The 114,828-nt window shown below is 61.9% G+C and carries 103 protein-coding genes (2 of these 103 cut by a window edge); 54 read left to right on the forward strand and 49 right to left on the reverse strand.

What is annotated here, in order from left to right; all coding sequences use genetic code 11:
* The 12 genes from iolE to AAIS01_RS04305 form a co-directional block, all read left to right on the forward strand.
* Positions 1-347 carry the final stretch of a myo-inosose-2 dehydratase gene (gene iolE / locus AAIS01_RS04250; RefSeq protein ID WP_343467935.1) on the forward strand. Its footprint begins 547 nt before the window's first position, so the window shows 347 of its 894 coding nt (coding positions 548-894); its start codon lies beyond the left edge, outside the window; the stop codon is at positions 345-347.
* Positions 344-1,153, forward strand: a complete 810-nt coding sequence (gene iolB, locus AAIS01_RS04255; RefSeq protein ID WP_343467936.1) for a 5-deoxy-glucuronate isomerase — start codon at positions 344-346, stop codon at positions 1,151-1,153. The genes iolE and iolB overlap by 4 nt, the downstream gene beginning before the upstream one ends.
* 30 nt (positions 1,154-1,183) lie before the next feature.
* Positions 1,184-2,686, forward strand: coding sequence for a CoA-acylating methylmalonate-semialdehyde dehydrogenase (locus AAIS01_RS04260; RefSeq protein ID WP_343467937.1), 1,503 nt, complete (start codon positions 1,184-1,186; stop codon positions 2,684-2,686).
* Between the two features lie 30 nt (positions 2,687-2,716).
* Entirely contained in the window at positions 2,717-3,538 is an 822-nt protein-coding gene (locus AAIS01_RS04265; protein WP_343467938.1) for a TIM barrel protein, read from the forward strand.
* 151 nt (positions 3,539-3,689) lie between these two features.
* Positions 3,690-5,621: a 3D-(3,5/4)-trihydroxycyclohexane-1,2-dione acylhydrolase (decyclizing) gene (gene iolD, locus AAIS01_RS04270; protein WP_343467939.1), complete on the forward strand. Its 1,932-nt coding sequence runs from the start codon at positions 3,690-3,692 to the stop codon at positions 5,619-5,621.
* Positions 5,622-5,650: 29 nt separating this feature from the next.
* Positions 5,651-6,661, forward strand: coding sequence for a bifunctional inositol 2-dehydrogenase/D-chiro-inositol 1-dehydrogenase (gene iolG, locus AAIS01_RS04275; RefSeq protein WP_343467940.1), 1,011 nt, complete (start codon positions 5,651-5,653; stop codon positions 6,659-6,661).
* A gap of 575 nt (positions 6,662-7,236) precedes the next feature.
* Positions 7,237-8,289: a Gfo/Idh/MocA family protein gene (locus AAIS01_RS04280; RefSeq protein ID WP_343467941.1), complete on the forward strand. Its 1,053-nt coding sequence runs from the start codon at positions 7,237-7,239 to the stop codon at positions 8,287-8,289.
* 346 nt (positions 8,290-8,635) lie between these two features.
* Positions 8,636-9,562: a sugar ABC transporter substrate-binding protein gene (locus AAIS01_RS04285; protein WP_343467942.1), complete on the forward strand. Its 927-nt coding sequence runs from the start codon at positions 8,636-8,638 to the stop codon at positions 9,560-9,562.
* Positions 9,563-9,635: 73 nt separating this feature from the next.
* Positions 9,636-11,189 carry a sugar ABC transporter ATP-binding protein gene (locus AAIS01_RS04290; RefSeq protein WP_343467943.1) on the forward strand — a complete coding sequence of 518 codons (1,554 nt, stop codon included), beginning with the start codon at positions 9,636-9,638 and terminating at the stop codon, positions 11,187-11,189.
* Positions 11,190-11,376: 187 nt separating this feature from the next.
* Positions 11,377-12,399 carry an ABC transporter permease gene (locus tag AAIS01_RS04295; RefSeq protein WP_214918517.1) on the forward strand — a complete coding sequence of 341 codons (1,023 nt, stop codon included), beginning with the start codon at positions 11,377-11,379 and terminating at the stop codon, positions 12,397-12,399.
* Positions 12,400-12,725: 326 nt separating this feature from the next.
* Positions 12,726-13,130 (forward strand): TraR/DksA family transcriptional regulator, encoded by a 405-nt coding sequence (locus AAIS01_RS04300; RefSeq protein ID WP_003202859.1) that lies wholly within the window; start codon positions 12,726-12,728, stop codon positions 13,128-13,130.
* A 178-nt stretch (positions 13,131-13,308) separates the two neighbouring features.
* The gene (locus AAIS01_RS04305) at positions 13,309-14,922 is read left to right on the forward strand and encodes a methyl-accepting chemotaxis protein (protein ID WP_343467944.1); all 1,614 of its coding nucleotides are present in this window, start codon (positions 13,309-13,311) and stop codon (positions 14,920-14,922) included.
* 203 nt (positions 14,923-15,125) lie between these two features.
* On the opposite strand, the gene AAIS01_RS04310 is transcribed toward AAIS01_RS04305, so the two are convergent.
* The 3 genes from AAIS01_RS04310 to AAIS01_RS04320 form a co-directional block, all read right to left on the reverse strand.
* On the reverse strand, positions 15,126-15,362 hold the full coding sequence (locus tag AAIS01_RS04310) for a DUF2789 family protein (RefSeq protein WP_092398847.1): 237 nt from the start codon (positions 15,360-15,362) through the stop codon (positions 15,126-15,128).
* An 87-nt stretch (positions 15,363-15,449) separates the two neighbouring features.
* Positions 15,450-15,680: a hypothetical protein gene (locus AAIS01_RS04315; RefSeq protein WP_343467945.1), complete on the reverse strand. Its 231-nt coding sequence runs from the start codon at positions 15,678-15,680 to the stop codon at positions 15,450-15,452.
* Between the two features lie 134 nt (positions 15,681-15,814).
* Entirely contained in the window at positions 15,815-16,051 is a 237-nt protein-coding gene (locus AAIS01_RS04320; RefSeq protein ID WP_343467946.1) for a hypothetical protein, read from the reverse strand.
* Positions 16,052-16,478: 427 nt separating this feature from the next.
* Between AAIS01_RS04320 and AAIS01_RS04325 the strand changes: the two genes are divergently transcribed.
* From AAIS01_RS04325 to AAIS01_RS04335, 3 genes are all read left to right on the forward strand, one after another.
* The gene (locus tag AAIS01_RS04325) at positions 16,479-16,928 is read left to right on the forward strand and encodes a hypothetical protein (protein ID WP_343468027.1); all 450 of its coding nucleotides are present in this window, start codon (positions 16,479-16,481) and stop codon (positions 16,926-16,928) included.
* A 191-nt stretch (positions 16,929-17,119) separates the two neighbouring features.
* Positions 17,120-18,130, forward strand: a complete 1,011-nt coding sequence (locus AAIS01_RS04330) for an ABC transporter substrate-binding protein (protein WP_343467947.1) — start codon at positions 17,120-17,122, stop codon at positions 18,128-18,130.
* Between the two features lie 126 nt (positions 18,131-18,256).
* A complete protein-coding gene (locus AAIS01_RS04335; RefSeq protein ID WP_343467948.1) occupies positions 18,257-18,694 on the forward strand; it encodes a DUF3995 domain-containing protein in 438 nt (145 codons plus the stop codon).
* Positions 18,695-18,717: 23 nt separating this feature from the next.
* On the opposite strand, the gene AAIS01_RS04340 is transcribed toward AAIS01_RS04335, so the two are convergent.
* The 6 genes from AAIS01_RS04340 to xylA all read right to left on the reverse strand — a co-directional run bounded on the left by AAIS01_RS04340 (position 18,718) and on the right by xylA (position 25,312).
* Positions 18,718-19,038: an isochorismate lyase gene (locus AAIS01_RS04340; RefSeq protein ID WP_343467949.1), complete on the reverse strand. Its 321-nt coding sequence runs from the start codon at positions 19,036-19,038 to the stop codon at positions 18,718-18,720.
* Positions 19,039-19,096: 58 nt separating this feature from the next.
* Positions 19,097-19,378: a fructose-bisphosphate aldolase gene (locus tag AAIS01_RS04345; protein ID WP_343467950.1), complete on the reverse strand. Its 282-nt coding sequence runs from the start codon at positions 19,376-19,378 to the stop codon at positions 19,097-19,099.
* A gap of 601 nt (positions 19,379-19,979) precedes the next feature.
* Complete coding sequence (locus AAIS01_RS04350) at positions 19,980-21,116, reverse strand: sugar ABC transporter permease (protein ID WP_343467951.1); 1,137 nt, start codon at positions 21,114-21,116, stop codon at positions 19,980-19,982.
* Positions 21,117-22,673, reverse strand: coding sequence for a D-xylose ABC transporter ATP-binding protein (xylG, locus tag AAIS01_RS04355; RefSeq protein ID WP_343467952.1), 1,557 nt, complete (start codon positions 22,671-22,673; stop codon positions 21,117-21,119).
* A 174-nt stretch (positions 22,674-22,847) separates the two neighbouring features.
* Entirely contained in the window at positions 22,848-23,849 is a 1,002-nt protein-coding gene (gene xylF / locus AAIS01_RS04360; protein ID WP_092455393.1) for a D-xylose ABC transporter substrate-binding protein, read from the reverse strand.
* A gap of 146 nt (positions 23,850-23,995) precedes the next feature.
* Positions 23,996-25,312, reverse strand: coding sequence for a xylose isomerase (xylA, locus tag AAIS01_RS04365; RefSeq protein ID WP_092455395.1), 1,317 nt, complete (start codon positions 25,310-25,312; stop codon positions 23,996-23,998).
* Positions 25,313-25,469: 157 nt separating this feature from the next.
* On the opposite strand from xylA, the gene AAIS01_RS04370 reads away from it, so the two are divergent.
* From AAIS01_RS04370 to AAIS01_RS04405, 8 genes are all read left to right on the forward strand, one after another.
* Positions 25,470-26,654, forward strand: a complete 1,185-nt coding sequence (locus tag AAIS01_RS04370) for a XylR family transcriptional regulator (RefSeq protein WP_343467953.1) — start codon at positions 25,470-25,472, stop codon at positions 26,652-26,654.
* 163 nt (positions 26,655-26,817) lie between these two features.
* Positions 26,818-27,159 carry a hypothetical protein gene (locus AAIS01_RS04375; protein WP_343467954.1) on the forward strand — a complete coding sequence of 114 codons (342 nt, stop codon included), beginning with the start codon at positions 26,818-26,820 and terminating at the stop codon, positions 27,157-27,159.
* Positions 27,160-27,402: 243 nt separating this feature from the next.
* Positions 27,403-28,197 carry a DeoR/GlpR family DNA-binding transcription regulator gene (locus AAIS01_RS04380; RefSeq protein ID WP_092398815.1) on the forward strand — a complete coding sequence of 265 codons (795 nt, stop codon included), beginning with the start codon at positions 27,403-27,405 and terminating at the stop codon, positions 28,195-28,197.
* A gap of 117 nt (positions 28,198-28,314) precedes the next feature.
* Complete coding sequence (locus AAIS01_RS04385) at positions 28,315-29,241, forward strand: Gfo/Idh/MocA family protein (protein ID WP_343467955.1); 927 nt, start codon at positions 28,315-28,317, stop codon at positions 29,239-29,241.
* 15 nt (positions 29,242-29,256) lie between these two features.
* Positions 29,257-29,952 carry a tRNA (adenine(22)-N(1))-methyltransferase gene (locus AAIS01_RS04390; protein ID WP_343467956.1) on the forward strand — a complete coding sequence of 232 codons (696 nt, stop codon included), beginning with the start codon at positions 29,257-29,259 and terminating at the stop codon, positions 29,950-29,952.
* A 348-nt stretch (positions 29,953-30,300) separates the two neighbouring features.
* The gene (locus AAIS01_RS04395; protein ID WP_343467957.1) at positions 30,301-31,563 is read left to right on the forward strand and encodes a serine hydrolase domain-containing protein; all 1,263 of its coding nucleotides are present in this window, start codon (positions 30,301-30,303) and stop codon (positions 31,561-31,563) included.
* 115 nt (positions 31,564-31,678) lie between these two features.
* Complete coding sequence (locus AAIS01_RS04400) at positions 31,679-33,016, forward strand: alginate export family protein (protein ID WP_343467958.1); 1,338 nt, start codon at positions 31,679-31,681, stop codon at positions 33,014-33,016.
* A gap of 39 nt (positions 33,017-33,055) precedes the next feature.
* Positions 33,056-34,159, forward strand: a complete 1,104-nt coding sequence (locus AAIS01_RS04405) for a polyamine ABC transporter substrate-binding protein (RefSeq protein WP_343467959.1) — start codon at positions 33,056-33,058, stop codon at positions 34,157-34,159.
* A gap of 51 nt (positions 34,160-34,210) precedes the next feature.
* Here AAIS01_RS04405 and AAIS01_RS04410 read toward each other — a convergent pair whose 3' ends face one another.
* A complete protein-coding gene (locus tag AAIS01_RS04410; RefSeq protein ID WP_343467960.1) occupies positions 34,211-34,822 on the reverse strand; it encodes a TetR/AcrR family transcriptional regulator in 612 nt (203 codons plus the stop codon).
* Positions 34,823-35,347: 525 nt separating this feature from the next.
* Here AAIS01_RS04410 and AAIS01_RS04415 point away from each other — a divergent pair.
* From AAIS01_RS04415 to AAIS01_RS04425, 3 genes are read left to right on the forward strand one after another with little or no spacing between them, the layout of a single operon-like run.
* Positions 35,348-37,069 (forward strand): type I secretion system permease/ATPase, encoded by a 1,722-nt coding sequence (locus tag AAIS01_RS04415; protein WP_343467961.1) that lies wholly within the window; start codon positions 35,348-35,350, stop codon positions 37,067-37,069.
* Complete coding sequence (locus AAIS01_RS04420) at positions 37,062-38,432, forward strand: HlyD family type I secretion periplasmic adaptor subunit (protein ID WP_343467962.1); 1,371 nt, start codon at positions 37,062-37,064, stop codon at positions 38,430-38,432. Before AAIS01_RS04415 ends, AAIS01_RS04420 begins: the two co-directional genes overlap by 8 nt.
* A 2-nt stretch (positions 38,433-38,434) precedes the next feature.
* Positions 38,435-39,784 carry a TolC family outer membrane protein gene (locus tag AAIS01_RS04425; protein ID WP_343467963.1) on the forward strand — a complete coding sequence of 450 codons (1,350 nt, stop codon included), beginning with the start codon at positions 38,435-38,437 and terminating at the stop codon, positions 39,782-39,784.
* A gap of 29 nt (positions 39,785-39,813) precedes the next feature.
* On the opposite strand, the gene AAIS01_RS04430 is transcribed toward AAIS01_RS04425, so the two are convergent.
* Entirely contained in the window at positions 39,814-42,387 is a 2,574-nt protein-coding gene (locus AAIS01_RS04430; protein WP_343467964.1) for a bifunctional diguanylate cyclase/phosphodiesterase, read from the reverse strand.
* 333 nt (positions 42,388-42,720) lie between these two features.
* Here AAIS01_RS04430 and AAIS01_RS04435 point away from each other — a divergent pair, with 333 nt between their 5' ends.
* From AAIS01_RS04435 to AAIS01_RS04445, 3 genes are all read left to right on the forward strand, one after another.
* Positions 42,721-43,107 carry an HvfA family oxazolone/thioamide-modified RiPP metallophore gene (locus tag AAIS01_RS04435; protein WP_343467965.1) on the forward strand — a complete coding sequence of 129 codons (387 nt, stop codon included), beginning with the start codon at positions 42,721-42,723 and terminating at the stop codon, positions 43,105-43,107.
* Positions 43,108-43,192: 85 nt separating this feature from the next.
* Positions 43,193-44,080, forward strand: a complete 888-nt coding sequence (locus tag AAIS01_RS04440) for an HvfB family MNIO-type RiPP peptide maturase (protein WP_343467966.1) — start codon at positions 43,193-43,195, stop codon at positions 44,078-44,080.
* Positions 44,073-44,834 carry an HvfC family RiPP maturation protein gene (locus AAIS01_RS04445; RefSeq protein ID WP_343467967.1) on the forward strand — a complete coding sequence of 254 codons (762 nt, stop codon included), beginning with the start codon at positions 44,073-44,075 and terminating at the stop codon, positions 44,832-44,834. The genes AAIS01_RS04440 and AAIS01_RS04445 overlap by 8 nt, the downstream gene beginning before the upstream one ends.
* Positions 44,835-44,947: 113 nt before the next feature.
* Here AAIS01_RS04445 and AAIS01_RS04450 read toward each other — a convergent pair whose 3' ends face one another.
* The 4 genes from AAIS01_RS04450 to AAIS01_RS04465 all read right to left on the reverse strand — a co-directional run bounded on the left by AAIS01_RS04450 (position 44,948) and on the right by AAIS01_RS04465 (position 48,414).
* Positions 44,948-45,454, reverse strand: a complete 507-nt coding sequence (locus AAIS01_RS04450) for an HvfX family Cu-binding RiPP maturation protein (protein WP_343467968.1) — start codon at positions 45,452-45,454, stop codon at positions 44,948-44,950.
* A 16-nt stretch (positions 45,455-45,470) separates the two neighbouring features.
* A complete protein-coding gene (locus tag AAIS01_RS04455; RefSeq protein ID WP_343467969.1) occupies positions 45,471-46,097 on the reverse strand; it encodes a ferric reductase-like transmembrane domain-containing protein in 627 nt (208 codons plus the stop codon).
* A 269-nt stretch (positions 46,098-46,366) separates the two neighbouring features.
* The gene (locus AAIS01_RS04460) at positions 46,367-47,677 is read right to left on the reverse strand and encodes an ATP-binding protein (protein WP_343467970.1); all 1,311 of its coding nucleotides are present in this window, start codon (positions 47,675-47,677) and stop codon (positions 46,367-46,369) included.
* On the reverse strand, positions 47,674-48,414 hold the full coding sequence (locus AAIS01_RS04465; protein WP_003202589.1) for a response regulator: 741 nt from the start codon (positions 48,412-48,414) through the stop codon (positions 47,674-47,676). The genes AAIS01_RS04460 and AAIS01_RS04465 overlap by 4 nt, the downstream gene beginning before the upstream one ends.
* A gap of 232 nt (positions 48,415-48,646) precedes the next feature.
* Here AAIS01_RS04465 and AAIS01_RS04470 point away from each other — a divergent pair, with 232 nt between their 5' ends.
* The 3 genes from AAIS01_RS04470 to AAIS01_RS04480 all read left to right on the forward strand — a co-directional run bounded on the left by AAIS01_RS04470 (position 48,647) and on the right by AAIS01_RS04480 (position 50,858).
* Complete coding sequence (locus AAIS01_RS04470; RefSeq protein WP_214915032.1) at positions 48,647-48,910, forward strand: DUF2790 domain-containing protein; 264 nt, start codon at positions 48,647-48,649, stop codon at positions 48,908-48,910.
* Between the two features lie 179 nt (positions 48,911-49,089).
* Entirely contained in the window at positions 49,090-50,301 is a 1,212-nt protein-coding gene (locus tag AAIS01_RS04475; protein WP_343467971.1) for a cytochrome c biogenesis protein DipZ, read from the forward strand.
* Positions 50,302-50,528: 227 nt separating this feature from the next.
* Positions 50,529-50,858 (forward strand): hypothetical protein, encoded by a 330-nt coding sequence (locus AAIS01_RS04480; protein ID WP_343467973.1) that lies wholly within the window; start codon positions 50,529-50,531, stop codon positions 50,856-50,858.
* Positions 50,859-50,876: 18 nt separating this feature from the next.
* Here the strand turns inward: AAIS01_RS04480 and AAIS01_RS04485 are convergent, their stop codons facing one another.
* From AAIS01_RS04485 to AAIS01_RS04560, 16 genes are all read right to left on the reverse strand, one after another.
* On the reverse strand, positions 50,877-51,383 hold the full coding sequence (locus AAIS01_RS04485; protein WP_343467974.1) for a DUF6644 family protein: 507 nt from the start codon (positions 51,381-51,383) through the stop codon (positions 50,877-50,879).
* A complete protein-coding gene (locus tag AAIS01_RS04490; protein WP_343467975.1) occupies positions 51,383-51,733 on the reverse strand; it encodes a DUF6152 family protein in 351 nt (116 codons plus the stop codon). Before AAIS01_RS04490 ends, AAIS01_RS04485 begins: the two co-directional genes overlap by 1 nt.
* 26 nt (positions 51,734-51,759) lie before the next feature.
* The gene (locus tag AAIS01_RS04495; RefSeq protein ID WP_343467976.1) at positions 51,760-52,314 is read right to left on the reverse strand and encodes a DinB family protein; all 555 of its coding nucleotides are present in this window, start codon (positions 52,312-52,314) and stop codon (positions 51,760-51,762) included.
* Positions 52,315-52,473: 159 nt separating this feature from the next.
* The gene (locus tag AAIS01_RS04500) at positions 52,474-53,391 is read right to left on the reverse strand and encodes a dihydrodipicolinate synthase family protein (protein WP_135845314.1); all 918 of its coding nucleotides are present in this window, start codon (positions 53,389-53,391) and stop codon (positions 52,474-52,476) included.
* Positions 53,392-53,604: 213 nt separating this feature from the next.
* On the reverse strand, positions 53,605-54,633 hold the full coding sequence (locus AAIS01_RS04505; RefSeq protein WP_343467977.1) for a trans-3-hydroxy-L-proline dehydratase: 1,029 nt from the start codon (positions 54,631-54,633) through the stop codon (positions 53,605-53,607).
* Positions 54,634-54,952: 319 nt separating this feature from the next.
* Positions 54,953-55,675, reverse strand: a complete 723-nt coding sequence (locus AAIS01_RS04510; protein ID WP_343467978.1) for an amino acid ABC transporter ATP-binding protein — start codon at positions 55,673-55,675, stop codon at positions 54,953-54,955.
* Entirely contained in the window at positions 55,668-56,318 is a 651-nt protein-coding gene (locus AAIS01_RS04515; RefSeq protein ID WP_343467979.1) for an amino acid ABC transporter permease, read from the reverse strand. Before AAIS01_RS04515 ends, AAIS01_RS04510 begins: the two co-directional genes overlap by 8 nt.
* A 9-nt stretch (positions 56,319-56,327) precedes the next feature.
* A complete protein-coding gene (locus tag AAIS01_RS04520; RefSeq protein ID WP_343467980.1) occupies positions 56,328-56,993 on the reverse strand; it encodes an amino acid ABC transporter permease in 666 nt (221 codons plus the stop codon).
* The gene (gene lhpI, locus AAIS01_RS04525; protein WP_343467981.1) at positions 56,986-58,764 is read right to left on the reverse strand and encodes a cis-3-hydroxy-L-proline dehydratase; all 1,779 of its coding nucleotides are present in this window, start codon (positions 58,762-58,764) and stop codon (positions 56,986-56,988) included. Before lhpI ends, AAIS01_RS04520 begins: the two co-directional genes overlap by 8 nt.
* Before the next feature lie 10 nt (positions 58,765-58,774).
* Entirely contained in the window at positions 58,775-59,593 is an 819-nt protein-coding gene (locus tag AAIS01_RS04530; RefSeq protein ID WP_092455506.1) for an ABC transporter substrate-binding protein, read from the reverse strand.
* Positions 59,594-59,826: 233 nt separating this feature from the next.
* A complete protein-coding gene (locus AAIS01_RS04535) occupies positions 59,827-60,576 on the reverse strand; it encodes an AraC family transcriptional regulator (RefSeq protein ID WP_343467982.1) in 750 nt (249 codons plus the stop codon).
* 236 nt (positions 60,577-60,812) lie between these two features.
* Positions 60,813-62,069, reverse strand: a complete 1,257-nt coding sequence (locus tag AAIS01_RS04540; protein WP_343467983.1) for an FAD-dependent oxidoreductase — start codon at positions 62,067-62,069, stop codon at positions 60,813-60,815.
* Entirely contained in the window at positions 62,066-62,302 is a 237-nt protein-coding gene (locus AAIS01_RS04545; RefSeq protein ID WP_343467984.1) for a 2Fe-2S iron-sulfur cluster-binding protein, read from the reverse strand. Before AAIS01_RS04545 ends, AAIS01_RS04540 begins: the two co-directional genes overlap by 4 nt.
* Positions 62,295-63,410: an NAD(P)/FAD-dependent oxidoreductase gene (locus AAIS01_RS04550; RefSeq protein ID WP_343467985.1), complete on the reverse strand. Its 1,116-nt coding sequence runs from the start codon at positions 63,408-63,410 to the stop codon at positions 62,295-62,297. Before AAIS01_RS04550 ends, AAIS01_RS04545 begins: the two co-directional genes overlap by 8 nt.
* A complete protein-coding gene (locus AAIS01_RS04555; protein WP_343467986.1) occupies positions 63,407-64,339 on the reverse strand; it encodes a 4-hydroxyproline epimerase in 933 nt (310 codons plus the stop codon). The genes AAIS01_RS04550 and AAIS01_RS04555 overlap by 4 nt, the downstream gene beginning before the upstream one ends.
* A gap of 111 nt (positions 64,340-64,450) precedes the next feature.
* A complete protein-coding gene (locus AAIS01_RS04560) occupies positions 64,451-65,122 on the reverse strand; it encodes a GntR family transcriptional regulator (RefSeq protein ID WP_092398701.1) in 672 nt (223 codons plus the stop codon).
* Between the two features lie 230 nt (positions 65,123-65,352).
* Here AAIS01_RS04560 and AAIS01_RS04565 point away from each other — a divergent pair, with 230 nt between their 5' ends.
* Positions 65,353-67,503, forward strand: a complete 2,151-nt coding sequence (locus AAIS01_RS04565) for a TonB-dependent siderophore receptor (RefSeq protein WP_214914964.1) — start codon at positions 65,353-65,355, stop codon at positions 67,501-67,503.
* Between the two features lie 112 nt (positions 67,504-67,615).
* Here AAIS01_RS04565 and AAIS01_RS04570 read toward each other — a convergent pair whose 3' ends face one another.
* Positions 67,616-68,350, reverse strand: a complete 735-nt coding sequence (locus AAIS01_RS04570) for an SDR family NAD(P)-dependent oxidoreductase (protein ID WP_343467987.1) — start codon at positions 68,348-68,350, stop codon at positions 67,616-67,618.
* A gap of 303 nt (positions 68,351-68,653) precedes the next feature.
* Positions 68,654-68,860, reverse strand: coding sequence for a tautomerase family protein (locus AAIS01_RS04575; protein ID WP_003202537.1), 207 nt, complete (start codon positions 68,858-68,860; stop codon positions 68,654-68,656).
* A 127-nt stretch (positions 68,861-68,987) separates the two neighbouring features.
* On the opposite strand from AAIS01_RS04575, the gene AAIS01_RS04580 reads away from it, so the two are divergent.
* Positions 68,988-69,911, forward strand: coding sequence for a LysR family transcriptional regulator (locus AAIS01_RS04580; RefSeq protein ID WP_343467988.1), 924 nt, complete (start codon positions 68,988-68,990; stop codon positions 69,909-69,911).
* 182 nt (positions 69,912-70,093) lie between these two features.
* Here the strand turns inward: AAIS01_RS04580 and AAIS01_RS04585 are convergent, their stop codons facing one another.
* Together AAIS01_RS04585 and AAIS01_RS04590 are read right to left on the reverse strand one after the other, a co-directional pair.
* Entirely contained in the window at positions 70,094-70,528 is a 435-nt protein-coding gene (locus AAIS01_RS04585) for a nuclear transport factor 2 family protein (RefSeq protein WP_343467989.1), read from the reverse strand.
* A 146-nt stretch (positions 70,529-70,674) separates the two neighbouring features.
* The gene (locus AAIS01_RS04590; protein ID WP_343467990.1) at positions 70,675-71,571 is read right to left on the reverse strand and encodes a LysR family transcriptional regulator; all 897 of its coding nucleotides are present in this window, start codon (positions 71,569-71,571) and stop codon (positions 70,675-70,677) included.
* Between the two features lie 107 nt (positions 71,572-71,678).
* On the opposite strand from AAIS01_RS04590, the gene AAIS01_RS04595 reads away from it, so the two are divergent.
* The 4 genes from AAIS01_RS04595 (at position 71,679) to nahK (ending at position 78,609) form a co-directional block, all read left to right on the forward strand.
* Entirely contained in the window at positions 71,679-72,953 is a 1,275-nt protein-coding gene (locus AAIS01_RS04595; RefSeq protein WP_092398687.1) for a glucarate dehydratase family protein, read from the forward strand.
* 395 nt (positions 72,954-73,348) lie between these two features.
* The gene (locus AAIS01_RS04600) at positions 73,349-74,533 is read left to right on the forward strand and encodes a porin (RefSeq protein WP_343467991.1); all 1,185 of its coding nucleotides are present in this window, start codon (positions 73,349-73,351) and stop codon (positions 74,531-74,533) included.
* A gap of 340 nt (positions 74,534-74,873) precedes the next feature.
* Positions 74,874-76,037, forward strand: coding sequence for a nitric oxide-sensing protein NosP (gene nosP / locus AAIS01_RS04605; protein ID WP_092398683.1), 1,164 nt, complete (start codon positions 74,874-74,876; stop codon positions 76,035-76,037).
* The gene (gene nahK / locus AAIS01_RS04610; protein WP_343467992.1) at positions 75,967-78,609 is read left to right on the forward strand and encodes a hybrid sensor histidine kinase/response regulator NahK/ErcS'; all 2,643 of its coding nucleotides are present in this window, start codon (positions 75,967-75,969) and stop codon (positions 78,607-78,609) included. Before nosP ends, nahK begins: the two co-directional genes overlap by 71 nt.
* Positions 78,610-78,791: 182 nt before the next feature.
* Here nahK and AAIS01_RS04615 read toward each other — a convergent pair whose 3' ends face one another.
* From AAIS01_RS04615 to AAIS01_RS04640, 6 genes are all read right to left on the reverse strand, one after another.
* Complete coding sequence (locus AAIS01_RS04615; protein WP_092399330.1) at positions 78,792-79,457, reverse strand: response regulator transcription factor; 666 nt, start codon at positions 79,455-79,457, stop codon at positions 78,792-78,794.
* A 56-nt stretch (positions 79,458-79,513) separates the two neighbouring features.
* Positions 79,514-80,047 (reverse strand): PQQ-dependent catabolism-associated CXXCW motif protein, encoded by a 534-nt coding sequence (locus tag AAIS01_RS04620; protein WP_092455533.1) that lies wholly within the window; start codon positions 80,045-80,047, stop codon positions 79,514-79,516.
* 251 nt (positions 80,048-80,298) lie between these two features.
* Positions 80,299-81,090, reverse strand: a complete 792-nt coding sequence (locus AAIS01_RS04625) for an ABC transporter permease (RefSeq protein ID WP_343467993.1) — start codon at positions 81,088-81,090, stop codon at positions 80,299-80,301.
* Positions 81,087-81,815: an ABC transporter ATP-binding protein gene (locus tag AAIS01_RS04630; RefSeq protein WP_092398675.1), complete on the reverse strand. Its 729-nt coding sequence runs from the start codon at positions 81,813-81,815 to the stop codon at positions 81,087-81,089. Before AAIS01_RS04630 ends, AAIS01_RS04625 begins: the two co-directional genes overlap by 4 nt.
* The gene (locus AAIS01_RS04635) at positions 81,812-82,801 is read right to left on the reverse strand and encodes a YVTN family beta-propeller repeat protein (protein ID WP_343467994.1); all 990 of its coding nucleotides are present in this window, start codon (positions 82,799-82,801) and stop codon (positions 81,812-81,814) included. The genes AAIS01_RS04630 and AAIS01_RS04635 overlap by 4 nt, the downstream gene beginning before the upstream one ends.
* 31 nt (positions 82,802-82,832) lie before the next feature.
* On the reverse strand, positions 82,833-84,017 hold the full coding sequence (locus AAIS01_RS04640) for an ABC transporter substrate-binding protein (protein ID WP_343467995.1): 1,185 nt from the start codon (positions 84,015-84,017) through the stop codon (positions 82,833-82,835).
* A gap of 407 nt (positions 84,018-84,424) precedes the next feature.
* Between AAIS01_RS04640 and AAIS01_RS04645 the strand changes: the two genes are divergently transcribed.
* Together AAIS01_RS04645 and AAIS01_RS04650 are read left to right on the forward strand one after the other, a co-directional pair.
* Entirely contained in the window at positions 84,425-85,681 is a 1,257-nt protein-coding gene (locus AAIS01_RS04645) for a HAMP domain-containing sensor histidine kinase (RefSeq protein ID WP_343467996.1), read from the forward strand.
* Positions 85,681-86,319 (forward strand): response regulator, encoded by a 639-nt coding sequence (locus AAIS01_RS04650; RefSeq protein WP_343467997.1) that lies wholly within the window; start codon positions 85,681-85,683, stop codon positions 86,317-86,319. Before AAIS01_RS04645 ends, AAIS01_RS04650 begins: the two co-directional genes overlap by 1 nt.
* 185 nt (positions 86,320-86,504) lie before the next feature.
* On the opposite strand, the gene AAIS01_RS04655 is transcribed toward AAIS01_RS04650, so the two are convergent.
* Positions 86,505-87,149: a pentapeptide repeat-containing protein gene (locus AAIS01_RS04655; protein ID WP_343467998.1), complete on the reverse strand. Its 645-nt coding sequence runs from the start codon at positions 87,147-87,149 to the stop codon at positions 86,505-86,507.
* Positions 87,150-87,532: 383 nt separating this feature from the next.
* Positions 87,533-89,389 (reverse strand): quinoprotein ethanol dehydrogenase, encoded by a 1,857-nt coding sequence (gene exaA / locus AAIS01_RS04660; RefSeq protein ID WP_343467999.1) that lies wholly within the window; start codon positions 89,387-89,389, stop codon positions 87,533-87,535.
* A 252-nt stretch (positions 89,390-89,641) separates the two neighbouring features.
* Here exaA and pedF point away from each other — a divergent pair, with 252 nt between their 5' ends.
* From pedF to yghX, 11 genes are all read left to right on the forward strand, one after another.
* Positions 89,642-90,103 (forward strand): cytochrome c-550 PedF, encoded by a 462-nt coding sequence (gene pedF / locus AAIS01_RS04665; RefSeq protein ID WP_092398659.1) that lies wholly within the window; start codon positions 89,642-89,644, stop codon positions 90,101-90,103.
* A gap of 5 nt (positions 90,104-90,108) precedes the next feature.
* Positions 90,109-90,984, forward strand: coding sequence for a substrate-binding periplasmic protein (locus AAIS01_RS04670; RefSeq protein ID WP_343468000.1), 876 nt, complete (start codon positions 90,109-90,111; stop codon positions 90,982-90,984).
* Positions 90,985-90,994: 10 nt separating this feature from the next.
* Positions 90,995-91,750, forward strand: coding sequence for a quinoprotein dehydrogenase-associated SoxYZ-like carrier (locus AAIS01_RS04675; RefSeq protein WP_343468001.1), 756 nt, complete (start codon positions 90,995-90,997; stop codon positions 91,748-91,750).
* Positions 91,751-91,766: 16 nt separating this feature from the next.
* Entirely contained in the window at positions 91,767-92,705 is a 939-nt protein-coding gene (locus AAIS01_RS04680) for a quinoprotein relay system zinc metallohydrolase 1 (RefSeq protein ID WP_343468002.1), read from the forward strand.
* 310 nt (positions 92,706-93,015) lie between these two features.
* Positions 93,016-94,791, forward strand: a complete 1,776-nt coding sequence (locus AAIS01_RS04685) for a PQQ-dependent methanol/ethanol family dehydrogenase (protein WP_343468003.1) — start codon at positions 93,016-93,018, stop codon at positions 94,789-94,791.
* Between the two features lie 296 nt (positions 94,792-95,087).
* Entirely contained in the window at positions 95,088-96,608 is a 1,521-nt protein-coding gene (gene exaC, locus AAIS01_RS04690) for an acetaldehyde dehydrogenase ExaC (RefSeq protein ID WP_343468004.1), read from the forward strand.
* Positions 96,609-96,846: 238 nt separating this feature from the next.
* Positions 96,847-96,918, forward strand: coding sequence for a pyrroloquinoline quinone precursor peptide PqqA (pqqA, locus tag AAIS01_RS04695; RefSeq protein ID WP_003243383.1), 72 nt, complete (start codon positions 96,847-96,849; stop codon positions 96,916-96,918).
* A 113-nt stretch (positions 96,919-97,031) separates the two neighbouring features.
* Positions 97,032-98,195 carry an alcohol dehydrogenase-like regulatory protein ErcA gene (gene ercA, locus AAIS01_RS04700; RefSeq protein WP_343468005.1) on the forward strand — a complete coding sequence of 388 codons (1,164 nt, stop codon included), beginning with the start codon at positions 97,032-97,034 and terminating at the stop codon, positions 98,193-98,195.
* Entirely contained in the window at positions 98,179-99,549 is a 1,371-nt protein-coding gene (locus AAIS01_RS04705; protein ID WP_343468006.1) for an ATP-binding response regulator, read from the forward strand. The genes ercA and AAIS01_RS04705 overlap by 17 nt, the downstream gene beginning before the upstream one ends.
* Before the next feature lie 486 nt (positions 99,550-100,035).
* On the forward strand, positions 100,036-101,679 hold the full coding sequence (gene mqo, locus AAIS01_RS04710) for a malate dehydrogenase (quinone) (protein WP_343468007.1): 1,644 nt from the start codon (positions 100,036-100,038) through the stop codon (positions 101,677-101,679).
* Positions 101,680-101,770: 91 nt separating this feature from the next.
* Positions 101,771-102,661, forward strand: coding sequence for a YghX family hydrolase (gene yghX, locus AAIS01_RS04715; RefSeq protein WP_343468008.1), 891 nt, complete (start codon positions 101,771-101,773; stop codon positions 102,659-102,661).
* A 33-nt stretch (positions 102,662-102,694) separates the two neighbouring features.
* On the opposite strand, the gene AAIS01_RS04720 is transcribed toward yghX, so the two are convergent.
* The 6 genes from AAIS01_RS04720 to wecB all read right to left on the reverse strand — a co-directional run bounded on the left by AAIS01_RS04720 (position 102,695) and on the right by wecB (position 111,531).
* Positions 102,695-103,030 carry a hypothetical protein gene (locus tag AAIS01_RS04720; protein WP_343468009.1) on the reverse strand — a complete coding sequence of 112 codons (336 nt, stop codon included), beginning with the start codon at positions 103,028-103,030 and terminating at the stop codon, positions 102,695-102,697.
* Between the two features lie 201 nt (positions 103,031-103,231).
* The gene (locus AAIS01_RS04725) at positions 103,232-104,107 is read right to left on the reverse strand and encodes an alpha-amylase family protein (RefSeq protein WP_431191901.1); all 876 of its coding nucleotides are present in this window, start codon (positions 104,105-104,107) and stop codon (positions 103,232-103,234) included.
* 39 nt (positions 104,108-104,146) lie between these two features.
* A complete protein-coding gene (locus AAIS01_RS04730; RefSeq protein ID WP_343468011.1) occupies positions 104,147-105,955 on the reverse strand; it encodes an NfrA family protein in 1,809 nt (602 codons plus the stop codon).
* A complete protein-coding gene (locus tag AAIS01_RS04735; RefSeq protein WP_343468012.1) occupies positions 105,952-108,066 on the reverse strand; it encodes a glycosyl transferase family protein in 2,115 nt (704 codons plus the stop codon). Before AAIS01_RS04735 ends, AAIS01_RS04730 begins: the two co-directional genes overlap by 4 nt.
* Before the next feature lie 12 nt (positions 108,067-108,078).
* A complete protein-coding gene (locus AAIS01_RS04740) occupies positions 108,079-110,292 on the reverse strand; it encodes a hypothetical protein (RefSeq protein ID WP_343468013.1) in 2,214 nt (737 codons plus the stop codon).
* A 36-nt stretch (positions 110,293-110,328) separates the two neighbouring features.
* Entirely contained in the window at positions 110,329-111,531 is a 1,203-nt protein-coding gene (wecB, locus tag AAIS01_RS04745) for a non-hydrolyzing UDP-N-acetylglucosamine 2-epimerase (RefSeq protein ID WP_431191902.1), read from the reverse strand.
* A gap of 965 nt (positions 111,532-112,496) precedes the next feature.
* On the opposite strand from wecB, the gene AAIS01_RS04750 reads away from it, so the two are divergent.
* The 3 genes in view from AAIS01_RS04750 to AAIS01_RS04760 are tightly spaced (at most 56 nt apart) and all read left to right on the forward strand, a layout consistent with a single transcriptional unit that may run on beyond the window.
* Positions 112,497-113,045: a TRAP transporter small permease gene (locus AAIS01_RS04750; RefSeq protein WP_092455575.1), complete on the forward strand. Its 549-nt coding sequence runs from the start codon at positions 112,497-112,499 to the stop codon at positions 113,043-113,045.
* Entirely contained in the window at positions 113,042-114,322 is a 1,281-nt protein-coding gene (locus AAIS01_RS04755) for a TRAP transporter large permease subunit (RefSeq protein ID WP_343468014.1), read from the forward strand. Before AAIS01_RS04750 ends, AAIS01_RS04755 begins: the two co-directional genes overlap by 4 nt.
* 56 nt (positions 114,323-114,378) lie before the next feature.
* A protein-coding gene (locus tag AAIS01_RS04760) for a TRAP transporter substrate-binding protein (RefSeq protein WP_092398627.1) crosses the window boundary here: on the forward strand, positions 114,379-114,828 show its 5' portion. It continues 570 nt past the right edge of the window; the window shows 450 of its 1,020 coding nt (coding positions 1-450); its start codon is at positions 114,379-114,381; its stop codon lies beyond the right edge, outside the window.

Below are 114,828 nucleotides of genomic sequence, written 5' to 3' on the forward strand. Positions count from 1 at the left end.
ATTCTGGCCACTGCTACATGGGCGGCGGCGAACCGTTGCAGGTGTTGCGCAAGCACATCGAGCGCATTTGCCATGTGCATTTCAAGGACGTGCGCAAGCCCGTGGTGCAACTGGCGCGTAACAACCTCTGGAGTTTCCCCGACTGCATCATCAATGGCACCTTCACCGTACCGGGAGATGGCGACATTGACTTCGCCGCGTTGCTGGACGTGCTGCTGGCTGCCGACTATCACGGCTGGCTGGTGGTGGAAGCCGAGCAGGATCCCGCCGTGGCCCCGAGTTTTGCCTACGCCAAGAAAGGCTACGACACCCTGCGCGCCTTGCTGCAAGAGAGGATTGCGTCATGAGCCTGTTGATCAAAAGCCAACCCAACGGCCAGACCATGGTCCAGCTACCCGCCGGCGAACTGGAGTATGTCGGGTTTGCCGCCTACCGTTTGAGCCTTGGTGAAAAGCTGCCGGTGGCTGCCGCCGACAAGGAACTGTGCCTGGTCTTGCTCAGCGGGCGCATCAGTCTCAAGGGTGAAGCACCGGGGCAGGGTGCCTTCGATTGGGACAACCTGGGTGATCGTCAGTCGGTGTTCGAGGACAAATCGCCCTATGCTGCGTACCTGCCGCCGGGCAGCCAGGCCCAGGTGACCGCCCTCAGCGATGTGCAGATTGCCGTGTGTGCCGCGCCGGGTTCGGCCCAAAACCAATACGGCCCACGATTGATCCGCCCCGACAGCATGAAGCGCAGCGTGCGCGGCAAGGGCGCCAACACCCGCTATGTCTGCGACATCCTGCCCGACAGTGAGCCGGCCCACTCGCTGCTGGTGGTGGAAGTGCGCACGCCGTCGGGGCATTCATCGAGCTACCCGCCCCACAAGCACGACACCGATGACCTGCCGCACCAAAGCTTTCTGGAAGAAACCTATTACCACCAGGTCAACCCGTCCCAAGGCTTCGTGTTCCAGCGGGTCTACACCGACGACCGCAGCATCGACCAGGCCATGGCCGTGGAGAACAGCGACCTGGTGGTGGTGCCCAAGGGTTACCACCCGGTCAGCGTGCCCTACGGGTACGAGTCGTATTACCTGAACGTCATGGCCGGCCCGAAGCGGGTCTGGCAGTTCCATAACGATCCGCAGCACAGTTGGCTGCTTGATCTCTGATTTCCACCCTTTGCCCGGAGAACAAGAACAATGAGCGATGCCCCGGTAGTAGGCCATTACATCAATGGTCGAGTGCAGGACCGCGACACGCTGCGGTTCAGCAACGTCTTCAACCCGGCCACCGGCGCGGTGCAGGCTCGGGTGGCGCTGGCCGAGCCGGACACCGTCGAGGCCGCGGTGGTCTCGGCGCTGGCGGCATTCCCGGGCTGGTCCGAGCAATCGTCGTTGCGCCGTTCGCGGGTGATGTTCAAGTTCAAGGAACTGTTGGATCGGCATCATGACGAACTGGCGCAGATCATCAGCCGCGAGCACGGCAAGGTATTGTCGGATGCCCATGGCGAAGTCACCCGTGGCATCGAGATCGTCGAGTACGCCTGCGGCGCGCCGAACCTGCTCAAGACCGATTTCAGCGACAACATCGGCGGCGGCATCGACAACTGGAACCTGCGCCAGCCCTTGGGCGTGTGTGCCGGAGTCACGCCGTTCAATTTTCCGGTGATGGTGCCGCTGTGGATGATCCCCTTGGCGCTGGTGGCCGGTAACTGTTTCATCCTCAAGCCGTCGGAGCGTGACCCGTCCGCCAGTTTGCTGATGGCCCGGCTGCTGACGGAGGCCGGGTTGCCGGACGGTGTGTTCAACGTGGTGCAGGGCGACAAAGTGGCGGTGGATGCCCTGTTGCAGCACCCGCACATCGAGGCGATTTCTTTCGTCGGCTCCACGCCGATTGCCGAGTACATCCACCAGCAGGGCACGGCGAACGGCAAGCGCGTCCAGGCCCTGGGCGGGGCGAAAAACCACATGATCGTCATGCCCGACGCCGACCTCGACCAGGCGGCGGATGCGCTGATCGGCGCGGCCTACGGCTCGGCCGGCGAGCGCTGCATGGCGATTTCCATCGCCGTGGCGGTGGGGGATGTGGGCGATGAACTGATCGCCAAACTGTTGCCTCGCATTGACCAGTTGAAGATCGGCAACGGTCAGCAACCCGGCACCGACATGGGGCCGCTGGTGACCGCCGAGCATAAGGCCAAGGTGGAAGGCTTCATCGACGCCGGCGTGGCCGAGGGCGCTCGCCTGATCGTCGATGGCCGTGGTTTCAAGGTGCCGGGGGCCGAGCAGGGGTTCTTTGTCGGGGCGACGCTGTTCGACCGGGTCACCGCCGAGATGAGCATCTACCAGCAAGAGATTTTCGGCCCGGTCCTGGGCATCGTTCGCGTGGCGGATTTCGCCAGCGCCGTGGCCCTGATCAATGCCCACGAGTTCGGCAACGGCGTGTCCTGCTTCACCCGTGATGGCGGCATTGCCCGCTCGTTTGCCCGCAGCATCAAGGTCGGCATGGTGGGCATCAACGTGCCGATTCCGGTGCCCATGGCCTGGCATTCCTTTGGCGGCTGGAAGCGCTCGCTGTTTGGCGATCACCATGCCTACGGTGAAGAAGGTTTGCGCTTCTACAGCCGCTACAAAAGCGTGATGCAGCGCTGGCCCGACAGCATCGCCAAGGGCCCTGAGTTCAGCATGCCAACTGCTCAATAACCGTTTATGAATGCCGGAGGGATAACAACAATGAACAAGCCCCTGCGTTTTGCCTTGAACCGAATGGTTGCTCCGCACCTGTCTCTGCCCGAATTCATCGACTTGGCCCTGGCGCTGAAAACCGATGCCATCGAGATTCGCAACGACCTGCACGGGGTCGAGATCGAAAACGGCATGCCGCCCGCACAGGTGCGTGAGTTATGTGAGGCGCGGGGCATCAAGGTGTTGTCGATCAACGCGCTGTATCCCTTCGACGTATGGAACGAGGAGCGCCGTGCCCAAGCCGTGCGGCTGGCCGACTATGCTCGCGAATGCGGCGCCGAGGGGCTGGTGATGTGCCCGCTCAACGAGCGCGCCGACCCGCGCGGCGAGGCCGAACGCGCGGCGGGGCTGCGTACGGCCCTCAGTGAGCTGGCGCCGATTCTGCGGGCTTTCGGCATCTACGGTTTCATCGAACCGTTGGGGTTTGAAGAGTGTTCGCTGCGGCGCAAGCGCACGGCAGTGGAAGCGATCAAGGCCATTGGCGGGCTGGATGTGTTCCGTCTGGTGCATGACACCTTTCATCATCACCTGGCCGGTGAGCAGGCATTTTTCCCCGAGCTGACTGGGCTGGTGCACATCTCCGGTGTCGAGAATGCCCAGGCCCCCCTGACGACCCTCCGCGACGGCCACCGCGTGCTGGTGGGCGAGGCGGATATCCTCGGCAATGCCGCGCAGATCGAGGCGTTGCGGGCCGGTGGTTACGAGGGCTACCTGTCCTTCGAACCGTTTGCCCAGAGCGTCCATGAGCTGGCCGACATCCGTCAGGCGTTGGGGGTGAGCATGAATCATCTGCGCAATCCCCAGGCCTGACACGATAGTGGGGCTGATGAAGATCCCAATGTGGGAGCGGGCTTGCTCGCGAAAGCGGCCGTACATTCAACATTGATGTCGTCTGACACACCGCTTTCGCGAGCAAGCCCGCTCCCACACTCGACCGAGTTGCGTTTGAAAAGGTGCAAGCATGACCACAACACGACTGACCATGGCCCAGGCCCTGGTGAAATTCCTCGATAACCAGTACGTCGAGGTCGATGGCGTCCAGAGCAAATTCGTCGCCGGGGTCTTTACCATTTTCGGCCACGGCAATGTGCTGGGCCTGGGCCAGGCGCTGGAGCAGGACAGCGGCGACCTGGTGGTCCATCAGGGGCGCAACGAGCAGGGCATGGCCCACGCGGCCATCGGTTTCGCCAAGCAGCATCTGCGCCGCAAAATCTACGCCTGTACGTCTTCGGTCGGCCCTGGCGCGGCGAACATGTTGACCGCCGCCGCGACTGCAACGGCCAATCGCATCCCGTTGCTGTTGTTGCCTGGCGATGTCTACGCCAGTCGCCAGCCGGACCCGGTGCTGCAGCAGATCGAGCAGTTCCATGACCTGAGCATCAGCACCAACGATGCGTTCAAGGCCGTGAGTAAATACTGGGATCGCATCAATCGGCCCGAACAACTGATGAGCGCCGCGATCCAGGCCATGCGCGTGCTTACCGACCCGGCCGAAACCGGCGCGGTGACCCTGGCGCTGCCCCAGGACGTACAGGCCGAGGCCTACGATTACCCGAATTACTTTCTGCAAAAACGCGTGCATCGCATCGACCGGCGCCCGGCCACCGAAGCGATGCTCGACGATGCCCTGGTGCTGCTCAAAGGCAAGCGCCAGCCGCTGATCATCTGCGGCGGCGGGGTCAAATACGCCGGGGCCAACGCAGCGCTACAAGCGTTTGCCGAGCGCTTCGACATCCCCTTTGCCGAGACCCAGGCCGGCAAGAGCGCGGTAGTGTCCAGTCACCCACTGAACGTCGGGGGCGTTGGCGAAACCGGTTGCCTGGCGGCAAACCTGCTGGCCAAGAAAGCCGACCTGATCATTGGTATCGGCACCCGCTACAGCGATTTCACCACCTCGTCCAAATGGCTGTTCCAGCATCCGGATGTGCAGTTCCTCAACCTCAATATCAGCCCGTGCGATGCCTTGAAGCTCGATGGCGTGCAACTGCTGGCCGACGCTCGCTCGGGCCTGGAGGCCCTGTCCGCGGCGATGGGCAAGTATCGCGCTGAATGGGGCGGGCAGATTGTCGACGCCAAGGTCCAGCTGGACGCCGAGGTCGACCGGATCTACCAGGCCGATTATCAAGCCGAGGACTTCATCCCGGAAATCAACGACCGCATGGACCCGGCGGTGTTTCGCGAATTCATCGAACTCACCGGTTCCTGCCTGACCCAGAGCCGCGTGCTGGGCACCCTCAACCAAACCCTGGCCGACGAGGCGATCATCGTTGCCGCCGCTGGCAGCCTGCCAGGGGATTTGCAGCGCAGTTGGCGCAGCAAGGGGGTGAACACCTATCACGTCGAATACGGCTATTCGTGCATGGGCTATGAGGTAAACGCGGCGCTGGGGGTGAAGCTGGCCGAGCCCGACAAAGAGGTCTACGCGCTGGTGGGCGACGGCTCCTACATGATGCTGCATTCGGAGCTGGCGACCTCGATCCAGGAGCGCCGCAAGATCAACGTGATTTTGCTCGACAACATGACGTTCGGTTGCATCAACAATTTGCAGATGGGCAACGGCATGGACAGTTTCGGCACCGAGTTCCGCTTCCGCAACCCGGACACCGGCAAGCTCGATGGCGGCTTCGTGCCGGTGGACTTCGCCATGAGCGCGGCGGCCTACGGCTGCAAGACCTACAAGGTCAAAACCCTCGATGAACTCCACGCGGCCCTGGCCGATGCGCGGCTGCAAACGGTCTCGACCCTCATCGACATCAAGGTCTTGCCCAAGACCATGATCCACAGCTACCTGTCGTGGTGGCGGGTCGGCGTGGCGCAAGTCTCCACCAGCGCGCGCACCGATGCGGTGGCCAAAACCCTCAATGAACGACTGGCCGAGGCTCGCCAGTATTAACCGCCCCAACCCTACGAAAGGAGTTATTCATGTCTTTGAAGCTGGGCGTCATCGGCACCGGGGCCATCGGCCAGGACCATATCCGGCGTTGCAGCCAGACCTTGCTCAACAGCCAGGTGGTGGCGGTGACCGACATCAACCTCGCTCAGGCGGCGAAAGTGCTGGCCGACCTGCACCTGACCGCCGAGGTGTATCCCGACGGGCATGCCTTGATCAGTGCGCCGGACGTTGAGGCCATCCTGGTCACCTCCTGGGGGCCGAGCCACGAAGAGTTCGTGCTGGCGGCGATCGCGGCCGGCAAACCGGTGTTCTGTGAAAAGCCGCTGGCGGTCACGGCCCACGGCTGTCGCAAGATCGTCGAAGCCGAAGTCGCCCATGGCAAGCGCCTGGTTCAGGTCGGTTTCATGCGCCCGTACGATGAAGGCTATCGGGCGCTCAAGGCGGTGATCGACAGCGGCCAGATCGGCGAACCGCTGATGCTGCACTGCGCGCATCGCAATCCGCGCGTGGGGGAGAACTACAAGACCGACATGGCGATCACCGACACACTGATTCATGAGCTGGATGTGCTGCGCTGGCTGCTGGCCGATGACTACGTTTCGGTGCAGGTGGTTTTCCCGCGCAAGACCAGCAAAGCGCTGGCGCACCTGCGCGATCCGCAGATCGTTCTGTTGGAAACCGCGAAGGGCACGCGCATCGATGTGGAGGTGTTCGTCAACTGCCAGTACGGCTACGACATCCAGTGTGAAGTAGTGGGGGAAACCGGCATCGCCAAACTCCCGGAACCGTCCCAGGTGCAATTGCGCAGTGGCGCCAAGTTGTCCAATGCGATCCTGATGGACTGGAAGGATCGTTTCATCGCCGCCTATGACGTCGAATTGCAGGCTTTCATCGACGGTGTACGCGCCGGGCAGGTGGGCGGGCCGTCGGCCTGGGACGGCTTTGCCGCGGCAGTGGCGGCGGATGCTTGTGTTGAAGCGCAGCAGAGTGGGCAGATCGTCAAGGTCGAACTGCCCGAACGCCCACGTTTCTATGGCTAACCACAATCTCCCTGTGGGAGCGGGCTTGCTCGCGAAAGCGTAGTGTCAGTCAACATCAAGGTTGAAGCTACCGCCGTCTTCGCGAGCAAGCCCGCTCCCATGTCAGTCAACATCAAGGTTGAAGCTACCGCCGTCTTCGCGAGCAAGCCCGCTCCCACAGTCGACTGCGTTCCTTCAGAGGCACTCGGTCAAGTTGTGGGCGCTGAGCTTGCTCGCGATGGCGGTGGATCAGCTTGCATTGATGCTGAATGTGCTGCCGTCATCGCGAGCAAGCCCGCTCCCACAGTCGACTGCGTTCCTTCAGAGGCACTCGGTCAAGTTGTGGGCGCTGAGCTTGCTCGCGAAAGCGTAGTGTCAGTCAACATCAAGGTTGAAGCTACCGCCGTCTTCGCGAGCAAGCCCGCTCCCACAGTCGACTGCGTTCCTTCAGGGGCACTCGGTCAAGTTGTGGGCGCTGAGCTTGCTCGCGATGGCGGTGGATCAGCTTGCATGGATGCTGAATGTGCTGCCGTCTTCGCGAGCAAGCTCAGCTCCCACAGGGATTGCATTCATTCAGTGATTAACAAGGAGCTTTCATGCGAATCGGACTAGTCGGCTACGGCAAGGGTGGGCGGTTTTTCCATGCGCCGCTGATCAGCAGTCTGCCCGGGGCTACGTTCGTCGGCGTGGTGACGCGGTCTGCTGAGCGGCGCCAGCAACTGGCGAACGAGCACCCGCATGCGCAGGCCTTCGACACCCTCGAACAATTGGTGGCCGCAGGCGTCGATGCGGTGGTGGTGTCCACACCGCTGGACGGTCGTCCGGCCGTGGTCATGCAGGCCATTGAACTGGGTGTTGCAGTGGTCAGCGACAAACCTTTTGCCCTTGATGCCGCCCAGGCCGAGGCGATGGTGCTGGCGGCCGAGCAGCGCAACGTGCCGCTGACGGTGTATCAGAACCGCCGCTGGGATTCGGACTACCTGACCTTGCGAAAACTGCTGGAGTCCGGTGCGCTGGGGCAGGTCGTTCGGTTTGAGTCCAGCGTCGAGCGTTGGTCGTCAACCTCGGTCGGCAAGGGCAGTGGTGGCGGGTTTCTGCGGGACCTGGGCAGCCATCTGGTGGACCAGGCGCTGCAATTGTTCGGGCCAGTGACCAAGGTTTACGCCGAGCTGGATTACCGGCAACCCGGCCAAGCGTTCGACAACGGTTTTTTTATCTCCCTGAGCCATGCCAACGGCGTGCTTTCCCACCTGAGCGGCAGTTGCCTGCAAAACGCACCGCGCCCGCGCTTTCGGGTCAGCGGCACCGAGGGCTGCTATACCGTCGAGGGCCTGGACGGGCAGGAAGCCCAGGCGCTGGCCGGGTTGAGCCCGGCGACCGAGGGTGAGCGCTGGGGGAGCGAAGAGCATCGGCGCTGGGGTTGGTTCGAGCAAGGCACCGAGCGCGAGCGAGTGGCGTCGGAGCGCGGCTGCTGGATGGCGTTCTACCAGAGTCTGCAAACCGCCTTGCAGAACGCCGGCCCGCTGCCGGTGCAAGCCCGTGATGCACTGGCGACCACGCGCATTCTGGACGCGGCCAGGCAGAGCGCCAAACAGGGTGAAGTGGTGAGGTTATCCACGCCTGTCGGCCATGGAATAAAAAACGAATAAAATTCTAAAATGAGTTGATATGGAAAATATTTTCCAATAAAGTCGATTCCAGGTTACCGACAATCCTGTTCGTCTTTTGCCAAGCCTGCCTTGAGCCAATCACGGACAAAACAACAACAAGAAACACAGCCAGGTACCGTCGATGAAAACCTTCAGCCGTTCTGCGTTTCACTTGTCTCACCTGCCACGTCTGTCCGCAGTCCTTCCCCTGTTCCAATCCCTGTGCATCCAGCGCAAGGGCGCCCTGGTGTGTTGCATACCTGGCGCGCCCATCGTGCGTTTGCCGCGCTCCTGATCCGCTACGCCTTATCCATAAAACCAACAACAAAGTGGAGAAAGACCGTTCATGAAGACCAAGACCCGTATCGCCTCGCTGGCCCTGTCGTTGATGCTCACCAGCGGCGCCGCCCTGGCGGACCTGAAGATCGGCGTCAGCATGTCCCAGTTCGATGACACCTGGCTGACGTACCTGCGTGAGTCGATGGACAGCAAAGCCAAGTCCCTGCCGGATGGCGTCACCTTGCAGTTCGAAGATGCACGCAGTGATGTGGTCAAGCAACTGAGCCAGGTGGAAAATTTTATCAGCCAGAAGGTCGACGCAATTATCGTCAACCCGGTGGACACTGCCGCCACCCAACGCATCACCAAGGCCGCCGTCGCCGCCGGTATTCCGTTGGTGTACGTCAATCGGCGTCCCGACGAGCTGAAACTGCCGGCAGGTGTGGTCACCGTTGCCTCCGACGACCTGGAAGCTGGCCACATGCAGATGCAGTACCTGGCCGAAAAGATGGGCGGCAAGGGGGACATCGTGATTCTGTTGGGTGACCTTGCCAACAACTCCACCGCCAACCGTACCAAGGGCGTCAAGGACGTGCTTGCCAAGTACCCCAACATCAAGATCGAACAGGAACAGACCGGCACCTGGTTGCGCGACAAGGGCATGACCCTGGTCAATGACTGGTTGACCCAGGGACGCGAGTTCCAAGCGGTGGTGGCCAACAACGACGAGATGGCCATTGGCGCCGCGATGGCACTCAAGCAAGCGGGCACTAAGCCGGGCACGGTATTGATCGCCGGGGTTGACGGCACGCCGGACGGTTTGAATGCCATCAAGAAAGGCGAAATGGCGGTCTCGGTGTTCCAGGACGCCAAGGGCCAGGCCGATGGCTCGATCGACACAGCGGTGAAAATGGTCAAGAAACAGCCGGTCGAGCAGGCTGTATGGGTGCCGTATCGCCTGATCACGCCGGAAAACGTCGATCAGTTCAAGTGACGTTTAACGTACTGCTACCACAACAATAAACAGGCGAAGTCGCCCACTGACCTCGCCAAGGGAGTACCTGACCATGTTCGCTTCAGCGACTGCTTCGAGCGCCCCGGCGGCTACTGTCCGGCCGGACGTAATACCTGAAGAACCGTACTTGCTGGAAGTCGCCAATGTCAGCAAGGGGTTTCCCGGTGTGGTGGCCCTGTCGGATGTGCAATTGCGGGTGCGCCCCGGTTCCGTGCTGGCTTTGATGGGCGAGAACGGTGCGGGCAAATCGACTTTGATGAAGATCATCGCCGGCATCTACCAGCCCGACGCCGGTGAACTGCGCCTGCGTGGCAAACCGGTGACGTTCGACACGCCGCTCGGGGCGTTGCAGGCCGGCATCGCGATGATCCATCAGGAACTGAACCTGATGCCCCACATGAGCATCGCTGAAAACATCTGGATCGGCCGCGAGCAGCTCAACGGCCTGCACATGGTCGACCATGGCGAGATGCACCGTTGCACCGCCAGGTTGCTGGAGCGCTTGCGCATCAACCTTGATCCTGAAGAGCTGGTGGGCAACCTGAGCATCGCCGAGCGGCAGATGGTCGAGATCGCCAAGGCGGTGTCCTACGACTCGGACATTCTGATCATGGACGAGCCGACCTCGGCCATCACCGAGACGGAGGTCGCGCATCTGTTCTCGATCATTGCCGACCTCAAGTCTCAAGGTAAGGGCATCATCTACATCACCCATAAAATGAACGAAGTGTTCGCCATCGCCGATGAAGTGGCGGTGTTTCGCGACGGCGCCTACATCGGCCTGCAACGGGCCGACAGCATGGACGGCGACAGCCTGATATCAATGATGGTCGGGCGCGAATTGAGCCAGTTGTTCCCGGTTCGGGAGCAACCCATCGGCGATCTGGTGCTGTCGGTGCGCGACCTGAGCCTGGACGGCATTTTCAAAGGCGTGTCCTTCGACCTGCATGCCGGGGAAATTCTCGGCATTGCCGGGTTGATGGGCTCGGGCCGGACCAACGTGGCCGAGGCGATTTTCGGCGTGACCCCGAGCACCGGCGGCGAAATCCGGCTGGACGGCCAACCCGTGCGCATCAGCGACCCGCACATGGCCATCGAGAAGGGTTTCGCGCTGTTGACCGAGGATCGCAAGCTCAGTGGCCTGTTCCCGTGCCTGTCGGTGCTGGAGAACATGGAGATGGCCGTGTTGCCCCAATACGCCGGCAACGGTTTCATCCAGCAGAAAGCCCTGCGCGCCTTGTGCGAAGACATGTGCAAGAAGCTGCGGGTCAAGACGCCGTCGCTGGAACAGTGCATCGACACCTTGTCCGGCGGCAACCAACAGAAGGCTCTGCTGGCCCGATGGCTGATGACCAACCCACGCATCCTGATCCTCGATGAGCCGACTCGCGGTATCGACGTTGGCGCCAAGGCCGAGATCTACCGGCTCATTTCATACCTCGCCAGCGAAGGCATGGCGGTGATCATGATTTCTTCGGAACTGCCGGAAGTGCTGGGCATGAGCGACCGGGTGATGGTGATGCATGAAGGGGACCTGATGGGCACGCTGGACCGTAGCGAGGCGACCCAGGAACGGGTCATGCAACTGGCCTCGGGTCTGTCCTGATAACAGAAGGCCTCAAGCTCGCGCAGGGCTCTGTAGGAGCTGTCGAGTGCAACGAGGCTGCGATCTTTCACCCAGCACCTGAGTTTCAAGCGAAAGATCAAAAGATCGCAGCCTCGCTCCGCGAGTCAGCTCCCACAGAACCCAGCGCGAGCGGTGCCCTCGCCACAGATAAAAAAGGTGAATGGTTATGAACGCGATACTGGAAAACAAACCCGCGGCCGCCCCGGCCAGGACACGGCGGCGGCTACCGACGGAACTGAGTATCTTCCTGGTGCTGATCGGCATCGGCCTGGTGTTCGAAGTGTTCGGCTGGATCATGCGCGACCAGAGTTTCCTGATGAACTCCCAGCGCCTGGTGCTGATGATCCTGCAAGTGTCGATCATCGGGCTGCTGGCCATCGGTGTGACCCAGGTGATCATCACCACCGGTATCGACCTGTCCTCCGGCTCGGTGCTGGCGTTGTCGGCGATGATCGCCGCCAGCCTGGCCCAAACGTCGGATTTCACCCGGGCGGTGTTTCCCTCCCTGACTGATTTGCCCGTATGGATACCGGTGGTGGCGGGGTTGGGCGTAGGGCTGTTGGCCGGAGCGATCAACGGCAGCATCATCGCCATCACGGGTATCCCACCCTTTATTGCCACCCTCGGCATGATGGTCTCGGCCCGTGGTCTGGCGCGTTACTACACCGAAGGCCAACCGGTGAGCATGTTGTCCGATTCCTATACCGCCATCGGCCAGGGTGCCATGCCGGTGATCATTTTCCTGGTGGTGGCGGTGATCTTCCACATCGCCCTGCGCTACACCAAGTACGGCAAGTACACCTACGCCATCGGCGGCAACATGCAGGCGGCACGCACCTCGGGCATCAATGTCAAACGGCACCTGGTGATCGTCTATAGCATCGCCGGGCTGCTGGCGGGGCTGGCCGGGGTGGTGGCTTCGGCGCGGGCCGCCACGGGGCAGGCCGGCATGGGCATGTCCTATGAGCTGGACGCGATTGCGGCGGCCGTGATCGGCGGCACCAGCCTGGCCGGTGGGGTGGGGCGCATCACCGGAACGGTGATCGGCGCGCTGATCCTCGGGGTCATGGCCAGTGGTTTCACCTTCGTCGGCGTGGATGCCTACATCCAGGACATCATCAAAGGCTTGATCATCGTGGTGGCGGTGGTCATCGACCAGTACCGCAATAAGCGCAAACTCAAACGCTGAAGGGCCTTTCGCTGCGACAAAGCGCCACGCCTGACCCGCGTGGCGTTGCCATTTGTCTTCTTGATACAGCTATTGAATCGAATTTCTTGTTATAAACGCACTCCGATGACTGCCAAAAGCTTGTCAGAGAACATTTAGAAGGGTTGTCGGACATTTTCCCTATGTTTTCAGTTGCTGAGGCTTCGACTCGGCCTTAGACTGCCGCCCCTCGTAAATTGAGTGCCGGGTGGCGCTTGGAATAGACGGCGCCTTCCCGATGAGCGTGGCAGCGCGCTGCGGGACGCTTCATAATTCGCCTTAATGCACGTTTTTTTATAGAGAAATCAATGACAAAGGAAAAGTTGCTGGCCATGCCGGCGGATGACTACATGAATGCCGAGCAGCTGGCTTTCTTCACCAAGCTGTTGCAGAACATGAAAGTGGAAACCCACGAGCGCATCGAACAGAACCGAATCGCCATTGAGAGCCTGGATACCCCGGCTGACCCGGCGGACGCTGCTTCCGTGGAAGAAGAGCGGACCTGGCTGGTCAACGCCATCGATCGCGACCAGCGCATGCTGCCTCAGCTGGAGCAGGCCCTGGACCGTATCAACGACGACAGCTTCGGCTGGTGTGATGACAGCGGCGAGCCGATCGGCCTCAAGCGCCTGCTGATCAGCCCGACCACCAAGTACTGCATCGAAGCTCAGGAACGTCACGAACAGATCGACAAGCACCAGCGTCAGGCCTGATTCGCGTTTCAGAAAAGATCGCAGCTTCCTTCCGGACGCTGCGATCTTTTTGCTTTCGGCTGCGCCTGTTCGCCTACTTGCGTTGACCCTCGACAAAAACACGACTAATGGACCATGGATAATGGCTCCGTAGTGGCGTTTAATGCGGGTATAACAACGAGAAATGTGGGTGATTGATATGGCGACAGACGGTTCCCTGGCGAGGGCGGTGCCAGCTTCGGTGCCTGTGACCGGCCACACGGCGCGTTGGCTGACGCCGACTTTGCAGAGTCTTGCGCTGACTTTGCTGCTGGGCGGCATGACCCTGGGTGGTTTGTCGTTGTATCTGGGCCTGCCCCTGGCGATGCTCATCGTCTGGCTGCCGCGCCTGCGCTCGCGTCTGGCCGCCGAGCCTGAACCCGCCGCTGCGGACACGTTGGCCGAGTTGACCCGTGATCTGTCTTACACCACCAGCCATAACGCGTTGTCAGCGGCCGGCGTCGCCTATTCGGTCAAGCAACTGGCTGGCAAGGTTCAGTCGCAGCTCGATGCGGCGGCGCAAATCGTCGGCAATGCCGAATCGATGATCGCCACCGAGCAGGCCACCTCGCAACTCAGCCAGCAGGCCCTGAGCGCCGCCAGTGAGGCCCATCGCAGTAGCGTTGCCGGGCGCAGCGAACTGGTGGAGTCCATCAGCCGGATGCACCAGCTCAGCCAGCGCGCGAACGACAGCCGCGAGTTGATCGAGGCGCTGAGTGTGCGCAGCGATGAAATCCAGCGGGTCAGCCTGGTGATTCAGTCGATCGCCAGCCAGACCAACCTCTTGGCGCTCAACGCGGCCATCGAAGCGGCACGGGCCGGCGAGCATGGTCGTGGCTTCGCGGTGGTGGCGGACGAGGTCCGTGGGCTGGCCGGGCGTACGGCCGCGGCAACCGGCGAGGTCGGGGTGATGGTTGCGGACATCCAGCAGCGCACCGCCCAAGTGGTGGAGCAGATCCGCCAACTGGCCAGCGACCTGGACAGTGGCGTGCAGCAAGTCGAGCACACCGGTCAGCACCTGGAAAACATAGCCCGGCTGGCGGCCGGCGTCGAAACCCAGGTCAGCGCCATCGCCCAAGGCACCGACACCAACCGCGAACAACTCGACAGCCTGTTTCACGCCATCGAACAGATGCGCAGCGACCTGTCCATCAGCGATCAGCAGACCCAGCGCCTGGCTCAAGCGGCTGTGCAAATGGAAGGCCAGGCCGAAACCATCAGCGAGCGCCTGGCCGAGGTCGGCCTGGACGATTATCACCAACGGGTCTACGACCTGGCGCGCGAAGGGGCGAGCCAGATCGCGGCCCAGTTCGAGGCAGACATCGACCAGGGCCGTGTCAGCCTGGAGGACCTGTTCGACCGCAGCTACCAGCCGATCCCCAATACCCAGCCCGCCAAGTTTCAGACCCGTTTCGACCGCTACACCGATCAGGTCCTGCCGGCCATCCAGGAACCTTTGCTTTCCCGGCACGAAGGCCTGGTATTCGCCATTGCCTGTACCCAGGAAGGTTATGTACCGACCCACAACAAGGTCTTCAGCCAACCCCTGACCGGCGATCCGCAAGTGGACACGGTGAACAATCGCACTAAACGCAAATTCTCCGATCGCACAGGGATTCGGTGTGGTAGCCACCAGCAGCCCGTGCTGTTGCAGACCTACACGCGCGATACGGGTGAGCTGATGCATGACCTTTCAGTGCCGATCATGCTCAAGGGGCGTCATTGGGGTGGCCTGCGGCTAGGCTACAAACCCGAGAAGCCGCGCCAGGCCTGATGAGGTAAAAAAACGGTGGCGGTGGCGCTTGATCACGCTGTAGGAGCTGTCGAGCGAAGCGAGGCTGCGATCTTTTGATCTTTTGATCTTTTGATCTTTCACTTGAAACTCAATTGAGCTCGGAAAGATCGCAGCCTCGCTTCGCTCGTCAGCTCCTACGGGAACGAGCGGTAGCAAGCTCCCTCGCCACGGGGTTTGACGGGTTATTTGCCGTCGTGCAAACGGACATTCAACTGATCCACCAGCACCGCTTCCTCGCCGTCGGCGAGCAGCCATTCACGGAGCAGGTCTTTCTGTTGCTCCGACCAGAAGTCGGCCTCCACCAGTTTGATCTCCGGGTCCAGCGGATGGGCCATGATGAAGTCATCGATGGCTTTGCCATCCGATGGCAGGCCTAGTTGATCGAACAGGGTTCTGAGCTCGTGCGAGGGCTGTTCCATGGGGTTCTCCTTTGGGCGGGCGCCGTCATGGCGCCTCGGTTGCTTCCCTTTATCTGAGGCAAACGCCGCTCAGGAGTTCGATCGGCTTCAGGCTTTCAACGCGCCTTCATCCACCGCCAGTTTCAGGGCTTTTGCCGCTGCCCGCGCGGCTTCGGCGGCGAGCTCGGAGGTTTTGAACCAGCGATCCTTTTCCACCTGATGACACGTGATGGTGGTCAAGGGGGGCTTGGCGCGCATCACGATGACAGCCTGGAATTCGCCTTCGACCTCTCTGGCCTCGCCCCGGATGAAATACTCGCCAATATCAAATTCCGTCACGTCGCGCCTTTCCTTCACAAGTCATTAGTATGAGTGCGCGATCGTCAATGGGGGGACGGTCTTCGCTGGGCAGGCAGTATGGCAGCAGTTGCCTGTCGCGGCTGAGTTAAGTGATGGGCGTGTCGTATCTCAGGTCAAACGCTACGTTCCAGACGCCTGGCCAGGTAACAGGCCTCGTTATGATCAGTACGGAAACCTCTTACACGGCCAGTCGAGGTTTCTTCAATATGGAAAAAGCACTTGCCGGCCAGAACCACCCGATAACGCGGTTGAAACAAAGAACCCGGCAGGTAATGGACTTCGTCAAACCCGTCAGGCTTGTCAGCGATGCAAGGGGTGAGGGGTTGGGTCAGGCTCGTGAAAGTGGCCATGTGAATTCCTTTTCTATGGTTTACCGACGAATTGCCGAGTGTTTTGAGTAGTCTCCACGCCTGCGGCTGCTCTAGAATCGGCAGCACCGTGTGGGGGCTGTGCCTATCTAAAGCAATTTTTTTTGGCCTCGATGTCAGAAAAATGCTTTTCTAAGTGAGAAATTTCCCTAAAGTTAGTAGTCCCACCTTTTCCGATGCTCAGAGTGGCGTTTTCCTTCAGCCTCTGACGACCCCGCGGGAAAGACGGCGAGAGTGACAATCCTTTAGTCTTCTCTCGCCCTGGGGCAGGGCACGCCGTTCACTTCGAATTTTCAGTTACAGGTCCACTGCGACACACAGTCGGCACGGGTTCTCGTGGTCCGTCCTTTTCAGAGGGCGGGCCGTTTACAAAGATGGGGATGTTTCCTTGGCAGTAAGTAATCTCGACATGCATGCGTTATTCGTACTTGGTGATCTGCGGGCAAAACTGGTCAAGCAGTTCCAGTCGCGCTTCGTCTACATCACCGAGCAAACCGCCGAAGGTATTTATGTTGCCGAAATCGACACCGAATCGGCCCTGGTGGTCGATGACAAGCCCAGGCTTGAGCTCAAAGTCGGTGATCATTTTCGTGCAGCGGTATTGCCCAGCCGTGAAGGTGGCAAGTTTGAAATCAGGTTTCGCGAAATCAAACTGACGGTCTATGGCCTTGGCGATTACGCGTTCGTCACCACCCCCGGTGGCCACGCGATCCTGTTCAAGGAAGGGCACAGCGTGCTGACGGTTTTCGCCGCCAACGAGCAGTTGCACGAGGGCCTGACCAAGACCCTAAAGGCCGTGACCGCCAAAGCCGCCAAGTGGCGCAAAGGTGAACTCGTCACCTTCAAGGCCAGCGAGTGAGGTGTACCTCGTCAGCTCGAGGCAGGTGAGAAGCGGGTTGCTCCAGCGTTCGGGTTTTGCGCCCTGCTAACAGTTTTCACCAGGTCTGCGTGGAACCTCGGCTACAGTCAGTTGACTGAATTAATCAGAGGCTTGCGTCCGGTTACGCAGGACCGTTGAGCTATGGCTGTGTCTGGTACGAGGTGCAACGCATGAAACGAGTTCGACAGTGGCTGGCTGCCTGGGCCGCCTGTGCGGTGTTGGTTTCGCCTCTCCCGGCATCGGCCGCGCAGGCGCCGATCCATTTTGCCGACCTGAATTGGGAAAGCGGCAGTCTGATCACCGATATCCTGCGTGTGATCGTCGAAAAGGGCTATGGGCTGCAGACTGACACCTTGCCGGGCACCACCATTACCCTGGAAACGGCGCTGGCCAATAACGACATCCAGGTGATCGGGGAAGAGTGGGCCGGTCGCAGCCCGGTATGGGTCAAGGCCGAGGCTGAAGGCAAGGTGGTCGCCTTGGGCGATACGGTCAAGGGCGCGACCGAAGGCTGGTGGGTCCCGGAATATGTGATCAAGGGCGACCCGGCCAAGGGCATCAAACCCCTGGCCCCGGATTTGCGCAGCGTCGAAGACCTGGCGCGCTACAAGCATGTCTTCAAAGACCCGGAAAGCCCCAGCAAGGGCCGTTTCCTCAACAGCCCCATCGGCTGGACCTCCGAAGTGGTCAACAAGCAGAAGCTCAAGGCCTATGGTCTGTCCGACAGCTATGTGAATTTCCGCAGTGGTTCGGGCGCGGCGCTGGATGCGGAAATCAGCTCGTCGATCCGCCGGGGCAAGCCGATCCTGTTTTATTACTGGTCGCCGACGCCGCTGCTGGGACGTTTCAAGCTGGTGCAGTTGCAAGAACCCCCGTTCGATGCCGAGGCCTGGAAAACCCTGACCGATGCCGACAACCCCAACCCCAAGCCAACCCGCTCCCTGGCCTCGAAGCTGTCGATTGGCGTCTCCGTGCCGTTTCAAAAGCAACACCCGGACATTGCCGAGTTCTTCAGTAAAGTCGATTTGCCCATCGAGCCGTTGAACAAGGCCCTGGCCGACATGAGCGAAAAGCACACGCCGCCGCGCGAAGCCGCCGAGGCGTTCCTCAAGGCCCATCCCCAGGTCTGGCAGGCTTGGGTGCCCAAGGAGGTCGCCGACAAAGTCGCTGCGGGTCTGTAGCGTGCCCGATTGAACTCTTGATCTTGAGCAATGCGTCAATCGCCGAAAACCGGCAGTCTGCGCCCGTGCGGCGAAATGCCGAATTCGAGCTAGGATGATTGTTCAACCTTTCAAGGAGGCTGGCGAATGACGCTTTTAGTGGCTCGGTCGCTGGTCGCGATATTTGCGACCATCAGCTTGATTCATTTGTATTGGGCCCTGGGCGGGCGATGGGCGGCCCTGGCGGTCGTGCCTCAGGTTCCGGCGAGGCAAGGAGAGTCGCTGCGCCCGGCGTTCAACCCATCGGGTTGGCTGACACTGCTGGTGGCCCTCGCGCTGCTGCTGATTGCGGCTCTGGTGTGCCTGCGGGTCGGCTTGCTGGCACCGCCCATCACCCATCGGGCCTTGCAATGGCTGATCAGCGCGATCGCCTTGCTGATGTTCGCCCGTGCCATTGGCGAATCGAACCTGGTGGGTTTCTTCAAGGAGGTCAAAGGCTCGACGTTCGCCAAGCTCGACACATGGGTTTATTCACCGTTATGTGTCGTGCTTGGGGCCGGTCTGTTGACGGTGGCCTGGGCCTGAACGCAATACGCTTGTCGTGGCGATCAGGTCCCGGATTGCTGAGCCGTCCAGTGTTTCATTTCTTCGGCGATAAAGTGACTCACCAAGTCGCTGTACATTTTCTCGATCGCATCCGGGCTAAGGCCTTCAGCCTCGGCCCACTGGCGCCGGGTCGCCAGCATCGCCTTGAAACGCTCCGGAGCACGCACCGACGTGGCCGAGGTCTTGAATTTCGACGCCGCCAGCACGTATTGAAAACGCCTGCCCAACAGCTGGATAACGGTCTGGTCGAGGGCGTCGATTTCGCGGCGGATGTCTTCCATATTCGCGCAATCGCAGGGTTGTAGCGGGTTGTGCACTTCCATGCAGTTACTCCTTGTTGAGACAGGATTGGCCCAAGCCGGGCCGATTATCGATGTGTGTTCAGCCTTCGAGCCCGTGCTGTTCGATCACGCCGAACACATCCGCCACGTCCTGCACCAGAATCCGGGCGACGTTGGTGAGGGTGTTGATATCACTCGTCGCAGAATCGCGCAGGCTGGAGCAGGCCACCAGCGTCAGGTAGTCGAGCGTGGCGTGCAGGCGTTCGCTGGCGCAGGCGTGGAGTTCGGGCAATGGCGCGTGGGTGTCGATCAGCAGCACGGGGTGGGTGGTGGCGGTTTGGGTTAATGGGGTGAAACGGTCGGATGCTTGATGTGTGGTCATAAGGTCATTCCGTTAAGAAAAAAAGAATTGCCACCTTCTTGCTGCGAAACAAATGGGTGGCAGCTACGCGCGGGTTCGCAGACCGAGGAATGACCCAACCCGGCAGACCCGAAGGTCTCCCGCGCGCAACCGCCATAAAATGAAAGCCGGCAATTTTGCCTGAGTTTTCATTCGACGGTGCAAGTCATTCATATTCTGTAGGGCTGCGAAACCCAGCCACTGACCAACGCCAGCGGCGAGCCCAACTATAGAAGTCGATCCCGGCACCCACAACCGACCTGTAGGACGCTCACGGCCCCTGTGGCGAGGGGATTTATCCCCGCTCCGCTGCGCAGCAGTCGCAAAACCGCTGCCTGCGGTGTACCTGGCGAAACGAGGTGTTTGGTTTGGGGCCGCTTCGCAGCCCAGCGGGGATAAATCCCCTCACCACAGGGGTAAATTCCTACGAGATTTTAGGACCGACTCTGGCCGCTACCACTTGGAGTTCGCAGGTCCGGTGGGAGCAAAGCTTGCTCGCGAGGCAGAGCTCCCGGCTCGCAGGGAAACCGCGTTATCTCATCGCGGGCAAGCCTTGCTCCCACCGTGGATGAGTTCCTGACCACTAGCGCCGCCCCGTGCGCGTACTCACATCCACCCACACCGCCAGCACCAGAATGCTGCCCTTGACGATCATCTGCCAATAACTGTCGACGTCGAGCATGGACATGCCGTTGTCCAGGCTGGTGATCACCAGCGCGCCGAGGAGGGCGCCGTAGACGGTGCCGGAGCCGCCGCGCATGGAGGTGCCGCCGATGAAGCAGGCGGCGATGGCGTCAAGTTCTCCCATGCTGCCGGCCGAGGGTGAACCTGCGGCCAGGCGCGCGGTGTTGACCACGCCGGCGAGGGCGCACATCACGCCCATGATGCCGAAGATCCACAGTTTCACCGCCTGTACGTTGATCCCGGACAGGCGCGTGGCTTCCATGTTGCTGCCCACCGAGTAGACCCGCCGGCCGAACACGGTCTGGCTGGTGACGTAGCTGAACACACCGAGCAGAATCAGCAGAAGCAACACCGGCACCGGGATGCCGTCGTAGCTGTTGAGGGTATAGACGAACCCCGCCAGTACCGCGCCGATCAGCACCACGCGCAATACATCACGCACCAGAGAGTGGGCCGCCAAGCCATGCAGGGCGCGATTGCGCCGCTGTTTCCAGGTCAGGAACAGGGTCAAGGCAAACAGCAGTACGCCCAGGCCCGTGCCGACGGCGTGCGGCAGATAACCCTGGCCGATGTAGACCAGCTCCGGTGACACCGGGGCGATGGTGGTGCCGTCGGTAATCCCCAGCAGAATGCCGCGAAAGGCGAGCATGCCGCCCAGGCCGACAATGAATGACGGGATGCGCAGATAAGCCGTCATGTAGCCGTTGCCCAGACCGATCATCAAACCACACAAGGCCACCAGGCTCAGGTTCGCCAGCAGCGGGATGTGATAGATCACGTCGAGAATCGCCGCCAGGCCTCCGAGCAATCCAAGCAGTGAACCCACCGACAGATCGATCTCGCCGCTGATGATCACCAGCACCATGCCGCAGGCCAGGATCCCGGTGATGGACATCTGCCGCAGCAGGTTGGAGAGGTTGCGCGGAGTCAGGAACCCGCCCTCGGTCTGCCAACTGAAAAACAGCCAGATCACCGCCACGGCGATCACCAGCGCGAGCATTTTGTAGCGGCTGAAGAGTTGCTTGACCTGATTCATCTACGCAGACTTCCGATCATTATTGTTATGGTCTTCGGGGTGGCTGAGGGCGGCGGCGAGCACCTGTTCCTGGGTGAGTTCGTGGTTGATGAAATCGCCGCGCAATTGGCCTTCGCCGATCACCAGCACGCGGTCGGACACCCCCAGCACTTCGGCCAGCTCCGAGGACACCATGATGATCGACACGCCTTCGGCGGCCAGCGCGCCCATCAGCTTATAGATCTCGTACTTGGCGCCGACGTCCACGCCACGGGTCGGCTCATCGAGAATCAGCACGCGCGGTTGGGTCAGCAACATCTTGGCCAAGACGGCTTTTTGCTGGTTGCCGCCGGAAAGGCTGGTGATCGGCAGGAACGGGCTCGCGGTCTTGAGGTGCATGCGCGAGATTTCCCGGTCGATGCTGCCCAGCTCGGCTTCGGCGTCGATGCGGGTCATCTTCGAGTAGTTGTCCAGCACTGCCAGGGTGATGTTCTGGCCCACCCCCAGGTCGGGAATGATGCCTTGGCGCTTGCGGTCTTCAGGCACCATGCACAGGCCAGCGCGGATTGACTTGAGGGGCGTGCGCGTGTCGATCGGTTGGCCGTTGAGCCAGACCTCACCTTCATGGCGGCCGGGGTAGGCACCGAACAGCGCCGACACCAGTTCCGTGCGACCGGCGCCGACCAGCCCGGCGATGCCGAGGATTTCCCCGCGCTTGAGGACGAACGAAATGTCGTCGACCCGTTTACGTTTTGGGTTGTCGACGTCGTAACAGGTGATGTGGCGTGCCTCGAAAATCACCTCGCCGATGTCATGGGGTTCGGTGGGGTAGAGGTTGCTCATTTCTCGTCCGACCATCTGGGTGATGATCTTCGGGATGTCCATGTCGGTCATGGCGGTGGTGGCGATGTGTTTGCCGTCGCGGATCACCGAAATGGTGTCGCACACGGCGGCCACTTCATCGAGTTTGTGCGAGATGTAGACGCAGGCGACGCCCTTGGCCTTGAGGTCGCGGATGATGTCCAGCAGCACCTCGATTTCCGAACGGGTCAGGGCCGAGGAGGGTTCATCGAGGATCAACAGGCGCGCCTGTTTGTTCAGCGCCTTGGCGATCTCCACCAGTTGCTGGTAACCCCCGCCGTAGTGTGAAACCGGCAGCGAGACGTTCATGTCCGGCACTTTGAGTTCACGCATCAGGGCCTCGGCACGGTGGATCATTGCCGGGTAGTTCATGCGTCCGCCGGGCAGCGTCAACTCGTGGCCCATGAAGATGTTTTCCGCCACCGACAGGTCGGGGACCAGGGTCAATTCCTGATGAATGATGACGATCCCGGCGGCTTCGGTTTCGCTGATGGACTGCGCCTTGAGCGGCTGGCCGTCCCAGACAATTTCACCGTCCCAGGTGCCGTACGGGTAGACCGCCGACAGGACTTTCATCAGCGTGGATTTACCGGCGCCGTTCTCACCGCACAGGCCGACGCATTCACCCGGCCGGACCTTGATGTCGATGCCATTGAGGGCTTTGACACCGCCAAAGGTTTTGACGATGCCGTTCATTTGCAGCAGGTAGTCGGACATGGCGAGGGCTCATATAAAAAAGGCTCACACACAAACAGTGGGGCAGGCAGTCAAGGAACTGTGGGAGCGAGCCTGCTCGCGATAGCGGTGGTTCAGCTTGCATCTATAGTGGATGTGCTTGCGCCATCGCGAGCAGGCTCGCTCCCACAGGGGGCTTGATTGACTGGTATTAGGTCACTGCCCGGCGATCTGCGCCTTGGTGTAGAACCCGTCCTTCTCCAGCAGGTCGATGTTGTCCTTGGTCAACGGGGTCGGGGTGAGCAGGATGGTGTCGACTTTCTTGCTGCCATTGTCGTATTGCGAGGTGTAGGTGGGTTTCTCGTTGCGCGCCAGTTGCACCGAGAGCTTGGCCGCTTCGGTGGCGATCAATTTCAGTGGCTTGTAGACGGTCATGGTCTGGGTGCCATCGATCACCCGCTTGACCGCCGCCAGGTCCGCGTCCTGCCCCGAGATCGGCACCTTGCCGGCCATTTTCTGCGCGGCCAGGGCCTGGATGGCGCCGCCTGCGGTGGCGTCGTTGGAGGCGACGATGCCATCGATTTTGTTGTCGTTGCGGGTCAGGGCGTTCTCAACGATGCTCAAGGCTTCGGTGGGGTTCCATTCCTTGACCCACTGTTGCCCGACAATCTTGATATCGCCCTTGTCGATGGCCGGTTGCAGCACTTTCATCTGGCCTTCGCGCAGGACCTTGGCGTTGTTGTCCGTGGGCGCGCCGCCGAGCAAAAAGTAGTTGCCCTTGGGCGCCGCTTTCAACACGCCGCTGGCCTGCATCTCGCCGACTTTTTCGTTATCGAAGGAAATGTAGGCGTCGATGTCGGCATTGAGGATCAGTCGGTCATAGGACACCACCTTGATCCCGGCCTTCTTGGCTTCGGCGACGGCGTTGGTCAGCACCGTGGCGTTGAACGGCACGATGACGATCACATCGACGCCACGGGAGATGAGGTTTTCGATCTGGGAAATCTGTTTCTGCTCGTTGGCATCGGCCGACTGGACGAAGACTTTGGCGTCCATTTTTTCCGCCGCCGCGACGAAATAGTCACGGTCCCGCGACCAGCGTTCCAGGCGCAGATCATCGATGGAGAAACCGATTTTCGGGTGGGTAGCGTCGGCCATGACCGGAAGCGAGAGCAGGGCCAAGGCGCCGGCGAGCAGCGTGAGTTTCAGTTTTTTCATGGTGGTGCGTCCTTTTATTGTTGTTCGAAAGACACTGCCTGACGATGAACGTGGTGCGGGTAGAACTGTAGAGACTCCCGCAGTGCTGCGAGCAGAGATTTGTCGTGAGAATGTAACAACCTCTGCGCAGCGAACGGGGCCTGGTGTCAGGGGTAGATGAACCGGTTGACCACGTTTTCGAGCATCTCTTGCCGACCACTCACAGCCTGCGGATTGAGCTCGTTGTCGAAGGCGTGTTCGGCCAGTGAAGCAAGGCTGAATTCTCCCGCCAACACTGCCTGACCGAACGGCTGCTGCCAGCCGGCATAGCGTTGATCCTTGAACTGTTGGAGTTGATCGTTCTGCACCATGGCCGCCGCGCGCTCCAGGGCCAGGGCGAGGACGTCCATGGCCGCGACGTGGCCGTGGAACAGGTCGATCTCGTCCAGGCTCTGACGACGGACCTTGGAGTCGAAGTTGAAGCCGCCATGGGTGAAGCCACCGGCCTTGAGGATTTCATAGGTGGCCAGGGTCATCTCTTCGACGCTGTTGGGAAACTGGTCGGTGTCCCAACCGTTCTGCGGATCGCCACGGTTGGCGTCGATGCTGCCGAAGATCCCCAGGGAGACGGCGGTGGCGATCTCATGATGGAAACTGTGCCCGGCCAGGGTCGCGTGGTTGGCCTCGATGTTGACCTTGATCTCCTTCTCCAGGCCGAACTGCTGCAGGAAGCCGAACACCGTGGCGCTGTCGTAATCGTATTGGTGCTTGGTCGGTTCCTGCGGCTTGGGTTCGATCAGCAGATCGCCCTTGAAACCGATCTTGTGCTTGTGCTCGACCACCATGGCCATGAAGCGGCCCAGTTGTTCGCGCTCGCGTTTGAGATCGGTATTGAGCAGGGTCTCGTAACCTTCACGACCGCCCCACAACACGTAGTTGGCCCCCTTGAGACGCTGAGTGGCGTTCATCGCGCTGAACACTTGGGCGGCGGCGCAGGCGAACACTTGCGGGTCGGGGTTGCTGGCCGCGCCTGCGGCAAAGCGCCGGTTGCTGAAGCAGTTGGCAGTGCCCCACAGGAGCTTGATCCCGGTTTGTTCCTGGTGACGCTCCAAGTGGTCGATCATCTGCGCGAAGTGGTTGCGGTACTCCCTCAGCGACTGGCCTTCCGGGGCGACATCGGTGTCGTGAAAGCAGTAGTAGTCGATGCCCAGTTTGGAGAAGAATTCGAAGGCCGCTTCGGCCTTGCCGATGGCCAGTTCCATCGGGTCGCCGGCGTGCTGCCAGGGGCGTTGAAAGGTGCCGGCGCCGAACACATCGGATCCCGGCCAGACAAAGGTATGCCAGTAGCACACAGCCATACGCAGGTGCTCACGCATGGGTTTGCCGAGCACGAGCTTGTCGGCGTCGTAATGGCGGAAGGCAAGAGGCGAGTCGCTGGCGGGGCCTTCATAGCGAACCTTGTCGATGGCGGGGAAGTACGACATGGGCGTTTTCCTTATTGTTCTTGGCGGTGTGTCCCGATACTAACGCCGGCGTCATGACCGCTGATTATGAAAATCACCAAGGCGCAGTGCGATTTTGCGTATTGAGATCCGGCGTTGGCGGGCCTAGTCTGTGTCGGTCGGCTCAGGATCAAAAACAATGAAAACCGTCCCGCCCGTTCACCGCATCGCGTTGTTGTTTAACGGCAGCAAGATCTACGACCGCGGCATCATCAGCGGCATCGGCAATTACCTGAGCAGCACCCGGGCGTCCTGGGACCTGTTTCTGGAAGAGGATTTTCTCTGTCGATTGAAAGGCATCGAACGCTGGCAGGGCGACGGGATCATTGCCGACTTCGATGACCCGCTGATCGGCGAGGCGCTGACCGGGATCGGTTTGCCGGTGGTGGCGGTGGGCGGCTCTTACCAGGATGAGCGCGCTTATCCGAAGGGCATTCCCTATGTCGCCACCGACAATGATGCATTGATGAAGTTGGCGTATGAGCACCTGATCGAGGCGGGGTTGACGCGCTTTGCCTGCTTCAGCCTGCCGCAAGCACAAGCCAATCGCTGGGCCCAGGAACGGGAAAACGCCTTTCGCCGGTTGCTGCTGCGCGATGGTCTGCACGCCGAGGTCTATCGCGGCATGGGCACCAGCGCGCCGCTCTGGGACAGCGCCGTCGAACAGCAGATCGCCTGGCTGCAAAGCCTGCCCAAACCCATCGGCATCATCGCCGTCAGTGATGCCCGCGCCCGGCAACTGCTGCAGGCCTGCCTGACCGCCGGAATCGCCGTGCCGGAGCAGGTAGCACTGATCGGCATCGACAACGATCCCCTGACCCGCACCCTGACGCGGGTGCCGCTGAGTTCGGTGATCCAGGGCACCGAAACCATGGGCCGAACCGCCGCGCGCTTGCTCCATCAGATGCTGCACGGCATGCCGTCCACCGGCACACAGGTGCTGATTCCACCGGATGCAATCAACGTCCAGGCCTCGAGTCTGCATCAGCCGTTGGGCAATCCCTACGTCATGCAAGCGCTGCTGTTCATCCGCCAATATGCCTGCCAGGGCATCAAGACCGCGCAGGTGGCGGCCTATGTGGGCGTGTCGCGTTCCTCCCTGGAGGCGCACTTTCGCAAGGCGCGCGGCTGCAGCGTGCACGACGAAATCCTGCGCTTCAAACTGGCGGCGGCCGCCCAGGGCTTGGAAAACACCGACTCGGCGATTGCCGACATCGCCCAGAACTGCGGCTTCAAATCGGCGCAGTACCTGCACACGGTGTTTCGTCGAGAGTTTGGCTGTACGCCCCGCGAATACCAGCAGGGGCGCGGCACAGGCCGCTGATCCGGCCATCGCCGCGCCCAACTATTGCTGGAAGCAATAGTGACCATTACCAAACATAAGTTCTGTTTTGTCGGCAATGCCTGGAAAATCCTCCCATCGAACAGGCGGCCCACGCAGATCCGTTGCCTGATGAAGCGAACCTTTTATTTTCAGGTCCAGACCGATGCGCCTTTTATTTGCGTCTTTCATGGCGTTTGCCTCGTTGTTGCTCGCCGGCTGTGCCAGCGCGCCGAATGACCCGACCCTGACTTTGCAGACCAGCAAGACGCCGGCCCAGTACGCCGACTGTGTCGTGCCGAAATTGCAGGACCACGCGATGAGCCCGACCGTCTCCCAGACCCAGCGCAGCTACCGGATCGTGGTGCCGAGCAAAGTGTCGGCGGACAACGTGCTGGAAGCCTACAAGGCCGGGAGCGGCGGCAAGGTATTCATCTACGAGCGGCATCTATTGGCTTCCAGCTTCCTGCCTTCGAGTTTCGAGCGCGCCGCACAGGACTGCATCTGAGGTCGGCCCGTACAGGTTTTTCACCGTGCTCCTTTGGTTGGCCGCAACCAACCATTTTTTTACCCCGCACCGCATTCGGTAGCGGGGTTTTTTTTGCCTGTGGGGAAGAGGGGGTCAGATTCACTGGAGTCCGCTGCCACAAAGCGATGGCTGGCCCGGCGTTGTCGTTTGACGAGGGGCCCTGCAATCGGCATATTTGCTCGTTGATGATAATTAGTGCTCGTTTATGAAGGTTGTAAGCCCATGACTTCCACCCACGAAGTGTTTCCTGATGAACGCCAGCAACTGATCCGCGAGCGTCTGGCCCTGTATGGGCGGGTCATTGCGACTGATCTGGCCAGCGAGTTCAAGGTCTCCGAACACTCGATACGGCGCGATCTCGGCGTATTGGCAGCGGCGGGGTTATGCAAGCGCGTCTATGGCGGCGCCATCCTGGTGCCCGCCGATGAAGGGCCGATAGCCGTTCGAGTACGGCAAAACGTCGAGCGCAAGGACAGTCTCGGTCTGGCGGCGGCCTCGTTGCTGAGGGCGGGACAGCACGTGCTCATCGATGCCGGCTCGACCAACCTGGCGATTGCCAGCGCCATCGATCCGGGCCTTAAGTTGACGCTGACCACCAATTCGCCGTTGATCGCCGTGCAACTGATGAAGCTGCCTTGCGCCGAGGTGATTCTGTTGGGCGGGCGCCTGAATACGGTGTCGGGCGGGGTGATCGGGCTGACGGCTGTGCAGCAACTGCGCCAGTTCAACTTTGACCTGTGTTTTCTCGGCGCTTGCGCCATCGACCCGGATAATGGGGTCACGGCGTTCGGCCTCGATGATGCCGAGTTCAAACGCGCGGCTGTCGCGGCGAGCGGTCAGGTGGTGGTGGCGGTGACCAATGAAAAACTCTCCAGCATTGCTCACTATCAGGTGGCGTCGTGTGAAGAGGTGGCAGCCCTGGTGGTGGAGCACGACGCGCCGGGCGAACGCCTGGAGCCGTTCTTCGGCAGGATTGCCACCGTCATGACCGCGTCCTGCGAACCGCAGCAGGCGTGAAGTGTTGCTGTAGCGCTCACGACATTCAAGCGCATGTGCGGCGAGCCATTGTCCCCCGCACGATTTACCGCTAGTTTGCTGGCCCATCAAAAGTACAAAAATAATCAGGAGTCATCGATGCAACCGATTCGTCTCGGTCTGGTGGGCTACGGCAAGATTGCCCAGGATCAACACGTTCCCGCTATCCTCGCCAACCCGGCGTTCCAACTGGTCTCTGTCGCCACCCAAGGGCAGCCCTGCGCCGGGGTGGAGAACTTCCGCTCCCTGGGCGAGTTGCTTGAAAACGGCCCGCAGGTCGATGCGATTGCCTTTTGCACTCCGCCGCAAGGTCGATTCGCATTGGTGCAACAGGCGCTGGCCGCAGGCAAACATGTCCTGGTAGAAAAGCCGCCATGTGCCACGCTCGGTGAAGCCATGGCCTTGGTGGATCAGGTCCGCGAACAAGGCGTAAGCGGCCTGTTCGCCTGGCATTCGCGTTACGCGCCGGGCATCGAGGCGGCCCGTGACTGGCTCGCCAGCCGCACCCTGCAAAGCGTCAAGATCGACTGGAAGGAAGACGTGCGCAAGTGGCACCCCGGCCAGGCCTGGATCTGGCAACCTGGAGGCCTGGGCGTCTTCGATCCCGGCATCAACGCGTTTTCAATCGTGACCCATCTGCTGACGCTGCCGCTGTTCGTTGAGTCCGCAGAACTGCGTGTGCCGAGTAACTGCCAATCGCCAATCGCCGCCAGCCTCAAGATGTCCGATGCGCAACACCTTGATGTGCGCGCGGAGTTCGATTTCGACCACGGTCATGACGAACTCTGGAGCATCGAGATTCGCTGCGCCGAAGGCCTCCTGCGCCTGGACAACGGTGGGGCGGTGCTGAGTATCGATGGCGTGCGCCAGACCGTTTCCCCGGAGGGTGAATACGCAGTGGTGTACCGGCATTTCCAGCGACTGATTGATGGCAAAGCCAGCGACCTGGACCTGCAGCCGTTGCGCTTGGTCGCGGACAGCTTCTTTGTCGGCAGTCGGACGGCGGTCGAGCCGTTCTACGATTAACCCAGGGAACTGCAGTTGAACGAACAGACATTGTCCATGCGCCTGGAGCGCGTGGCGGCGCATATGCCGGCGGGTGCGCACCTGGCCGATATCGGCTCGGATCACGCTTACCTGCCGGTGGCCTTGTTGCGCCGTGGCGTCATTGCGACGGCGGTGGCCGGCGAGGTGGCGTTGACGCCGTTGCGCGCCGCCGAACGCACCGTGGGCGAGAATGGCCTGGAACAGCGGATCAGCGTGCGCCTGGCCAATGGCCTGGCGGCAATCGAGCCGGAAGACAGGATCACGGCGATCAGCCTCTGCGGCATGGGCGGCGAGACGATCCGCGACATCCTGGACAGGGGCAAAGCACGGCTGAGCGGGCACGAGCGGCTGATTCTGCAACCCAACGGCGGCGAACAACCGCTGCGCCAATGGCTGATGGAAAACGACTACCGCATCCTTTGCGAGGAAGTGTTGCGGGAAAACCGCTTCTACTACGAGATCATCGTCGCCGAGCGCGCCGGGCCAGTGACGTACACCGCCGAGGAGCTGTACTTCGGCCCGCTGCAGATGCAAGCACGAACCCCGACCTTCCTGGCCAAATGGCAACGCCTGCTGCGCCAGAAACAAAAGACCCTCACCAGCTTCGCCAAGGCACGGCAGGCTGTGCCGGAAGAGAAGCGGCAAGACATTGCCCGGCAGGTCCGGTGGATCAGCGCGCTGTTGGCTTGAGTTGCATCAAGGTTGGATGGGCCGACGTCATCGCGAGCAAGCTCGCTCCCACAAAAGGGAATTGCGCAACGCCCCGTGGGAGCGAGCTTGCTCGCGATGAAGTCAGTCAGTTCAACTTCCATGTAGCTGAACCACCGCTATCGCAAGCACATTCGATATCGTTATCAACGGTGGCGCATGCAACGACCTAGTTGGCGGTGTGCTCGGCCTGCTCCCACGGGCATGGCGGTCACGGAGTCAAAGCCGACAATCAATGTCGGTAAAAAGTTTTATTGACTAAAAAATTACATCGGGTAATTATTCTCCTGCATCTGCTTTAACGCAGAGTCATTTCGCAGGGGCAACCCAATGAATCAGAACACCGTGCCTTCACTGGCCAGTCTTTACGTCGAGACTCACGAATCGCCCTCTGACGCACGCCTGGCGCCTTCGCTCATGCAAGGCTTTCCCGCCGAACCTCTCCATCGCGTCACCTGGCACAACTGGATGAGCCCGCCGTATAACCAATGGGGCTTCCGCAACCTGGCGCGCTTACGTCCTTCCATCGATGTGCGGGCCGGCACCGGGCCGGTCAGCGCGTTCAAGCAGGCGTTCCAGCCGCTGGATGAGTTGCACTTCGACAGCGAGTGTGGCTTGAGCATCAGCGTGATCGACCACCTGATCGCCAGCCAGACCGATGCGTTTCTGGTCCTTAAGGGCGACACCGTACTGTTCGAGCGCTACTTCAATGGCCAGTGTCCCCAGGACCGGCACATCATGTTTTCGGTGACCAAGTCGCTGATCGGTGCCCTGGGCGAGCAACTGGTTTGCGAAGGCCTGTTGGACCCGACGCTGACGGCCGCCCATTACGTACCGGAACTGACGGGCAGCGCGTTCGGCGATGCGACCGTGCGTCAGCTGTTCGACATGGCCGTGGCCGTCGATTACAGCGAGGTCTATGAGGACCCGGATTCCGAGAGTTCCCAATACGGCTACGCCTGCGGTTTCCAGCCGGCGCCGGCGCAGTACACGACGTTCGAATCCCTGTACCAGTACTTGCCGTCATTGAGAAAGCGCGGCAATCACGGCGGTTTTTTCCATTACGTGACGGCCACCACCGAGGCGCTGGCCTGGGTCATGGAGCGGGCGTCTGGCAAGGCCTGTCATCAGTTGCTGCAAGAGGTCTGGAGCCAGTTGGGCTGTGAACGTGACGGCTACTTCCTGGCGGACCCCTGGGGCCGCAGCGTGGCCGGTGCCGGGTTCAGCGCGACCTTGCGTGACATGGCGCGCTTCGGCCGCCTGCTGGCCAACGATGGCCGCCAAGAGGGGCGACAACTGCTCTCGGCCGAGGCGCTCGCCGGTATCGCCGCTGGAGCCGACCCCGCGATCTATGCCGCTTGCGCCGACTTCTCGAGCTGGACCCCTGGCGCGTCCTACCGCAGCCAGTGGTATGTCTTCAACGACCACAGCCAGGCGCTCATGGCCGGTGGCATCCATGGCCAATACCTGTTCATCGACAAACCGTCCGGCGTGGTGATCGTCAAGCAGTCGTCCCTGGGCGAAGCCGTCAGCCTCTTCGACGGCGACAGCGTGCGCATGCTGCGTGCCATCGCGGCGCAACTGACGCCCTGACTTCATCCGATAAACACAAGAGTTTCGTTCCGCTCACCCGGCCTAGCCAGGTGTTGGCGCGGGTTTGCGCCGCCATTCACTGCCCTGTAACAACAATAATCAACAGGAGCTCCATATGGTTTCCATGATGCGTTTGTCCCGAACGTTTCTCGTGCTCGGGTTTCCCTTGACCGCCCAGGTTGCCTGGGCGGGCTACACCTTCGAGGAGGGCAACCTCAAGGGCGAGGTCAACTTAACGGCCGGTGGCGCGGTCCTGTCCACCCGCAACGTCAACTTTGGCGGCGGCGTGGTGGACATGCGCAGCGGCAAGAATGGCGGCACGAAAATCGACTGGCAGGAGTTCTACGTCAAGCCGGGCGTCAAGTTGGAGTATGCCGTGCAGCCGGATTTCAGCCTGCTGGCGGGCGGCTCCCTGGTGGGGGCGACCACCGTCGGTGATGGTGATGCGGGTGGCTTCACCCGCAGTTCCGACGGCAAGGTGTCGACCGAAGAGTTATATGGCGGTTTCCGGGCCGGGGAGTGGACGGTCACGGGCGGTCGCCAGAATTACATGATCGGCAACGGTTTCATCGTGATGGATGGCAACCTCGACCAGTTGAACGACGGCGCCTATTGGCTCGCCCCACGCACCGCCTTCAAGGATTCGGCGGTGGTCGCCTGGGATCATGGCGCATTGAAAGTCCAGGGCTTCAGTCTGGGGACCGACAGCGACCTGGGGGACTTTCGCATGAGCGGCGTGAACCTGGACTATAACCTGGACGACCAGGTGACGCTGGGCGCCACCGCGTTGAAGGTCAAGGCCATGGGGCCCAAGGGCAGTACCTTGCCGCGTCGCCGCGATGGCATGCTGGTGTACAACGTCAGGGCCTTGAACGCCAAGGTCCCGGGTATCCCGGACCTGACCCTCAATGCTGAATATGCCCTGGAGCGGGGCAGCGGCGAAGGCGTGGACTACGACGCCAAGGCCTGGTACGGCCAGGCGGATTACACCTTCAGTACGCTGCCGTTGACCCCGGTGATCGGCTACCGCTACGCGAGTTTTTCCGGCGATGACAACCTCACGGACAACCGACAGGAAGCCTGGGATCCGTTGAGCAAGGGTTTTGTCGACTGGAGCACCTGGCTGATCGGCGATGTCGTCGGCAACTACCTGATGTTCAACAGCAACGAAAACGTCCAGCAGTTCTCTCTCAAGACCCACCTCAACGAAACCCTCACCCTCGGTGCGATCCACTACCAGTTCTGGCTCGACGAAAAAAACTACATGGGCACCGCCGTCAGCGACCGGCGTTTTGCCGACGAGAGTGTTGTCTTCCTAGATTGGGCGCCGTCGAAGTCATTGTCCACCTCGCTGTCGTATAACTGGGTCAAGCCCATGGCGGCGGCCAAACAGGTCTTCGGCGACGACCGGAAATTCAGCGCGCTGGAACTCTACTTCACCTACCGCTATTAAGTGCCGCGAGCCTTCGCGGCCGCGCTGGAGTGTTTGATCATGAACATGCTTTTGCGCAACACCTTGCTGGGCGCTGTCGTTTCGATGCTGGTCAGTGGCGCGAGCCTGGCCGAAGACCGGACGGTGCGGATCTACAACTGGATCGAGTACCTGCCGCCTGAAATCCTTAAGAGTTTCGAGGAGGAAACCGGCATCCGTCCCATCTACGACGTCTTTGACAGTGTCGAGACATTGGAGTCCAAGCTCCTGACCGGCAACTCCGGGTATGACGTGGTCTACCCGAGCAGCTCCAACGTCAGTCACCTGATTGCCGCCGGTGCCGTCCAGCCCCTGGACCGCAGCCAGTTGCCGAACTGGCAGCATCTGGACCCTGAGTTCATGAAGACGCTGGAGGCGGTGGGCGATCCGGGTAACCGCTATGCAGCACCGTACCTGTGGGGCACGACCCTGATCGGCTACAACGTCGACATGGTGCGGCAAGTGCTGGGTGCCGATGTGCAAATGGATACCTGGGACATTCTTTTCAAGGAAGAGAACATGGCCAAGCTCGCCAGTTGTGGCGTCGGTCTGCTGGACGCCGCCAACGAGATCGTGCCCATTGCCTTGCACTACGAAGGGTTGGACCCCAACAGCCAGAAACGTGAGGACTACGCAAAGGCGCAGGCGGCCATGCTCAAGGTTCGGCCTTACATCACCTACTTCAATTCGTCGCGCTATGGCATGGACCTGGCCAACGGTGAGATCTGCGTAGGGGTGGGTTGGTCCGGTGGGGTGGCCCTGGCCAAGCGACTGGCCGAAGACGCAGGGAAGGGGGTCAAGGTGGAATTGGCGTTGCCCAAGGAAGGTGCACCCATGTGGTCGGACGTCATGATGGTCCCCACCAACGCCCCTCATGCCAAGGAGGCCTATGCGTTTATCAACTACATCTTGCGTCCTGATGTCATCGCGCGGATCAGCAACAAGATCGGTTACCCCAACCCGAACAAGGAAGCCACGGTGTTGGTCAATGCCGAAATTCGCAACAACCCCGCCATGTATGTGCCGGACGAGGCGCGCAAGACCTTGTTCGCCTTGGAGCCGGTGCCGGCCGCCGTGGAGCGGATCCGCACTCGCACCTGGACCGGCATCAAGACCCATCGCTGATCAGCGTGACCCGGCGTTGCGGCGCCGGGTTCGTATCGGTGGGTGACTCCCTCAGGCGCGCATGCCCAGGAAGAGCAACTCGGTGATCCGCCGGACCTGGGTGGAATGTGCTTCGATATCCGGTTGTTCCTGGTTCACCAGCCTGAACAGCTGTAAGTGCGAATAGTCGTTCAACAGGAACGCGGCGAGGTCGACGTCCAGGTCGGCGCGTAGTTTGCCGGCCTGTTGCAATTCCCTGATCAGCCCACTGATTTCGGCCCTGAGCGCATCGTTCATGGCGCGATACCCCTCGGGCAGCCCGTTATCGCCACCAAACAGGATCAACGGCAGCAACTCGCGCCATAGGCTCGGGTGCATGACCTCCAGTGCGTAACCGGTCAACAGTCGCTCCAGATAACACAGCGCTTGGACCGGGTCCTCTATTTCAGGCATCTGGCTGCGGGTGTCCGTGAGCGCGCGCTGGTCGGCGTCGTGCAGGATTTCCAGGATGATCTCCTGCTTGTTGCCGAAGTACTTGAACACCGTGGGAGCCGATACGCCGGCCTGGCTGGCGATCTGTTCGATGGTGGTGTTCTGGAAACCCTGGCGCTCGAACAGTTCGACCGCCGCCTTGCTGATGGCTTGCCGGCGTTCGGCTTTTTGACGTTCACGCAGTCCGCTCACGGGAGGGTCCTTGTCGAAAAGAAGAGGTTAAAGGCCTTGGCGCACCAATCCTGTGGGAGCGGTTAGCAACAGGCCGGGCATAGGCATGCAAAATACTTAACCCAGTAAAGTTGTTAAAGGGTTTATTTCGTTGCCGCCCTCAGCGATGTGGCTGAAACAGGGCTGCAACCTCGTCACGTCACCCTGCTGTCCATTGCCGAAATCAAACGTACGCCCCCGACAGGGTCCTGTCGGGGGCGTATTGGCTCCCATAAACCGAAATGTTCCATTCCCCGTGCCTGTTCAGGATTGAACCACTTCAGTTTTGACGTGGGGTATTTCCGTCGGTCACCCACCTCAAAGCCCAGCCCGTCGAACCGGCACTAACTGCTGGATGCGTTGTCAGTAGTTGGCGTCCGTAGCGCCGACGATCGGCTCAGATAGCTGCACGTCAGCAACATGACGCACTTTTTTTTGACGCCTTAGGGCAAATAACTCGCGATGGATTGCGCCGGGACCGACTATTCTTTTGCGGGTTGATTCTCTATGCGCTTTCTACTCGATCCGCGTCATGACATTGATGCTGCCTTATTAAGTTATCGCCGGGTGTTCTGGTCGCTGGCACTGTTCAGTGGCGTGATCAATCTGTTGGTGCTGGTGCCATCGCTGTACATGATGCAGGTGTACGATCGGGTCCTGACCAGCCGCAACGAAACCACCTTGTTCATGCTGACCCTGATCGCTCTGGGCCTGTTTATGTTCAGTGCCCTGATCGAGTGGGTTCGCGGCGAGGTGATGATTCGCATGAGTGCGGGGCTGGACGACGCCCTGGGCGAGCGTATTTTCGACGCCGCCTTCGCCCGCAGCCTGCGCGAGCACAACGCCAACCCGGCCCAGGTGCTCACTGACTTGGCGACGTTGCGCCAGTTGATCACCGGCCAGGGCCTGATTGCGTTGCTCGACGCGCCGTGGTTGCCGATCTTCCTGCTGGTGGCGTTTATCTTTCACCCTTGGTTCGGGGTGCTGACTGTGGTGCTCGCCCTGGTGCTGATCGGCCTGGCGCTGTGGGGTGAGCTGGCGACTCGCGCTCGGCTGGGTGAAGCCAATCGCCTGGGGGTGCAGTCGTCTGTCTATGTCAACAGCACGCTGCACAATGCCGAGGTCATTCAGGCGCTGGGCATGCTCGGCCCGTTGCGCCAGCGCTGGAGCCTGCTGCAACAACGCATCATCGCCGCCCAGGCTCATGCCAGTGACCGTGGCGCCCGTATCACCTCTGCAACCCGCTTCGTGCGCATATCGGGACAGTCGCTGGCCCTGGGCCTGGGCGCGCTGCTGGTGCTCGAAGGGCAGATGTCGGCAGGCATGATGATTGCCATGTCGCTGTTGCTGGGCCGTGCCCTGGCACCGGTGGAAATTGCCATCGGCTCCTGGAAACAGTTCAACGCCGGGCGCCAGAGTTACCAGCGTCTGAGCCAGTTGCTCACCCAACACCCCCGCGAGCGTCTGCGCATGCCCTTGCCGCCGCCCACCGGCGCGGTGCGCCTGGAGCAACTGTATGTCGGCCCGCCCGGTGCCTCGCAACCGATTGTGCGCGGGATCCACTTCACTCTGGCCAAGGGCGAAGTGCTTGCCGTGGTCGGCCCCAGCGCCAGTGGCAAGTCGACGCTGGCCAGGGCGCTGGTCGGGGTGTGGCCGGCCATGGCCGGCTCGGTACGGCTGGATGACGCCGAGATCAGCCAGTGGTCCCATGACGCCCTGGGTCCGTACCTGGGTTACTTGCCCCAGGACATCGAGCTGTTCGATGGCAGCGTGGCCGACAACATCGCCCGCTTCGGCGAGCAGGATGCCGACAAAATCATTGCCGCCGCGCGTCACGCCGGTATTCACGAGATGATCCTCAGGTTTCCCAAAGGCTATGACACGCCACTGGGCCCCGGCGGGCTGGGGTTGTCTGGCGGGCAGAAGCAACGCCTGGGCCTGGCCCGCGCACTGTACGGGCGCCCGTCGCTGATCGTGCTCGACGAGCCCAACTCCAATCTTGACGAAGCGGGTGAGCTGGCGCTGGTACACGCGATCAATGCGCTCAAGGCCGCCGGCAGTACCGTGGTGCTGATCACCCATCGACCCAATGTGCTGGCGGTGGTGGACCATATCCTGGTTCTCAAGGACGGCGCCCAACAAGCTTTCGGCCCACGGGACCGGGTGCTCAAGGCATTGATGCCGGGGCCCAGGCCCGCTGCGGTGAGGGAGGCTGGCGAAGATGCGTGATCTGACCCCGGCTGCATCGGCGCACAGCGAGCAGCAGATGAGTGTGCTCGACGCCAATACCCTGCCCAGCGCCAGTACCGATGCCAGCGGTGCTGCGCGTTATGGGGTGGGCTTCCTGGTCCTGACGCTGGGCGGCTTTTTACTCTGGGCCTTCCTGGCGCCCCTCGACCAGGGTGTCGTGGGCAGTGGCACCGTGGTGGTGGCGGGCGAGCGCAAGGCAGTGCAGTCGTTGGTCGGCGGGGTAGTGGACCAACTGCTGGTCAGCGACGGTGATCGAGTCAGCCAGGGGCAGTTGCTGGTGCAGCTCAATACCGTGCAAGCGCAGTCGCAACTGGACGTGACCCTGGGCAAGTTGCTCAACGACCGCAGCATCGAAGCGCGGTTGATTGCCGAGCGCCTGGGCAGCGCCGAGATCCAATGGCCGGCTGAACTGCTGGAGCGCGCCGAGGAGCCGCGGGTCAAGGCCGCCATGGCCTTGCAAAACCAGTTGTTTCTGACCCGCCGCGCGGAGCTGGGCAGCCGTTTGCAGATCATCGAACACGAGGTCGCGGCGTTGCAGCAGCAATTGCAGGGTTATGAAGGCGTCAAGCGTAACTACGACGCGCAGATGCGCTTTCAGCAACAGGAACTCGAAGGCCTGCGCGAGCTGGCCCGTGAAGGTTATGTTCCGCGCAACAAACTCTTCGAGGCCGAGCGCAACGCCGCCCAACTGGCCGGCCAGATTGCCTCCGGCGTGGGAGATGTCGGGCGGACCCGCCAGGCCATTAACGAAAGCAAGCTCAAGGCGTTGCAGGTGCAACAGGAATTTCGTCGCGATGCTGAAACCCAGCTCAGCGAGGTCTCCGCCGAGGCGGCCGGTTATGCCGATCAGATTCGCGCCCTGCAGTTTGAAGTCGACAACGGTGCTATCCGTGCGCCAGTGGCCGGGCAGGTCATGGACGTGAGCATTCACACCGTCGGCGGCGTGGCCCAGGCCGGGCAAACCCTGATGCAGGTGGTACCGCTGGATGCGCCCATGGCGATTACCGCGCGTTTCGAGCCGTTGATGGCCAACAAGTTGCGCCCGGGGTTGCCGGTGCATGTGCATTTCACCGCGCTGCAACGGGTGGATACGCCGACGGTCACCGGCACCGTGAGTACGGTCTCGGCCGACCAGTTGATCGATGAGCAGACGCACTTGCCGTACTTCTCCGCCAAGGTCGAGATTCCCGCCGACACGGTCGCCTCGTTGCAGGCCGCCGGGCTGTTAGTGCGACCGGGCATGCTGGCCGATGTCACGGTGGTCACGGGGGAGCGCACCTTTATGAACTACCTGATGAAACCTTTGCGCGAACGCTTGCTGGCAGCCTTCAAAGAGGAATAAGCATGACCGACCGTTGCCGTTACAGTGCTCGCGTGCTGCTGAGCCTGTGTTCCAGTTGGGCGGTGATCAATTTCGCCTGGGCCGCCGACGGTGGCCTGAGCCTGACCGCGGCGTACGACGCCTCCCGCCTCAACGACCCGACCTTGCAGTCAGCCACCCATGCTTATGATGCTTCTCGCCAGGAAGAAGCGATTGGCCGTGGCGGTCTCTATCCACAAGTGTCGCTGACGTCGCGTTACGGTCGCGGCGGACGGACCGATGGCGGGGACGACAGCGGCTACGTCAACAGCAACGATTACCAGGCCAACAACGTCACCCTGGCGGCGCAGCAAGCGCTCTACGACAAGGCACGGTGGGCGGCGTACCAGGAGGGCAAGGCGCGAGGACAACTGGGCAGCCAGCTGTTCGACGTTGCCAGCCAGACGCTGTTCGACCGGGTTGCCAAGGGCTACTTCGACGTCGCGCGGGCGGAAAACGAGATCAAGTTGATCGTCCAGCAGAAAGCTGCCATCAGCGGCTTGGTCACCCAAAGCAAAAAGCTCTTCGAGGGTGGCCAGGGGGCGATCACTGATATTGACGAGGCCCAGGCGCGGCTTGACCTGGTCGAGGCCCAGGAGGCCGAAGCCCAGGCTCGTCGCGTGGCGGCACTGCGGGCGTTGTCCGGTCGCGCCAATGTGCCCATCGATGACATTTGGCCGATGCGCGAGGAGCTTGCCGCCGGCAGCCCGATCCCACCCGAGCAGGACCTGCCGTACTGGACGGCGATTGCCCGTGAGGCCAGCCCCGAGCTGGCGGCCCGGCTGGCGGCGGTGAAAGTGGCCGAGGCCCAGGCCGACAGCCAGCGCGCCGGGCATTACCCGACCTTGGCACTGACCACTCAGTTGACCCGCCGGGAAACCCGCCAGTATCAGGAACTCGACCCGCGCCAGGACACCTATTACGTGGGGGTGCAACTGGATATCCCGTTGTATCGCGGCGGAGCGGTGCGCGCATCGGTGGCCAAGGCCCAGGCGCAACTGGCCGGTGCACAGTCGGACTACGACGTGCAGCGTCAGCAGTTGGCCGAGACGATCGAAACCGATTACCTGGGCGTGGTGGCCGGCTTCGCCAAAAGCAAGGCGATGCAACGCGCGGTGGCGTCCAATCAACGGGCACTGGCCTCGACGGAAAAAGGCTTCCAGGGCGGTGTGCGCTCCACGGTGGACATCCTGGATGCGCAGCAACGGTTATTCCAGGCCCGTCGGGACCTGCTCAACACCAAGCTGGACATGCTGCAAAGTTATGTGAGCCTGCACACCCACACCGGCCAGATGAACCGGGCCGTTCTGGAGCAGGTGCAAAGCCTGTTTTAACGCGTGCATGACATGCACTGGCGGGATTTTTAGAGCCACCGCGGGGTGGTAAAGAACGAGGCCATTTCCGAGCGGGCCAGGGCCGAGCCGAAGTAGGGGCCTTGTACGTGGTCGCAGGCCACGCTGCGCAATTGGCTGAATTGCCGGGCGTTTTCGATGCCTTCGGCGGTGACCATGAGCCCTACGCTGCGGCTGAGGCGGATCATCGCCAGGACGCCTTCACGGTCATGCTCCAGGCCCAGCTGCGACAGGATGTTGCGATCGAAGCGAATGCCATCGAACGGCTGGTTCAGTACCTCGCGAAGGGAGGCAATGCTGGTGCCGAACTTGTCGATATTGATGCGCACGCCCAGGTCCTTGAGCGCATGAAGGGTGCTGGCGACCGCTTTGTGGTCGATCAAAAGCACCCCTTCGGCCACTTCCAGGGTCAGGCGCTGGGGGGCCAGGCCGCTCGTTTCGAGGGCCGTTCGCACTTGATTGAGTAAGAAGCTGCTGCTGAACCATTTGGGCGAAACCGCCACGGAAACGCTGACAGCGGTCGGCCAGCTCACCGCTTCTTCACAAACGTTGATCAACATCCAGGTCCCCAGTTCTTCCAGTTGACCAGACGCTTCGGCGATCGGGATGAAGTCCGCGCCACCCAGTTCACCTTTCTCGGGATGGTGCCAGAACGTCTGGGCCTCGAAGCCGTGCAGTTGTTCGGCGCACACATCGAAGCGAGGCAAGTAGCGCAGTTCCAGTTGTTCGCCTTGCATGGCGTCGCGCAGTTGCTGCTCATAGCGCCGACGGTCGCGGGCCAGGTTGCCCATGGCTTCCTCATACACCCGCCAGGTGTTGCGCCCCGCTGCCTTGGCCGCATACAACGCGATGTCCGCGTGGCGCAACAATTCGGTGGCGCGCTCGTCACCGGGTTGCGACCAGGCCACGCCGATGCTCACGCCCAGGTACAAGGTATTGCCGTCCAGGTGCATGGGGCGCTGCATGCAATCGATCAGGCGCTCACAGAGTTGTTCAAGGTCTTGGGGACTGCCGGGATCGGGCATGACGATGACAAACTCATCACCCCCCAGACGGGCCACCAGATCGGAGCTGCGCACGTTCTGCTGAAGGATATGGGCCACTTCCCGCAGCACTTTGTCGCCTACGGCATGCCCCAGAGAATCGTTGACCGGCTTGAAGCGGTCCATGTCCAGGTTGAGCAGCGCCAGCGGTGCCCCATCGACCGGGTCCAGGTGTTCGCTGAGGCAGTCGAACAACCGGTTTCGATTGGCCAGCCCGGTCAGCGGGTCGTGCAGCGAGAGGTGCTTGATCTGGGCCAGTGCCCGCAGTTCCTCGGTGATGTCAGTGGCGGTGCCCCGAAAGCCCAAGGTGCCGGCTTCGATGGCTCGGACCGAAAGTTTACAAGTGCGGATACGCTGATTGCGGGCGGTGTACTCACATAACAACGGGGCCGACGAGTCGCTGTTGGCTCCGCCGAGCAGCCATTGGGCAATCGAAATCGAGCCGCCGTGGGGATGGAGCAGCCTGTGCAGGGGCTTGCCCAGCCATTGTGCGGGGTTGAAGCCGGTCACTTGTTCAAAACGTTCCGACAGGTAGGTCAGTGTCCCGGTTGAATCCACTTCCCATAGCCAGTCGGAGGACACTTCGGCAATGTCCCGAAAGCGTTCTTCGCTACGTTCCAGTGCCTTGCGGTGGGCCAACAGGCTGGCGTACTGACGTTCCTGGGCGCGAAGCATGATCAGGGCATGGCGCAACACTGCCAGCGCGAGGATGGCCAACACCAGCAGCGCCAGGACCAGCAAGGGCAGCATTGCCTTGCGCAGGTCGTTGCCCGGGGTCTCCGGACGCCACGCCAGAGCCTCTTGGGTCTGGCCGTCAAGGGATAGCCGGGCTGTGCCGATCTGCTCTGGCGCCTGGGTGATGTGGGCATCCGGCAGGGCAAAGTCCCGCGCCAGGTTTTGCAAGGCGGCAGCATCAAGGACTTTCACGAACAGCAGCAAACTGGGTGGGCCTGGGATTTCGGGCACACTGTCGTCGGTGCCGACGGTGATGGCCGAGGCGGCGACAAACGCGGGCGCGCCGTCGTGATGCAGTCGCTCGACGATGACTTCATCGCGGTTCGACGGGGCGCTGGCTTTCTTCGCCAGCGCTTGCAGGTCACCGGTCAGCCACGTGCCGGCGTCGACCTCACTCATATTGCCGTTGATGACCGAATACACGGTTTTGCCTGTCGGGGACATGACAAACACCGCCTGGTAGCCGTAGAGCCCGAAAACGCTGCTGCCGACGTTCTCCTGGTCATAGGCCCAGTCCTTATCCATTTCGACATGTAAATGCCGGTAGGCGTCGCTCCACTTGGAATAGTCACTCAGGTCCCGTCCGATACCGGTGCGGATACCGTCGATGGCGCGCTGGGCAAAAAACAGGCTCTGTTCACGGGCGCGCTCATCCTGGGCCCTGGTAACGTTGAGCAGCACTGCGATCGCCAGTGCAGACATAACAAACAGCAGAAACATGATGGTCGGGAAGGTGCGACGGGTGAAGCTTTGGCTGGGCAGGCCTGGGGGTGAAACGGTGGAGTCGTTGCCAGCATCTTCAGTCATAAACAAGCCATCAGCTAAACGCGAAATATCCCGCACGTCTCTGTATCGGCGCTCGGCTCACTTAACTTAACCGTTCCGACAGCTGGCACGGCGCAAAGGCGCCTGGTTATTGGCCTTGCAGCGAAACGAGCGTCGCAGAGACCCGCCTCGTGCCTTGTCCTGGCGGTGGGCTTGTATCGAAGTGTGTAGCAGGACAGCCTGGATACATGTGCTTGTTTACGCCTCGGCTTGCGACACAGTCCGGATACACATCGACGGTTAACTACGCCTGCCAGCCGACACCGATCCCCGGTGCTGGTGACTGGCGTATTTGATCTTTCGAGGAACACCCCCATGCTCAACTTCTCCAGCAGCTCGTCGCTTGCACTGGGTCTGGCCCTGGTCGGCGGCCTTGGCCTTTCCACTGCAGCCTCGGCCCTGACCATGAACGACCTGGCCCAGGGCTATACCCTGGCGGCGGCCGATACCGTGAAAAAAACCGCTGAGGGCAAGTGCGGCGAAGATAAATTCGCCAAGACCGACACCAACCACGACGGCAAGGTTTCACGCGACGAGTTCATCGCGGCGGCGCCAGAGCGCGCGGCTGAGTACGACAAGATCGATGCCAACCATGACGGCGGCATCTCGTTGCCCGAGGCCGAGAAGTACCTGGCGGGCCAGGCGAAGAGCGCCGAAGGCAAATGCGGCGAGGGCAAGTGCGGGGCGGCTATCGAGTCCTGATGCTTACGGGTGGGGAGCCGGGTAGCGATGTGATCGGGTACGGCTCCGCCAAGGCTCCCCATCTCTTATTCCAAGGAGATGTGCCATGCCTCACCACTCTGGCCGCAAAGGGCCCGCCATCCAGGCCCTAGCCTCGCCCGCCAAACCCTCAGTAGGCCTGGGCCTGCGCCGCGCGCTGCTCGATGAACTGCGCGCGGCGCCCGCCGGGGATTTCGACTTTCTCGAAGTGGCCCCGGAAAACTGGATCAATATAGGCGGCGCCCATGGCGCCGCTTTGCATGGGTTGGCCGAACGTTATCCATTGTCGTGCCATGGCCTGTCGTTGTCCCTGGGCGGGCCGGCGCCGCTGGACCTGGCGTTTCTGAGGCAGGTGCGCGATTTTCTGGATCGCTTCAACGTGCCGATGTACAGCGAACACCTGAGTTACTGCGGCGATGACGGGCATTTGTATGACTTGCTGCCGTTACCCTTTACCGAGGAAGCGGTGCATCACGTCGCGGCACGGATCCGGCAGGCCCAGGACGTATTGGGGCGGCGCCTGGCCGTGGAGAACGTCTCCTATTACGCCGCACCGCCACAAGACATGACGGAGCTGGAATTCACCCGCGCGGTCTTGCACGAAGCCGATTGCGACCTGTTGCTGGACGTCAACAACGTCTACGTCAACTCGGCCAATCACGGCTTCGATCCCCAGGCATTCCTGGCCGGCCTTGAACCTGGGCGGGTGGTGGGCATGCACGTGGCCGGGCATTACGATGAGTCCGACACCTTGAAAATCGACAGCCATGGCGCGCCGGTCAAACCGCTGGTCTGGGCGTTGCTGGCCCAGGCCTACGCGCGTTTCGGTGTCCAGCCGACCTTGCTCGAACGAGACTTCAATTTCCCGCCTTACCCCGAGCTGGTCGCCGAACTGCAGATCATCCGCCACATGCAGCATCAGGCCGAGCCAGGGCAGGTGGTGGCCCATGGCTGAAATCGTGCCGACACTGCATCAACAGCAACAGGCGTTGACCCGCTACCTGCGCGATCCTGATCACTGCCCGGTTCCGCCGGGCATGGACGCGGCTCGGGCGCAGGTGTATCGCGACCTGATTTTCGAGAACATGCGTGGGTTGCTCAGCGGTACATTCCCGGTGTTGGTGAGTGTGCTGGGGCAGGAAGCGTGGCGGGCCTGCGTACGGCGTTTCTTGCGTGAGCATCGTTGCGTCAGCCCCCGGTTCGCAGACATTGCCGCAGAGTTCGTGGGGTATCTCGCGGCTCGGCAGGCGCCTGACGAACCGGCGTTCATGGCCGAGCTGGCTCACTACGAGTGGGTTGAAATGGCGCTGCTGCAAGCGCAAGCCGAATCGCTGCCGGCCAGTGACGAGGCAGCCTTGCTTGATCAACCTTTGCGTGTCTCTCCGTTGGCCTGGCCGCTGGCGTACCTCTGGCCGGTCCATCGCCTGGCGCCGGGCTACCAACCCTCGACACCACCGCCGCAACCGACGCTGCTGCTGGTGCGGCGAACGCCAGGGTTTGCGGTGCGCTTTTCCGAGCTCAGTCCGTTGGCCTGGCGGCTGTTGCAGCGTATTGAGCAGGTTCCTGGGTTGGCTGGGCGCGACCAGGCGTTGGCGCTGGCCCGGGAGGCGGGGGTGGATTCAAACGAATTCATGGACAGCGCGGTGATGTTGTTGCGCCAGATGCACAGGGAAGGGGTGGTCGGGGTGCAAGCGCAATCCGGTGGTTAAACGCAGAGCTTCCCTGTGGGAGCGGGCTTGCTCGCGAAGGCGGTATATCAGTCAAGACTAAGTTGACTGACACAGCGCCTTCGCGAGCAAGCCCGCTCCCACAGGGGGTTGTGTCAGGACCTGCCAGGGCGGTGTAACCCGGTCTTGAGCAGCGCATCCACACTCAACTTCCCGGCCCCCTGCAACACCAGCGGCAACAACGCCACCAGATAGATCAACGGCAGTTTGAAGTTGCCGTGGCCTTTGTTGGTGATGGCGTACCCCTGGGCCAGTTCACTCAAGGTTGACCAATCCGCCGGCCAGTGCACGGCGGCGGTGGCGACGACGGTGACAACCATCAACACCAGGGCCGAGAAACGGGTGCCCAAGCCGATGAGCAGGGCGACGGCGCAGAGCAGTTCGGCCCACATCGACAGTTCCCAGTTCCAACTGGCCGGAAAGTGGTTGAAGGGAAAGGGGAACGCGGCCTGGATGTCGGCAAACCAGTTTTCGCCTTGCCATTTCTCCTGGCCGGACTCGAAAAACTCCCAGGCCAGGAACAGGCGCAGGCCCAATGGCGCAAGCCATGCTGCGGCGCGATCCAGACTTATGCGCAGTCCTTTCAAAGCTTTTGAGTACATGATCGGCCTCCCGCAACTAGGCAGTATGCTGCAGTGGCTGACGTCGTTTGTTGACCTGGGCGAGCTTGCCCACCAGCCGGATGGCGATGGCGGCGCAGGTCAGGCCGAAGGGCAGCACGTACCAGGCACTCATGGGAATGCGCTTGAAGTTGGAGTAGGCAAAGATCGCCACCAGCACCCACATGCCGCTGACGTGCAGGCGTTTCCAGGCTTTGGCGCCAATCAGGCGCGTGGTGCTTTTGAAGGAGGTCAGGGCCAGCAGCAGGATGAACACGTAGCCGACGGAGCCGGGGATATTGCCAACGGTGGTGCGACCCGGCCAGAACTCAGGGTTGAGCTGGCCGTAGCTGTAGATCAGCACGGCGTGCACCAGATGGGAAAACGCGAAAGCCAAGCCGATGAAGCGTCGCTCGCGGACCAGTGACCGGCTCAGGGGGGACGGCACCAGCACGGCGAACGCCGAGGCGGTGAAGGCCAGCAGAAACAGGGCGAAGGATGAGCGGGCGGTGGCGCGGATCGCGCTGCGCACACCCTCGGTCAGGTCCGGGCTGAGCGCGAGGGTCAGCGCGGTCATCAACAGCACCAGGGCGGCGAGCAGGCTGAACAGTGACCAGCCCTGGAAACGAAACGTGGAAACAGGCATGAGAAGGCTCCTAGGGTGTGGGGCCCGGTCGCGGACAGCGACCGGGAACACGAGGGAGTTTTTCAAACGGCTGTAAGTGGGGTGTGTCCGCAATGCGGCCGTTTGCAAGCCTGTGTACCGCTGCCTATGGCAGACACATTGGCATACAAAGTGTGGCGCTTAACCCTGTGGGAGCGGGCTTGCTCGCGATAGCGGATGGTCAGGTGACCTCATTGTTGAATGTGCCGACGCCTTCGCGAGCAAGCCCGCTCCCACAGTTTGGCTCCACGTTAACTGTCGACCCTCAGCCGCAACTCGGCACACAACCCGCCGCCGTCACGATTGCTCAAGGTCAGCGAGCCGCCCATGGCGATTGCCAGTTGTTGGGCGATGGCCAGCCCTAGCCCAGTACCACCGGTTTCCCGGTTGCGCGAGCTTTCCACCCGGTAGAACGGTTTGAGCACCTCGGCCAGTTCCAGCTCATTGATGCCGGGGCCACGGTCCAGCACTTGAATCGCCAGCTGTCCGGTGTCTGTGAGCTGCACCTGAATCTGCGCCGCGCCGCCGAATTTCAAGGCATTGTCCACCAGATTCACCAGCACCCGGCGCAGGGCATGGGGCCGGGTGTCGAGGACCGCAGCTGTTTTCCCTGATAGCTGCACGTCCTGGCCGATGTCCTGGTAGTCGAACGCCAGGCTGTCGAGAAACGCATCCAGGTTGATGCGACAACTGGCTTCGGTGGCGCCATGGATGCTGCGGGCATAGGCCACGCCTTCGCGCACCAGATGCTCCATTTCACTCAGATCACTCCACAGCTTGTCCTTTTCGATGCCGTCGTCCATGAATTCGGCGCGCAGCTTCATCCGCGTGATGGGGGTCTGCAAGTCATGGGAAATCGCCGCCAGCAGTTGCATGCGTTCCTTGAGGTAGACGGCGATACGGTCCTGCATGGCATTGAACGCCTTGGCGGCATGGACCACTTCGGTCGGGCCTTTTTCGTCCAGGCGCACGCTGTGGGCATTCGGGTCCAGGGTTTCCACCGCCTGGGCGAGCCGGGTCAAAGGGCCGACGGCGATGCGCACGGCCAGCCAGGTGCAGCCGATCAACAGCGCCAGTTGCCCCAACAACACCACCGGGAGCCAGGGGGAGAGGGGCATCATCGCCGGACGCACGTCGATGGTCAGCGGGCTGCCGTCGGTCAGGCGCAGGTGCGCCTGGTAGTGCTGCCGCGGTCCGGGAATGTTGGTGAACGTCAGGGCATAGGCCTGGCCGAGCGCCTCCTGGATCGAACTCACCGACACTGGGGCGTTGTCGGGAAGCATTCGCTGGCCTGGCTGACCTTCATCGAGCAGGTAGCCATAGTTGCGTCGGGCGAGTTTCGGCAGCCAGGCCTGACGTTCGGCAGCGGGCAGGCGGTCGAGAATGGCGACCGAGGTCGAAACGTCGGTTTCCAGGTTGCCAAGCATGGTGGTCTTGGCACTCTGGTAGCGTTCGTAGTACTGGGCGCCGAACGACAGGCCCTGGGCCAGGATCAGCCCGATCAGGAAGATCAGCGACAGGCGCGAGGCGAGGGTGCGCGGCCAGCGTAGCGGCAGGGTCATACCGACGCCTCAAGGATCTCCACCGGCAACGAGAACACATAACCTTCGCTGCGCACGGTCTTGATGTAGGCCGGCTCCCGGGCATCATCCAGCAGCCGTTGACGCAGACGGCTGACCAGCAGATCGATGGAGCGATCGAACAGATCGGCGTCCCGCCCCTGGGTCAGGTTCAGCAACTGATCGCGATTGAGCACCCGCTGCGGGTGGTCGAGGAAGACCCGCAACAGGCGATATTCGGCGCCGCTCAGGGCGACCATGGTGCCATCGGTGTCCAGCAGGTGCCGGGCGGTCGTGTCCAGGCGCCAGCGGCCGAATGCCAGCAGGCGACCGCTTTCGGTGACCACCAGGTTGGGCGGCAACATGCGGGTACGCCGTAGCACAGCGTTGATCCGCGCCAGCAACTCCCGGGCGGCGAAGGGTTTGACCAGGTAATCGTCGGCGCCCATTTCCAGGCCGATGATGCGGTCGGTTTCATCGTTGCGGGCGGTCAGCATCAGCACCGGCGTGGCTTTGTGCTTGCCGGCGCGCAGTTCCCGGCACAGCACCAGACCGTCATCACCGGGCATCATGATGTCCAGCACGATCAGGTCCACCGGGGTGGTCTCCAGAAAGGCACGCATCTGCCGGCCATCGGCAACCACGGTGGTACGCAGGCCGTTCTTTTTCAGGTAGTTGCCTACCAGTTCTCTGATTTCGCGATCGTCATCCACGATCAACACATGATCGACGTGATCCATGGTGTTCTGCCCCTTGGCGTTTCGTTGTGATCAGTCTACAGGCGCCGGCCAGCCCGGCTCGCGACGGTTTGTATTGCAGTGTATCTGGCGCGCGGCGGATACACAGGGATTCAAAAAGCCGCGTTCGCCGATACAGACGCGATACCTCAAGGGCATTCAATGGCATCCATCGAGGCGACAGAACAGGCGCCGACCGAAAAACATACCCATTGACTGCATCGAGGATACCGCCATGAACACCAAAGCCGTCTACGCCACCTGCCTCTTCGCCGCGCTGAACATCTGCACGTTGTCGGCCCGGGCCGAGAGTCACGTCCAGGCCCAGACCTACGCCTACGGCACTCACTTGGATATCCAGAAGGTTCTGTCCTTCAGCGAAGACCCGAACCCGGCCTGCGGCGTGGTGAATGCCCGCATGACCTACCTGGACTCGGCGGGCCACAAGCAGGCGCTGGACTATCGCAAGCTGGCTGACAACTGCAGCAACCAGAACTGATTCGCCGTGAAAGCCAACCTGTGACAGTAAATCTGTGGGAGCAAAGCTTGCTCGCGATAAACGATGACGCGGTTATTGCCAGGAATCGAGGCGCCCGCATCGCGAGCAAGCTTTGCTCCCACAGAGGCGCCGCCTGATTGGGTGTGTTCAGTCTATCTACCTACCGTTGAGGTGTTGCCATGCTTTTGATCGCTTTTCTGGGCGGGATCCTGACGATCCTCAGTCCCTGCATTCTTCCGGTGGTGCCGTTTCTGTTTGCCCGGGCCAATCGCTCGCGGGGCTCGGTACTGCTGACGCTGGCCGGCATGGTGCTGACGTTTGCCCTGGTTTCGAGCCTGGCGGTGGTCAGCAGCGAGTGGGTGGTGCGAGCCAGCAGCGTTGGTAGGCAAGTCGCGCTGTGGGTGATGGTGCTGTTCGCCTTGTCGCTGATGTTCAGCCGCGTCGGTATATGGTTGGCGCGACCGCTGGTGAGCCTGGGCAACCGTATCGATGCCGGCGCCGGACGGATGGCCGGGCCTGTGGCTTCGGTGCTGATCGGGGTCGCCACCGGGCTGCTCTGGGCGCCCTGTGCCGGGCCGATACTCGGGGTGATTCTGACCGGGGCCATGTTGCAAGGCGCGAGCGCTGAAACCAGTCTGCTATTGCTCGCTTACGGGCTGGGCAGTGCCTTGTCGCTGGGCGTGCTGATCCTGGCCGGGCGCAGATTGGCCGACCGCCTCAAGCTGTCATTGCCGATCACCACCTGGCTGCGCCGAGGCACCGGTGTGGTGGTATTGCTGGCGGCCGTGGCGATTGGCACGGGTGCCGATGACCGCCTGTTGGCCAGTACCTCCTCCCAAGGGGCGGCGACCCTGGAGCAGGGGATATTGAAGAGTGTGCCCAAAGCCATCGATTACCTGGTTGAAAAGACGAGCGCGGGCCCCCTGGAATCGCTTCAGCCTCAGGGCGAAATGCCGTCTCTGGAGGGTGCGGTGCAGTGGCTGAACTCGCCCCCCTTGAGCAGCGAGTCGCTGCGGGGCAAGGTGGTGCTGGTGGATTTCTGGACCTATGACTGCATCAACTGCCAACACACGCTGCCCTATGTGAACGAATGGGCGCGCAAGTATGCGAAGGATGGGCTGGTGGTGATCGGCGTGCACACCCCTGAGTACGGCTACGAGAAAATCATCGACAACGTGCGCAAGCAGGTGCGCAAACTGGGGATCGACTACCCGGTGGCCATCGATAACCAATATGCAATCTGGCGCGCTTTCAACAACCAGTATTGGCCGGCCCACTACTTTGTCGACGCCAAGGGACAGGTGCGCTACAGCCACTTTGGCGAAGGGCGGTATGCCGAGCAGGAGGGGGTGATCAAGCAGTTGTTGGAGGAGGCCAAGGCAAGTCAGTAACCCGTGGCGAGGGCGCTTGCTTGTGGCAAGGGGATCTGTGGGAGCAAGGCTTGCCCGCGATGAACGATAACGCGGTTCAGTTGTTCGACCGCGGTGTGTCTATCGCGGGCAAGCCTTGCTCCCACAGATGAATTCCTTCCTACTAGGAATTGCGTAGCCGTGCTGGCCCCTTGCTCTTTATAAGGTTGTCAAACTTCTTTTATTTCAGAAAGTTGGGCGACAAACCTATGCGGATTTCTATGTGGGTCGTGGTGACGTTTCTTTTGGTCGCCGTTTCGTTTGAGGCTCAGGCAAAGGCGCTGACGAAAAACCAGCAGTCGGTATGCCGCTGGGGTTCGGACATTGCCGCCGGCGCCCAGGCGTCGAAGCTTTCCGGGATCACCCTGTATGGCGCGCGCAAAAGGTTGCAGGTGCGCAAGTTTCCCCGGCCATGGATGCGCATGACCGCCCTGGGCATCACCGAGCAGACCTATAACAGCGCTTCACGGCTCAAGCCCGCGGCCATCAAGCAGACCTACTACGAACAGTGCGTGCGGCATGCGCTGGCGCGAAGATGAAACAACGGGGAGCCGCCTTCAGGTATAGGCCAGCAAGCGCCCACACAACACCACCGTGAACCATATCGCCACAGACAGCACCGCCTGCGCTTTTGCCAGCCCGGGTGCCGCGCTGGCGGTGTTCCAGTGGCTGACTGTGCGATAAATGCCGAGGTGAAACACCAGGGCGTTGAGGCCCGCTGCGGCAATCAGGCACAGCTTGAGGATAAACACGCTGTTGCCGGCGAAGTCATGAGGATGGGCGCTGAACATCAGCAAACCGGCAGGCACGATCAACAGCAGGGCCGCAAGGGCCCAGGGCAGTAGATGGCGGGCCAACGCCGTCACGGCAATGCCCTTGGATACCCCCAGCACCCGCAAATCGAACATCACCACCGCGCCCACCAGCAGCGAAAACCCAATGATGTGTACCACCTCTACCGACGGGTAGAGCCACAGTTCGCCGCGCATGGCCTGCGCCAGGGCTGAACCCTCCAGTTGGTCCAGCCAGCCTTGCGGGTCGTTGCCTGCTGCGATGGCCTGCATCAGCGCAACTCGACGGTCTTGTTGTCGACGGTGATGCGTTCTGCGCGCAACTCATCGGGTTTGTTGCGGTTGGGATAGCCGGCCACACCCACCTGGTTGCCAGGCTTGAGCATGTCCTTGCTCAGGCCCCGGTTCTCCATGCGTGATGGCGGGGCGAGGACCACGGTCCAGGTTTTGTCCGCCGTTTTCAGGCGCACGAAGCCATGGGGGTGCGAATAGCCGGACTCCTCTATCGTTCCGTTGAGTTGCAGGGGGGTGTCAGTGTTGTACTCGCTCCAGCCGTGATGGGCCAGGACGGTCGTGGCCACAAGCATCAACGAGAAGCCGATGCAACCGAGTATGTGTTTCATGGCAGCTCTCCTGTTGGATCATCGGTTCAGCCCGGCCGGTAGTTGCGCCAGACGCGGTCTTCGCCGAGCTGCAGTGATTGCTCCTCTGCTGCGCGAAACCTGCGGTCGCAGTCGAGGAAGAATTCGTCGAGTTGCGGCGGTTTGACGTGGGTGGCACTGAGCATGGTGTGGACCTGTCCGCGATGATGGATCTGATGCTCGAACAGGTGCAACAGCAGCCGGTCGATTCGTTCGCGCACCACACCGTCGACACGCACCAGGTCGACGAAGCGGGCGAGGTCGTTTTCCCGCAGGGCTTCGCAAAATGCCACCAGCCGCTGGTCGGTTTGAGTTTGATTGTGCCTTAGTGCGGCAAAGGCCAGCGTCTGGGAGAAGTCCTTTATCTGGCCGTCACGGTCGCCTTCCAGAGCAGTGAGGTAATAGCGGTCCACCTCCAGGATGTGGCAAAGCGTGGCCTGGATGGACGGGAAGAACCCCGTGCGCGGCGCCTCGTATTCGGCCTCGCTCAGCTGCGCGCAGGCGCCGAGCAGCCTGTGGTTGGCCCATTGGTTGTTCAGGGCCTGGACCAGGAAATAGTTCATGGGAAGCCTCCCTGTCATGGCCGCCACAAATCCTGTGGGAGCGGGCTTGCTCGCGAAGACGGCGACACATGCAGCATAGTCCTATCAGACAGACCGCTTTCGCGAGCAAGCCCGCTCCCACATGGATTTCTTTATCTACCTGGAGTGCCGGGTCGGTTCTTAAAGCCCCACATCCGGCAACACCGGCCGATTGGCCAGGGCCTTGGCCATGATTTGCTCGACATACACGCGATCCTCCTCCGGCAGCGCCAGGCGCGGTGGGCGGGTGAGGGCGCTGCCACGACCGGCGATGGCTTCGCACAGTTTGATGCACTGCACCAGGTCGGCGCGGGCGTCCAGGTGCAGGATCGGCATCAGCCATTCGTAGATCGGCATTGCTTCGGCAAAACGTCCGGCGCGGGCCAGGCGGAAAATGGTTTCGCCTTCCTGGGGAAACACGTTGGACATGCCCGAGACCCAACCTTCGGCACCCACCGCCAGGCTTTCCAGCACCACGTCGTCCAGGCCTGCAAACAACACAAAGCGGTCGCCGACCTCATTGCGCACGTCGATGAAACGCCGGGTGTCGCCGGACGAATCCTTGAAACACACCACGTTGTCGCAATCGGCCAGGGAAATCAGGATGTCCGGGGTCACGTCATTCTTGTAGATCGGCGGGTTGTTGTAGACCATCAACGGCACGTCGGCATGCCGGGCCACGTAGCGGAAATGCTCGGCGGTCTCGAACGGCTTGGAGCCATAGACCAGCGCCGGCATCAGCATCACCCCGTCGACACCGACTTTGCGCACGGCGTTGGCGACCTTGGCCGCCTGCACGCTGGTGAACTCGGCCACGCCGCAGATCACCGGCACCCGACCCCGGGAAGCGTCCACCGCCACTTCGGTCACGGCGATTTTTTCCTCGGCGCTCAGGGAGGTGTTTTCCCCCACCGAACCGCAGACCACCAGGCCTGACACGCCGTCGCGAATGACGTTGGAAATCACTTGATGGGTTTTTTCCAGGTTGATGGAAAAGTCATCGTTGAACTGCGTGGTGACGGCGGGGAATACGCCGCTCCAGTTGATGCGTTTGCTCATGGTTGTCTCCGGTGGTTAAGGGTATTTCTCATATACGTAGGTAAAGTTGAGTCGAATACAGAGCTTTTGTGGCGAGGGAGCTTGCTCCCGCTGGGCTGCGAAGCGGCCCCAATAACTACCTGGCAACTCGGGGTGTCAGGCAAATCCAGAGGGCCGCTTCGCGACCCAGCGGGAGCAAGCTCCCTCGCCACAGGGATGTGCAAAGTTCGAAAGTCATGCGCCAGGCCAGGTGTCTGAAAGCCGATACCCTTGCGGCCACGGGTCCTCTGGATCCAGCAACAGTTGATGCGTGCCGGTGATCCACGCGCGCCCGGCGATACACGGATAAATCGCCGGGCGCCCGGCCACTTCGGTCAGTGAATCGATACGGCAGTGGAATTCGGAACCGATGATCGAGCGGCCGATGAAGCGCTCCCCCACTTGCATCAACCCCTTGGCATGCAACACCGCCATGCGCGCCGAGCAACCGGTGCCGGTGGGGGAGCGATCGATCTTGCCGGGCTGGATCACCACGGCGTTGGCACCGCTGGCGATGCCGTTCTCCAGGGCGATGGGCGCGGCGATCTGGCAAAACGAGATATGCGACCAGTCAGGGTTCAACGGATGGACAAAACCCAGTTGTTCGTTGGCGGCCCGGGTGATTTTCAGCCCCACGGCCACCAGCTCGGCCGCTTCATCGGGGCGGATGGCAAAACCCAGGCGCTGGGCGTCGACGATGACGAAACTGTCGCCGCCGTAGGCGGTGTCCACCTGCAGCGACCCCAGTCCCTCGACTTCGATCCAGGCATCGAGGCGGTCGGCGAAGGAGGGCACGTTCCTGATCTCCACCCGCTGGACTTTGCCGTCACGACAGTCGGCCACCGCTTCGATCAGCCCGCCGGGAGCTTCGAGGACCAAGCGCGTCTGGGGTTCGGTCATGGGCAGGATGCCGCTGTCCAGCAATACGGTGGCGACGCACAACGAGTTGGAACCGGACATCGGTGGTGTGTCGGCCGGTTCCATGATGATCCAGGCCATCTGCGCTCGTGGGTCTTTGGCGGGCACCAGCAGGTTGACGTGACGGAACACGCCACCACGGGGTTCGTTAAGCACGAAGTTACGCAGGGTCTGGTCCTGGGCGATCCAGCGTGACTGTTCCCATACGGTGGCGCCAGGCGGTGGTGCGACGCCGCCGACGATCACATCGCCGACTTCGCCTTCGGCATGGCAGCTGACGACATGGATGATTTTCGATGAGCGCATGAGTCAAATCCTCGTGTTGTCCTGTAGGGCCCCATCGCGGGCAAGCCTTGCTCCCACAGCGTTCTGTGGCGTCCACAAATCAATGTGGGGGAGAGCCTTGCTCCCACAGCGTTCTGTGGCGTCCACAAATCAATGTGGGGGAGAGCCTTGCTTCCACAGCGTTCTGTAGCGTCCACAAATCAATGTGGGGGAGAGCCTTGCTCCCACAGCGTTCTGTGGCGTTCACAAATCAATGTGGGGGAAAGCCTTGCTTCCACAGAGGTCTGTGGTGTTCACAAAACAATGTGGGAGCAAGGCTTGCCCGCGATGGGGTCATTGGCTATTTCACCGACTTGAGAAACGCCGCCGTCTCCGGCTGCACAGGGTTGCCAATCACCTGATCCGGCGGCCCGATCTCATGGACCCGCCCGTCGCAGAAAAACGCCACGCGGTCGGACACGTCCCGGGCGAAGCGGATCTCGTGGGTCACCAGCACCATGGTCATGCCGTCTTCGGCGAGCATGCGCATGGTGTCCAGCACTTCGCCCACCAATTGCGGGTCCAGGGCCGAGGTGGCTTCGTCGAAGAGCATGTAGTCCGGCGACATCGCCAGGGCCCGGGCGATCGCCATGCGCTGTTGTTGACCACCGGAAAGCTTGCCGGGGAAGGCCTTGAGCTTGTCTCCCAGGCCCACATGCTCCAGCTGTTGCAGCGCCAGCGCTTCGGCCTCCTGCTTGCTTTTGCCCAGCACTTTGCGAGGCGCCAGCATCACGTTTTCCAGCACCGTCAGATGGGGGAAAGCGTTCCATTGCTGGAACACGATGCCGATCTTTTGCCGCAAGCGGTTCAGGTCGGTGGCGCGGTCGTGGACCTGGATGCCGTCCACGCGGATGCTGCCTTTGTGGATCGGCTCCAGGCCGTTGATGCACATCAGCAGGGTCGATTTGCCGGAGCCAGAGCCGCCGATGATCGACACCACTTCCCCTTTGTCCACCGTCAGGCTCACGCCCTTGACCACTTCCAGGTCGCCGAAGGATTTGTGTACGTTCTCGATCTCAATCATTTTCCTGCCACCTTCTTTCCAGACGTGCGCCAAGGCGGGCGACCACCAGGCTCATGACGTAGTAAATGAGGCCCGCAATGCACAGCACCAGCAACGGTTCCTGGATGCGGGTGACGATGGTTTGCGAGGCGCGCAGCAGTTCGACAATGCCGATCCACATCACCAGCGCGGTGTCTTTCATCACGCCTAACACCAGGTTCAGCCAGCCAGGGAATGCGATTCGCGTGGCAATCGGCAGGACGATGTAGCGCAGATCCTGCAGGTAACTCAGGCCCAGGGAACGACTGGCCCGCCGGGTACTCAACGGCACCGCCAGCACGCCACCGCGCACGATCTCGGTGAAGTAGGCGGCAGCGTAGACGCCGAGCACGATGCAACCGACCGCGAAGGCGCTCAGGTTCAGGCCGACGATGCTCTTGAGGGCGTTGAACAGCACGAACTGGATCAGCAGCGGCACGCTGCGAAACACGTCCAGTACCCAGGCCAATGGCAGGCTGGCCCGAGGCAACAATGCCCGTAGCAGGCCGAACAGCAAGCCGGCCAGGGTGCCCAGCAGGATCGACCACGCGGTCAGTTGCAGCGTGACCCAGGCCCCGTCGAGCAAGAACAGCAGGTCGTTAAGGGTGAGGCTGGTTTCAAACATGACGAGACCTCAATAACGAAACAGGCGCCAGGACAACAGCCGGGCCAGCCCGACGATCAGCTTGGCGATCAGGTAGTACAGCAGCGCCGCGAGGGCGAAGTATTCGAAGGTGCGGAAGGTCTTGACGTTGTATTCCTGAGTGACGCCGGTGAGGTCGTTGTTCAGGCCCACGACCACACCCAGGGAGGTCATCAGCACCGCCCAGACCATCTGGTTGGTCAGCGGGTAGAACACAATGCGCAGCAGTTGCGGGACGATGATCATTCGGTAGGCCTGCCAGGCACTCATGCCCAGGGAGCGGGCGGCGCGCATCTGCGTACTCGGCACGGCCTTGAGGCCGCCGCGAAAGTTTTCCGCCAGGTAACCGGCGTTGTTGAAGGTGATCCCGGCCAGCAACGCCAGCCAGGAACTGACGTGCAGCCCGAGAGAGCCGAGGCCGAAGTAGAGGATGTAGATCTGGAACAGCGAAGGCGTGTTGCGGGCGATCGACACCCAGCCGTTGCCCACGCCACGCAGCAGCGGATGGCGGGCCTGGCGCATCACCGTCAGCGCCAGGGCGATCAGCACGCCGAAGATCATCGACAGCGCCGCAGTCTCGAAAGTGACCCAGGCCCCGGCGAGCATGTCGGGCAGGGCACGCAAGGCCGGGCGCCACTGGAAACTGTAGTCAAACATCGGTCAGCCCCCCCGTATGGACAGTCGGTTGCAGCCACGTCGGCGGTTGGCCGCTGGCCGTTGCGCTGCACGCGGCTTCAACGCATTGCGCGAGGCAGGCAAAGTGCACGCCGCGACCGACCAGACCCGGCGCGTAATGGGCATATTTACCGGAGTTGGTCATCAGGGTGGTGGCGTGGGGCGGGATGACCGGCTCGCCCAACATGCACCAGCAGGTGTCGGTGACCAGGAGCGCGCCGAAGGCTTCGATGGCCTGCAGGTGGCCCGCCTCGCGAGCCTGTTCCAGTACCGCTCGGCCACAGGTGATCGCCAGCACCACATCCGGATGTTTGTGGCGGCCTGCGCACAGGGCCGACAGGTCGGCAAATTCGCTGAGGGAAAAATGCGGGTTACCCAGGGAGACGACGTCCACATGGCGGTGCCGGGCGCTGTTGAGTTCGCGCCAACTGGCGAGCAGGCCGGCAGCGCTGACAGTGTCCTGCGCCAAGCTGATACCTGGCGCCAGGACGTCGGCAGGGTCGAGGGCCTCGGGCGTCACCCCAGCGATGTGGAACAGCGGCGCGGCGCTGGTGGTGGCGAACGCGGCGCCGAAGGCTTTCAAGTCATCCCGCGTGGGGGCGGCGTGCTGCAGGCCGCGGATCAGTGGAATGCGACGGCCCGTCAGGCTGCCGATGTGATAACCCAGCAGCGGATAGAAGCTGTCGTCCACGGACTCCAACGGCGGCACATCGATAATCAGCGCGGCTTTGCGCTGCGCGTCAAGATGGCAGCCGGTCAATGGCGCACGGCCGCAGAGGGCGATGCAGATGTCCAGGAAGTCCGGGTACTTCTGCGTGCGGGCACCGAGCACGCTGTTGGCGTAGACCACGGCGTTGGATTCGGCCCAGACGATTTGTTCGCCAGCCTTGGGCGCACTGTCGAGCAGGTAGGGGGCACAGGTGAAACTCAACTGCGCACCCATTGCCATGTAGGCATCACCCAAAGCACTGGCCGGCTCACCCAGGGCCGGGTCGACGCCCAGCTCCCGCCAGCGCCGCTGGTCCACGGAAATTGAATTGAGCGTAGTGGGCACGCGCACCTTCGCGCCCCACTGCACCAGTTGTTCGGCAAAACGCAGGCTGGCCGGGCCGGTATAGATGCAGCCATCGATGTGGGCCTGGGTCACATCCAACAGGTGTGTGGCGCCCTGGATCTCGGCCATGCGCAATACAATGTGCATCGCGACCTGGGCCGCCTTGCCGTGGCTGCCGTCGAGCAGCGCCTGGTCCTCTTCGCTGAGGCGGATGGCTGAACAGTTGAGCGCGGGGGGTGGAAAGTCCAGCCCGTGCCAGCCGTCGTTGGGGCGCTGACCCGACAAGGTCAGGCAAGCGCCTTCAATGCGCACAAAACCCTGACCGCGCAACCGGTTGAAGGCCTCGCGCCCGACACACACCACCGGCAGGGAGCGCTGGAAAATCACCTGCGCCACCAACACGCCCAGGGTCAGGATTTCATCTGCCTCGGCCAGCACCAGGGCCGCAGGGGCGTGACCGTTGCTGATCAGCTCCATCAGCACGCTGCTGCCGGTGCAGGAGCCACGCCCGCTGGGAATCGCCAGCACGCGCCCGGCCAGGCGTTCGCCGCTCAACGGATGATGGCGGTCAATGACCTCGCCGCTGGCCGGATCGACCCCGCCCCAGAAACTCAGGCCCACATCGGCGTACAGCAGGGTGCCCTGGGCGGCACCCTCCACCAGACTTCGGCCCATCACACGGGTAGGCGTGCTTGGCATGCTCCAATCCTCAGTAATAAACCTGCGGCACCACCAGGTCGGCCGGCGGGATGTCGGTGCCCACCCATTTGACGAACAGCTCCTTGTAACGGCCAGTGCGCACCTGCTGATTGACGAAGAGGTTGAGGTAGTTGATCAGGCCGTACTCGTTGCGCTTGGCGCCCAGGGACACGTAGTCGATGACATAGGGCGCGTTGCCGGCGATTTTCAGGTTCTTGTACTTGCCCGACTTGAGGGTCGCGGCCGCCACGGTGTTGGTCACCACGGTCGCATCGATGTGTCCTTGGGCGACGGCCAGCAGCGTGTCGTTCTGCGACTGGTAGGCGCGGAAACTGCCGCTGCCCCAACTCTTCTGGTCTTTTTCCAGGGCGATGGCTTCGTAGGTGCCGCTGGTGTTACCCAGAGGTTTGCCTTTGAGGTCGTCGTAGCTGTTGATGCCGGTATCGTCGCGGGTCAGCACCACCATCTGAAACGCGAAGTAGGGCACGGTCAGGCCCACGGTCTTGGCCCGTTCCAGAGTGTCGGAGGTTGAGGCGACGATCACGTCCGCCCGGCCGGATACAAGTGCCGGGATCCGGTCCGGGAACGGTGTTTCCACCACTTCGGGTTCCACGCCGAGGACTTTCGCCAGGTCGTGGCAATAGTCCACGTCAAAACCAGCGGGTTTATTGCCAGCGTCACGAAAACCCATGGGCGGGAAGTCCAGGGTCACGGCGCAGCGCAGTGTGCCGGAGCCGATGATGTCGTCGAGTTTGTCGGCGTGAGCGGGGGCGATGAAAAGGGGCGTGAGGGCAACGCTCAGGGCTACAGCCAATGCAGGGTTTTTCATAAATGCCTCGCTGTCGAATAAATGCGGATGAAATATCGTATTGAGGATTTCGTATACGATATTAAATAAAGCAAGCAACGTGCCGATTTGAGGTTGAGTCAGCAGGTCTCGGTAAGGTGTTGATGTGCATGCGTTAAAAGATTTTCGGCTGCGACAGGGCCCGTGCAGCGCTTCAACGCGATGTTACAGATGGGAGCAATCGGACAGCGCCATGCCCCGCCAGGGAACACCGGTCAGCGCTGATTTTCGCGATACTGGCTGGGCGAAAGGCTGGTCAAGGCACGGAACTGCCGGCTGAACGCGCTGTGATCGGTGTACCCGCAGCGCAAGGCGATTTCGGTGATGGGCAGGTCGTGGTCCAGTAACAACCGCGAGGCTTCTTCCAACCGCGCCTTGTGAATCATCTGCCGAGGGGTGAGCTGGAAGATGCGTTTGCAGTGGCGCTCCAGCTGCGCCACCGACAATCCGGCGATGGCGGTCAGGTCGGCAAGGCTGATGGGGTGGGCGAAGTGCTGCTTGATATGAGCATCCACCGCCGCCAGCTTGTGGAACGCGGGGTGACTCGACTGGGGCAGTTGCAGGTCGCGGGAAATCCCGGCCAGGCCGACGATCTGGCCGTTGGGCTGGTGCAGGGCGAGTTTATGAGTCAGGCACCACACCGGCTGGTTGCCGTAGTACAGGTGCAGTTCGAGCTGGTCGGCCAGTTCCCGGCCGCTGGCCAGCACCCGTCGGTCCTGCTCGGTGTACAACGGGCCGAAACGCTCGGGAAAGACCTGTTCGGCGGTGAGGCCCAGCAGGTCGCTGCTTTGTTTGAAGCCGCAACGCCGGGCCAGGGTCTGGTTGACGAAGGCGTAGCGGGCTTGCCTGTCCTTGATGAAAAACACCACGTCCGACAGGGTGTCGAGCAACGGCGCGATGGGTTGCAGGCTGTTGAGCAGGGTGGGCAAATCGCAGGGGGCGAAGGACGTGAGCGTGGGGTACATGGTCCAGCATCGCCTCTTGGTGGAACGAGTTTGCTTGCGGTAGCGCAGTGTCGATCGAAAATAATGGGCTTGTCACGCCGTAATCGCACGGTGGTTCGCACAGTTCTTTATGAACGACCCGAAGCAATTGTGGGAGCGAGCCTGCTCGCGATAGCGGAGTGTCAGTCAACATCAATGCTGCTGAGCCGGCGCTATCGCGAGCAGGCTCGCTCCCACAGGGGGATCTTGTGCCGGGCTCAAGTGGGCGGGGGTTGTTCCAGGTGCAACAAAGTCTCGATCCGCGCCGGGCTGAAGGGCGGGCGCGGCGTGGGTGAGGGCCAGCCGAACAGATGGTCCAGCGCAGCACCGCAAACCCGCCCCTGGCAGGCGCCCATGCCGCACCGGCTCGCCAGTTTCGCTGCGCGCCAGTCCTGGTGGCCGACCAGCTCGCCATACGGCACGTCTTCGCAGCGGCACACCAGCGTGTCGTCCCGAGCGAGGGTCTTGAGTCGCTGGTCCAAGGCGAAGGCCTTGTTCAAAGCCCGGGCGAAACCTTGCCAGCGTGCCCGGCGAGGCCACAAGTGTTGGGCGGCGACGCTATTGCCGACGGCGCTGTGGCCGGCGATGGCGCCTTCCACCAGCGCCAGCTCGCTGCCACCGAACCCGGTGCATTCGCCGGCGGCGTAATGATCGCGGCGGGTGGTCGCTTGCCAGGCGTCAACAGCCAGCGCCTGGCCTTCAAGACCGCAGCCCAGGGCCTGGCCGAGCTGAGTATTGGGAATGAGCCCGAAACCACAGGCAAGACGGTCACAGGCCAGTTCAAGTGTCTCGCCCCGGTGTAGCAAGCGCACGCCCTCAAGCCGCTCACGACCCAGGGCCTCCAGCACATGAGTGCCGGTGCAGTAGTTCGGATCGAAAAGGCTCAATGACTGCAAAAATTTGCCCGGCCAGCGTGGCAGCTGCGCGGCGAAACCAGCGACGGCGCCACGACTGGCTTGCTCGGCGATCCGCAGTACCTGGGCTCCTTGATGTTTGGCGGTGGCGGCGCTGGCCAGCAGCAACGGTCCGCTGCCGGCGATCACCAACCGTTCGCCGCGCACTGGCAGGCCACTCTTGATCAATGCTTGTAAGCCACCGACAGCGGTCACCCCCGGCAACGTCCAGCCGGGGAAGGGCAGCAGCAGTTCGCGCGCGCCGGTGCACAGGATCAAGCGCTGGTAGGTGATCTGCCAGCCGCGCTCGGCATCTTCCACCAGCAGGGTTTTATCGGCGGCACAGGCGATGACCCGGGTGCCGGCATGGCAGTGCACATTGGCGCAGGCATGCAATGAGTCGCGCAGATGTCGGGCCTCGGCGGGGAGGTGGGCGTGGGGGCCGTCGCGCCAGATCTGCCCGCCCGGTAATGGATTGTCATCCAGCAGCACAATGCGCGTGCCGCTGCTTGCCGCAGCCAGGGCGGCGGCCATGCCGGCGGGGCCGGCGCCAATGATCAACAGGTCGGTGGTTTCGTTCATGGCCGTGTTTGCACCTGCATGCCATCGCGGCACAGCGTCTGGCAGGCCAAGCGGCGATGGCCATCGATCATCACCCGGCATTCCTGGCAAATGCCCATGCCGCACAAGGGCGCGCGGCGCTGGCCGCTGACCGAAGTGCGGCTGCAACCGTCCGAGCCCAAGGCCAACGCCGCCGCAACGCTGGTGCCGTTGGCGACCGACAAGGGGCGGCCGTCGAGGAATAATTCAGGCATGGGCCGCTTCTCCGAGGAAACGCTGTGGCAGGTAAGCTTGAGGGGCAAGCGGTGAGGCTTCGTTGAATAGTTGCGCGGCCAGTAAGTCAGCCGTTGCGGGTGCCGTTGTGACACCGAGGCCTTCGTGACCCACCGCCAGCCACAGGCCAGGGCGCTGCGGATGTTGCCCCACCAGCGGCAAGCCGTCGGGGCTGGCGGCGCGAAAGCCGGTCCAGGCGCGGATGCCGTTGAGGTGTGCCAGGCCTGGCATGTAGTCGACCGCACGCTTGAGCATCTTTGCCAGCATCCAGCCTTCCACCTGCGGGTCGACGGTGCCGAACTGACGTGAGGCGCCAATGAACAGTTGCCCGGTCGGGCGCGGCTGGATGTTACAGGCCACCGATGGCCCGCTGGCGTTGTGGGCACTGGTGACATAGCCCAGTTCCACCAGGGTGTGGGTGACCGTCGCGGGGTAACGATCGGTGATCAGCAAATGGCCCTTCTTGGCTTCGATCGGCAACTCCGGGCACAGCTCGGTGGCCTGGATGCCATTGGCGAGAATCACCGCTTCGGCGTTCAACCAGCGACCGTCCTCAAGACGCACCCGATGGCCGTCCACTTCAACGACCTGGGCGCGTTGCTGATCAATATTGGCCTCGTCCAGCATCCAGCGCGCGGCGGCCGGCGCATACAGGATCCCGTCACCCTTGATCAGCAGGCCGCCCTCCAGACCTTCGCGCAGTTGCGGCTCGCGCTGCTGCAGGGCCGTACGACCGATCAGCTCGCAGTCTTCGCCATGGGCCAGCAGATTCAGGTACTTGCTATGGGCAATGGCCATTTCCTCGGCATTGGCCGCCAGCCACAGGGTGCCGTTGTTGCGCCACGCGCAGGCGTCGGGCAAGGCCGGGGCCAACTGGCGCCAGCGCTGCAGGGAATATTGACTGAGGGCCAATTCCGCCGGGTTGTCGTCCAGCACCAGCAAGTGGCCCATGCCAGCGGCTGTGGCGCCGTGCCAACCGGCATCGAGTACCAGGACCTTCAAGCCTCGCCGGGCCAACGTTCGGGCGCAGGCGGCGCCGATGATGCCGGCACCGATGATGATCACATCGGCGACGTGGCCGGGGTTCACGGGACGATGCCCCAGGCGAAAGGATCATCCGGCTCAATGACCAACGTGGTTTCGGCGCTGATATAGGCGCGGCCGCGAATGGTCGGCACGATGCGCTCGCCGTCGAACTCATAGGAGCCTTCGAATTCGCTGCCAATGACACTGGCCTGGCGCCAGATCTGCCCGGGTTGCAGTTTGCCGTCCGCAGCCAGGCACGCCAGTTTGGCGCTGGTGCCGGTGCCGCATGGGGAGCGGTCATACGCCTTGCCGGGGCAGAGCACGAAGTTGCGACTGTCGGCTTGCGGGTCATCGGCGAACAGTTCGATGTGATCGATCAGGCCACCGTCCTCACCCCGCAAGCCTTGCTGCTCCAAGGCCTGCTGCACGGCGTAGGTGTAGGTGGTCAACGCGTCGAGGTTGTCGCCCGCCACGCGCTGGCCATGGTCAGCGATCAGGAAAAACCAGTTGCCGCCCCAGGCCACATCGCCCACCACCGGGCCGATACCGGGCACCTTCAGGCTCAGGGCCTTGCGGTAACGGTAGGCCGGCACATTGCGTACGCTGACCGAACGGTCCTCATGCAAGGTCGCTTGCACCGTGCCCACCGGGGTTTCAACGGAGTGCACGCCAGGGCCGATCTTGCCCAGGTGGGCCAGTGACGTCACCAGGCCGATGGTGCCGTGGCCGCACATGCCCAGGTAGCCGCTGTTGTTGAAGAAGATCACCCCGGCACAGGCGCTCGGATCCTGCGGCTCACAGAGCAGCGCCCCCACCAGCACATCGTTGCCGCGCGGTTCCAGCACGCAGGCGGTGCGCCAGGCGTCGTGTTGGGTCGCCAGACGCTGGCGGCGCTCGGCCATACTGCCTTTGCCCAGATCCGGAAAACCGTCGGTGACCAGGCGGGTCGGTTCGCCGCCGGTATGGGAGTCGATCACGGTGATGCGTTTCATGGGAGGCCACGTCCGTTCAGGTGAGTGAACGCAAGCGTGGCCCGTGCAGGCGGCTGGCGGCTTGATGGATTTAGCCTGTGCTCATGACGAAATCGGCACAGTCCGGATCCATCAGTGACTGGCAGGCAAAAACTCGAACAGCGTCCGGCACACGCCGGCGATATGTTCATCGAGTAACTTCACTGCCCGCTCAACATCACCCGCGCGGCAGGCTTTGATGATTTCCCGGTGCTCGTGATCGGCGCGGTCCTTGCCGGCGGACAGGCTCATTTGCATGCGCAAATAGCGTTCCAGCTTGTCGTGGACCGAACGGATCAGACCCACCAGAAAGGGCCGTTGCGCCGGCTCGTAGAGGCAGGCATGCAGTTGCCAGTTGAGCTCGGCCCAACGGCCCACGTCGTCCTCACCGATGAACTCCTGGCAAATGCCTTCGGCGCGAGCAAACGTTTCTTCGGTCATGTGGGGAATTGCCAGGCGCAGCACTTTGTCTTCCAGCAGCATCCGCACCTCGAACATCTGCGCCAGCTCCGCCTCGGAAATGCGTGTGACCATCGCCCCGCGATTGCGCTGGAACATCACCAGCCCCTCGGCTTCCAGGCGCTTGAGCGCTTCGCGCACGGGAATCTTGCTGACGTTGAACTGCCGCGCGATGTCGTCCTGGCGAATCGGCTCGTCCTCGGCAAAATGCCCGGCCACGATGGCTTCGCGCAGATGACGGGTGATGATTTCCGAAGTGGAAGGGGTGTTGCCCAGATCAGGCAGATTGAACTTGGATAAGGTCACGGCGGCAATCGTTTGGCTTGGTTGGGGATATGGTATACGACTTTGCCCGCTGCCGTGTCGAGCTGTCCCCGGCATGACCTGCGGTGCCCTTGGCACGTTGTTCTGCAAAGGTATTTTATAGAGGGTGTGAATAGGAATTCATATCAAACAAGAATGAGTTGCTGTATCTTTCACGACACATTTTGGTCGGCCTCAGGGGGCTGACGTACTTTCATTAGGATTGTGCATCGATGCGTCGGATTCTCGTTTCACTGTGTGTGCTCCAGGCTTATTCCGTATCCACGTGGGCAGACGAGCCCATGGCCGCAACCTCCGCGCCATTGGAACTGCAAGCCACGGACATCGTGGGGCTTTCGGATATCGAGTCCGCACAGGGGCCCGTCAAGGGATATCACGCGACCCGTTCAGCCAGCGCGACACGTACCGACACCGCGATCCATGAAACCCCACAGTCCATTTCCGTGGTGTCGCGCGACGTGGTGGAAGACCTCAGCGCCACCCGACTGCAAGACGCACTCGATTACGCCGGCGGGGTCGGCAGGGCGAACAACTTCGGCGGCCAGGGCCTGACCACGTTCACGGTTCGTGGCTTTACCACGGGCGAGTTCTACCGCAACGGTTTCCCGATCAACCGCGGTTACCCGAACATGCCAGATGCCAACACCATCGAGCGCCTGGAAGTGCTGCGCGGCCCGGCGACGATGCTGTACGGTCGCGGCGATCCAGGCGGCACTTTCAACGTGGTGTCCAAGCAGCCATTGGCCGAACGCACCGTAACCCTGGGCAGCCAGGTCAGCGACCAGGGCATGCGGCGCGGCACCCTGGATGCTTCAGGCCCGCTGGACGAAGAAGGGCGCCTGGCTTATCGCCTGAACGTGATCGGCGAGGGCGGCGATACGTTCCGCGACCACGTCGAGACCGAACGCTACGGCATTGCGCCGGTGGTGACCTGGCAGGTCAACGACACCACGCGCCTGACCTTCGAAGGCGACTTCATGCGCAACAATGCGCCGCTGGACCGTGGCCTGACCCATTACGCCGGCCAGCGCGGCACCGCCTCGCGCGATACGTTCTTCGGCGAAAAAGACGCCGGCAAGTTGCACAACGACAACAACATGCTGCAGGTGCGCTTCGAGCACATGCTCAACGACGACTGGACCCTGGCCGGTGGGACCCAGTGGCTGGACGGCACCCTGCAGGGCAACGCCGTGGAAGGCAACAGCATCGGCGCCGATGGGCGTACGCTGAGTCGCAACTTCAACTATCGCAAACTGGAATGGACTGACCGGGACACGCAACTCAATCTCACCGGGCATTTTTCCACGGGCGGGTTCGAGCACACGCTGTTGACCGGCATCGAGTACGAAGACTACGACTACCAGTCGATCATCAAGCGATCCTCCGGCGCCGTCGGTGCCTACCCGATCGATATCTTCGATCCGGTGTATGGCCAGCCACGCCCGGCGTTGACGCGCACCCCCACCGATGATCAGGAAAACCTCAAGACGTTCGGCGTGTTCATTCAGGACCAAGTGGCGCTCACCGAACGTTTGAAGGTGCTGGCGGGGGCGCGTTTCGAGCGCTTTGAGCATGAATACGAGACCTTCGTCCCTGTACCCCCACCCCAGCAGCCGGGCAGCAGAAACTGGGACATCAGCCACAACGCCGTCACCCCACGCCTGGGAGTGATCTACGACCTGACCGACACGGTGGCTGTCTACGCCAACACCGCCCGCTCGTTCAAACCCAACAACGGTGCCAGTCGCGGAGGCGGCGGGTTCAAGCCGGAAGAGGGCAAGTCTTATGAGATGGGGGTCAAGTGGGAAGCCTTGGATCGTCAGTTGAGTGTCGATGCGGCGGTGTACCAGATCGAAAAGCGTAATGTGCTCACCACGGATCCAGTGGATTCCGCCTTCAGCGTGGCCGCTGGCGAAGTGCGCAGCCGTGGTTTTGACCTGAATGTGGCAGGTAATTTGACGCCGGAGTGGCGCGTGATCGGTGGTTACGCGTATGTGGATGCCGAAGTGACCAAGGACATCAATATCCCGTCCGGCACCCGCTTGCTCAACGTGCCCAAAAACACCTTCAGCCTGTTGAACGTCTATGAGTTCCAGGATGGCGGCCTCAAAGGGCTGGGCCTGGGACTCGGCGCCAAATATGTGGATGAACGGGCCGGCCAGACGGCGGCCAATGCATTCTCCATGGACAGCTACACCGTGGTGGACTTGCTCGGCTACTACAAGGTCAACGAGCGGATCCGCCTCAATCTGGACCTGAAGAACCTGTTCGACGCCGACTACGAAGAAGGCGCTTTCGGCAACGTCTATGCCTACCCAGGCGCACCGCGGACGGTACAGGCCGGGATTTCCTACACCCTTTGAAGTCACGCGCAGTCCAGGTGGGAGCGAGCTTGCTCGCGATAGCGTCGGGTCAGTCAATCAGAGGCTGACTGGCTGGACCTCATCGCGAGCAAGCTCGCTCCCACAGTTTTTCCTACCACTTACCGGTGCTCATCCCACCGTCCACCGGCAAAATCGCGCCGGTCGTGAAATCAGCGCCTGCCAGGTACAGCACCGCTTCGGCGATTTCCTTGATGGTGCCCACACGACCGGCCGGGGCCAGGTTGTTGAGAAACTCACGATGGGCCGGGTCATGCATGGGCGTGTCAATGATGCCCGGTGCAACCGCGTTGACCTTGATGTTATGAGGCGAAAGCTCCAGCGCGAGGGCACGGGTCATCTGGTTGACCCCGCCCTTGATCAACACCGGCAGCGCCGCCGGCACCTGGATGTTCGGTTGCAGGGCCACGGCGGCCGAAATGTTGATGATGAAGCCTTGCTGGCGCCCGATCATGTGCGCGGCCGCCGCCTGACTGGCGTAGACCAGCCCCTTGAGGTTGGTGTCCAGCAGCGCGTCCAGGTCTTGGGGGGTGTATTCGATGAAGGGTTTTGGCAGGAAGAAACCGGCGTTGTTTACCAGTCCGTCAACGGCTGTGAAAGCCTCGATGGCCTTGGCGATAAGCCGGGTGGAGGTGGCCGGGTCAGCGATATCACCGGCCACGCCAAGGAAATTCGCCGGATGGCCGAGCTGTTGCGCGGCGCTGTCCAGGCCGGACTGGGAGCGGGCATTGCCCACCACGTTATAGCCGCGATCCAGGAACGCCTGGACCAGACCCAGGCCGATGCCGCTGGAAGCGCCGGTGATGATGACGGTTTTGTTGAGGTTCATGATGGGACTCCTGATCAATGGAATTGAAACCGTTGCGCCGATGTTGGCGGTGGTTGAGATCAGGGTATTGATGCGCTTGGGTTTGATAAACCAGGGTTCTGGTATTTGAGTTGATACCTGATGTAATCAATTGTTTGATCACCACACAGCTAGTGTGGGAGCGGGCTTGCTCGCGAATGCGGTGGGTCAGCCACCGAAGTTTTGACTGATACACCGCCTTCGCGAGCAAGCCCGCTCCCACAGGGTTAATCACCAGGCACAAAAAAGCCCGGTCAATCAGACCGGGCTTGGAAGGGCAGAACGTCACTCTTTGGGAAGACTTCGGTATTGCGTTGTCGTCATACCCGCATACCCCCAGTTATCCGTATCGACCTCCTCTATCACGATGTGGGTCAAGTGCGGGTCCTTGCCCAGCACCCGCTGGAGGGTTTCGGTGATCTCGGAAATGACCTGGGCTTTCTGCTCGCGAGTGACGCCGTCGCGGGTAATACGCACATTGACGAAAGGCATGAGGCACTCCTGCTGATGAGAAATAAGCGCAGGAGGGTTCCCGCGCCACGAGGGCCACTATATTTATACGCCGGCGGCTGATAAACAGGTGTCTGGAATCTTCAGTTGATACGCGGTGTAACGAATCATGAAGCGGCATTTCGAAGACCTGCAATTGGGCAGCATAGAACTGTTCTGTCTGGCGGCCGAGGCAGGGAGTTTCACCGCCGCGGCCCAGCTTGCCGGTGTGACTCCAGCGGCGGTGAGTCGCTCGATTTTTCGCCTGGAGGAGCGCCTGGGCTCACGGCTTTTCGTGCGTACCACCCGCAGCATCCGCCTGACGGAAGCCGGCAAGACCTATTTCGAGCAATGCCGGCACGCGCTGACGCAACTGGTGGAGGCGCAACAGCAAATGATGGGTGCGCAAGCGGTGCCGTCCGGACAACTGCGCATCAGCCTTCCCACCACTTACGCTCATCACCGGATCCTGCCGCTGCTGCCGGCATTTCGGGCGCTGTACCCACAAGTGACCGTGGACATGCACCTGAGCAATCGAAACATCGATTTCGTTGCCGAAGGTTATGACCTGGCGATTCGGGTGCGAGCGCAACCCGACTCATCGATGATCGCTCGGCTGCTGGAAGACGCAAAACTGGTGGTGGTCGCGTCCCCAGATTACTTGCGCAAGGCCGGCACGCCGCAGGTCCTTGAAGACCTGGACGATCACGAGTGCATCCAGTTCGAGTTGCCCAGCAGCGGGCGGCGGATTTCCTGGTTGTTCAATGTCGAAGGCAAGGAAAAGGAGGTGTTCGGCGAAGGGGGTTATTGCTGTTCGGACGATGTGCTCGGGGGCGTGACGCTGGCCAAACATGGCGCCGGCTTGTTCCAGACCTACAAATTCATCGTGGAGCAGGAACTGGCCAACGGGCAGTTGGTGGAGGTACTTGCGCCTTTCGCGGGGCGCTCACGTCCGTTCACCTTGCTGTATCCCCACGGTCGGTACGTGCCGCAGCGCGTGCGCGCCTTTGTCGATTTCCTGCTGCAGTACCGCCAGCAATGGACCGAAGCCTGAAGCAAGGCGTCAGGGCAGAACAGACATCCTTGTGGCGAGGGAGCTTGCTCCCGCTGGGCTGCGTAGCGGCCCCTTTTTTGCGGTCGCTTCACAACCGAGCGGGAGCAAGCTCCCTCGCCACAATGGATCACCTGAGGCTCACATAATGCGCTTGTCGCAGAGGTACCCGGCCTAGCCCGGTATCAGAACCGAAACGCCTGCCGCCCAATCAACAACCACTTGCCGTTTTTCTGCTTCTGCCAGATCTGAAAGTTCTCGATTTCCGTCGGAACCACTTCAGTACCTTTGAGCGCCTGGGCGGAGAAGTGGTGGCGCACCAGGGCCACATCGCCTGACAGGGTGATCTTCTGATCTTTCATTTCCAGGGTCTTGAACGCGCTCTTGCCGGTTTCGATGTCGGCAATGAAGGCTTTCTTGTCCTGGATTTTCCCGCTGGAATGTCCGTAGGTCAGGTTTTCGGCGGCCAGTGCCTGGAGTTGCGGAGTGTCTTTGTGCAGCATGGCTTGGGTCAGATGGTCGACGGCCTGGGCCACTTCCTGCTCGGCCGGTGAAGAGGCAGCCGCGACGTAGCCGCTGAACAGGCACAGAAAGCTGATGACCAATGTGGCTTTTTTCATGGGTATTTCCTTATTTTTGTAGGTATCGGAGCGGATGAGCGCTTTCGGTTGATCTCGTCTGTCATCGTACAACTTGTTTGGGTGGGCGGGAATAGGCCGTCAAGTTTGGTTAGTGTGGCGAGAGGCGACATCGGTAGGCTTCAGATTCAGAGACCCTCGCGAACCGCCCCCCGAATCCCCTCCAGCAACATGGCAAACGCCGGGTTGTCATTGTCCTGGCGCCACACAAGGTGCAGCTCGCTTTGCACCCCTTCGCCCAGGTCGATCTCACGAAACACCACCTGCCTGAACACCACGCTGGTGGCACAGCGGGGCACGAGCGCCAGACCCATGCCGGCGTTGACCAGCGCAAGGATCGTCAGCGAGGACCCCAGCCATTGCACGAACTGCGGCGCGACGCGGGCCGAGCGCAGCATGCCGGTGAGCAGTTCGTTGAAGGGTGGGTAGGCGGAGTGGGAGTACATCAGGAAGGGTTCACCGTCGAGGTCTTCGACGCTCACCGAGTCGGCACTGGCCAGCGGGTGACCCGCCGGCACGGCCAGGACGAAGGGTTCGCGCACCAGGCACTCGGTGGCGTAGCCGGTTTCCAGCAGGGGTGAGCGGACGATCCCCAGGTCGATGCGGCGGGCACGCAGGGCCTCGTGCTGCTGGTAAGTGTTCATCTCCGACAGGACGATTTTGACCTGGGGCTGTTTCAGCCGGGCCTCGGCAATCACCTTGGGCAGAAACTCATACACCGCGCTGCCGACGAAGCTGATGGTCACCGAGCCGATGTCGCCCTGGGCGAAACGCTTGGCCGCCACGGCGGCTTGTTGCGCCTGCTCCAGCAGGTTCTGCGCTTCGATGAAAAACGCCCGCCCGGTGGCCGTGAGCGCCACGCTCCGGGTGCTGCGGGTGAACAGTTCGACGCCCAGGTGATGTTCCAGCAACTGGATCTGTCGGCTCAGCGGAGGCTGGGTCATGTTCAGGCGTTCGGCGGCGCGACGGAAGTTGAGTTCGGTCGCCACCGTGGTGAAGCAGCGTAGCTGGGCCAATTCAAACATTGATTCAATCCAGGTATCAATCAAGTGCCAAGTTAGATTAGACGGGAACAATACCCTCCGTCCATCATCGCCCCGTCCTCTACAAAAACAATGATCGGAGCCGCTGCATGAAGATCACCCGCGTCACCGTCACACCCATCGCCTTTCGCGATCCGCCGTTGCTTAACGCCAGCGGCATCCATGAGCCCTACGCACTGCGTTCGATCATTGAGATCGAGAGCGACAACGGCTACATCGGCCTGGGAGAGAGTTACGGCGATGCGCCGGCCCTGGCGATCCAGCAGCAATTGCAAAGCCAGTTGATCGGGCTGGACCCGTTCAACCTCAACCAGTTGCGGGCCATCGTCCAGGCCACCGTCGCCGCTCACCGACCCGCCAGTGTTGCCGGTGCGGAGCTGGCACCGGGTTCCCATGCGAGCAAGGCGGTGAGTAATGCTTACTCGGCGTTTGAGGTGGCCTGCCTGGACCTGCAAGCCCATTACCTGAACGTGCCGCTGGTGGATCTGCTGGGTGGGGCGATTCGGGATGAGATTCCGTTCAGCGCCTATCTGTTTTTCAAATACGCCGAGCACGTCGATTCGCCCTATCCGCCGGACAGTTGGGGCGAGGCGCTCAACGAACAGCAGATCGTCGCCCAGGCCCGGCGCATGATTCAGGACTACGGCTTCAAGAGCATCAAGCTCAAGGCCGGCACCCTGGAGCCGGAGCACGAAGTGGCCTGCATCAAGGCGTTGAAACAGGCCTTCCCCGGTTACCCGTTGCGCATTGACCCCAATGGCAACTGGTCGCTGGAAACCTCCATTCGCATGGCCGAGCTGCTGGGTGACGACCTGCAATATTACGAAGACCCGACGCCGGGACTCGAGGGGATGGCCGAACTGCACAGGCGCACGGGCCTGCCGCTGGCGACCAATATGGTGGTCACCGATTTCGACGAATTCCGTCGTAGCGTGGCGCTGAACAGCGTGCAGATCGTCTTGGCCGACCACCATTACTGGGGTGGGCTGCGAGACACCCAAGCGCTGGCAAAAATGTGCGACACCTTTGGCCTGGGGGTGTCGATGCATTCGAACTCCCACCTGGGCATCAGCCTGATGGCCATGGCCCACGTGGCGGCGGCGGTGCCGAACCTGGACTACGCCTGTGACACCCATTACCCGTGGCAGGAGCCGGATGAAGAAGTGATCAAGGGTGGCAAGCTGCCGATTGTCGATGGCTGCGTGAAAATCACCCGCGCACCGGGGCTTGGGCTGGAGCTGGACCGCGATCAACTGGGCAAGCTGCATGAGCAGTTCCTCAGTTGCGGCATCCGCCAGCGCGACGATGTGCGGCAGATGCAGCGCTACAAGCCGGACTGGAAAACCGTCAAACCCAGATTCTGAGGTGAAGGCGGGGGCTGCTGCGCAGCCCAGCGGGAGCAAGGTCTGTGGGAGCAAGGCTTGCCCGCGATAGCCGCGCCGCGGTCGAACAGCTGAACCGCGTTATCGTTCATCGCGGGCAAGCCTTGCTCCCACAGACTTCCTACAGGTCTTGCTCTTACAGATACCCCTTGCTACAAGTCGGTGCTACTCCAGCACCAACCCTACATTCTTCAGCCCCCCCTGCGGCCCGCACCCAAAGTACCGCGCCCGTCGGCATCAGCGTCTTACACCCAAACTGCCGCGCCGGGCCGGCGCTGCCAAAGCATCCGCCAATTGCCTCCAAGGCAGCGTATGACCGGGCCTGGCACCTTTCGATAATCGCCTCCGACATCTCGTCTCATGTTGCGGAGCGCGCCATGCACAACAATAAAAATACCCGCCAACGTTTTTTGCCTGCGGTCATCGCCGGTCTTTCGACCCTGGGCCTGACGACCTCGGCCCAGGCCGAAATCATGCTGTACGACAAGGACCAGACCACCTTTTCCACCGACGGTTACATCAACGCCTTTTACGTCAACAGCGATGTTGACCGGGCAGGGGAGCAGTTCGATCGCCGGCAGTCGCGGGTCAAGATGGGTTTCTTGCCCAACTACCTGGGTTTCAACATGGGCAAGCAGGTCGATGACCTCAAGCTCGGCGCCCGCGCCTCGTTCTGGGTGACCATCAACGACAGCGAAACCAACGGCACCGACACCGCCATTGACGTGCGACAGTTCTACGGCACCGTGGCCAACCCCGAATGGGGCGAAGTGTTGATCGGCAAGGACTTCGGTCTGTTTGCCCGCTCCAACATTCTGCTGGACGAGTTGCTGGCCGGTTACGGGCAGGTCAGCGACACCCTCGGGTTGGTGGACGGCGGCGGTGTGTCGTTCGGCAACATCGGCAGCGGCTATCCGTATCCATTCCCCACTTCGCAGATCACTTACCGCACGCCGGTGATGGACGGGCTGCGGGTGGCGGTGGGCATCATGGACCCGGTGGACACCAATGACAGCAGCGCCACCGGTAAGGCCTACCAGGAAAACCCGCGCACTGAGAGCGAGGTGACCTACCAGTTCGACCTGGGCGGGGCGAAGATCTACAGCTGGCTCAACGGCAGCTACCAGACCTCGGACAACACCGACACCACGGTCGATTCAGTGACCTCCAAGGGCCTGGGCTATGGCGTACAGGCGAAGATGGGCGGGCTGTCGCTCACCGGGTCCGGGTTCCAGGCCAAGGGCATCAACCCGTTCTTCACCAACAACGCCGGCGAAGCGACGTTGCGCAATGTCGACAGCACCGGCTACCTGATGCAGGGCTCTTACAAACTGGGCAAGAACCGCCTGGCGCTGTCCTACGGCAAGACCGAGGACGACGGCAATGGCGTGGTGGGCAGCGGTGCCGACTATGAAACCCGCGGCGTTGCGCTGTTCCATGACGTCAACGACAACCTCAAACTCGTGGCCGAATACAACCAGTTCGAAATCGACGGCCACGACACCAGCGCCCAGAACGAAGACACCGACACCTTTGCGGTGGGGGCGGTGTTGACCTGGTAAAGATGATCCATCGGGGCAGTGCACAACCCTGTGGTGAGGGGATTTATCCCCGCTGGGCCGCGAAGCGGCCCTAACCCAGCCAGTGCGTTGTACCTGGCACACCGAGGTGCCAGGTATTGGGGGGTTGCTACGCAACCCAGCGGGGATAAATCCCCTCGCCACAAGAGCATTCCAGGCCAAGCCCTAGGGTTTTGTGGTGGCCCCTGCCGTGCGCATCGCGGCAGGGGCCGCCACTGTTCTCCTCCCATGGAAGCGTCTACCCGCTACCCAAGTAGCATTCGTGGGCCGGGCGCGACTTCGTACACTCAAGGCTCCTGTCACGCACCCGTCGGAGGCGAAGATGCTAAAGGCCCAGAGCGAAGGTGTGATAAGCGCCATGTCCCAGGCAACGGACGTCCAGCAGGTTGCCCAGGAACTGGCGCGACAGTTGCTGCACCCGCATTTGGGTTTCGTGCTGTTTTTCTGCTCCGCTGAATACGACTTACCGGCGCTTGGCCAGGCGCTCTCACAGAGCTTCGGCGGGATTCGCCTGGTGGGCTGCACCAGCGCCGGAGAAATCACCAGCCAAGGCTATGGCCGCAACTGCGTCACAGCGGTGGGTTTCGATCATCGGCATTTTTCCATTGCCGCCGAGCTGATCGGTGAAATGGAGCACTTCAGCCTGATCGACGCCCAGCAAATGGTCGAACGCCTGGCCGGCGGTTGCCGCAGCAATGCGCTGGCACCGATCAAGGGCCACAGCTTTGCCCTGACATTGCTCGATGGTCTGTCCAGTCGTGAGGAGATGGTGCTGGCGGCGCTGAGCGCGGCGCTGGGGGACATTCCGCACTTCGGCGGTTCGGCCGGCGACGACAACTACCTGACCCACACCCATGTGTACTACGAAGGTCAGTTCCACAGCGGCGCGGCGGTGGTGGTGCTGGTCAACACCTGGCTGGATTTCGAGGTGTTCACCACCCATCACATCCTGCCTCGGGAGGAGAAATTGGTCGTGACCGGAGCCGACAGCACCTCACGGCGGGTTTATGAGCTCAACGCCGAGCCCGCCGCCGAGGAATATGCCCGGCACATCGGCGTGCCGGTGAACGCCCTGGACTATCGGGTCTTCGCCGCCCATCCGCTGGCGGTGCGCATCAACGACCAGTATTACGTGCGGGCCATCCAGCAGGTGCACCCGGACCTGAGCCTGAGTTTTTACTGCGCGGTGGAGAACGGCATCGTGCTCACGGCCATGACCCCGGGTCCTTTGCTGCACAACCTGCAAGAACTGTTCAGCGGCTTGCAGGCGCGTCTGGGTGACTTGCTGCTGACCATCGGCTGTGACTGCTTCCTCAGGCGCCTGGAGCTGGAAGATCGCGGCGGCCTGGAGCAGATCGGCCAGTTCCTGCGCGACCATCGCGTGATGGGCTTCAACACCTACGGAGAACAGTTCAATGGCATGCATATCAACCAGACCTTCACCGGAGTTGCCATTGCCCGCCATCGCGTCCCCGGCCATCGCTGAGTTGCAAGCGCAGATCGAGAGCCTGCAGCACGAAAACCGCAAGCTGCGGCGCATCAACGACGCGCTGATCGAACGGGTGGAGTCCGGCGTGACCCGGGGCAACGACCCGTATGCGGCGTTCCAGCATTCAGTGGTGTTGGCCGAACAGGTTCGCGAGCGCACCGACGCCCTGAACCAGGCCATGGCCGAACTCAAGGCCGGCAATCACCTGCTGGGCGAAGCGCGGCTGCGCGCGGAAACCGCCCACCGGCACCTGATCGATGCCATTGAGAGCATTTCCGACGCGTTTGTGCTGTTCGACGAACAACAACGCATCGTCCTGTTCAACAGCCGCTTCAAGGCGTTTTGGGCCCACAGCCGAGTGCGCATTATCGCCGGGATGCGCATTTCCGAGGTCAAGCGACTGATGACCGCCAACGGATTGTTCAGTGAAGAACCTCGCGGCCAGGCCGATGAGCATGTGCTGTACCGCTTGCAGAATGGGCGCTGGCTGCAGGTCAGCGAGCGGCCCACCCAGGAAGGTGGACGGGTGATCCTGTTTACCGACATCACCGACGTCAAACTCAGCGAAACCGTGCGTCGCGAACAGGCTATCGCGCAGAAATCCCATCTGTTGCAGCGGGCGGTGGACAACCTGTCCCAGGGCGTGGCCATGGTCAACGCCCAAGGGGTGCTGGAGCTGTGGAACCGGCGCTTCCTGGAACTCAGCGGCTTGGCGCCAGTGGCGGCCCATCGGCCATTCAGCGAGGTGATCGCCGACAGCGAACTGCAATTGTTGACCCCGGCCAGTCGCGACAGCAACGGCCGGCTCATTCATGAAAGCGAGCAGCGTCTGTCGGATGGTCGGGTCCTGGAGATTCGCACTCATCCGCTACCCACCGGCGGCTACGTCAACACGTTCACCGACATCACCGAGCGCTACCAGCACGCCGAGGCCCTGAGCGAAAGCGAGCGCTGGATCCGCCTGATCACCGACCACGTGCCGGCGCTGATTGCCTACCTCAATGCCGACCTGGTCTACGAATTTACCAACAAGGTTTACGAGCAATGGTATTGCTGGCCCCGGGGCGTGATGCTCGGTCAGAGCCTGCGCGAGGCCCACAGCGAACAGCATTACCAGCGCCTGGAGGCCTACGTGGCGCGCGCCCTGGCCGGGGAAAGTGTGACGTTCGAGTTTGCCGAAACCAATATCAACAACCAGGAACGCTACATGCTGCGCTCCTACGTGCCCAACCGGCTGGCCAACGGTGAAGTGGTGGGGATCTTCGTACTGATCCGCGACATCACCGAACGGCGTCGCACCGCCGAGGCGCTGCACCAGGCCTACCAGAACCTGGAACAGCGCGTTCAGGAGCGCACCGCCGAACTGACCACCCTCAATGATCAGCTATTGCGCGAAATTGACGAACGCAGCCGGGTGGAGTTGCGCTTGCGCGAGGCCAAGCGCGAGGCCGAGCAGGCCAACCTGTCGAAAACCAAATTCCTCGCGGCGGTCAGCCATGACCTGCTGCAACCGCTCAACGCCGCGCGGCTGTTCACCAGCGCCTTGCTCGAGCGCCGTGAGCCGGTGGCGAACGCACAACTGGTGCGCAACGTCAGCCACTCGTTGCAGGACGTGGAAAACCTCTTGGGCACGCTGGTGGACATTTCCAAGCTCGATGCCGGGGTGATCAAAGCCGATATCGCGCCGTTCGCCCTCAGCGAGTTGCTCGACAACCTGGCCGCCGAATACGTCCAGGTGGCGCGCAGCGAGGGCCTGGAACTGCACTTCGTGCCGTGTTCGGCCCTGGTGCGCAGCGACATGCAGTTGCTGGCGCGGATCCTGCGCAATCTGCTGAGCAATGCCATTCGCTATACCCCCAGCGGACGGGTGGTGTTGGGCTGTCGCCGGCACCGTCAACGCCTGTCCATCCAGGTCTGGGACAGCGGCATCGGCATTGCCGAAAACCGTCTGGAGGAGATCTTCCAGGAGTTCAAGCGCGGCGATGTGCAGCGCCCGGATCAGGATCGAGGGTTGGGTCTGGGGCTGGCGATTGTCGAGAAAATCGCCGGGATCCTTGGGCACCGGATCCAGGTGCGTTCATGGCCAGGCAAGGGCTCGGTGTTCTCCATCGATGTGCCCCTGAGCGCCACTGCGCCCAAGCCGTTACCGATCCTTACGATGAGCGAGCCGATGCTCGAGCGCTTGCGCGGGGCCCGAGTCTGGGTGCTGGATAACGACGCGGCCATCTGCGCCGGCATGCGTACGCTGCTGGAAGGGTGGGGGTGTAGCGTGGTGACTGCGCTGTCGGAGCAGGACCTGGCGCGCCAGGTGGACAACTACCATGCCGAGGCCGACCTGCTGATTGCCGACTATCACCTGGACAACGAGCAGAACGGTGTCGACGCCGTGGCCCGGATCAACGCCCGTCGCGCCTCGGCGATCCCGGCCATGATGATCACCGCCAACTACAGCAACGAACTCAAGCAGCAGATTCGCGAACGCGGCCACACCCTGATGCACAAGCCGGTGCGGCCGATGAAGCTGAAGATAGCGATGAGTCATTTGTTGGGCCAGCCCCCGAACCATTGATTCGGACACCGTTTGTGGCGAGGGGATTTATCCCCGCTGGGGCGCGAAGCGACCCTAAAACCTGACAACTCGGGCCGCCTGACAGATCCTGGGGGCTGCTTCGCAGCCCAACGGGGATAAATCCCCTCGCCACAGGAAAGTGTTAACCATGTCCCCCGGTCCAAACAGTGGGGGGGACCGGTTCAACGCCGCAGATAAGCCCCGAAATCAATGTCCCCGGCGCTGAGAATCGCCTGCACCCGATTGTGCACATTGAGCTTGCGCAGGATGGCCGAGACGTGAGCCTTGACCGTGGTTTCGGCGATCTCCAGCGTGTAGGCGATCTGTTTGTTCGACTCGCCCTTGGTCATGCGTTCCAGCACCAGCAGTTGTTTGCGGGTCAGGGCCTGGAGCAGCTCGGGCGCAAAGGCCGGGGTTTCGTTCAGGCGCCGGCCCATCGGGCTTTTTTGCGTGCGGATGATGTCCGGTGGCAGGTACACGTTGCCGTTGAGGATCTGCTCGATGGCGTCGGTCATTTGCGAGCGCGGCGAGGACTTGGTGATGAACCCCACCGCGCCATAGGTGATGGCTTGCAGCACCACCTGCTTGTCCTGCTCGGCGGAGACGATCACCACCGGGATGGTCGGCGCCTCGTTGCGCAGGTTGATCAGGCCATTGAGGCCGTGCATGCCGGGCATGTTCAGGTCCAGCAGGATCAGGTCGAGGTCGTCGTGCTCGCGGGTCAGCACCAGGGCGCTGTCCAGGTCGGCGGTTTCCATCACCTCGCTGCCAGGAAAACCGTCGCTGATGACGTTGTGGATGGCTTCGCGAAACAGTGGGTGATCGTCGGCTATCAGGATTTTATACATGGCCATTCACCTCGTTATTGTCGTATGGGTGGGGCAGTCGCACGCACTCGTCTGGGTCAGGGAAAGGGTTCGGGCCGGGCCGCTTGCACAGGCAGGTTGGCCGCCTCCCAGGCATCGAGGCCGTCGCGGTACCAATACAAGTGTTTATAGCCGATCGCGGCGGCGCGTTTTACCGCGTTCCAGCTCAACCAGCAATCAGAGCGGCAATAAAAGACCAGCGGTCGATCGGCGCGCCCGGCGGTGGCGTTGCGCAGGCTGCGGGTGAAGTAATCCTGCCAGATCGGGTCAAGGTCACCGTCGCCGGTATTGGCCAGCCACAGGCTGCCGGGAAGATTGGCGTGGGGCTCATTGTCGATGAAACGTCCCTGGAGCCAGGGGCGGCGGTAGACGTCGATCAGAATAGGGGCCGGTGTTTGCGTCATCAGTTGTTGCAAGGCCGGGGTATCGAGAATCTTTGCGCCGTCCACGGCGGTGGGCGTCGGGCTGCGGTACTGGGCAATGCGATAACCCTGCGCGGAGAACAGCGCAGTGTCCGCCTGGGCGATATTCAGCGACAGGCCCAGCAAGACGATCACCAGCAAACGGGGCATAGGCATTTATCCTTTTTGTTATGCGCCCATTACATGCCAGGGTCGAGGTCTTGTGAATGCGACCATAGACAGGAAAACCGGTACTAAAGTAGTAATTTGAGGCTATGGACCCTGCACCGACCCCTGTGGGAGCGAGCCTGCTCGCGATGGCGGCGGATCATTGAGTAATGATGTTGACTGACACACCGCTATCGCGAGCAGGCTCGCTCCCACAGAGGGATTCCCACAGAAAGATATGCATGGCTGCGGGATCAACCGGTCTTGCGCAACGCCGCGTGCTGCGGATTGAACGTCCACACCGCCAGCAGGGCGAAGAGCAGGGTCAAACCCAGGCACACCACCATCGCCACCAGGTTGAATTGCTCATACAGCGCAAAACGCACCAGTTCCACTCCATGGGTGAACGGACTGAGCGCGCAGAGCCAGTACAGCCAGACGCTGGCCTCCTGCATTTTCCACAGCGGATACAGCGCCGAGGACAGGAAGAACATTGGGAAGATCACGAAATTCATCACCCCGGCAAAGTTCTCCAGTTGCCGGATGGCATTGGACAGCAGCAAGCCCAGGGCGCTGAGCATCAGGGCCACCAGCAGCAGCGCCGGGAACGCCAGCACCAGGCCCATGGCCGGTGGCTGGATGCCGTACAGCCAGGCAATGGCGAGAAAGGCGTAGACCTGCAACAACGAGATCAGCGAGGTGGCCAGCAACTTGCTCGCCAGCAGGAAGGCCCGCGGCAGGGGGCTGGTGAGCAGCACGCGCATGCTGCCCATTTCCCGGTCATAGACCATCGACAGCGAACCCTGCATGCCATTGAACAATAGAATCATGCAGGCAAGGCCAGGCACGATGTACACCTCATAGGGGATGTAGGTGTCATAGGGGGCAATGATGGCGATGCCCAGTGCCGCACGAAAGCCAGCGGCGAACACCAGCAGCCACAGCAGCGGCCGCACCAGGGCGCTGAGAAAACGCGTGCGTTGCAGCACGAAACGCAGCCATTCGCGCACCACAATGCCGCTGAAACATTGCCAATACGCGTTCATGGGTGAGCTCCCGCGGCGGTCAGGTGGGTGAAGGCCGAACCGAGGGTGCCGCCGTGTGCCTGGCTCACGGCGTCGGCGCGTGCGCTGGCGACGAGGCGGCCTTGATGCAGGATCAGCAGATCGTCGCTGGGTTGTACTTCGTCCAACAGGTGCGTGGTCCACAGCACGCTGATGCCCTCGCGGCACAACTGGCGCACGTGTTGATTCAGCGCCAGCCGGCTGGCCGGGTCCAGGCCGACGCTGGGTTCATCGAGCAATAACAGGCGCGGTTCATGCAGCAGCGCCCGGGCGATTTCCACCCGGCGACGATGGCCGCCATTGAGGGCGCGCACGCGTTCGTGGCGCCGCTCGGTCAACGCCTGGCGGGCCAGTTCGGCGTCGATACGCACACGGCCCTGGCGCCGCGACAGGCCATGCAGCGCGACGTGGTAACGCAAGTTCTGTTCGACACTCAGGTCCAGGTCCAGGGTGCTCTGTTGGAACACCACGCCCAACTGGCGCAGGGCCGGCCGCGGCGAGGCCTGCAACGAATGACCACCGACGCGCACTTCACCGCGCTGCACGTCGTACAGGCGCGTGAGCAAGGCAATCAGTGTCGACTTACCAGCACCGTTGGGCCCCAGCAACGCGGCGAAGCGCCCCGCTGCGAGGCTGAAACTCACCTGCCTGAGGGCTTCGCGCGCGCCGTAGGCGAAGCTCAGGTCGCTGACCTCCAGGGCGTTCATGGCGTCACCACTACGCCCCAGGGAAAACGCCCGACCTTCACCGACTTGAGCACTTTGCGGCTCTGCACGTCGATCACCGAAACATCGCCGCTGACGCCATTGGTGGCCAGCAGTTGGCGTTGATCGGGGGTGAATGCCAGTTGCCAGACACGCCGCCCCACCAGCAGGTAATCCAGCACTTCGAAGGTCTTGGCATCGATGACGGCGACATGATTGGCCGGGCCCAGGGCGACGAAGGCGAATTTGCCGTCGGCGCTGAGCTTGATGCCCACCGGCTGCACCTTGTCGGGGTGAACGCCCTTGATCTGGAACGTCAGCGTCTTGAGCACCTGGCGACTGGCGACATCGAGAATTGTCAGCGTGCCGCCGATTTCCGCCGAGGCCCAGAGCTGCGAACCGTCGCGATTGAACTCGACGAAACGCGGCCGCTGGTCCACCAGCGTGTTGTCGGCCAAGGTCTGGGTGCTGGTGTCGATCCAGTGCAGCATGTTGGTGGTTTCACTGGTGTTGACCGCCCATTTGCCATCGGGGCTGACGGCCATGCCTTCGGGCTCGACGCCGACGCCGATCTGGGCCAGCACTTCGGAAGTCTGGGTGTCGATCACCGTCACCAGGGCATCGTCCTCGTTGGAGACATAGAGCCAACGGTCATTGGGGTGCAAGGCGAACTGCTCCGGGTCCTTGCCGGAGGGCAATTCCTTGATGATTTTGCGGGTGGCGACGTCCATCACCTGAACCCGGTCCGAATCGCTGGCGCAGATGTACAGCAAGCGGTTGTCGTGGGACAGCAACAGGCCGCGGGGGCGTTGACCCACCGCCAGGGTCTCGATGACCTCCAGGCTCTGCATGTCGATCAGGCTCAGGCTGTTGTCTTTTTCATTGGAGACCCAGGCGATGCTGGCGGCGGCGGGGCCGGCGACGAGCAATGTCGCCGCCAGGGTGAGGGCCTGGCAAAGCAGGGCAGGTTGCAACAGCGAGCGGCACATGGCGGTTTCCTTATTGTTGTTCTGAAAGGGATCAGGGGTAGCGGCAGCTCACTTCGGGTCGGTCATAGCCCAGGCTGTCCATTTCGTTGGTAGGGTGCAGGAAACCGTCCTGGGGCGAGGTGCTCACCAGCGCTCGTGGCTGAACCAGAGGAATCGGCTGACGCAGTTGCCCGTTCCATGGCCGGTAACTGAGCTTGCGGCCCTTGAAGCCGTCCAGCGGCAATTGCTCGCTCAGCGCCAGTTGGCGGATCGCAAATGGATCGTTCTGGCGCAGTTTGCTCACGGCGCTGGCGATGCTGCGCACGGCGATCCAGGCGGCGAAGTCGCGATCATTCATCCAGCGCCCGGCCAAGGCTTCGAAGCGTTTTTGCAGCTGTGCCGCGCCGTAGGTTTCCACGGTCTTGTGCCAGGCGGTGGGGGTCAGGCCTTGCGTGCCGGCCACCGGACGCGGATACCAAGTCTGGTAGGGCACGTATTCGCCGAAGTCACCGCGCTCGTCGGCCACCAGCACCACGTCGTATTCGGCGGTCTGGGTGAACAACGGCATCTCGGCCTGGGCGCTGCGGCGTTGGTCGTTGTCGAACTGCCAGGCTTTTTCGGCGACGAGCTTCATGCCAAAGCGTTTCATGGCCCGGCGCAATGCCGCGGCGTAAGCCTGGTCTTGGGTTGTCTGGCCGACAATCAGCAAGGCCCGCTGCCATTTGCGTACGACGCTGAATTGCACCAGGGCATCGGCGAGCATCGCCCGGTCGGGCAGGCTATGCAGCACGTTGCCCAGGCAATCGGTGCTGCGCAGGCTGTCGTCGGCGCTGCCGGCGTTGAACAGCAGGCTGTCGGGCAGGGCGGCACTGAGCTGGCGCAGGCTGGCGGACGGCGCGTTGACCACAAACAACCGCAGGCCCTGCTCATGCTGCGCTCGGGCGGCCTGGAGCAAGGCTTCGGGGCTGTCGACGCTGGCGCTTTGCAGCTGGTAATCGTGCTTGAGAAAACGCCCGGTGCTGTTGCTATCGACAATCGCCAGTTCAGCCCCGCGCAGCCCGGCATCGGCAGGCTCTTCAATCACGTTGGACAGCAGCGGCCCCGGGTCGGGGCGATACCCCAAGTAGCCGATGCGCACCTGCAGCGGCGCGCCGTCGCCAGCCTGGACGGCGACCGGCAACCCGGCGCCGACTGCTGCGAGCAAAGGGATCAAGGCGTAACTGACGAGCCGGCGCATAACACCTCCATTTGCGGGTAGCGCCAGCATAGGAAGCCTGCGTCCTGGGGGAAATATGCAGAAAGTACCGCCGGGCCAGTACCAAGGTAGTAACCCGTTGTCGACGCCGGGGTTTTAGGATGCCATTCATCGTCATTCATCAGGAGCGGACAGACCGTGCGGATTCTCAAAGCCCTGCTGCTGCCGTTGTTGCTGATCTTGAGTCTGATTGGCGTGGATCGGTTGTCTGGCAAACCAAAGAGCTGCCGCGAACACAAAACCTGCGAGCACACAGGTCCCCCTGTGGGAGCGAGCCTGCTCGCGATAGCGGTGGTTCAGTCGACAGCGCTGTTGAATGTGCCGATCTCATCGCGAGCAGGCTCGCTCCCACAAGGGTTATGTGCCGGCCAGGGAGCGGGGCGCTAACCATGTCAGCCCTCTGGCGAATCAACCTCGGGGTGACGGCGTTTTTCGCCTTGGTCACCCTGGCTTGTGCGGTCCTGTTGCTGCATCAAGCCACGGCCGATGTGAAACGCGAGCTGCAATCGGCCGAGTCCGTGGTGCATTACCTGAGCGAAACCGCCGAACGCAACCCGGCCAGCCTCCAGTCGCGGCTGACCGGCAGTCTGCGTCATGTGCGGGTTCACTGGCTGGCGGCGGGGCAGATGCGCCCGGTGAATATCGAGGACGGGGTGACCGCCTGGTTTGGCCGCTGGTTACTGGCCGACGATCCCGCTGCCGAAGTGGTGGATTTGCCCGACGGTCGTCGGGCCTGGATCGCGGTGGATCCTCGGGACGAAATCGAAGAAATCCTCGATTCCCTGGTGCAACTGCTGGGTGTCTGTGCGCTGGCGCTGTTGGTCAGTCTGCTGGTGATCCGTTGGGCGGTGCGCCGGGGCATGGGATTGCTCGATGAATTGCTGCAGGCCCTGCGTCAGGTCTCTGCCGGCGATCTGCAGGTGCGGCTGGCCGCTGACGCTATCCCGGAGGCCCGGCAACTGGCGGGGCATTTCAATCGCATGACCGCTGCCCTGGCCCAGGCACAGGCCGATAACACCCGGCTCACCCAAGCGTTGCTGGCCGTGCAGGAGCAGGAGCGCTCGCAGCTGGCCCGGACCCTGCACGACGACCTGGGCCAATACGTGGCGGGGATCCGCGCCCGGGCGTGCTTGTTGCGACTGGTGATCGATCAACCACCGGTGCTGGAACAGACCGTCAGCCAGCTCGAGGATCATTGCGAGCACCTGCAACAGGGGTTCCGGGCATTGGTGCAAGACCTCTATCCGGTGGTGTTGCAGCACCTGCCGTTATCCGAGACCCTCGAGTCGCTGGTGACTCAGTGGCAACAAAGCCAGGGCATCGCTTGTCAGTTGCGGATCGACAGGCCGTTGCCGCCCTTGTCCGGGGCGAACAAGACCCATCTGTACCGTCTGTTGCAAGAAGCCCTGACCAATGTCGTGCGGCATGCCGGCGCCACGCAGGTGCGGATTCGTCTGCAACATCGAGCCGGGCGCTTGCGGTTGCTGGTGCGTGACAATGGCCGGGGAGCGAACGGGCCTCATCGAGCGGGCGTTGGCCTGCACTCGATGGCCGAGCGTGCCCGCAGCCTGGGTGGCGAACTGCGCATCATCAGCCAGCCCGGTGCCGGTTGGGCGCTGGTCTTGAGTATTGCTCTGGAGGCGTGATGAACATTTTGTTGGTGGACGATCATGCGGTGGTTCGGCAGGGCTATGCCAGTCTTTTGCGGGCGCTGATGCCGGACCTGCACGTGCGGGAAGCCGCCACCGGTGAGGAGGCGTTGAGTCAGGTGCTGGAGCAGGTGCCTCATCTGGTGATCATGGACTTCGGCTTGCCCGGCATCAGTGGGCTGGAAACCACCCGCCGCCTGCGCCAGCGCCTGCCGCAACTGCGGGTGTTGTTCTTCAGCATGCACGATGAACTGCCGTTGGTCCGCCAGGCGCTGGACGCCGGTGCTGCGGGCTACCTGACCAAAAACTCGCCCCCCCAGGTGCTGGTGGAGGCGGTGCGCCGGGTGCTGGCCGGCCATGCCTACATTGAGCAATCCCTGGCCACCCAGTTGGCCTGCGCCAGCACCCGGCACAACACCGACCCGCGCTTGCAATGCATGACCCAGCGCGAGTTGGAGATCTTCGTCATGCTCGCCAGGGGCACCCCGGCGCGCACCATTGCCGAACAGCTGTGCATCAGCGCCAAGACCGTGTCCAATCACTTGACGCTGCTCAAGAGCAAGCTGCAGGTCAGTTCCCATGCCGAACTGGTGCACCTGGGGATCGACATGGGCGTGTTGCGGGTGGCGGGGTGAATCCCGGATTCCTGAGCAATGCCCCATTTGTGGCGAGGGGATTTATCCCCGCTGGGGTGCGAAGCGCCCCCAAGAACCTGACATCTCGGTGTATCAGGCTCATTGAGTGAGCGGTATTGGGCTGCTTCGCACCCCAGCGGGGATAAATCCCCTCGCCACAGGAAGAGTGTCTGGCCGGCGCTGTATCAATGCTTCCAACTTGTCGGGCACCCCGTGCAGCCCTGCATATTCGCATCCTGAAAATTCCCATAATGCTGGCGTGAACCGCTCAGGTTGGCGTCTTCCAGGTTGCTTTCGCCCAGCTTGGCTTCCTGCAGGTTGGCATCGCGCAGGTCGGCGCCCTTGAGGTCTGCCTTGCTCAGCCAGGCCATTTCCAGGTCGGCGGCTTGCAGGTTGGTTTCGTGCATTCGGGCTCCGGACAGCCGGGCGAATTGAAGATACGCGGCGCTCAGGTCCGCTTTCTGGAACTGCGCGCCTTGGGCGAACAGGCCCCAACCCTGGATTGCCTTGAGGGTGGCCCCCCTGAAGTCCGCCAGGCGCAGGTTGCTTTGCTGCAGGCTGGCGCGGGTCAGGTTGGCGCCTTGCAGACGGGCCTTTTCCAGATTGGCCAGGTCCAGCCGGGCATGGCGCAGATCAGCGCCGCGCAGGTCGGCACCGCTGAGGTTCATTTTGCGCAGGTCCTGGTTGGCCAGCCGGGCACCGCGAAGATCGGCGCCGGGGCATTGGCTGGATTCGGCGATGATGCAGCCGTTGAGGGTCAGGGGTGTGTCGGTGTCGTCGGCGCTGGCATGGGCGCCGATGAGCAGAAGCAGCAGGGGGAGACATCTCATGGCAATAAACTCGGTTGACTGTGGGAGCGAGCTTGCTCGCGATAGCGGCGGGAGATTCAACATCACCGCTGACTGAACCATCGCTTTCGCGAGCAAGCCCGCTCCCACAGTTGATGGTTGTCGGACACAAAATCTGTGTCCGCCGCAGATCCCTGGTGGGAGCGAGCTTGCTCGCGATAGCGGCGGGACATTCAACATCACCGCTGACTGAACCATCGCTTTCGCGAGCAAGCCCGCTCCCACAGTTGATGGTTGCCGGACACAAAATCTGTGTCCGCCGCAGATCCCTGGTGTGAGCGGGCTTGCTCGCGAAGCCGTCGGGACATTCAGCATCACTGCCAACTGAACCACCGCCATCGTGAGCAGGCTCGCGCCCACAAGGGTCATTGGTGGGCCATCTGGTTATCCCAACTCGGAATCTTGAACACCCAGAACGACCCGCCCTGGGCCACGGGTTTGGTCAGCTCGGCCATGTCGCCCCCCCACAACGGCACGGCGCCGCCATAACCGACCGTCACGCCGATGTACTGCTCGCCGTCCTGCTCCCAGGTGATGGGCGGGGAGACGATGCCGCTGCCGGTCTGGAATTTCCACAGCTCCTTGCCGGTCTTGGCGTCGAAGGCCTTGAAGAAGCCGTCGCCGGTGCCGGTGAACACCAGGTTGCCGTGGGTGGCGAGCACCCCGGCCCACAGCGGCAAGGCTTCCTTGTGCTCCCAGACCACCTTGCCCGTGGTGGGGTTCATCGCCCGCAAGCTGCCGACGTGATCGTCATACATGCGCTTGATACGAAAGCCCATGCCCAGGTAGGCCGAGCCTTTCTTGTAGTTCACTTGTTCGGTCCAGTATTCCTCTTTCCACTGGTTGCCAGGGACATAGAACAACCCGGTGTCCTGGCTGTAGGCCATGGGGTTCCAGTTCTTGCCGCCGAGGAAGGGCGGCGAGACTTCCACCGGTTTGCCCTTGGTTTCGCCCGGCAGTGGCTTGGCCGGCCGTTGGCCGGGATTTTCCACCGGACGGCCGGTCTTCAGGTCGATGTGGCTGGCCCAAGTGATGTTGTCGACGAAAGGGAAGGCGTTCTGCAGCTTGCCGTTGTTGCGATCCACCACGTAGAAAAAACCGTTGCGGTCGGCATGGGCGGTGGCCTTGACCAGCTTGCCGTCCTTGTCTTTGTAGTCGAACAGCACCAGCTCGTTGTTGCCGGAGAAATCCCAGGCATCGTTGGGCGTGTGTTGATAGAACCACTTCACCTCGCCAGTGCTTGGGTCGACGCCCACCTGGCCGGAGGTGTAGAGGCTGTCGTAATCCTGCGGGTTGCCATCCTTGGCGGTGCGCGCCCAGGTGTTCCATGGCCCCGGGTTGCCGGCGCCGACGATGATGGTGTTGGTTTCGGGGTCGAAACTGGCGCTCTGCCAAGGCGCGCCGCCGCCGTGGCTCCAGGCCTCGACCTTGCCGGTCTCGGTGGTTTTGTCGTCGGGCCAGGACGGTGCTTTCACATCGCCGGTCGGCGTGCTGTCCTTGCCATTGAGACGGCCCATGTGGCCTTCGACGAAAGGCCGCATCCAGACCTCTTCACCGGTGTCCGGGTCCCGGGCGAACAACTGGCCGACCACGCCGAACTCATCCCCGGAACTGCCATGGATCAACAGCACCTTGCCGCTGGTTTTGTCCTTGATCAGGACCGGGGCGCCGGTCATGGTGTAGCCGGCCGCGTGGTCGCCGAACTTCTTGTTCCACACCACTTTGCCGGTGTTTTTATTCAGCGCGACCACCCGCGCATCCAGCGTGCCGAAATAGATCTTGTCGCCGTAGATGGCCGCGCCGCGATTGACTACATCGCAGCACGGACGAATGTTGTCCGGCAGCCGATGGCTGTAGGTCCACAGGCGTTTGCCGGTCTTGGCGTCGAGGGCGAACACTCGCGAATATGAGCCGGTGACGTAGACCACGCCGTCGCTGACGATGGCCTGGGACTCCTGACCGCGCTGCTTTTCGTCGCCGAATGAATAAGACCAGGCCGGCGTGAGCTTGAACACGTTCTTGTCATTGACCTGGGCCAGCGGACTCCAGCGCTGGGCGTTGGTGCCCATGCCGTATTGCAGCACATCCTGGGTGGTGAGGTGATCGTTGGCGATGTCTTCCCAGGTGACGGCGGCGTTCGCCTGCGGACTCAGGGACAGGCTGCCGGCCAGCAGCAAGGCAACGGTCAGGGAAGAGAGGGCAGGTAGCGTTTTTATTGTCATGGTGGGATTTCCCAGTGAGGTTTTGGCCTGACTAGGTTGGGTCGCGCCACGGCTCTACCGATACGGAAAAAGTCCCGCCCTTGCCGGGAAGACTTCCCGAACCGGTTGTCTTTGCGAACCGCACCGGATGACCCGCTACCAAGGAACTAGATCGCGGCCACCAAAGCAGCATTCGGCTGGGGCGAGGTGCTTCCTAAGATGACGGCACGGCTTCTGTAAGGAGGTCTTGCGTGCAATCCAGAGGGCATAACAATGACAACAAAACGCAACGCCATCATCGCTACCGCATTGCTGATAGGGCTGACCGGCGCAGGCTCCGTATGGGCCCATGGCGACGTGGTGCCCCAGGCGGTGGAAACCAAGGGTCTGACCCCGGTCAAGGACACCGGCTTGCCGCTGGATGCGGACGGTTGGGCAGCGCAAAACCCGTACCGTGGTTCGCCCGAGCGTGACAGGGCCGTGGAAATCGGCGCTTCGGCCTACAACCAGAACTGTGCGGCCTGCCATGGCCTGGAAGCCAAGTCTGGCGGGATCGCCCCAGACCTGCGCATGCTCGACGCCGCCGAAGTCGGCGACGAGTGGTTCGTCGAGCGCGTGCGCCATGGCGCGGTGCGTGATGGCCGGGTCTACATGCCGAAAATGGCCGACTACCTGAGCCAGGAAGCCTTGTGGGCGGTGCGCACCTATCTTGACAGCGTGCACGTCGAGGAGTGATCGCCATGCGCCTGCTCGCGTGGATATTTTGCAGCCTGTTGTTGTGGGGTCAGACGGCACAGGCGCAGGTGCGCAACTACGACGAAATGATCGCCGCCGGCGAACTGAAAGTAGCGGTGTACAAGGATTTCGCCCCCTACAGCTTCGAAGACCATGGCCAGGCCCGGGGTGTGGACGTGGACCTGGCCCAAGCCCTGGCCAAAGCCCTTGGCGTGCGTCTGCGGTTGATCTGGGCGCCGCCCGGCGAAAAGCTCGATGACGACCTGCGTGATTACATCTGGCGCAGCAGCGCGCTGCATGGTCGGCAACTGGCCGACCTGATGATGCGCGTGCCCTACGACCGCGACTACGTGCAAAAGCGCAACGACATCGGTGAACTGGAAAATGCCCAGGTCGCCATGTTCGGACCGTATCAGCAAGAGTGCTGGCAAGTGGCGTACGACCAACGACGACTGGAAAGCGTCGGCAGTGTCGCGGTGTTCCAGCAGCACCCCATTGGCGTCGAGGTCGACAGCGTGCCGTCGTTCTACCTGACCTCGGTGTTCAACGGCATGCTCAGCGCCAAGACCCATCACTTCCCTGGCGTAGGCCAGGCGTTCAAGGCCATGCGTGCCGGGCAGGTCGACGCGGTCATGGCCATGCGCGGGGAGATCGACTGGCAACTGCATGAGGCGGCCGATCCGCAACTGGCCCTGGCCGAAAATGCTTACCCGAACATGGGCAAGCAACGCTGGGAAATCGGCATGGCGGTGCATGAGAGCAACCGCCAGTTGGCTTACGCGGTGGAAGAAGCGCTGGAAGGGTTGATTCGCGACGGCCGTGTCAAAACCATCTACGCCCATTACGGCCTGCGTTACGAAGTGCCCGACATGTATCAATAGGAGCGCAGGGATGAACTGGCGAGCGTTGGGTCTGCTGTTGTGCTGCCTGCCGTTGACGGCGACAGCGCTCGAGACCGGGAAGGACCCGGTGCCCTCGGTGATGTGGGCCTTCTATCACAAACAACTGCTGAATGAGGCGCCCTTCGTCTTCGACGATCGGGTCCGGTTGCTGGCGCCACCTTTTGCCGAAGATGCGCGCCAGGTGCCGCTGCAAATCGATGCCCGCGCGTTCACCGGCGACGTGGTGCGCATGCTGGTTTGGGCCGAACTGAACCCGCTGCCCAAAATTGTCGACTTCCAGCCGGGGGATCGGGTGCTGCCCTGGCTGGCGATCCGCATTCGTATCGAACAGGCCACGCCGTTGCGCGCCGCCGTGCAGACCCGTGACGGCCTGTGGCACGTTGGCTCGACGTTGATCGACGCGGCCGGTGGTGGCTGCACCGCGCCCAGTGTGGTGCGGACCCAGCCGGGCTGGGAAGAACACCTGGGCCAAGTGCTGGGCGCCCGTTACCCCCGAGGTGAAGACAGTCGCCTACGCCTGCAAGTGGCCCACCCGATGGACAATGGGCTGGTCAGCGGCATCCCGGAGTTTTACCTCAACCAGGCGCAGTTGCTGGATGCCGACGGCCAGGTGCTGGCGCGCCTGGAGCTCTTTGCGGCCGTCAGTGAAAACCCCAACCTGAGCTTCGATATTCAAGGGCCCGGACAGGTCCGCCTGTTGTTGCGTGACAACGGCGGCAATGAATTCGAAGCAACGGTCCCCTGACCACAAGGAGCGCGCCATGCGTTGGTTGTTGCTGATCTGGCTCGGCCTGTGCCTGCCGACATGGGCCGCAGCGGACTATTCACTCAAGCCCCGGCAGATCGCCGAAGGCACCTGGCTGCTGGAAGGCAGCACGGACAATTTTGCCAAGGCCAACGGCGGCAACATCGTCAACACTGCTTTCATTGTCACCGAGGCCGGCGTGGTGGTCATCGACACCGGCCCGTCCCGGCGCTACGGGCAGGCCTTGCGCCAGGCGATTGCCGCGACCACCGATAAGCCGGTGGTCCAGGTGTTGCTGACCCATCATCACCCTGACCATGTCTTGGGCAACCAGGCCTTCAGTGACGTCTCCATCGGCGCATTGGCGGGCACCACCGATCTGTTGCGCCAGCAGGGCGACGCCATGGCCGAGAACATGTACCGGCTGGTCGGTGACTGGATGCGTGGCACCGAAGTGGTGTTACCAAACCAAGTGCTGGTTCCCGGGCCGCTGAAGGTCGGCAACCATTCGTTGCGTCTGCTGGCATTGGCCGGGCACACCGGGGCGGACCTGGCGATCCTCGATGAAACCACTGGCGTGTTGTTTGCCGGTGATCTGGTGTTTTACCAGCGGGCTCTGACCACCCCCAACAGCCCGGGGCTTGAGGTGTGGCTCCAGGACCTGGACACCCTGCAGGCCTTGCCCTGGAAGCAGATCGTTCCCGGCCATGGCCCGGTCGCGACGGACCCGCAGCCGTTTGCCCAGATGCGCGATTACCTGGGCTGGCTCGACCAATTGATGCGCGACGGCGCGGCCCGTGGCGATGACATGGCCGAGATGATCCACAGCCCCATTCCCCAGCGTTTTGCCGGGATCAGCCTGAGTCGGTACGAGCTGATTCGCAGTGTCAGCCATCTGTATCCGCGGTATGAACGCGCGGGGATGAGGCGGGTGGATGCCCACGACCCTGACTGAAGGCGTACCCTGTGGCGAGGGGATTTATCCCCGCTGGGCTGCGCAGCAGCCTCTGAGCCAGTTCAGTCAGCCAATATTCAGCGATGCTAGAGGGCCGCTTCGCGCCCCAGCGGGGATAAATCCCCTCGCCACAAAGGTGGGTGCATGCCTCCAAGGACGGTGGACACCGGCACGACCACCCCCTCACCTGTACCAAGGAACTAGAAAACTCAGCACAGCGGGCAATTGTTGCCAGGGGCTGTGGGGCCAAGAATCTGCGACAGACCGGGAAAATTTCCCGGGTATAACAATAACCGCAGAGGTAGCCGTCATGAGTCATCCCGCACGTCGCCAACCCTTCGCCGTGAGCCTGCTGCTCAGTGCCATGCTGCTGTCCGGTTCGGCCTTGGCCGCCGTGACCGATCAGGAAATTCTCCAGGACCCGAAAAACCCGCAGCAGATCGTGACCAACGGTCTGGGCGTCCAAGGCCAGCGCTACAGTCCACTGGCGACCCTCAACACCGACAACGTCAAGGATCTGCGGCCAGTCTGGGCGTTCTCCTTCGGCGGCGAAAAGCAGCGCGGCCAGCAGGCCCAGCCGATGATCAAGGATGGGGTGATGTACCTCACCGGTTCCTACTCGCGGGTTTTCGCGGTGGATGCACGCACCGGCAAGAAACTCTGGCAGTACGACGCGCGCCTGCCCGATGACATCCGCCCTTGCTGCGACGTGATCAACCGTGGCGTGGCGCTGTATGGCGATCTGGTGTATTTCGGCACCCTGGACGCCAAGTTGGTGGCCTTGAACAAAGACACCGGCAAGGTGGTGTGGAGCAAGAAGGTCGCTGACCACAAGGAAGGTTATTCCATCAGCGCCGCGCCCATGATCGTCAATGGCAAGCTGATTACCGGCGTGGCGGGCGGCGAGTTTGGCGTGGTAGGCAAGATCAGCGCCTACGACCCGAAAAACGGCGAGCTGCTGTGGACTCGCCCGACCGTGGAAGGGCACATGGGCTACGTCTACAAGGACGGCAAGGCCATCGAGAATGGCATTTCCGGTGGCGAAGCCGGCAAGACCTGGCCGGGGGATCTGTGGAAAACCGGTGGCGCCGCGCCCTGGCTGGGCGGTTACTACGACCCGGAAACCAATCTGCTGCTGTTCGGCACCGGCAACCCGGCACCGTGGAACTCCCACTTGCGCCCTGGCGATAACCTCTATTCCTCATCGCGCCTGGCCCTGAACCCGGACGATGGCACCATCAAATGGCACTTTCAGAGCACCCCTCACGACGGTTGGGACTATGACGGCGTCAACGAGCTGATCTCCTTCAACTACAAGGAAGGCGGCAAGGACATCAAAGCTGCGGCCACTGCCGACCGAAACGGCTTTTTCTACGTGCTCGATCGCACCAATGGCAAGTTCATCCGTGGCTTCCCGTTTGTCGACAAGATCACTTGGGCCAGTGGCCTGGACAAGGACGGGCGGCCGATCTACAACGAGGCCGGTCGTCCGGGCGCGCCGGGCAGCGAAGCCAAAGGCGGCTCGGTGTTTGTCGCACCGGCCTTCCTCGGGGCGAAGAACTGGATGCCCATGGCCTACAACCAGGACACCGGGTTGTTCTACGTGCCGTCCAACGAGTGGGGCATGGACATCTGGAACGAAGGCATCGCCTACAAGAAGGGCGCGGCGTTCCTGGGGGCCGGTTTCACCATCAAGCCGCTGAACGAGGACTACATCGGTGTGCTGCGGGCCATCGACCCCAAGACCGGCAAGGAAGTCTGGCGCCACAAGAACTACGCGCCGCTGTGGGGCGGGGTGCTGACCACCAAGGGCAACCTGGTGTTTACCGGCACGCCTGAAGGTTTCCTGCAGGCCTTCAACGCCAAGACCGGGGAAAAGGTCTGGGAATTCCAGACCGGCTCCGGCGTGCTCGGTTCGCCCATCACCTGGGAAATGGACGGCGAGCAATACGTCTCCGTGCTCTCGGGCTGGGGCGGCGCGGTGCCGTTGTGGGGCGGCGAAGTGGCCAAGCGTGTGAAGGACTTCAATCAGGGCGGGATGCTCTGGACCTTCAAGTTGCCGAAGGATCTGGTGGCCAAGCGCTAAGTTGAAACTGGGCCGGGCACTGTTCTTGTGGCGATTGCTCTGTGGGAGCAAGGCTTGCCCGCGATGAAGGCGATGCGATCTCCCAAGGAACCGAGGCGACTGCATCGCGAGCAAGCTTTGCTCCCACAGGGGCAATGTGGCGTTTCGCCAAAAAAATCCCCGTCCCAATGCTTGAAATCTACGACCAAATAACGAGAGCCCCCCCTGCCAACGACGCATTCGTCCGGCAGGCGGGGCTGTCTACCATCGGTCTATCGCCTGTCCCGTGACAGGCATCGACCAGGCAGAGGCCCATCATGATCTATGCACAACCCGGAACCCCAGGCGCCGTCGTTACCTTCAAACCGCGTTATGGCAATTTCATCGGCGGTGAATTTGTCGCGCCGATCAATGGCGAGTACTTCACCAATACGTCCCCGGTCAACGGCGAGGTCATCGCACAGTTTCCGCGCTCCAGCGCCGCCGACATTGACAAGGCTCTGGATGCGGCCCATGCCGCAGCCGATGCTTGGGGCAAGACCTCGGCCCAGGACCGCTCCCTGGTGCTGCTGAAGATCGCTGATCGTATCGAGCAGAACCTGGAAATCCTTGCCGTCAGCGAGACCTGGGACAACGGCAAGGCCGTGCGCGAAACCCTCAATGCCGACGTGCCGCTGGCGGCGGACCACTTTCGTTACTTCGCCGGCTGCATTCGCGCCCAAGAGGGCGGCGCAGCCGAAATCAATGAGCTGACCACCGCCTATCATTTCCACGAGCCGCTGGGCGTGGTCGGGCAGATCATTCCGTGGAATTTTCCACTGTTGATGGCCGCCTGGAAACTCGCCCCGGCCCTGGCCGCTGGCAACTGCGTCGTGCTCAAGCCGGCGGAGCAGACGCCGCTGTCGATCATGATTTTCGTCGAACTGATTGCCGACCTGCTGCCGGCCGGTGTGTTGAACATCGTCCATGGTTTTGGACGCGAAGCCGGTGAGGCCCTGGCCACCAGCAAGCGCATCGCCAAGATCGCCTTCACCGGTTCTACCCCGATCGGCTCGCACATCATGAAATGCGCCGCCGAGAACATCATCCCGTCCACCGTGGAACTGGGCGGCAAGTCGCCAAACATCTTCTTCGAAGACATCATGCAGGCCGAGCCGGCTTTCATTGAGAAGGCTGCCGAAGGCCTGGTGCTGGCGTTCTTCAACCAGGGTGAAGTTTGCACGTGCCCATCGCGGGCGCTGGTGCAGGAGTCGATCTATGAACCGTTCATGGCCGAAGTCATGAAGAAGATCGCCAAAATCAAGCGCGGCGACCCGCTGGACACCGACACGATGGTGGGCGCCCAGGCCTCCGAGCAGCAATACGACAAGATCCTTTCGTACCTGGAGATTGCCCGGCAAGAAGGGGCAGAGCTGCTCACCGGCGGTGCGGCAGAGCGCCTTGAGGGCGACTTGGCGAGTGGTTATTACATCCAGCCGACCCTGCTCAAGGGCCACAACAAGATGCGCGTGTTCCAGGAGGAGATTTTTGGCCCGGTAGTTGGCATTACCACCTTCAAGGACGAAGCCGAAGCCCTGGCGATTGCCAATGACAGCGAGTTCGGCCTCGGTGCCGGCCTGTGGACCCGCGATATCAACCGTGCCTACCGCATGGGCCGGGCGATCAAGGCCGGGCGTGTGTGGACCAACTGCTACCACCTGTACCCGGCCCACGCCGCGTTCGGCGGCTACAAGAAGTCCGGCGTCGGCCGCGAGAACCACAAGATGATGCTCGACCACTACCAACAGACCAAGAACCTGCTGGTGAGCTACGACATCAATCCGTTGGGGTTCTTCTAACCAAGAAACACCCCCTGTGGGAGCGAGCCTGCTCGCGATAGCGGTAGATCATTCAACCGCTATGTTGAATGTTCCGACGTCATCGCGAGCAAGCCCGCTCCCACATTTGGATTTGTGTGATTGCCGCATTGCTACCAACGCACCCCGCCCACCGCTTCGAAAGTAGCATTCGAGCCCCGGGTGTCCTGTGCATTAATGACTTTGCCGGAATGGCCCGGTACAAGAAGAGGAAAGACCCATGTGGACTAAACCCGCGTACACCGACCTGCGTATAGGCTTTGAAGTGACGATGTACTTCGCCAACCGATGAGCGCTGGCCCGGCCTGAGAGGTTCAGGCCGGGCTACCCATTTGGTCTGATTGCAATCACGGTGGGATGCTTTAGGCTCAGGGTATTCCCGGAACAATAAGAACAGGCTTACCGATGAGCCAGAGTCTCAGTCCGCTGCGCAAGTTCGTTTCACCTGAAATCATGTTTGGCGCCGGCTGCCGGCACAATGTTGGCAATTACGCCAAGACGTTCGGCGCACGCAAGGTGCTGATCGTCACCGATCCCGGCGTGATCGCTGCCGGATGGGTCGCCGACATCGAGGCCAGCCTCCAGGCCCAGGCCATCGACTACTGCGTCTACAGTGCCGTTTCACCCAATCCCCGGGTCGAAGAAGTCATGCTCGGCGCCGAGCTGTACCGGGAAAACCACTGCGATGTGATCGTCGCGGTCGGTGGCGGCAGCCCGATGGATTGCGGTAAAGGCATCGGCATCGTCGTGGCCCATGGTCGCAATATCCTGGAATTCGAAGGCGTGGACACCTTGCAGGTGCCCAGTCCACCGCTGATCCTTATTCCCACCACCGCCGGCACCTCGGCGGACGTGTCGCAGTTCGTGATCATTTCCAACCAGCAAGAGCGCATGAAGTTTTCCATCGTCAGCAAGGCCGCGGTGCCGGACGTGTCGCTGATCGACCCGGAAACGACCCTGAGCATGGACCCGTTCCTGTCTGCCTGCACCGGCATCGATGCGCTGGTGCATGCCATCGAGGCGTTCGTTTCCACCGGCCACGGCCCACTCACCGACCCCCATGCGCTGGAGGCGATGCGCCTGATCAACGGCAACCTGGTGCAGATGATCGCCAACCCGGCGGATGTCGCCCTGCGGGAAAAGATCATGCTGGGCAGCATGCAGGCCGGCCTGGCGTTCTCCAACGCGATTCTCGGCGCGGTGCACGCGATGTCCCACAGCCTGGGCGGTTTCCTGGATTTGCCCCATGGCTTGTGCAACGCGGTGCTGGTGGAGCATGTGGTGGCGTTCAACTACAACTCGGCGCCCGACCGTTTCAAGGTGATTGCCCAGACGCTGGGCATTGATTGCCGTGGCCTCAATCACCGGCAGATCCGGACTCGACTGGTGGAGCACCTGATTGCCCTCAAACGCACCATCGGCTTTCACGAAACCCTGGGGCTGCACGGGGTGAGTACCTCGGATATTCCGTTCCTGTCGCAACATGCGATGCATGACCCGTGCATTCTCACCAACCCTCGGGAGTCGAGCCAGCGGGATGTCGAGGTCGTCTATGGCGAAGCCCTCTGACGAACAGCAAAAAGCCCTGGCCGGGCTGCTGGGACTGGGCAATCACTCCACGCGCAAGAGCCACTACCCGGAGCTGGCCGCGCGCCTCAATGAGCTGGAACAGGCCCGGCAGCACTTGCAACAGCTCAATGACCAGTTGGAGCAGCGGGTAGCCGAACGCACCGAAGCGCTGCTGGAGGCCAACCATAACCTGCAGCAACAGATGGCCCAACGCGAGTTGATCGAACAACAACTGCGCGACGCCCGGGACGCTGCGCAGGCGGCCAACCGCAGCAAGGACAAATACCTGGCTGCTGCCAGTCATGACCTGCTGCAACCGCTCAACGCCGCACGCCTGTTGATCGCCACATTGCGCGAACGCACGCTGCCCACCTCCGAACACGTGCTGGTGGAGCGTACCCATCAGGCGCTCGAAGGTGCGGAGGACTTGCTCACCGACCTGCTGGACATTTCCCGGCTGGACCAGGCCGCAGTCAAGCCGGACCTGGCGCCGTATCGGCTGGATGAGCTGCTGGCGCCGCTGGCTTCGGAATTCCAGTCGGTGGCTGGCGCTGCCGGGTTGGAGCTACGGGTACGCTTCGGCGACGAGGCGGTGATGACCGACCTGCGGCTGATGACCCGGATCCTGCGCAACCTGCTCAGCAATGCCTGTCGCTACACCGCCCAGGGCGGCATCCTGTTGGCCGCGCGGCGTCGGGGCGAGCGCTTGAGTCTGGAGGTCTGGGACACCGGGCGCGGCATTGCCGCCGACTGCATGGAGTCGATCTTCCTGGAGTTCAACCAGTTGGACGTAGGCCGGGCAGCGGACCGCAAGGGCGTCGGCCTGGGGCTGGCGATTGTCGAGCGTATCGCCCATGTCCTTGGTTATCGGGTCCAGGTGCACTCCCGACCGGGGCGCGGTTCGGTATTCAGTATCGAGGTGCCGCTGTCCACCGAAAGACCGCCTCCCATGCCCCGGATACCCGTACAGGCGGTCGCCGGAAACCCGTTGCCTGGGCGTCGGCTTTTGGTGATCGACAATGAACTGAGTATTTTGCAAAGCATGGCCGCGCTGCTGGGCCAGTGGGGTTGCGAGGTGTTGATTGCCACGGACGAGGCGGGTGCCTTTGACGTGCTGCAAGGCCGCGCGCCGGAACTGATCCTGGCGGATTTTCATCTGGATCATGGCGTGGTCGGGTGCGAAGTGGTCAAACACCTGCGCGAACATTTCCAGCAAGCGATACCGGCGGTGATCATCACCGCCGATCGCAGCGACCAGTGCCGCCGCGCCTTGCGCAAACTCAATGCGCCACTGCTCAACAAACCGGTCAAGCCCGGCAAGTTGCGGGCGGTGTTGAGTCAGTTGCTCGGGTAGCGAGTGGGGAGATGGCGTCAGACTTCACCGACGATCCTCTGTGGGAGCGAGCCTGCTCGCGATAGCGCTGGGTCAGCTTACATCACTGTCTAATGCGCCACCGCCATCGCGAGCAAGCCCGCTCCCACATTTTTCAGCCAGTGCGCTATCAAAACGCCTTCATTTGGTCGGTGTTTATGCCTTGAATGAAAAAAGGGGCTTCGGTCTGTTTAGTTCATTCTGTAAACTCCCCCCGCTGCGACAATCGGGCACGGCCACGTCAGGCCCGATTACAAGCGTTTTGCAGTGTCCCTCACCCAGCTGAAGCCAAGACCTACAAGAAGTCAGCGCCGGAGAGACATAAACAAGAGGCCGATGTTTCTCGGCCCCTGTAGGTCCTTCCTCCAGTCCCGTCTCGACCCCCCTTGATGCCGTATGCAGGCCATGGCGTGGTCTATCATTGCTGGACTGGTGGGCGGAATGGCGTTCTACCCTAGGGATACACACATGTTGAAGAAAACACACACGGCGCTGCTGGGCCTGGCGATGGCGATGGGTCTTGCGACCACGCACGCCGCCGAGGCAAAAAAAGTGGATGTCTTGCTCATTGGCGGCGGCATCATGAGCTCGACACTCGGCATCTGGCTCAATGAGCTGGAACCGGATTGGACCATGGAAATGGTCGAGCGCCTGGACGGTGTTGCTCAAGAGAGCTCCAACGGCTGGAACAATGCCGGTACCGGCCATTCCGCGCTGGCCGAGCTGAACTACACGCCCGAAGACAAGAATGGCAAGGTGGAAATCGCCAAGGCCATCGAGATCAACGAGGCGTTCCAGGTGTCCCGTCAGTTCTGGGCCTGGCAGGTCAAGAACGGTGTGCTGAAAGATCCGCGCTCGTTCATCAACTCCACGCCGCACATGAGTTTTGTCTGGGGTGAGGACAACATTGCGTTCCTGAAGAAGCGCCATGAAGCCCTTCAGGCCAGCCCGTTGTTCGCCGGCATGCAGTACTCCGAAGATCGCGAGCAGATCAACAAGTGGGTACCGCTGATGATGCAAGGGCGTGACCCGAGCCAGAAAGTCGCGGCCACCTGGAGTCCCTTGGGCACCGACGTGAATTTCGGCGAAATCACGCGTCAGTTCGCGGCTCACCTGCAAACCAAGCCGAACTTCTCCCTCAAGCTGTCCAGCGAAGTGCAGGACATTACCCGCAACGAAGACGGCAGCTGGCGCGTGTCGTACAAGAACCTGAAGGACGGTAGCGAAACCGAGACCGACGCCAAGTTCGTGTTCATCGGCGCTGGCGGCGGTGCCTTGCACCTGCTGCAGGAAGCCGACATCCCGGAAGCCCGTGAATACGCCGGCTTCCCGGTAGGCGGCTCGTTCCTGGTGACCGAGAACCCGACCATCGCCCAGATGCACCTGGCCAAGGCCTACGGCAAGGCTTCGGTTGGCGCACCGCCGATGTCGGTTCCGCACCTGGACACCCGCGTGCTCGACGGCAAGCGCGTCATTCTGTTTGGCCCATTCGCCACCTTCTCCACCAAGTTCCTGAAGAACGGTTCGTACTTTGACCTGTTGACCAGCACCACGACCCACAACGTGTGGCCGATGACCAAGGTCGGTATCGAACAGTACCCGCTGGTGGAATACCTGGCCGGCCAGTTGATGCAGTCGGACGAAGATCGCTTCAACGCCCTGAAGGAATACTTCCCGGACGCCAAACAGCAAGACTGGCGCTTGTGGCAGGCCGGCCAGCGCGTGCAGATCATCAAGCGTGACGAAGAGAAGGGCGGCGTCCTGAAACTGGGCACCGAAGTGGTCGCGTCCCAGGACGGCAGCATTGCCGCTCTGCTGGGTGCTTCGCCAGGTGCCTCGACCGCTGCGCCGATCATGCTGACCGTGCTTGAGAAGGTCTTCAAGGACAAGGTCGCTTCCCCGGCCTGGCAGGAAAAGCTGCATCAGATCGTGCCAAGCTACGGCACCAAGCTCAACGAAAGCCCTGAGCGTGTGGCTCAGGAGTGGGCTTACACCAGCGAAGTCCTGCAGTTGGACACGCCGCCGACGATCGGCCAGCAGGGCACCGCTCCTGCACCGACTGCGCCGGCCGCAGCCCCGCAAAGCAACCCGGCGGCCGACATGGCGCTGTAAACCGGACGCTGTCTGGTGAATAAAAAACGCCGCTCACCGAGCGGCGTTTTTTTTCGTCTATGATTTTTCGATCCCCGAAGAGGATCAAACCATGACTCGCCTGACCGCCAAGGACTTTCCCGCCGAACTGCTCGAACTCTATGACTTTTACGCCCACGGCCAGATATCCCGACGGATGTTCCTGGAACGGGCCAGCCAGTTCGCGGTGGGCGGGCTGACGGCCGGTGCGTTGCTGGCCTCGTTGAGCCCCAACTATGCCCAGGCCATGCAGGTGAACTTCACCGACCCGGACATCGTGGCGCAGTACATCACTTATCCCTCGCCCAACGGTCACGGTCAGGTGCGTGGCTATCTGGTCCGGCCGGCCAACGCCAGCGGCCCGCTGCCCGGTGTGGTGGTTGCCCACGAGAACCGCGGCTTGAACCCCTACATCGAAGACGTCGCCCGGCGCGTGGCCAAGGCCGGTTTCGTGGCACTGGCGCCGGATGGCCTGACCTCGGTGGGCGGGTATCCGGGTAACGATGACAAGGGGCGCGAGCTGCAGGCGCAGGTTGATCCCGAGAAGCTGATGAACGACTTTTTCGCGGCCGTTGAGTTTCTGATGAAACATGAGGCCATCGGCGGCAAAAAAGTCGGCATCACCGGTTTCTGCTACGGCGGCGGGGTGGCCAATGCCGCCGCCGTGGCCTATCCCGAGCTCGGCGCGGCGGTGCCATTTTATGGACGTGGACCCAAGCCTGAGGACGTGCCGCGAATCAAGGCACCGCTGCTGATCCACTACGCCGAACTCGATACCCGCATCAATGAAGGCTGGCCGGCTTACGAAGCAGCGCTCAAGGCCGGGAAGAAGACTTACCGGGCCTATATCTATCCGGGCGTCAACCATGGCTTCCACAACGACTCGACCCCGCGCTATGACGAAGCGGCTGCCGAGCTGGCGTGGGGGCGCACCCTTGAGTGGTTCAAACAGTACCTGGTGTGAGCACCACGTCGCGCTCAGCACGACTATCAACCCTTAAGCGTTGCGTTCGCGCAGCTCCTGAAGACGATCGGAGCCACCTTCAGCCACGCGGTTCTGAAGCAGGCGATCGGAGCCTCCCTCGGCCACGCGGTTCTGAAGCAGACGATCGGAGCCTCCCTCGGCCACGCGGTTCTGAAGCAGACGATCGGAGCCCCCTTCGGCCACGCGGTTCTGGCTCAGGCGATCGGAGCCGCCTTCAGCCAGCAGTTGTGCAGCCTGACCATGCGCCGCTGCACTCATGGCCGTGGCCGAAGCGATGTTCGACAGGCCGAGCCCGCCCACCAGTGCCAGGGCGATTGCCAGAGACGAAACTTTCGAGAGATTGAACATGGTGATTCTCCTTGCGCTTGATTGAGTGAGCCAGTGGCAGCGGGTGTGCTGCTGTCCGGTGATCACAGTTAAACGCGCAGGTGTATCGACGTTGTGTGTCCGCAAGGCTCGAAGTCAACGGTTTCGTATCAATGCGCAGTTCATATACACAGCGATACAAATCTCTGAGGCCAGGCCTGGGGCGAAGGCCTTGAAGCATGATCACGGCTTGGTCAGGGATTGCTCCAACTGCTCCACCCACTCAGGCGTCAGGTAATGGGGGCCGTCGAACAGGTACAGCGGATAGCCGGCATAGGCGGCCAGTTGTGGTGTAAGTTCGGCAACCGTGGCTGAGCGAAAGCCGCCGCCGAACTTGGGGCGGAAGGCTTCGACGATGATCCGCACCCGGTCCTTGCCAAGCCGGTCACGCAGGGTGTCGGCGTAGTCGCGGGCCACCGGGGCGGTGCGGGCGTAGACGCCGACGCCGTCCTGGAAGAACACGCCAATGTCATCCGGCAACCATTGCTTGAGCCAGTCGGCAGTGGCGGCGGGGCCGATGTTGGCGCCGTCGTAGACACTGATCCACAACGGCCGCGGCAGCTTGGCCAGCAGGGCGGGCAGTTCCTTGGCGCGAGACCAGCTGGGATCGACCTCGGCCGGAAAATACCACCCGGTCACGTGCAGCGGCGTCGGCAACCGGGCAATGCGCGCCGACACCGCGGCCAGTTGCTCAATATTGTCCCTGGAGCGGTTTTCACTGAAATGACCGGCCAGCCCGAGGATGACATCCTGGGCCCAGGGCGCCTTGGCGATGCGCGCCCAGTCAGGCAACAGCGGCACGCTGGGCAGGCCGGTGCCGGGCACGAAGGCCTGGTCATCCACCACCGTCCATTGCACCAGCAGCTCGCGCACCCCCAGCTTTTCCCAGTTGCCTTTGATTCCCACGGTCTGGTTGTCTGGCTGCCAGACGATGCCAACGATGTTCGGTGCAACCTCTTGGTTCATCATGTAATACGTCCCTGTGCCTGCGCCGAGGGCCGTTGCCAGCGAGAGTGCCGCCACGGCCCTGCGACTGATGAAATGGCCGAAGATTTTCAAGCGAGCGCCTTCCAGGAGTTGCACATCAGATCAAAGGCCTCAATAGGAGTAGGTCAGGCGAGCGAATACGCCTTTGGCGCGCTCCTCGCCGAACACCCTGGCACGGTATTGCAGGGAAAAATCCACATAGGAACGGGGCGCGTTGTAGGCATCTTCCCGGAACCAGTAGCGTACGTTGTTGCCCACCCCGATCCCACCGGCGTTGCCCGACGAGAAGTCACCGTCGGCGCCGCTTTTCATCTTGGAATCGTAGTCGAACGCCGCCACGACATGGGGGAAGGTCACCCAGCGTGAACCGGTGCCGCCGATGGCATAGCTGCGTCCCACTTGCCATTCGCTGTTGAAATAATTGCGTGAGTCGTTGAGGTAACGACCGACTTCGGCGTACAGCTGCGAAGTCCACCAACTGGGCGCATCAACCCGCAGGTCGGTGCCGATGCTCGAGCCGTAGCCCAGGCGCGCCAGCCAGTCGCCCTCGACGTTCGAGGAGCCCAGGGGAAAGGTGCGTTCAAGGGCGGCCATGATGTTCACGGAGCTGAAGGGTTTGATCCGGACACCGAGTGCGCCTTGCAGGGCGTCTGCACTGGTGTCCGAGTCGCTGTTTTTGCTCCACAGGGTGTCGGTAACGCGCCCGTAGAGTTCGACAAACCGCGCGTTGCGATAGCCCAATGGGCGCCAGGACAGCTCAGTGCTGTTTTGCAGCAAATCATTGCTTTGGCTGCCGCTGCTCCCAGTGCTCGGCGCGGCGCTCAGGCCACTGGAACTGTTGCCGCGATAACTGGTGGTGCTGGTCAGGCCCATCCTGCGCGAAACGTCACCCACGGTGCGACGGGTATCGAACAGTTGTTGTGCGGACATAGGCGTTTCTGCCGTTTTTTGCCCATCAATCACGCGCTTGAAATACGCCACGGCTTCGTCGTCTTCATGGACACGCATGGCGTTGTAGGCGGCGTCCTGGGCTGCTGCCGGCTTCAGGGGGGCAACGGCGTCAGCCTTGCGGAACGCGGCGTGGGCCGCCTCATCGTCACCGGCCCGGACTGAATCATAGGCCAGTTGCAAATCACTGACCGGTGCCCGTCCTTCGGTATTATCCGGCCGGGTGGCGCACGTCAGGCCGAAGGTACTTTCCTGGCACTCGAGAACCGGTGCGTCGCGACCCTCGGCCGTCAGAAGTGCACTGTTGAGCAATTGCTGGTTGGCGGCGATTTCCGGAGCCCAAGCCACGGCTTGGCGAGCCTTGTCCACGGCCAGCACCGCATCGCCCTGCTGCAAGGCATGGTAGCCCTGGACTGCCAACGGCGCCGCCAGTTGGCGGCGAATGTCTTTGCGCCGCATCAGGAGCGCGTCGTCGTTGGCGAAGACCCCGAGCGCATCGCCCACAGCCTGGTCGGCTTCGACCAGAAGATGCTGGCGCTGCAAGGCGTCGATCAGCAACAGCCGGTATTCCCGGCGCCGGGGTGCCTGGGCGATGGCCTTGCGAGCCGATTGCGCGGCCAAAACGAACTGTTCTTGCTCGTAAGCCTTGTAGGCCTGGGAGGCGGCCACGAAACCCGGTGCCGCCGGGGCGGCGCGCGATGACCCCGCGACGCGAGGCTGGTCGCGCAGTTTCTTGTCTCGTTCGGCCATGGCGATCAGGGTGTGCAGACGCGTCACGTCGGCACGCAGGCGCAGGGCCTCGCGCGCCTTGGCGATGGCCAGGTCGTAGTCCTTGCGCTCGTAGGCGCTGTAGGCTTGGTTGGCGGCGGTGTAGGCCGGGCCGGACAACGGCAGCGGCAAGGTTTCGGCAGCCGTCAGGGCCGGTATCAGGCCCAGTCCCGTGGCCAATAGGGTCAAAAGGGCGCGGTTCATGCCGGAAGCTCCATGGGGTAGACGCTGTGCTGACGCGCCACCACCTGTTCGATAGTGGCCCGGGGCAGCACACCGCTGTCGACCAGGTAATCGCCGATCCGACCGTGGTGCTGCGGTCGATACTGCAACATGGCGCGGCTGAATTGATCGCGATCGAGCAGACCCATTTCGATCAGCAAGTCACCCAGCAGCGGTGCGCTGGCATTGGGTACGGCGTGGCCGTTGCGTTCCGGCAACTGGCGCAACAGCGCGAGAATTTCACTTTCCCGGGCGATCAACTGCACCGGCTCGCTGCCCAGCTCAATGCTGATCTGTTGCAGGCCTTCGTCGGACAGGGGGTTGGCCACGGCGATCTGTTCGCAGCCGTCAGCGTTGCGGCCCAGAGGTATTACCCGCCAGCGCAGCGCAAATTCGCCAGTCAGTGACGACGTTGAGGCGGCGGCTTTTTGCGCCACATCAAAGACCCGGGGCAGGTCATTCTGGAACGCAATGGCTTCGGCCAGGGTTTCGTCGTCCAGCCAGCCGTTATTGAGCAAAATGCGCCCCAGCGGCATGTTGCGCGATTGTTGTTGGTCCAGGGCGCTTTGCAAGTGGGTGTCGGTAATCGCCTGCCAGGACAGCAACACACTGCCCAGACGGCGTGGTGCGATGGCCACCAGGTCGGTGGAAGGGAAGTCGTGCATGGTCTTGTCCCAGACCAGTTTACGATTCATCACCTTGCCCACCAGGAACATCCGCCAGGCCCGGGACGCAGCCATGAAGTTGACGAAGTTGCCCACCAGCATGCGCGGGATCGACAGCAAGCCATGCTGCCAGCCGTACAGCACGGTGGTGAAGTAACAGCGGTGCAGGATCCGCCAGAGCAGGGCAATGCCGTTGGCCACCAGCAGGTATTTGATCAGGTCGTTGGTTTCAAAGGGCGTCGGGAAGGTGATGTCCCACCAGCCGCTGTTGCGCAGAATGATCAGGCCCAGCAGTTGCACCAGAATCACGTAGGCGATGATGCTGACGAACGCCGTCACCACGCCCTTGCGGTCGCGAAATAGCAGGTAGCGGTTGGCCAACGAGCCGTTCCAGCCCATTTGTTCCCAGCCTTGCAGGCCGATGCCCAGGGTCCAGCGGGCTTTTTGCCGGAACGCCGTGCGGAAGGTATCCGGGAAGAACTCGCGCACGCACAGTGGCATCGTCAGGGTCGATTCGTAGGGCTTGCGGAACCAGGATTTGCGCAGCACCCGAAACTGCACCGGGAAACGCACGAAGATCGCATTCATGCCGACCTTGGCCAGCCGCGCGCCGACGTCGTAGTCCTCGGTGAGGCTGTCGGTGTTGAATGGCTGGTTTTCGGTGGTGCCGGCCAGCACCCGCAGCGCGCGATGGGAGAAACAGGTGCCGACGCCAGCCGAGGGCACGGTGTCGGTCATGCTTTCACGCACCACCAGGTCCTTGCCGTGCCATTCGGCGAACTCGTCCATGTAGACCCCAGCCACCCATTCGTACCAGTTGCGCTCCAGCGACACCACCGGCAACTGGATCATGTCCTTGCGTGGTAGCAGGTAGTTGAACAGCCGCAATTCCAATGGGTGCAGCACATCTTCGCTGTCGTGCAAAACGACACCGGCGAAGGTCATGCCATGGGTTTTCTCGTGCAGGAAGATCGCCTGGATCACCCAGTTCAGGCAGTCGGCCTTGCAGGTCGGTCCGGCATGGGGCACTTCCACGCGGTGCAGTTGCTTGTAGCGCCGGCGCATCCGCTCGACTTCGTCGATGGTGCGCTGGTCGTTGACATAGGTGCCGACGAAGACCACGTAGTTCTGGTAATCGAGCGTCGAGACCATGTTCTCGATCATCGGTGCGATGACGTCGTATTCCAGCCAGGCCGGCACCATGATCGCCAGGGGCTGTTCGTCCCGGGCCAGCAGTTGGTCGACGGTCAGCGACCGGTATTTTCGGTCCGCGGTGAGCTTGCGGTACAGGCGGCGAGACCAGTACCACAGGTCAATGATCAGGTCGTCCAGGCTGGAGATCAGGATCACCACCGCGACGACGATGGTCGCCGCTTCCAGGTAGTTGTAGTAGTGGGCCAGCCAATAGGGCCAATAAAGCGACGTCATCGAAGGTTACCGTTACTGGCGATTGCGACGGGCGCTACGGCCAGCCAGCAACAGGAGGAGGAACAACACAAGGGCGCCAGGGATCAGCCAGAGCAGCGAAGGTTTACGCCAGGCATCCAGCCCTTTGGGTTCTTCACGGCCGATCAACCGACTGCCGCTGGGGTCTTTGCTGTCGATGATCGTCACCGCGCCGTTGTCGCCGAGAATCGCCACATCGCCACGGGTCAGCACAATCGGCTGGGCGAAGTCGGGCGCTTGACTGCCCAGGGTCCGATACACCAGGCCATGCTGTCCCGAGGCTTGCACCACTTGTAGCGAAGCCAGTTGGTTGAGGGGCTGCACATCCAGCAGTAACTGATCTTCATGGTTGATGCGCAGGCGCCCCTGTTCATCGACCAGGACCGATTCCTTGCTGTCCTCAAGCGGTAATTCGAAGGCCAGGAAGGCGTTGTCCGGGCTGACCACGGCTGTGGGATCGGCGCTGACGTTCAACTGCGCGCGCAACGGTGAAACACCGGCGGCATCGGCCACCGAGATCACCCGGGCCAGACTGGCGGTCGGTTGGTCGAGGTAGGCCTGGGGAACGAGGATCTGGGTAGCCACGGCGAAGCGCGCGGCCATGCCGGAGAAACCGTCGTCCAGGGCAATTTTTTCCAGCACGATATGGCTGCTCGGCAGCACCGCTACCGGGAAGGCCTGGGGTGTTTCCAGGCAGCGATCGCTGACAGGCTGGCGCTGGAACGAGACGCGCAATACGTTTTTTGAGCCCAGGGCATAGCTGGGGATATGGGCCGTTATACGTTGTGATTGACCATCGGTGGTCAACTGCTGGGCACCGATCAGGAAATCGTTGAAAAACAGCGAGGCCACGGGCGGCGTGTGTGAAGCCCCCGGTGCCGCGGATAGATCCACCACGGCTGTCACCGGCAAGCGACCGTCATACGCCACGCTGCCCAAGGGGAAAGAAGTGCTCCAGTCGAATCGGGAGGCCACGTCATAGGTGCCGGGGGCGCCGCCCAGTCGCGACAGGGCCACACGGCCGTCGTTGCTCAAAGGTGTTTGCGCTTCGCTGACGGTCAACTGCCGGCTGCGCGCCAGTTTGTTCCACTGGGAACCGAGCAACGACAGGGCTTTGCCGGTGGCGTGCGGGGCGATCATCAGGACCGGGCGCGTGCCCAGCAGCGCCAGGCGCACATCGTCAGGACCGGTGCCTGCCGTGGCTGCGTTGACGCGTTGTTCGCGCCATTGGGTCAAGGCACTGGCCGCGGTTGGGTCGACGCTCTGGATCTGACTCTGCAAAGCATCCAGGGACTGATTGATGGCCTGGAGCAGTTGCGGGTCGTTGATGGCCAGGTCGGCCTGTACGTTCGGGGTTTGCCCCAGCATCAGCAGTGCGCCGATCTCAGCCGGGTTGGCCAGGCGATGCTGGCCCTTCGCGTTGAGGCTGGCGAAGGCGGGGAGGCTCAACAGTTCGGTCGGGATGCGCAAAGCGCTCAAGTCCACACTGTCTTGTACGGCCGGGAACGGCACGATGCGGCTGTGCTTGCCCATCCGCTCCAGGGCCACGCCCAATCGCCAGGCCGCGTCGTAGCTGTCGGCGGACAACGAGCCCGGTGCGACCAGGATCCCCGGTTCAGCAGGCAACGCCGTCCAGGCAGCGCCGACATCCTGCAGTTGGCGGGCGTCGAAGCTGTAGTTCAAGCGCGTGTCGGGCTGGATGCGCAGCACGTTGCCGATAACCCGGTCGTCTTCGCACAACGGTCGGGAGACCACCGAGGACCAGGCAATGCCCAGTCGCACCAGTCCGTTGTCGCGCGGGGCCTTGTCGACGCCCAGTGTGGCGCTGGCACTGCCTTGAGGCTCGCTGAGTCCTTCGGCGCGCACCGGATAGCCATCAAGCGACAGCAGCAGGGTGTTGCGGCCTCCTTCGCCATTGAGATAGCTGGCGTCCAGTTGCAGCGACGCCTCATTGAGGGCGACGCCGGCCGGCACCGGCAAATACAGTTCCCGTCGGGAATCGCTGGCGCCCAGTAGGATCGGCGCATTGATGCCCAAGTCGCTCAAACGGACCTCGCGCTCCTGGCGGGTATCGGTGTTGAGCCGATGGATAGCCTGGGTGAGCGGACTATCGGCAGCCAAGGCGAAGGTTGGCATGAGCGCGAGCAGGCTCAGGCCATAGGCAAGGGCGCTGAGCGCCCCCGTAGAGAGGGCAACGGAAGGTTTCATTCAGGTAAATCTCGATCTGATAAGGGGGAGCAGCGATTAGGAGGCGAGCAACTGGCGTGGCGCGTACAGCGGTGGGTGAGCCCAGCCTTGAGGTAATGGCGACGGGGCCACGAAAAAATCGTCCACCGGGCGCCCCATCAGGGTATCGACGATGCGCTGACTGGCCTTGCCATCACCATAGGGGTTGGTCGCCTGTGACGCGCGGCGCCACAAGGCCTTGTCGTCAAACAGCGCGTCCACACCGGCAATGATTGAGGCCGGAGAGGTGCCGACCAGACGCACCGTACCTGCGGCGACGGCTTCGGGGCGTTCGGTGACGTCGCGCATCACCAGCACCGGTTTGCCCAGGGACGGTGCTTCTTCCTGCACACCACCGGAGTCGGTGAGGATGACGTGGGCGTGTTGCATCAAGCGTACGAACGCCAGGTAATCCAGGGGCTTGATCAGGTGCACGTTGAGCAGGTCACCCAGTTGTGCAGTCACCGGGCCCAGTACGCTGGGATTGAGATGCACGGGGTAGACGATCTGGATGTCGGGACGCTGGGCGAGGTGACGCAGGGCCTTGCAGATATCCAGGAAGCCATCGCCAAAGTTTTCCCGGCGGTGGCCGGTGACCAGCAATAACTTGCGTCCGGTTTGCAGGAAGGGGAACTGTTGGTCCAGTGCTTGACGCAGTTGGGCATTCTCCTCAATGCGCCGGGCGGTCATCTGCAACGCATCGATGACGGTATTGCCGGTCACGAGGCAGCGGCCTTGCAGACGTTCGTCCAACAGGTTATCGCGAGATTGAGCGGTGGGGGCAAACAGCAGGTCGGCGCTGAGGTCGATGCAACGGCGGTTCATTTCTTCCGGCCATGGGCTGTAGATGTCACCGGTGCGCAGCCCGGCTTCCACATGGCCCACGGGAATGCGTCGATGGAAGGACGCCATGGAAGCCACCATGGCCGAGGTGGTGTCGCCATGGACCAGCACCCGATCGGGCCGGGTCTGTTCCAGTACCGGGTCGATCGCGCCGTACAGCGCAGCGGTCAGCGAGTTGAGCGTCTGGTGCGGCGTCATCACGTTGAGCGTGAAATCGGCCTTGAGATCGAACAGGTCCAACACCTGCTCAAGCATGCTTTGATGCTGGCCGGTGACACAGATCAGCGACTCTATGCCCGGTTCGGCGGTGAGGGCCTTGACCAAAGGTGCCATCTTGATGGCTTCCGGACGGGTACCGAAGATCGACAGAATCCTGATCCGTGACTGATGAGTAGCGATGACGCCCTTCCTCGCGCAGTTTGCTGCGCCGCACAACTGTTCGCCCAAGCGCGATCATGCGTTTGAGTAAACAAGCGAGTTGAATTAAGTGGGATCCAATAACAGGCAGGCGCGTAACGCACGCGAAAAGTTGCGTAATGGCCTATTGCAGCTTGGAGCGGCGAAGTAATAACACCAAAGAACACGAGCGCAAAGTTTTATTTGAAAGGTATTTGGTTGTTTTGACTGGGAAGGATTGAGGGGGGGTTGAAAAGTTGTGCCCTTGTTCTGCAATCAAAAGTATCTAACATTTTGAATATTAAGAGTTTTTTGTAATTTTTTGAATGCTGGCAAGGGCGGCTTGATCACGCCAAGTCCATCGAGGTCTTATTTTTGGCGCCGCTTTATATAAAGGTGATTAGATGTTTGTCATTGAAATGACGCCTGTTTGTTGTCGAGGTTGGACATGTTAGCGAGGTGGCTGATCGGCGCTAAAGTGCGGAAGTTAAATAAGGTTCAATTTTATTATTGGTTTTTCGGATCAGTGGGGTTGAGCAGTTTTGTGTTGGACTAGTTCATAAAGAAAGTTGTTTGTTGATAAATAAAAAACGCACTCGAGCATTGTGTCGAACACGAAAAATACCGGATAAGCCGGCCCACGCGCTTATCCGATAATCGCACGCTTTGTGTGAGGCTCCTGCCAAGGTGATTGACCGAACTAACCGGTTGGTACATTTTAGGCGCAACACCTCTTGCTCAGCTTGAGCAAGACCATAATAAAAATTGAGGAACCCCCATGCGTACCCGTCTGCAAGCGCTCAGCCCCTATCCCTCGCTTCGTTGCTCCGGACCCGGAACAACGCTCAGCTGCTGTGTCCTGACCCGATAGCTTCCCGCCCATCGTTGCGGTCCTATCGCGCCGGTTGCTGGATGCCGGCGCTCGACAAGTCCGGGAGGTCTTCAAGATGACAAAGGTCGTCGATCTGTATTTCAAACTGCTCAAACTGCTGATTGTGCTGTGCATGGTCGCAATGATCGTGCTGGTGTTCGGCAATGTGGTGCTGCGTTACGCCTTCAACTCCGGTATCAGCGTTTCGGAGGAGCTGTCGCGCTGGTTCTTCGTCTGGATGATTTTTCTCGGCGCCCTGGTGGCGCTCAAGGACCGCGCCCATCTGGGGCTCGACAGTCTGGTCAAACGCCTGCCGCCGACCGGCAAGCGCATCTGCCTGGTGATCGGGCACCTGATGATGCTGTACATCTGCTGGTTGATCTTCAGCGGCAGTTGGCAGCAGGCAGTGATCAACGTGGATGTGGTCGCGCCGGCCTCGGGGTTGTCGATGGCGCTGTTCTACGCCGCCGGCCTGGTGTTCGGCGCCAGTGCCGCCGCCATCCTGGTCTACGAGCTCTACCTGGCGCTGTTCGGCAAGCTCAGGGATGACGAAATGGTCATGGTCAAGGACAACGACGCCGCCGAGGCGAGCGCCCATAACCCCATCAAGAGTACCCGCCCATGACACTGGTTATTTTCCTCGGGTCATTGATAGGCAGCATGGCGCTGGGCATTCCCATTGCATTCGCCTTGCTGGTGGTCAGTGTGGCGCTGATGTTTTACCTGGATCTGTTTGACGCACAGATCATCGCCCAGAACCTGCTTAACGGCGCCGACAGTTTTCCGTTGATGGCTGTGCCGTTCTTCATGCTGGCCGGCGAAGTGATGAACGCCGGCGGCCTGTCCAAACGCATCGTCAACATCGCCATGGCGCTGGTGGGACACAAGCGTGGCGGCCTGGGTTATGTGGCGATCATCGCGTCCTGCCTGTTGGCTTCGCTCTCGGGTTCGGCAGTGGCCGATGCCGCGGCGCTGGCGGCCTTGCTGGTGCCGATGATGGTGCTGGCGGGGCACAACCGGGCGCGTTCGGCCGGCTTGATTGCCGCCGGAGGCATCATTGCCCCGGTCATTCCACCGAGCATTGGTTTCATTGTGTTTGGCGTGGCGTCCGGGGTATCGATTTCCAAGCTGTTTTTGGCCGGAATCGTGCCGGGGCTGATGCTCGGTGTCGCCCTGGCCATTGCCTGGTGGTTCATCTCCCGCAGTGAGCATGTGCAGACACCGCCCAAGCGTTCGCGGGCCGAAGTGATACGGGCCCTGGTCGAGGGCAGTTGGGCCATGGGCCTGCCGCTGATCATCATCCTGGGTCTGAAGTTCGGCATTTTCACCCCGACGGAAGCGGCGGTGGTGGCAGCGGTCTATTCGCTGTTTGTGTCCCTGGTCATCTACCGGGAAATGAAAGTCAGCCAGGTGTACGAAGTGATCCTGTCCTCGGCCAAGACCACCTCGGTGGTGATGCTCCTGGTGGCGGCGGCCATGGTGTCCTCGTGGCTGGTGACCATTGCCGACTTGCCGGGCCAGTTGGCGGCCGTGCTCGAGCCGTTCATGGACAGCCCGACCTTGCTCTTGGTGGTGATCATGCTGTTGATCATCATGGTCGGAACGGTCATGGACATGACGCCCACCATCCTCATCCTCACCCCGGTGCTGATGCCAGCGGTGACCCAGGCGGGTATCGATCCGGTTTATTTCGGCGTGCTGTTTCTCATCAACACCGCCATCGGCCTGATTACTCCACCGGTGGGTACCGTGCTCAATGTGGTGAGCGGGGTTTCGAAACTCAATATCGAAGAGATCGTGCGGGGCGTGTGGCCGTTCCTGCTCGCGCAACTGGCGGTGCTGTTCCTTTTGGTCCTGTTTCCGCAACTGGTTCTGGGACCTTTGAAATTCTTCACCGGTTGACGCCGGTGCAAGCGGTAGTAGCTCGACTTCTAAAACAATAATGATCGGAGAGTGACATGGGACAACTGATGAAAACCTTGTTGGCCGGGGCATGTGCAACGGGGCTGCTGCTGGGCAGCGTGGTCAGCCACGCCGATGAGATCCGCGAGCGTACCCTGCGATTTGCGTTCCAGAACGTCAAGGAGCACCCACAAGGGCAGGGCGCACAGAAGTTCGCCGACCTGCTGAGTGAGAAGAGCGGCGGCAAGCTCAAGGTCCGTCTGTTTCCCGGTGGAACCCTGGGTGGCGACGTGCAGACGGTCTCGGCCTTGCAGGGCGGCACGCTGGACATCACCGTGCTCAACTCCGGCATCCTGGCCGCCCAGGCAGCGGATTTCGCGATGCTCGATTTTCCCTTCCTGTTCAACAACGCCGAAGAAGCCCACGCGGTGATCGACGGGCCGGTCGGCCAGAAACTGGCGGCGCAATTGGACAGCAAAGGGCTGGTTGGCCTGGGCTACTGGGAC

Origin of the sequence: Pseudomonas halotolerans, assembly GCF_039581215.1 — a bacterium.
GTDB lineage: Bacteria > Pseudomonadota > Gammaproteobacteria > Pseudomonadales > Pseudomonadaceae > Aquipseudomonas > Aquipseudomonas tehranensis.

Coding starts and splice junctions, on each gene's coding strand:
- AAIS01_RS04650 (WP_343467997.1), top strand. CDS start 85,681: ATGAACATTTTGTTGGTGGACGATCATGCGGTGGTTCGGCAGGGCTAT.
- AAIS01_RS04530 (WP_092455506.1), bottom strand. CDS start 59,593: ATGAAAAACCCTGCATTGGCTGTAGCCCTGAGCGTTGCCCTCACGCCC.
- AAIS01_RS04545 (WP_343467984.1), bottom strand. CDS start 62,302: ATGCCTGAATTATTCCTCGACGGCCGCCCCTTGTCGGTCGCCAACGGC.
- AAIS01_RS04555 (WP_343467986.1), bottom strand. CDS start 64,339: ATGAAACGCATCACCGTGATCGACTCCCATACCGGCGGCGAACCGACC.
- yghX (WP_343468008.1), top strand. CDS start 101,771: ATGACTCGCCTGACCGCCAAGGACTTTCCCGCCGAACTGCTCGAACTC.
- AAIS01_RS04735 (WP_343468012.1), bottom strand. CDS start 108,066: ATGACGTCGCTTTATTGGCCCTATTGGCTGGCCCACTACTACAACTAC.
- AAIS01_RS04730 (WP_343468011.1), bottom strand. CDS start 105,955: ATGAACCGCGCCCTTTTGACCCTATTGGCCACGGGACTGGGCCTGATA.
- AAIS01_RS04425 (WP_343467963.1), top strand. CDS start 38,435: ATGACCGACCGTTGCCGTTACAGTGCTCGCGTGCTGCTGAGCCTGTGT.
- AAIS01_RS04510 (WP_343467978.1), bottom strand. CDS start 55,675: ATGATTGAGATCGAGAACGTACACAAATCCTTCGGCGACCTGGAAGTG.
- AAIS01_RS04460 (WP_343467970.1), bottom strand. CDS start 47,677: ATGACCCTGCCGCTACGCTGGCCGCGCACCCTCGCCTCGCGCCTGTCG.
- AAIS01_RS04415 (WP_343467961.1), top strand. CDS start 35,348: ATGCGCTTTCTACTCGATCCGCGTCATGACATTGATGCTGCCTTATTA.
- AAIS01_RS04400 (WP_343467958.1), top strand. CDS start 31,679: ATGGTTTCCATGATGCGTTTGTCCCGAACGTTTCTCGTGCTCGGGTTT.
- nosP (WP_092398683.1), top strand. CDS start 74,874: ATGCTAAAGGCCCAGAGCGAAGGTGTGATAAGCGCCATGTCCCAGGCA.
- AAIS01_RS04680 (WP_343468002.1), top strand. CDS start 91,767: ATGCGTTGGTTGTTGCTGATCTGGCTCGGCCTGTGCCTGCCGACATGG.
- nahK (WP_343467992.1), top strand. CDS start 75,967: ATGGCATGCATATCAACCAGACCTTCACCGGAGTTGCCATTGCCCGCC.
- AAIS01_RS04630 (WP_092398675.1), bottom strand. CDS start 81,815: ATGAACGCCCTGGAGGTCAGCGACCTGAGCTTCGCCTACGGCGCGCGC.
- AAIS01_RS04335 (WP_343467948.1), top strand. CDS start 18,257: ATGACGCTTTTAGTGGCTCGGTCGCTGGTCGCGATATTTGCGACCATC.
- AAIS01_RS04300 (WP_003202859.1), top strand. CDS start 12,726: ATGACAAAGGAAAAGTTGCTGGCCATGCCGGCGGATGACTACATGAAT.
- AAIS01_RS04540 (WP_343467983.1), bottom strand. CDS start 62,069: ATGAACGAAACCACCGACCTGTTGATCATTGGCGCCGGCCCCGCCGGC.
- AAIS01_RS04345 (WP_343467950.1), bottom strand. CDS start 19,378: ATGACCACACATCAAGCATCCGACCGTTTCACCCCATTAACCCAAACC.
- mqo (WP_343468007.1), top strand. CDS start 100,036: ATGTTGAAGAAAACACACACGGCGCTGCTGGGCCTGGCGATGGCGATG.
- AAIS01_RS04685 (WP_343468003.1), top strand. CDS start 93,016: ATGAGTCATCCCGCACGTCGCCAACCCTTCGCCGTGAGCCTGCTGCTC.
- AAIS01_RS04575 (WP_003202537.1), bottom strand. CDS start 68,860: ATGCCTTTCGTCAATGTGCGTATTACCCGCGACGGCGTCACTCGCGAG.
- AAIS01_RS04375 (WP_343467954.1), top strand. CDS start 26,818: ATGCGCCTTTTATTTGCGTCTTTCATGGCGTTTGCCTCGTTGTTGCTC.
- AAIS01_RS04430 (WP_343467964.1), bottom strand. CDS start 42,387: ATGACTGAAGATGCTGGCAACGACTCCACCGTTTCACCCCCAGGCCTG.
- AAIS01_RS04290 (WP_343467943.1), top strand. CDS start 9,636: ATGTTCGCTTCAGCGACTGCTTCGAGCGCCCCGGCGGCTACTGTCCGG.
- AAIS01_RS04675 (WP_343468001.1), top strand. CDS start 90,995: ATGAACTGGCGAGCGTTGGGTCTGCTGTTGTGCTGCCTGCCGTTGACG.
- iolG (WP_343467940.1), top strand. CDS start 5,651: ATGTCTTTGAAGCTGGGCGTCATCGGCACCGGGGCCATCGGCCAGGAC.
- AAIS01_RS04655 (WP_343467998.1), bottom strand. CDS start 87,149: ATGAGATGTCTCCCCCTGCTGCTTCTGCTCATCGGCGCCCATGCCAGC.
- xylA (WP_092455395.1), bottom strand. CDS start 25,312: ATGTCGTACTTCCCCGCCATCGACAAGGTTCGCTATGAAGGCCCCGCC.
- AAIS01_RS04635 (WP_343467994.1), bottom strand. CDS start 82,801: ATGTGCCGCTCGCTGTTGCAACCTGCCCTGCTTTGCCAGGCCCTCACC.
- AAIS01_RS04260 (WP_343467937.1), top strand. CDS start 1,184: ATGAGCGATGCCCCGGTAGTAGGCCATTACATCAATGGTCGAGTGCAG.
- AAIS01_RS04615 (WP_092399330.1), bottom strand. CDS start 79,457: ATGTATAAAATCCTGATAGCCGACGATCACCCACTGTTTCGCGAAGCC.
- AAIS01_RS04370 (WP_343467953.1), top strand. CDS start 25,470: ATGAAAACCGTCCCGCCCGTTCACCGCATCGCGTTGTTGTTTAACGGC.
- AAIS01_RS04455 (WP_343467969.1), bottom strand. CDS start 46,097: ATGCCTGTTTCCACGTTTCGTTTCCAGGGCTGGTCACTGTTCAGCCTG.
- AAIS01_RS04465 (WP_003202589.1), bottom strand. CDS start 48,414: ATGGATCACGTCGATCATGTGTTGATCGTGGATGACGATCGCGAAATC.
- AAIS01_RS04645 (WP_343467996.1), top strand. CDS start 84,425: ATGTCAGCCCTCTGGCGAATCAACCTCGGGGTGACGGCGTTTTTCGCC.
- xylG (WP_343467952.1), bottom strand. CDS start 22,673: ATGTCCGACTACCTGCTGCAAATGAACGGCATCGTCAAAACCTTTGGC.
- AAIS01_RS04340 (WP_343467949.1), bottom strand. CDS start 19,038: ATGGAAGTGCACAACCCGCTACAACCCTGCGATTGCGCGAATATGGAA.
- AAIS01_RS04310 (WP_092398847.1), bottom strand. CDS start 15,362: ATGGAACAGCCCTCGCACGAGCTCAGAACCCTGTTCGATCAACTAGGC.
- AAIS01_RS04330 (WP_343467947.1), top strand. CDS start 17,120: ATGAAACGAGTTCGACAGTGGCTGGCTGCCTGGGCCGCCTGTGCGGTG.
- xylF (WP_092455393.1), bottom strand. CDS start 23,849: ATGAAAAAACTGAAACTCACGCTGCTCGCCGGCGCCTTGGCCCTGCTC.
- AAIS01_RS04475 (WP_343467971.1), top strand. CDS start 49,090: ATGCTTTTGATCGCTTTTCTGGGCGGGATCCTGACGATCCTCAGTCCC.
- ercA (WP_343468005.1), top strand. CDS start 97,032: ATGAGCCAGAGTCTCAGTCCGCTGCGCAAGTTCGTTTCACCTGAAATC.
- AAIS01_RS04380 (WP_092398815.1), top strand. CDS start 27,403: ATGACTTCCACCCACGAAGTGTTTCCTGATGAACGCCAGCAACTGATC.
- AAIS01_RS04325 (WP_343468027.1), top strand. CDS start 16,479: ATGCATGCGTTATTCGTACTTGGTGATCTGCGGGCAAAACTGGTCAAG.
- AAIS01_RS04520 (WP_343467980.1), bottom strand. CDS start 56,993: ATGTTTGACTACAGTTTCCAGTGGCGCCCGGCCTTGCGTGCCCTGCCC.
- AAIS01_RS04640 (WP_343467995.1), bottom strand. CDS start 84,017: ATGCGCCGGCTCGTCAGTTACGCCTTGATCCCTTTGCTCGCAGCAGTC.
- lhpI (WP_343467981.1), bottom strand. CDS start 58,764: ATGCCAAGCACGCCTACCCGTGTGATGGGCCGAAGTCTGGTGGAGGGT.
- AAIS01_RS04670 (WP_343468000.1), top strand. CDS start 90,109: ATGCGCCTGCTCGCGTGGATATTTTGCAGCCTGTTGTTGTGGGGTCAG.
- iolB (WP_343467936.1), top strand. CDS start 344: ATGAGCCTGTTGATCAAAAGCCAACCCAACGGCCAGACCATGGTCCAG.
- AAIS01_RS04625 (WP_343467993.1), bottom strand. CDS start 81,090: ATGAACGCGTATTGGCAATGTTTCAGCGGCATTGTGGTGCGCGAATGG.
- AAIS01_RS04320 (WP_343467946.1), bottom strand. CDS start 16,051: ATGGCCACTTTCACGAGCCTGACCCAACCCCTCACCCCTTGCATCGCT.
- AAIS01_RS04750 (WP_092455575.1), top strand. CDS start 112,497: ATGACAAAGGTCGTCGATCTGTATTTCAAACTGCTCAAACTGCTGATT.
- AAIS01_RS04420 (WP_343467962.1), top strand. CDS start 37,062: ATGCGTGATCTGACCCCGGCTGCATCGGCGCACAGCGAGCAGCAGATG.
- AAIS01_RS04620 (WP_092455533.1), bottom strand. CDS start 80,047: ATGCCCCGTTTGCTGGTGATCGTCTTGCTGGGCCTGTCGCTGAATATC.
- AAIS01_RS04395 (WP_343467957.1), top strand. CDS start 30,301: ATGAATCAGAACACCGTGCCTTCACTGGCCAGTCTTTACGTCGAGACT.
- AAIS01_RS04435 (WP_343467965.1), top strand. CDS start 42,721: ATGCTCAACTTCTCCAGCAGCTCGTCGCTTGCACTGGGTCTGGCCCTG.
- AAIS01_RS04740 (WP_343468013.1), bottom strand. CDS start 110,292: ATGAAACCTTCCGTTGCCCTCTCTACGGGGGCGCTCAGCGCCCTTGCC.
- AAIS01_RS04295 (WP_214918517.1), top strand. CDS start 11,377: ATGAACGCGATACTGGAAAACAAACCCGCGGCCGCCCCGGCCAGGACA.
- AAIS01_RS04285 (WP_343467942.1), top strand. CDS start 8,636: ATGAAGACCAAGACCCGTATCGCCTCGCTGGCCCTGTCGTTGATGCTC.
- AAIS01_RS04265 (WP_343467938.1), top strand. CDS start 2,717: ATGAACAAGCCCCTGCGTTTTGCCTTGAACCGAATGGTTGCTCCGCAC.
- AAIS01_RS04595 (WP_092398687.1), top strand. CDS start 71,679: ATGAAGATCACCCGCGTCACCGTCACACCCATCGCCTTTCGCGATCCG.
- pedF (WP_092398659.1), top strand. CDS start 89,642: ATGACAACAAAACGCAACGCCATCATCGCTACCGCATTGCTGATAGGG.
- AAIS01_RS04570 (WP_343467987.1), bottom strand. CDS start 68,350: ATGAACCTCAACAAAACCGTCATCATCACCGGCGCTTCCAGCGGCATC.
- AAIS01_RS04350 (WP_343467951.1), bottom strand. CDS start 21,116: ATGAATCAGGTCAAGCAACTCTTCAGCCGCTACAAAATGCTCGCGCTG.
- AAIS01_RS04385 (WP_343467955.1), top strand. CDS start 28,315: ATGCAACCGATTCGTCTCGGTCTGGTGGGCTACGGCAAGATTGCCCAG.
- AAIS01_RS04515 (WP_343467979.1), bottom strand. CDS start 56,318: ATGTTTGAAACCAGCCTCACCCTTAACGACCTGCTGTTCTTGCTCGAC.
- AAIS01_RS04280 (WP_343467941.1), top strand. CDS start 7,237: ATGCGAATCGGACTAGTCGGCTACGGCAAGGGTGGGCGGTTTTTCCAT.
- AAIS01_RS04470 (WP_214915032.1), top strand. CDS start 48,647: ATGAACACCAAAGCCGTCTACGCCACCTGCCTCTTCGCCGCGCTGAAC.
- AAIS01_RS04585 (WP_343467989.1), bottom strand. CDS start 70,528: ATGAAAAAAGCCACATTGGTCATCAGCTTTCTGTGCCTGTTCAGCGGC.
- AAIS01_RS04755 (WP_343468014.1), top strand. CDS start 113,042: ATGACACTGGTTATTTTCCTCGGGTCATTGATAGGCAGCATGGCGCTG.
- AAIS01_RS04580 (WP_343467988.1), top strand. CDS start 68,988: ATGAAGCGGCATTTCGAAGACCTGCAATTGGGCAGCATAGAACTGTTC.
- AAIS01_RS04500 (WP_135845314.1), bottom strand. CDS start 53,391: ATGAGCAAACGCATCAACTGGAGCGGCGTATTCCCCGCCGTCACCACG.
- AAIS01_RS04590 (WP_343467990.1), bottom strand. CDS start 71,571: ATGTTTGAATTGGCCCAGCTACGCTGCTTCACCACGGTGGCGACCGAA.
- AAIS01_RS04490 (WP_343467975.1), bottom strand. CDS start 51,733: ATGAAACACATACTCGGTTGCATCGGCTTCTCGTTGATGCTTGTGGCC.
- AAIS01_RS04505 (WP_343467977.1), bottom strand. CDS start 54,633: ATGCGCTCATCGAAAATCATCCATGTCGTCAGCTGCCATGCCGAAGGC.
- AAIS01_RS04445 (WP_343467967.1), top strand. CDS start 44,073: ATGGCTGAAATCGTGCCGACACTGCATCAACAGCAACAGGCGTTGACC.
- AAIS01_RS04480 (WP_343467973.1), top strand. CDS start 50,529: ATGCGGATTTCTATGTGGGTCGTGGTGACGTTTCTTTTGGTCGCCGTT.
- AAIS01_RS04450 (WP_343467968.1), bottom strand. CDS start 45,454: ATGTACTCAAAAGCTTTGAAAGGACTGCGCATAAGTCTGGATCGCGCC.
- AAIS01_RS04720 (WP_343468009.1), bottom strand. CDS start 103,030: ATGTTCAATCTCTCGAAAGTTTCGTCTCTGGCAATCGCCCTGGCACTG.
- AAIS01_RS04535 (WP_343467982.1), bottom strand. CDS start 60,576: ATGTACCCCACGCTCACGTCCTTCGCCCCCTGCGATTTGCCCACCCTG.
- AAIS01_RS04705 (WP_343468006.1), top strand. CDS start 98,179: ATGGCGAAGCCCTCTGACGAACAGCAAAAAGCCCTGGCCGGGCTGCTG.
- AAIS01_RS04565 (WP_214914964.1), top strand. CDS start 65,353: ATGCGTCGGATTCTCGTTTCACTGTGTGTGCTCCAGGCTTATTCCGTA.
- AAIS01_RS04440 (WP_343467966.1), top strand. CDS start 43,193: ATGCCTCACCACTCTGGCCGCAAAGGGCCCGCCATCCAGGCCCTAGCC.
- iolD (WP_343467939.1), top strand. CDS start 3,690: ATGACCACAACACGACTGACCATGGCCCAGGCCCTGGTGAAATTCCTC.
- AAIS01_RS04485 (WP_343467974.1), bottom strand. CDS start 51,383: ATGCAGGCCATCGCAGCAGGCAACGACCCGCAAGGCTGGCTGGACCAA.
- AAIS01_RS04495 (WP_343467976.1), bottom strand. CDS start 52,314: ATGAACTATTTCCTGGTCCAGGCCCTGAACAACCAATGGGCCAACCAC.
- AAIS01_RS04305 (WP_343467944.1), top strand. CDS start 13,309: ATGGCGACAGACGGTTCCCTGGCGAGGGCGGTGCCAGCTTCGGTGCCT.
- AAIS01_RS04600 (WP_343467991.1), top strand. CDS start 73,349: ATGCACAACAATAAAAATACCCGCCAACGTTTTTTGCCTGCGGTCATC.
- exaC (WP_343468004.1), top strand. CDS start 95,088: ATGATCTATGCACAACCCGGAACCCCAGGCGCCGTCGTTACCTTCAAA.
- AAIS01_RS04405 (WP_343467959.1), top strand. CDS start 33,056: ATGAACATGCTTTTGCGCAACACCTTGCTGGGCGCTGTCGTTTCGATG.
- exaA (WP_343467999.1), bottom strand. CDS start 89,389: ATGACAATAAAAACGCTACCTGCCCTCTCTTCCCTGACCGTTGCCTTG.